Origin of the sequence: Hymenobacter koreensis, assembly GCF_039541855.1 — a bacterium.
Classification (GTDB): domain Bacteria; phylum Bacteroidota; class Bacteroidia; order Cytophagales; family Hymenobacteraceae; genus Solirubrum; species Solirubrum koreensis.
The window spans coordinates 399,178-502,863 of record NZ_BAABHA010000015.1 but is presented as its reverse complement, the minus strand read 5'-3'; the positions used below and the strand labels follow the sequence as shown (position 1 = coordinate 502,863).

The following is a 103,686-nucleotide window of genomic DNA, read 5'->3' as shown; positions in this document are numbered from 1 at the left end:
CAGCACCATGGGCATGGGCACGCCGTAGTGGCGGAACACGCCGCCCAGTTGCAGCCAGTAAGCTACTTCGGCGCCGCCGCCCACGTAGCAGAGGTTGGGCAGCGCCAGCTCCTGGTACAGCGGCCGCAGCACCACGTTCGGGCTGAAGCATTCGGGGCGGGCCTGGGCGTGGGCTACGGCTTCTGCTATGGTCCAGCGCAGGCCGGTGTTGCGCACCACCACGTGGCCGTCTTCCAGTTCCAGCCGCTCCCGGCTTCCGGCATCGGTGAGGTAAAACAGGTTTAGCGGGCGGGCGTACACTTGCGGCTTGTAGCCGGCAGCGTCCAATTGCGCGTTGGTGGCTTGCACGGCTTGGTACGCGGGCTGGCTTTGCACCTCCTGCACCAGTACCGGCGTCAGGGCTTGCTTGAGGGCAGCGTCGTCGGGCTCGATGCTCAGCAGGCCGTACTGCCCGAACAAGGTGTGCGTGAGGCGCTGCATGGCTTCGGCCAGCGTGGCGCCCTGCTCATAGGCTTCGCGGAAACCGGCTGGCAAATCGGCGGGTAGCTGGCTCAGGATCTGCTCGACAAAACCATCGAGCTTCAAGCGACCAACGGGTCCGCCTACTTGTTCGTTCTGCCACTCGTGCCGCTTGCCGAAGAGGTGAAAATGGTTGATTTCGGCGAAGTCGTGGTCTTCGGTGGCCATCCAGTACACCGGCACGAAATCGTATTGCGGATGAGCTTCCTTCAGCTGCCGACAAAGCTTAAGCACCGTTACAATCTTGTACACGAAGTACAGCGGCCCGGTAAACAGGTTCAGTTGGTGGCCGGTGGTAACGGTGAAGGTGGTGTCTTTGGCCAGCAGTTCCAGATTTGCTGCCACCGCGGGCTGCATGTCGGGCAAACTGGCGTACTGGCGGCGCAGCGCTTCCGTCAACCGTTGCCGGGCTTCAGCTGGGTAAGCTGCTTTCTTCTCCTCGATTTGGGCCGCGAATTCTTCTACGGCTGGAAAGCGGTGGTAGAACTCGGCTAGCTTGGGGCTACGGGCTACATAATCGGTCAGCAGCGAAGAAAAAGCACCGGTAGCGGCGTAGGAAAGGGTATGCTGGGGCATAGCGCAGGTCGAAGGGAGGAGCAAAGGGGAATTGCGGACGCAAGGTTCGCAAAAAAAGCCGGCCCATTGCGGAGCCGGCTTGCGGACGAATAGCCCAATGAACCCAAAACAGGCCCACAAGTTTGCCGCGTTTTCAGGCAGTGCGGGTGCGGGGCGCGCTTAAGCCGACCAGAACCGCATTTCCAACGACACGCGGGTGGCGTCGGGGTTCAGGTTTACAGCGCCGCCGTGCAGCAGGTAAGGTGAAAACAGCAGCACTTCATCGGGGCCGGGATTGGGCCGAATGATGTTCAAGGGTTCGGCCGCGCCCTTTACCGCAGGTACGGTAAAGGTTACGCCGTTGTACACGGCGCCATTTTGGGTGCGTTCGGTGCGGTTTTCAGGCCACCAATGGCTGCCGGGCACCAAGGTTAGCGACGAATCGGCAGTGCTGCCGGCTATGGGCACGTAAATGTTGACGCAGTCCCGGTAATCGGGCAGCCACACGTCGCGGTGCAGGGGGTTGTTGTCGGCGCGGTTAGGGCGCACCACACGCAGGTGAAAAAACCGTTCCCCATCCCAAGGGTTCAGCGCCTGCACCGGCCGGCCGCACAGCTCCGACACCCGCGCTTCGAGCAGTGCTGCTGGCAGCGGCAGGCGCTCCTGCCGAATCTCCTTAATCTGATTCACCACGGCCAAGTGCAGCTCTTTGTCGTCGCCGATAAGCTGGTGATATTGGCTCACGTCGAAATCCGCGGACACGGGTCGGCCAGCTACGGCTAGGAACTCGCGTAGCAAAACTTGCAGGCCTGTTTGCAACTGCTGTTGTTCGGCAGGGGGTAAAAACTCAGCAACGGTGTAGCCCTCGGCAGCCCATGGCGTACCGGCCGTTAGGTCAATGGCTTCTGCCAGCAGTACCCGGCTGTCGGCCTGGTTGGTTTCGCCCTCGATGTGATACTCTACAGTGCGTTCGTTGATTTTGGCTTTCATGCGAAATGCAGGTATGGCGCGAAATAAGGCAGGAAGCCGGGCTTCCGGTTTGCGTATCGCAAACCGATAACGTTCGAACCGCAGCAACGATACACGAATCAAAGGTTTGCGCTACGGCCCAAAACGAAAAAGGCTGCCCCGAAGAACAGCCTTTCGTCGAAAAGAGACTAGCGGTTACTGCACCACTTCGCCGTAAAGGTCGAAATCGGACACGCTGGTGATTTTCACTTGGGCAAAGTCGCCGATGCGCACGTACTGGCTGGTGGCCGGCACCAACACTTCGTTGTCTACTTCGGGTGAATCGTATTGGGTGCGGCCCACCCAGTAGCCGCTTTCCTTGCGGTCGAAGAGCACCTTGTGGGTTTGTCCCACTTTCTGCTCGTTCAGGTCCATCGAAATGCCTTGCTGCAGTTCCATGATGGCGTCGGCGCGCTCCTGCTTCACCTCGTCGGGCACGTTGTCTTCCAGGGTGTAGGCGTGGGTGCTTTCCTCGTGCGAGTAAGTGAAAATACCCAGGCGCTCGAAGCGGGCTTGCTCCACGAAATCGTATAGCTCGGCGAAATCCTGACCGGTTTCGCCGGGGTGGCCGGCAATGAGGGTGGTGCGCAGGGCAATGTCGGGCATGCGCTGCCGAATTTGGTCGACCAGCTCTAGGGTACGACGCTTGGTTATGCCGCGGCGCATCGTCTTCAGCATGTTGTCGGAAATGTGCTGCAAGGGCATGTCAAGATACTTGCACACGTTCTCGCGCTCCTGCATCACGTCCAGCACTTCCATGGGAAACTGCGAGGGGTAGGCGTACTGCAAGCGAATCCAGTCGATGCCGTTCACGTCGCTCAGGCGGCGCACCAGTTCGGCCAGTTTCCGCTCGCCGTATTTCTCCAGGCCGTAGTAAGTCAGGTCCTGGGCAATCAGAATCAGCTCCTTGGTACCCAAGCCGGCCAGCTTTTTGGCTTCGATTACGAGGTCATCCATGGACTTATCCACGTGCTTGCCGCGCATCAGCGGGATGGCGCAGAACGAGCAAGGACGGTTACAGCCCTCGGCAATCTTGAAGTAAGCGTAGTGCTTGGGCGTAGTGAGCAGCCGCTCGCCTACGAGTTCGTGCTTGTAGTCGGCGTTCAGAGTCTTAAGCAGCTGCGGCAATTCCAGGGTACCGAAATAGGCATCGACCTGCGGAATTTCTACTTCCAGCTGGTCTTTATAGCGCTGCGAAAGACAACCCGTCACGTACACCTTGTCCACCTTGCCGGCCTCTTTGGCGTCGGCGTACTGCAGGATGGTGTCGATGCTTTCCTGCTTGGCGTTGTCAATGAAGCCGCAAGTGTTGATGATAACAATACCCGACTCGTCCTTCGTCGATTCGTGGGTCACGTCGTAGCCATTGCCGCGCAGCTGGCCCATCAGCACCTCCGAGTCCACGAGGTTCTTGGAGCAGCCCAGGGTAATGACGTTGACCTTGTTGGCCCGATTGCCTTTTACTTTCATGAGAATCGTGTAAGCGAGTAGCTGCCCGAAGCACTTAATCCTGAACGGATTGCCGCCCGGGCAGGCGTCGCGGAAATTGGAGCGCAAAGGTACGCACGAGCCAACGCCTTTTCCTAGGCTGAACGTTCCGGAACCACGTAAGCGCGCCGCAGCCCCGTGCCTTACAAGCCTCTGCCGCCCGTTAGCAAGCCGTATACTCTCGGCGTCACCCGCCGCAGTATCGTTCCCACCAGTATAGCTACAGTCACCACGGCCAGCGGCACTAGCAGGTACGTGAGCAACTGTTGTTCGGGCCAAAAACAGAGCACGGCTTCGGTAGCGTAGTTTACCAACGGCACGTGCAGCACATAAATCAGGAACGAGAAACCCGTTAGCCACACAATCCACGGCTGGTGCGTGGCGGCGCGCACCACGGCATCGGCTCCAAACCACATAACCACTATGCCTAGTGCCTCGGACGCTTTATGGAACAAAAGCATGGGAATGAACGGCGGCTGCTCGAGGTAAAAAGCCAAGCCAGTTTTCAGCCCCAGTAAAGCCAGCCAAGCAGTGGCAAACACCCACAACCGAAACCAACGCGGCGGCTGCAATACGTCTATTTCTCGGTGGCGCAGCCACACGCCCAGCGCAAAGAACACCAGGCCGGTTCCTTCCAATAAGGGCGGTATACCAATATCGAGCAGCCAGACGAGGCCGGCTACGGAGAAGTACACCTTAGGCCTCCGGTCTACCGCCTTGCGCAGCCACGGATAGGCCAAGTTATATACCAGCAAGCTGCGCAGAAACCACAACTGAAATGGCACGGGAAACAGCAGCCAGCGAATTAGCAACTCGCTTGGCGAATAGCCACTCACCAATGGGTTCTGCGGGCCGAAAATGCTCAGTGCGGCGTCGAGCACCAGTTGCCGGGTAAACGGAAACTGCTCCATGGCCCAGGTACCAGCCAGCCCCATGCCGCTCCACAACAGATACGGCACCAACAGGCTGCGCACCCGCCGCCGCATCCGCTCCTTGTGGGGCCGGCCGGCATCGTGGTGAGCAAAGAGATAGCCCGAAATGGCAAACAGAATGGGAATGCGAAACCGGAACAACCCGTTGGCCACAAAATACTGCAGCACCGCTCCCACCGACAGCGGCTCGTCGACGGCTGTCCAAGGCTGCAGGTAGCGCGGGTGCAGGTTGTAACCGTGCACATATACTAGCATTAGCATAGCCACCAGCGACCAGAACCGCAGCTTCTGGCTAAGAAACGGATCGAGCCGCGCAGGCGCTTGGGTTGTAGCCGAAGGTAGGGAAGCAACTTGCATAACCAGCAGATGCACCCCGTGGTGCAAGAGTTGCTAGTTAGCCAGATAAACGAAGCTGCGCACTCGCATTTTCGGGTGATGCCGCAGCCTTAAACCCGAACGCGCCGCTGCGGTAAAGCAGCGGCGCGTTCGGAATGGTCTTATTTCGAGCTTACTTTTTAGAAAACAGCGAATCCACAAACGTACGGCGGTCAAACAGCTGCAAATCGGTCATTTTCTCGCCCACGCCGATGTAGCGCACCGGCACGTTCAGCTGATCAGAAATGCCAATAACTACGCCGCCTTTGGCTGTGCCGTCGAGCTTGGTAATGGCCAGCGCCGATACCTCGGTGGCCTTCGTGAATTCCTTCGCCTGCAGGAAAGCGTTCTGGCCTGTGCTGCCGTCAAGCACCAGCAATACTTCGTGCGGCGCATCTGGAATTACCTTTTGCATCACGCGCTTAATCTTGCTCAGCTCGTTCATCAGGTTCACCTTGTTGTGCAGGCGGCCGGCCGTGTCGATAATTACCACGTCGGCCTGCATTTCCACGCCTTTCTGCACGGCGTCATATGCTACCGATGCGGGGTCGGTATTCATGCCGTGCGAAATAACCGGCACTCCCACGCGCTGTCCCCAAATAATGAGCTGGTCCACAGCCGCGGCCCGGAAGGTATCGGCGGCGCCCAGCACCACCTTTTTACCGGCCGAATGGAAGCGGTGCGCCAGCTTGCCGATGGTAGTGGTTTTGCCCACGCCGTTCACGCCTACCACCATAATCACGAAAGGCGTACCGGTTGCGCCGCGGTCAGGGCGTTCCAATACGGCCGTCGAGCCGGAATCAGGGCGTTGCAGCAGTTCGGTTATTTCCTCGCGCAGAATACGGTCGAGTTCCGAGGTGCTCACGTACTTGTCGCGAGCCACACGCTTCTCGATGCGGTCAATCACCTTTACGGTGGTATCGATGCCCACGTCGGCGTGCACGAGCAGGGTTTCCAGCTCATCAAGCACCGACTCGTCGACGGTGCTCTTGCCTACTACGGCCTTGCTGAGCTGGTCGAAAAAGCTGGTTTTGCTTTTTTCCAAGCCTTTGTCCAGCGACTCGCGCTGTTCGGGGGCTTCCTTGTCTTTCTTGAAGAAATCAAACAGTCCCATGCAGTCGGGCTTCAACCCCGGCATGCAAGTGCGGCCGGGTTCTTAAGGGGTAACACGAGGCAGAAGCAGGCTTGCACCAGGCTCTTGGCTTGTGTGAGATAATCGAAAAGTCAGCGAAGCTAACGAAGTGCGCCGGATGTAGTTCGGCGTAGCCCGGGTAAGTTGATGGGCGAGGCGCTACAACGCAAAAAAGTCCCACGGTTTGGCGGGACTTCTTCACTAACGGAACGGGCAAGCTACAGACCAAGCTGTAAGCGAATCGAACCTCGGCAGAACCAACGTTTCGATTCGGAGCACCCGCAAAGAGCTTACTTAACGCCGGTGGCGATAAACTCTTGCACCTTGTCAACGGGTACCATTTCCTCCTTGAAGGTGTAGGAACCGGTTTTGGGCGAGCGGACGGCGCGAATCACTTTCGCCCAGTCTTTGCCACCCGGAGTTTTCAGGGTAGCTACTACTTTCTTAGCCATGGTTTAGCTTACTTGATTTCCTTGTGAACGGTCATCTTCTTCAGCACCGAGTTGAATTTCTTCAGTTCAATGCGTTCGGGCGTGTTCTTGCGGTTCTTCGTGGTGATGTAGCGCGAGGTGCCCGGCTGACCCGAGTTTTTATGCTCGGTGCATTCCAGAATCACCTGCACCCGGTTTCCTTTCTTGGCCATCGTGGTAGTGACAGGGCGTGGGTTTCGATTTCAGGACTGCAAAGGTACAGACCTTTTTGGATTTGGCAAACTCCTGAATGATAGTAATCAGAAGTTTCCGTTGCTGAAGGCCAAACGCAGCCGCTTTTTATGGCGCTACTTGATTTCGGGGAGCTTAAAATTATCTATTGCGCTGGGCTTGGCCATCATGGCTTCTACCTCTGCCACGGTGCGGGGGGCGTCTTTCGAGAGGTTTTCCCAGCCGGTTTGGGTAATGAGGAGGTCGTCTTCGATACGGACGCCAATGTTCCACCACTTTTTGTCGCAGGGGCTGCCTTCGGGAATATAGATGCCGGGCTCCACGGTAATTACGTTGCCAGCCTTGAGCGGGCCGTAAGTGCCACGGTCATGTACATCCAGGCCGAGGTAGTGGGAAGTGCCGTGGGGAAAGTAGCGGCGGGCTTCTTCGGGCGTTTTTACTAAGCCTAGCTTCAGCAGGCCGTCTTCCACCACTTTGCGGGCGGCCTTGTCGGGGGCCTGAAACTCATTGCCGGGCTTGCAGGCAGCAAAGGCAGCCTCCTGGGCGGCTAGCACCAGTTCGTAAATCTGTTTTTGCTCGGGCGAGAACTTGCCCGAAGGCGGTGCGGTGCGCGTTACGTCGGCGGAATAACCGTGGTATTCGGCGCCGCAGTCCATCAATATCAGATCGTTGCCGATGCGGGGCTTGTCGTTGGTTTCGTAGTGCAACACGCAGGCGTTGTTGCCGGCGCCCACAATGCTGGGGTAGCCCTCAAACTCGGCCCCGTAGCGGCGGTACACGTACTCGTGCAGGCCCTGCACCTCGTTTTCACTCATATCGGGCCGCAGGGCTTTCATAACTTCCTCCTGCCCTTGGGTGCTGATGCGGATAGCCTTGCGCATTAGCTTAATTTCCTCGGGCGTTTTTACTTCCCGCAACTGGTCCAACGCTTCGCCAAGCGTCCCGGCATCGTGGCGCGAAGCAGGGCGCGCCGCCATTACTTTTTTGCGGGCGTCGTCGGTATCTGCCTTCAGATAAGCTTGCACGTAGCCGTCGGAAGCTACCACAGGCTGCGTGCTGGCCATGGTGGTTAGGTAGGGCCGCAGGTTGGTGGCGCCCTCCACCCCGTAGCGCTGAATGAGCTTGTGCGCCTCTGCCACCGCCGGACTAAAGTTGGCCGGAATAGCGGTTTTTTGGCGAAACGTAGCTACCAGATCGAAGAGGTCGGCGGGGTCGCGAGGGTCGTCGCGCACGTCGGTGGGCAGCTCGGTAAACAGCACCTGCGTGAAGGTATTCCACGCAATGGGCGCAGTAGCGAATTCCTTGTTTTCGACTACGTACTGCAGCTTGAGCTGTTGTTTCGCACCGTCGGCGCCGAGGCGGCGGCCGTTCCACTGCTCGGCTTTGGGGTCGCGCGGCTGCACAAACAGGGCTTCGGTTACGCCCTTTTGCCCGCCCAGCGTTTGGGCTTCTTTGAACAACACCAAGGCAGCGTGCGGCTCCTCGTAACCGGTGAGGTAGTAGAAGTCGGGACTCTGGTGGTAGAGAAAATCTACGTCGTTGGCGCGGTTGCGCACCGGGGCTGCAAACAGCACGGCTACAGAGCCGGCCGGCATTTGCTGGCGCAGGGCTTCGCGGCGGCCGCGGTGAAAACCCGGGTCCATGAAATCGGTGGGGCGGCCCGGACCGGCCTGGCGCTGGGCCTGGCCGGGTTCAGCCGCCAGCACTCCGCAGACCAGCATTGCGGTAGTCCGCAGAAGCGCGGCACATCGACGTAGATTCATAAGTAAAACGCGAAAAGCCCGCCGCCCGGCAAGTAATTCAGGGGTGCGGAAGTACTCAAAAGATAGAGGAAGCGGCGCGAGGGTTGCGGCAAGAAAGTAAGAGTTTTGCATAAAGAGCGGCAAAACCTCAGCCAGTGAGCCGGCCCGTTGCCAGGCCACCCACGCAAAAAGGCCCGCTTCTGAAATCGAAGCGGGCCTTTTCGGATGGCACGGATGCCAAACGTACTTAGTACACGATGAAGCCTTGCTGCTTGGCTTTCTTCAACACGGACATGATGCCGTTCTTGTTGATGGTGCGGATCGTGGACGTGGCCACTTTCAGGGTTACCCAAGCATCCTCTTCGGGGATGTAGAAGCGCTTCTTCTGCAGGTTCGGGAAGAACTTGCGCTTGGTCTTGTTGTTGGCGTGCGACACGTTGTTACCAACGCGGGTGCGCTTGCCGGTCAGATCACAAACTCGGGCCATGGCTATGTATGTACTTGAAGTGACAATGCTGGAAACAGGGCCGCAAATATCGGCAAATTTTTAATACCACCAAACCACCCGCTTTAAAAACAAGCGGTTATCCAACAGGCCGTAGCTGAGACGCATAATTTAATTACAGGGCGGGTTGCTACCTTTGTTTATCCACCGCAAGTCGGGAACCGGGGCCCGCTTGTCTATTCCGCCCCTCTCTTTTTTATGCTCAAGGACGTTTACCGGTTTGTTTCGCCGCGCTTCCAGAACCTGTTTCTCGACTATAAAGTGGCGTTTCAGCCGCGTTACGGGCATGGGAAACCGCCCCACGAGGGGCTGTACCGCATCATCGATGCCAACCGGGCGACGTACCAAGAACTGCTGACGGCGTTTCTGCAGTACCAGGACGTATTTGGCAAAATTCGGGACGCGAAAAACGAAACCGACCCCAACCAGCCAGCCTGGAACAATAACTTTCTGCCGGGCCTCGACATAGTGGGCATTTACGGCATGTTGGCTCATTTCAAGCCCAAGCAGTATGTGGAAGTGGGCTCGGGCAACTCGACCAAGGTGGCCTACAAAGCCATTCAGGACCAGAAGCTGCCGACCCAGATTACGTCCATTGACCCTTACCCAAGGGCCGAAATTGATCAGCTGGCCAACCGCGTAATGCGGCAGCCGTTCGAAAACTCGGACTTCTCGTTTTTGAAGGACCTGGGCGAAAACGACATCCTGTTCATCGACAACTCGCACCGCGTGCTGCCGAACTCTGACGCCACGGTGTTTTTCCTGGAAGTGCTGCCCCTGCTGCGCAAAGGGGTGATTGTGCACATCCACGACATTTACCTGCCCTACGATTACCCGCAGTTCATGTGCGACCGGTTTTACTCCGAGCAGTATATGCTGGCCGCCTTTGTGCTGGCTAACCCCAAGAAATACGAAACGCTGCTGCCGAACTACTTCATTAGCGAAGACCCGCAGCTGCGCCAAGTACTGGCCCCGCTGTGGCAGCAGCTCCCGGGCGTGGAGCAGCACGGCGGCTCGTACTGGCTGCGCATTGCTGAGTAAGCACTTTTAAGCCAGGGAAGTAAGTTGCCGGTTATGCGTTGTCCGTTGTCAGGTCCGCTTAAGAATCGGTCTGACAACTACTAACTGACAACGAGCAACTGAAAACCCGTTTACTTTTGAACGACTACTTAACGCACCGTTGGGCCGCTGGGCGGGCTGACGGTGCGTTTTTTGTTCCAGGGGCAATGCCGGCAGCCGCTGCCGCAGCAGGTGCCGCGGCGCAGGTGGTACTGCTCGGTGAAAACCATATAGCCCTCGGGCGTAAAATAATAGTCGCCGGGCTGCAGGGGCTGGGGGGTAGCGGGCATACGCGGCTACTAACCGCGCAAGGCGGCAATGCATTCAATCTCGACCAAGGCATCGAGCGGCAGGCGCGACACTTCCACGGTGGAACGGGCCGGGCGGTGAGTGCCGAAAACCTCGGCGTACACCCCGTTCATGCGCTGGAAATCGGCGAAGTTTTTCAGGAACACGGTGGTTTTTACGATGTCGCTCAGGCCCAGGCCCGCCGATGACAGAACGGTAGCGAGATTGGCCAGCGCCTGCCGGGTTTGGTCTTCGATGGTGGTGGCTTCGATTTGCATGGAAGCCGGCACGAGTGGGGTTTGGCCCGAGCAAAATACCAAGCCACCGGCCACAATGGCCTGCGAGTAAGGCCCCACGGCCTTGGGAGCTTCGTTGTGATGAAGGAATTCCATAGGCAACAAAGGTAAGGCGGGGCCGGCAAGCACCGGCGGGAAAAAGTGCTGGTGGCAACCACCGCCCCGTGGCAGGCTAATTTGCCGGGACCCGAATGCTTTTTTGCCCGAAAAACTCGGCGTAAGCCAGGTTAGACCAGTCGTTAACGTCGGGCGTGATGTCGCCAAAAAGCAGGGTGCGCGGCGGGTCCTGCAGTGGTTCCACCACCACGTGCTCCGAAGACCAGCCTTTGGCCTTTAGCACCTGGTAGCGGGCCGTTAGCTGGGCATCGTAGCGGGCGGCGGCACCGTTCAGCCAGTCCTGGTAGGCCACGAGTACGTTGTTCAGGTTGTCGTGCGGCTCGCGTCCACGCATTTTGCGGGTATGGCCCAGGGCAAAAACCACCACAATCCAGCCTATGAGGGCGGCTTGCGCGTAGCCCGGCAGCCGCAGTGTACCGCGGGTAGAGTTGCGCCAGAAGTAACGGGCCCAGGCGTAGGCATTCAGAAACCAGCCAATCAGAAAAAACAGGTACAGCACGTTGCGCGACCGGGCCGGCATGGGTTGGTTGGTGGCCCACCATGCCAGAAACTGCACCAGAATCAACGAGACTGGAATGAGTAGGGTGATGAACAGCGGGTTTTGAGCCAACTGGTTCAGCGGCAGGTTTGGCAGGTTGCGCAGCCGAAAACCCACCGGCAGCAGCAGCACGGTTAGCGCCAGCACTACTCCGTTGCCCAGCCAGTTCACCAGGCCCCGGTACGCCGACAACGCGGCCTTGTCGGCGGCTTCCAGCACGGAGCTGGCGTGGGCCGATTGATCCAAACGCGCGAAGTTGCCGGGCGCCAGAAAAGCGGCGGCACAGGCCAGGGCTATGGCCGCACTCAGCCCCACGTACTCCCACTCAATGCGCCGCCGCTGCAGGCTGCGCAGCGCGGTAAAGCCACCCACTCCCAGGGCCAGCACCAAGGCGTTGGTTTCGTTGCCACCAATGGCCAGCACCGCCAGCACGCCCGCTGCTACCAGCCAGCGGCGCCGTGCCGCGGGTGTAGCCGCAGCGGCCCGGCGGGCCAGAGCCGCCAGCGCCAGCAAGGTCAGGAGGGCAGGCAGCAGGTAATTGTAAGTGCTGGTAATCCAGTAAAACCCCTCGGCGGGGCTGGGCATCTGCACCAGAAAAAGCGCGGTGAGTACGCCGCTGCTCACCCACAGGGTAAACCGGCGAAATTGGCCCGGCAGCAGGGCTTGCAACAGTACGTAAAGCACTACCGGCAAAGCTAAAATCAGCAGCAGGCATACCAGGCCGTAGCCTTCGGTGGTGTTGCCGTAGGAAACCGGATTCAGCAGGCCCCACAGCACCGTCGAGGTGTAGCGGCCCGTCCAGTTCAGGTACATGAACGGGATGTAGCCCCAATGACCGTATTTGCGCACTTCGTTGGCCGTCAGAAAATCGTCGGCGGAAGGGTGCGCGTACCAGCACAGGGCCACAAACGGCAGCAGGCACAAGATGCCCATCAGGCCGACTAACGCCGGAACACCACTGCGAATAAAACGCGAATGAATCAGGGCAAAACGCATGAAGCAGCAAGACAGGAACCGGAGGCAAAGCTAGTCGTTGGCCTCAGTACTGCGGGGGCTTATTTCTCCTTCTTCGCCTTGGTCCTGAGCCCCGCCATGCCGTTGGGCTCGTAAGATTCGCTGCGTAGCGCGAGGCAATCGGGTGAAACGTGCGCCACCTTGGGTGGCCGTTTGTCGGGGCAGCCCTGAGAGGAGTACACCTTCACCGTTGTTCTTTGTTATGGTTGCGGTACCGAACGGGCGCCACCCACTCAGGCCATTTCCCGTACTTTTGGCTACTTCGCGCTTGTTTTACCGCTTCTAACTTTCCCCGCCTTATGTCCGTCAGCACCCCTCCCGCCCACGAACCGGCCACCGCTACCCGCCAGCACAGCAGCCAGGAGCTCATGCAGCTCGAGGACCAGTACGGCGCCCACAACTACCACCCGCTGCCGGTGGTGCTCAGCCGCGGCGAAGGCGTGCACCTCTGGGACGTGGAGGGCAAGCATTACTACGACTTCCTCTCGGCCTACTCGGCCGTAAACCAAGGCCACTGCCACCCGCGTATTGTGGGGGCCATGGTGGAGCAGGCCCAGCGCCTCACGCTCACCTCGCGCGCCTTTTTTAACGACCAGCTCGGCCGGGCCGAAAAGTACCTCTGCGACCTGTTCAACTACGACAAAGCCCTGCTGATGAACTCGGGTGCCGAAGCCGTAGAAACCGCCCTGAAGTTGGCCCGCAAGTGGGGGTACGAGCAGAAAGGCATTGCCCCGAATCAGGCCCGCATTCTGGTAGCCGAGCACAACTTTCACGGCCGCACCACCGGCATCATTTCCTTCAGCACCGACCCCGATTCTACCAGCGGCTTCGGCCCCTACAACCCCGGCTACCAGGTGGTGCCCTACGACGATTTGGCCGCGCTGGAAGCCGCCGTGCAGGACCCGCACGTGTGCGCCTTTATGGTGGAGCCCATTCAGGGCGAAGCCGGCGTAATGGTGCCGCAGGATGGCTACCTGGCCCACGCCCACGCCATCTGCAAAAAGCACAACGTGCTGTTCATTGCCGACGAAATTCAGACCGGTCTGGGCCGCACCGGCGAGCTGCTGGCCTCTTGCTACGACGGCGTGCACGCCGATATTCTGGTGTTGGGCAAGGCCCTGAGCGGCGGCGCCATGCCGGTGTCGGCGGTGCTGGCCCGCAACGAAATCATGCTTACCATTAAGCCGGGGCAGCATGGTTCCACGTTCGGGGGCAACCCGCTGGCCTGCGCCGTAATGGTGGCGGCGCTGGATGTGCTCATCGAAGAAAAACTGACCGAAAACGCCCGCGCCCTAGGCGAGGTATTCCGCGAACGGATGCGCCGCCTGCAAGTCCGCCGCCCCGAAGTGGTGGAGCTGGTGCGCGGCAAAGGCCTGCTGAATGCGGTGGTTATTAAACCCGCCGCCGACGGCCGCACCGCTTGGGACGTGTGCGTAACGCTCATGGAGCGCGGCGTGCTGGCCAAACCCACCCACGGCGACATCATCCGTTTCGCGCCGCCGCTGGTCATTACCGAGGAGCAGCTGCACGAAGCCTGCGACGTGATTGAGCAGACGATTATGGAGTTCTAGCCGCCCTCTTACCGGGCTTTTGAGGCGGGCTTTCCTTCGCGGGGAAGCCCGCTTTTTTATGGGCGGCTTGCTACCGCCTGGCTTTTCCATGAGCACCTCTAGCTGTTGCCTGATTTACAAAAAGCTCGTCTGCAACCTATAAAGGGCTATTTCAGTATGTTTAACTGCTGGTTCAGATCAGGTAATAACGGTTCGGTGATGACACGCTCCGTCTTGCAGTTGAACCCTTGGGCGCAGGGTTTGCGCCGCGCGGCAGCCCCCAGGTCCGCCCCTTTCCTCACTTGTTGCGGGCCGCCTACGGGTATGCCGCCTACCTATCTTTTTCCCGTTTCCGGGTTTCCGGTCGAAAGCTTTCCGGTGCGCCACGCCAGAGGGCTTTGGCAGAAGGATACCCGACGGTTTTGCGCTGCTTTCTTTTTTGTTTCACTCCTTTAAACTCTTGACTGCCATGGCCATTCAGAAGTTTCAGGACTCGTTTTCCGACATGATGCCGTCGTCGAGCTTCAGCACCATGCTCGACCGGTTCTTCAACGATTCGTTGGCGTCGCGCGGGCGGGTGAACAGCTTCTCGCCGCACGTAGATGCTTACGAAACCGAGAAGAGCTACGAGATTGAAGCCGCCCTACCCGGCATCAAGCGCGACAACGTTAAGGTGGATTTCCACCAGGGCCGCCTCACCATTTCGGGGGAGCGGAAGTTTGACAACGAGCGAAACAACCGGAACTACCACGTAGTGGAAAGCTCCTACGGCTCGTTTCAGCGTTCCTTTCAACTGCCCGATACCGTGGACCCCAGCCGCATCGAAGCCTCGTTTGAGGATGGCGTGCTGCGCGTAACGGTGCCCAAAGACGAGCAGAAGACCATGCGTCACCAGATTCAAATCCGCGGCAGCCAGCAACAAGGCAGCAACAGCGGCCAGATGTCGGAGCGCGTGGGCCAGCAGGCCACCGACGTTCCGGTGCAAATGGAAGGCGACGGTAGATCGGGCGCAGGTGGCAGCAACGCTTCGAATACCTAAAAGAGGATTTTAGCAACTGGTGGAACGCTTTGGGACAGTAGCCGGGTTTGGGCACCAAGCCGCCGGTAGTTTTACTTCATTCCCGCTTGTTTTCCGATATGCTAACTCGTTTTGCTTGTGCTTTGGGCCTGCTGGCTCTGTCTTTAACCGGCTGCCAAAGCAGCAAAACCGCTTTTAAAGGTCCGCAAGCTACTGCCGAAGCGGAGACGCTGGTGGTGCTTATGCACGACTCGCAAAGCCCCGAGCCCACGGCCGTTACGGTGTCGGCCAGTGAAGCAGAAGCTACATCAGCCAAGCGGGTTTCGGGGCGTCGGCCCTAGCAACGGCTTTCCAGGATTTATTTGCTCGCCGCGTCGGCCCCTTGGGGGCGGGCGCGGCGAACTGCTTTGCGGCCCGTGCGTAGTAGCGCGAACTGCCGTCCATTCCCTCCGGCAGCTTCATATTCTGTTTTTTTGCCGATGACCGATTGTGTACGCGCGTTCCGGCTGTGCGCTGGTTTCCTGCTGCTGTTTGGGCTGCAACTCACGGGCTGCCGCAGCCAGCAAGCTGCTTTCCGCTTTCACTCCCCCTCACCCGCCGTTGCAGCGGTGGAGGCGCAGCCGGTGGCACCGGTCCCGGCTGATATTCTGCCGGAGCCGATTCCGGTTTCGGCCGCGCGTTTGGGAGCAAGACATTTCGCCGGAAGCCGTTTCCAGCCGCCCCGTTCGAGGGCCTTACCAGCCACCCGACCGCCGCAAGCTTCACACCCAAACACGGTTGTGCCCCGGCTGTTCAAACGGCACCACAATACGGCCCGCCACGTGCAAGCCGCTACCAAGCGCGACACGCTGCACCTGGTAATTGGTGCGCTGCTGATAGCGGGCGGAATAGTGGCCGGGCTGGCAGTGGGTGGCTGGCTGGGGTTGGGTTTAGGCGCAGTAGTGGTGGTTTTTGGGTACTATTTCCTGGTGCTGGGCATTGGCGGACCCGATGCCTGGACGGAAGTATTTCAGGAGTTTTTTAACATGTGAGGTTTTTACTCCTCCTCCACATGCGTAACCAAACGCACCGCTGCCTTGGGCTGCTGATACTGGTTTGCGGCCTAGCCGGGTGCCGCAGCCAACAAGCGGCTTTTGCGTTCCGGCCTATTTACCCGCCGGCTTCTTTTCCCGATTCAGCGGCTACTACGGCTTGGATGGCTTCGGCCGCGGCACCATATCCTGCTCAGATGCCGGGCAGCCCCCGACGCCCGGTGGGTTCCATGGCGGTTGCAGCTACTACTGCCCGGCCCGACACCTCGCGCACCCGACGACGCCCGGCAACGCCCCAGCGGCTGCCCGTAACGGACCCCACCTCTGCACCAGCCGTTCGTGCTGCTCCTCGCCCTTCCCAAACCACTAGCAAGCCCGTTTTTTCGGTGCGCGACGCTTACAAGCTTTTTGTGGCCCTGGCCCTGACTTTGGGGGTTGGCGGTATTCTTTTTATAACGCTACTAGGCGGCTGGCTGGGTATCAGCCTGGGCGTATTGCTGATCTTGGGGGCGCTTTTCCTTGGGTTAATTGGCGGATTCCTGGGTGAGTTCGGCAGCGACGAGCCGTTCATCTTCAGGCAGTTTTTCTTTCCCAAACGAACGCCCAGGCCCTAGCCCACCGCAGTAGCCAGCCGCCGTAACTTTATCTTTGCCCCGGCTGTTTTGCCCGGTCCACCAACGCTCCTCATGGCTATACTCCCCACCCACCGCCCCCGCCGCAACCGCAAGTCCGACGTTATTCGCCAGATGGTGCAGGAAACGCACCTCGCCGCGCACGACTTCATTTACCCGCTTTTCCTCATCGAGGGCCAGAATCAGCTGGTGCCGGTAACGTCCATGCCCGGCATTAACCGCATGTCGGCCGACCGCCTGATCGACGAAATCGGGCAATGCGTGGAGTTGGGCGTGAAGGCCTTTGCCCCTTTCCCCAGCATCAACGACAAGCTGAAGGACCGCCTCGCCACCGAAAGCACCAACCCCAAGGGGCTGTACCTGAAAACGGTGGCCGACATCAAGCGCCAGTTCCCCGACGTGGTGCTGATGACCGACGTGGCCATGGACCCCTACTCTTCCGACGGGCATGACGGTATCGTGGACCCCGAATCGGGCGAGATTTTGAACGACGCTACCCTGGAAATTCTCGGCCAAATGGCTCTGGCCCAGGCCCGCGCCGGCGCCGACATCATCGGGCCAAGTGACATGATGGACGGCCGCGTAGCCTGGATTCGCGACGTGCTCGACCGCAATGCCTTCAGCCACGTGAGCATCATGAGCTACACGGCCAAGTACGCCTCCGCCTTTTACGGCCCCTTCCGCGACGCGCTGGATTCGGCCCCGAAACGCGGCGACAAGAAAAGCTACCAGATGAACCCCGCTAACCGCCGCGAGGCCCTGCGCGAGTTGGCCCTCGACGAGCAGGAAGGCGCCGACATGGTGATGGTGAAGCCCGCCCTAAGCTACCTCGACGTGATTCACGACGTGAAAACCCACACCAACCTGCCCGTAACGGCCTACAACGTATCGGGCGAGTACGCCATGGTGAAAGCCGCCGCCCAAAACGGCTGGCTCGACGGTGAACGAACCATGCTGGAAGTGCTGCTGAGCATTAAGCGCGCCGGCGCCGACGCCATCCTGACGTACTTCGCCAAGGAAGCCGCCGCAGTGCTGCGCCGCGGGTAAGCAGAGGAAAATCATCAGCAAACAGATAGGCACGAGCTAGCCCGAAAACGGCGGTTCGTGCCTATTTTTATTGCCTGATTACAGTATCCCGTCTGGCATTAACTGTTTACCGTCCTCGTGTTAACTCGCTTACTCCTACCCAGCCTCTTTAGCCTGGTGCTGATGTCTAATCCCGCCACGGCGCAAACGGCGCCGGTTTCCTACCCAGCCCTTGACGCCCGCATGCAGTTGGCGCCCGATTCGTCGGCCCGGTCGGTGGGCGGATTGGTACGTTACATCCGCGCCTCGTTTACATCTGACGAGGAGCGGAGCGGGGCGGCCTTTGCCTGGGTGGCCCGCCACATTCGTTATGCGGTTCCCAGCGAGTTTTCGGTGGAGTTTGATGCCGACCCGGCCGAAGTGGTTCAGCGGGCCCTCAGCCAGCGCAGCGGCATGAGTCAGGAGTTTGCGGAACTGTACGCGGCGCTGGCCAATGCCCTTGGGCTGAAGACCCATGTGGTGCACGGCTTCACGCGGCTGGCCAACGGGCGACTTTCGCCCCTACACCACAGTTGGTGCGTAACCCGACTGGGCAGCCAGTGGTACCTCATGGACCCAACCCACGACGCGGCCCAGTTGGGAAAATTCGCCTCGGTACCGCCGCTGGGCACTACCCCCTTCCAGTCGCCGCCGGCCGATTTTGTGCGCACGCGCTTTCCCTTCGACCCGCTTTGGCAGCTATTGGAAGCTCCTTACTCCCTACCCGATTTTGAGAAGCAGAAAGTGCCAGTCACCCCTGCAAGGACCTTTGCCTTTGCCGATTCGTTGGCCGCTTACGAACGCCTGAGTCCGGAAGGGCAGCTGCGGGCCACACGCCGCCGGGTGCAGCAGCAGAGGATGCACCACCGCCTGCCGGAGCTTTACCTGTCGGCCACGGAGCGGCTCGAATACAACTACGTGGCCGAAAGCCACAACCGGATGTTGGATAGCTACAACCGCGCCCAGCAGCGGACCGACCGGGCCGTTACGCAGCTGAACGCTTTCTTCGACTACTATAACCACCAATTTCAGCCCCGCAAAACCGATGCGCAGCTGCAGCAACTGTTGCCACCCATTGCGGCTGACTTGCAGCAGGCCCGCGCGATACTAACCACCGTGCAGTTTACCGACGAGGCACGGCAGGCCACGGTGCGGCAGTTAGCGGAATCGGTCAGCAGTGGGGAAGCGCGCTTGCGCAAAAGCCAGGCGTTTTTGAAACGGTACCTAGCTACGCCCATGGCCCAACGGCCGGTGCTGTTTACCACCCGCAGCGGCCCAAACGAGATGACGCGTTAAGGGTACTGCAGACTACGTTCTTGCCGGGAACGACAAGCCAGTAGTTTGGTATTACCGCGTCGGCGGGCTGATTGCTTTTTCAAACGGCCAGCGCCCCCGTTGCCGGTTCCAGAGCAGAAAAACCACCACGCCCACGGCAATCATGGCCAGGCCCGAAAGCATGAAGCTGAGGCCGGTGCTCCACAAAATCCAGAGCCAAATGGCCACCGCCAGCACCACCGGCAGCGGGTAGAGCGGCATTTTGAACGGCAGGTGTGCCGTGCCGTTTCGGCGGCGTAACAGCACCAGCCCCACGGCCTGCCCCACAAACTGCACCAGAATGCGCATGGCCAGAATGGCACTGATGACCTCGCTGAGCTTAAAGAGCAAGCTAAAAACGAAGCCCGCGCCGCCCAGCACCAGCAACGACACGTAGGGAAAGTGCTTGGTGGGGTGCAGTTTGGCAAAGGCGGGCAGAAACTCGCCGTCGGCCGCAGCGGCGTACGGAATGCGCGAGTAGCCCAGCAGCACCGCAAACAGCGAAGCAAACGCCACCCACAGCACCAAACCAGTAGCTAGTTGCGCCGCCCGGGGGCCAAACAAGTGCTCCACAAAGGTGCTCACGATAAACTCCGACCGGCTGGCTACCTCCCAGGGCAACACCCGCGCCACGCCAATGTTCAGCAGCAGGTACAGCGCCGCAATGCCCAGAATGCTCAGAAAAATGGCCTGCGGAATGACCTTCTCGGGCTTCCGGATTTCGGCGCCCAGGTGGCACACGTTGTAGTAACCCAGGTAGCTGTACACGGTTTTTACCGTGGCCTGACCCAGCGCCGCCGGCAGCAGCAGGCCGGCCCAGTTGGGCGCCGCACCCGCCGCGGGCAGTAGCGGCACCGGCAGGTTGCCGAACCAGAACCCGCAGCCGATGAGCCCCAGCAGCAGCACCAGCACACCCACCCACAGCGTAACGCCCAGCCGCCCCACGCTGCCGATGCGCCGGTACAGCAACACCACCAGCAGTACCACCACCGTGCCGCTCACCAGCTTGGGCTGCCACCACGCCTCCAGCGGCACCAGGTAGCTAAAGTATTGCGCAAACCCAATGGCGCCCGAAGCCAGCACCAGCGGCGCCTGCACCAAGGTTTGCCACACGTACAGAAACGACAGCAGTCGGCCCCATTTATGCTCGCCGTAGGCCAGCCGAAGAAACCGGTACGAGCCGCCGGCTTCGGGGTGCGCGGCGCCCAGCTCGGCCCATATCAGCCCGTCGATAACCGAGAGTACCGCGCCTGCAATCCAGGCCCACAGGAAGTATGGCCCCAGGAACTGCATGACCAGCGGCAGCACCACGAAGGGACCGATACCCACCATGTCAATCATGTTGAGGGCCACCGCCGACACCGGCCCCAGGTCCCTTTTTAACCCCATTAGACCACTGTCAGAACGCGTAAGAAAAGGTTAGCGGCCTCGATTTACCCCCGAAAGGAGCGGCATCTTGTTCCATCTTGTTCCACGGCGCGGGCTGGAACATGTTTTTACCCGAAGGCTTTGGCCGCCGCCTCGTCCAGTTCGTCGTAGCCCATGCTTTGCATGTAGCGGCGCGTGACCGACTCGGCCGAGTGGTTGAGCAGCCCCGAAATTTCGCGGGTGCTGACCTTGGCCGCCACGAGCCGGTCCACGAACAAGTGCCGGGCCGCGTGGGAGGTGAACGGCGGCACGCCCGCCAGCCGGCAGAGCCACTTCAAGCCCCCGTTCAGGTACTGGATTTGCAGCCGCAGCGCGTAGGCCCGCTGTTGCTGCTGGGCCAGGGTCGGGAACTCGGCGGCGTAGGCCCGCTCGTGGTCGAGGAAGGGGAACACGAAGGCCAGCGGGTTGCCCGTCGGCGGGTAGTGGGCCAGAATGGCGTCGATGGCCGGCGTGCGCCGGGCCGACTTGATCTTGCCCGTTTTCAGCTCCCGAAACACCAGCCGGTCCGCGCGCACGTCCCGCTCGCGCAAGAGCAGCACGTCGCCGGCCCGCACGCCGCGTATGTAGTGCTGGAACAGCCACGCCCGGCGCCGGTCTTCGAGGCGCTGGCGGAAGCGCGGCAGCACGCCCGAGAGGTCGAGGTCGATGAGGCGCTGCAACTGGTCGAGCGAGGGCCGGGTGACCGGCTTTTTGTTGGCCACCTTGGGCAAGTCGAGGTCGCGGAACGGGTTTTTCGCGTAGTCGAGCAGCCCGCGCTTGACGGCCTTCGCCGCGATGGTCGAGAGCTTGGTGATTCGGTCGCGGGCCGTGCCGGGGTAGACCGGCTTGTGCAGCAGCCAGTCGTGGAACTCGAAGATGCTGTCCTCCGTGAGTTGGGCGAAGGGCCACGGCCGCCCGGCCCGCCACGCCACGAGGTCGCGCACGGCGTCGCGGTAAAACAGAACGGTGTTGGGGTTGTCGCGCAGGCTGCGCTCGGCCACGTACGCCTGGGCGTAGGCCACAAAATCGGTGTCGGGCGGGGCGGCCTCGGCCGGCGCCTGCGCGGCGGCGTGGTCCTGTTCGGCAATCCGGTCTTGCAAGCCCTCGGCCAGCAGGTGCGGGTGCTGCCGGGCCAGCTCGGCGGCGCGGCGGTACACGCCGTCGAGGAAGTCGTTCAGGGTTTCGTAGTCGCGGTTGGCCGATTTGATCCAGTCGGCCTTGTGGGGCTGGGCCTTGGCGTTCCACTCTTTCTCGCGCACGCGCACGCCCGTGTCCCAAAAGCGCACGCCCTGGCGCGTGATGCGCAGCCGCACCTGCCGGGTGCCGTCCTGCCGCTCGCGGTGGTGGAGCACGTACTTGAAGGAGGCTTTGGCCACGGCTAGTCGAAGCGGAGGGTGTAGACGGCCAGCGCCCCCGCCACGGCGCGCGACCAGCGGGCGGCGGGCACGGGCTGGGCCAGCAGGCGGGCGCCGGCCGGGTCGTCCACGGCCAGCACGTAGGAGACTTCGCGCACGGCGTTTTCGCGCAGCAGGTAGCGCACGACGTAGGCCGTGTCGGCGGGGGCGTAGCAGACCTCGATGCCGCCTGCTGGTAGGGCGTAGCGGTCGAGGCGCACCCAGCCCGGCCGGGCAAGCACGCGCTGCTGCACCTGCGGCTCCGTGCAGCCCCGGCAGTACGGGTTGGGGGCTTGGGCCGCAGCGAGGGCCAGCCACCACGCGAATAGCAACACCATATAGTATAGGAGTTAGTGCAGGTCAATCGGCGCGTCCACCACGCGGCGCACGCGCCAGAGCATCCGCAAGTCGTCGCCGAGCACGGTTTCGCTGCCGCCGTCGGGGTTGTCGGATTCGAGCAGCAGCGTTTTCGTCTCGCGCAGCGTGTTGCGGCGCACGCGCTTGATGACGAAGTGGGCGCGGTAGAGCACGGCCAAAATGCCGGGGCGGGCGTAGAGCCAGTCGGCTTGGTTGATGGGTTCGATCAGGACTTTCCAGCCCGTGCGAAGCGTCGGCTCCATCGAGTCGCCGTTGACCTCCACCACCAAGGCGTGCTCGGGGATGGTTTCGCCGTTGAATAAGACCACGGGAAATTCGGGAAGTTCTTCGTGCCGTTGGTCGTCGAAGGTTTCGGCAAAGGTGGCCCGCGCCCGCACGGGCACGAACTTGCGGTAGGCCACGTCGAAGTCGCGCACGACGAAGGCGTTGCTGTCCACGGGTACGTGGGGCGGCGGCGCGTCGATGCCGAGCAAGTAATCGGCCGTCGTGTGGAGGGCGGCGGCGATCAGGTGCAGGTTGTGGGTGGTCGTGCCGTTTTTGCCGGCTTCGAGCATGGAGAGGCCCGCCCGCTTGAGGCCGTTGGCCCCGAAGTAGGGGTGCGCCTCGGTGGCGGCCCGGCGCAGCGCCTCCATGCGGGTTACCACGTCCTCGCCCGTCAGGCCCAATTCCTTGCGTCGTTGGCGAATGCGCTGACCCATTTTCAGAAATTTTTCAGTGTTTGGTGTCACTTGGCGGGGAAAAACACGAGTTCGGTAAATTTTTCTGACATATTTCTTGTCGTTCTGAAAAGTTCTGACGTATATTTGTTCAGAAGGTCAGCACAACCCCGGCCGCGTGCTGAAAAGCTCCGACCAGCCACTGACCCACGAAATAAACCAAACCTTGCTATGACACCACAGGAAATTTTAAGAACGCTTGAGTTCGGCGACATCAAGCAAATCGCAACCCTCGCCGACGTGTCCCGGCCCACGGTTTCGCGGTTTTTCAACGGCAAAAAAATCGGCGCGTCCTACGCGGTCAAAGTCTCAATGGCCACCGCGACGTTCCTCAAGATGCGCCGCCAGTACCAAGAGCAAGCCGACAAATCCCTGCAAAGCCTGTCAGAAACACTGACCAAAGCCTAACTCGCCTACTGACTTTTTTCTGAACTTTACCGTTTACGCTGCATGGCCTCCGAACCGCAAATCCCATTCTTTCCGGCCCCCAAGCAAGAGGCCATCATCGTACGCGGCGCCCTCAAGGGCGAGCGGGTCACCATCGAAGCGCCGGAGCGCGGCTACGACGGCGAGTTTTGGTGGTGCGAGCGGCCGGTGATGCGCAAAAACACCAAGGGCGAGCTGGTCGCCACCGACAAGACCCGCCCGGTGCTGCTCGCGGCCGGCCAACTCGCGCCCGCCCCGGCCAAAGCCGAGGCCGCCTAGCATCCTCTCCCTTCACGAACAACAGTCATGAACGATAACCTGAACCTGGATACCATGCAGGCGCTGGCAGAAGCTGCTACGCCGGGGCCGTGGGCTTGTGTATCCCCTCGCTTTAGAGAAGCAATTAACACGGCTGATGACTCGCTGCATATAGCATTGGCAAACATCGGCCCCGGTATTCCACACGTTGCCAATGCCGATTTCATTGCCGCTGCTAATCCAGCTTGGGTACAGGCTGCCATTGCCCACATCAAAACCTTAGAAGCCCAAATCGGCCGGCCCGCTCCCTCTATAGGAGGGGGAGGCGCAACAGCTAGGGAGTTGTTCATTTCGATTGCAGAAGCCAATGGACTTTCTGTTTCCAGTCTGCTTAATCGCCACCCCGAAGACTGCTCTCGTTTCCTCGCTGGTCTTGAATTGCCGGCCACCCCAGTAGTAGGGGACACGCAGCCCGGCGCTCCCTCTATAGGAGGGGGAGGCGCCAAAATTGAGTTGGCAAAGGTGGTGGATGAGGTGATTATAAAGCTCAAACAAGCCAGTTGGCACTTCGATAGCGAAGATTGGGGTGATGTGTACAGCTTGGAATACGCCGCCATCACATCCGCTTACAATCTGGGTCTTCGTGCGGCCACCCCAGTAGTAGGGGACACGCAGCAGTGGGTGAAGATCGGAGAAGGTTTGCCAGACAAAGAGCAAGCCTGCCTAGTGTGCCGACGCTTTGAGGCCGGTGCGGTCATTTTCATTGCTGACTTCTCTCCCGCTGGATGGGATGATGACATAGAGCAAAACGAGTGGATTTCAGCCCGATTCATAGTGGATTCTGAGGATGGATTACCCGAAGGAATAACACACTGGATGCCGCTACCAAAAGCGCCCGCCCCGGTATCCACCCCCACCACTTCCCCCGCCTAGCCATGTACGACTTCCCTTCCCGCGAAGAACACAACGAACTCAAACAGCAGCTCGCCGAGTTCAAAACCACCATCGACGAACTGGTGGCCCTGCTGGATGAATACGTGCCGACCAAAACGGCCATGAAAATCACCGGCATCAGCCGCGACGGGCTGGAAGCCGAGCGCAAGCGCCCCAATACACTGCTTAGATTCAAGAAGGAAGGCCGCACGCCGCTCTACTCCCGCCGTTCCCTGAGCCTCTACAACCAGAGCAAACACCTGCTCCCCTACGTGACCACCCAGCGCATGAAGCTGGCCTCGTAGCCGCCGCGTACCCGCTTACCCGCTTGCCACTGTCCAACCTCTACCCTCAGCCCTGCTCCACCGCATGAGCTACCCCGAGGCGGCCACCGCCTTCTGCCGCAACGCCCACGCCCTCCGGTCTTTGTTTCCGGCCCTCGTGTTCCTCACCCTGCAACCCATCATCGAGAACGGCCTGTACTCGGTGCGCTTCCGCCTCGAAGGCCAAGCCTGCGCCCGCCAAACCGAGGCCCACGCCCACGCCCCGCAAGCCCTGCGCTTCGCCGAACTGGCCGTCTACAACGCCTGTACCGCCCTTCAACCCCAACCCACGCCATGACCGCCAACCAGCAACTCTACGACTACGACGCGGCCGGTTACCGGCTGGCCGGGGCCGAGCAAATGTTCATACACCTGTTCTGCTCGGGCGTCGCCCCGCTTTCCGACCAGCAACGCGCCAACGCCCTGGTCCTGATTAATGAGCTGCACGAAAAGCAGCGGGCCGCGTGGAAGGCGCTGGCGCCGGTTACCCGTCCTGCCCAAGCCGCCTAGCCATGTACGACGAAGAACTGTACTTCCTCGCCGCCAAGGAAGCCGCCCGCTACAAGTGGGTTCACGACCCGGTGGTAACGCTCCACCGCAGCGCGAAGGGCGCCGTCTACCTCATCACCGACAGCCACAACATCCACAGCGCCGAAGGCCACACCGCGCAAGCCGCGCTCGACGCCTGGACGGCCGTGCTGGCAAAGGACGCCGTGCGCAAACCACAGGACGAGCCTGCCTTCTGATGCGAAACCGCCACAAAGTACCGCGCATGGGATGCTGCTGCCGCCTGCGCGACTTGCTACCCTTAGTTCTCCAACAGTTGAAACGAAAAGCGCCATGAACACCACCTTTGAAGACGTTGAAGCTTTTCGCTTTCAACTAGGCGGGTCGGAGTTTATCAACCTAACACTCCAAATGGTAGGCGCTGACTTGAAAGGCTTTCAATTAGAGCCAGGCGCCGAAAGCTCCCTGTTGGCGACAGTACATGACCTATGCCAGAAGCGCGGACACGCATACCCCAACAACGGAGCGTGGGCTACCGAAAATGATTGGCTGATTGTCTATGATTTACCCAGCGCAATAAAGCCATGAAGCCCCACCCCGCCTGCGCCAAGTGCGGCCGTCGGTTCCACCGCTACGACTTTCTCCTTCTCTGTTTCTACTGCTCCTGACATGAAACGCTCCACCGTTCTTAAAGTCCTCAGCCTGCCGCTCGTCCTCGTTGCCTTTCTGATTGTCGGCGAGCGGGACGTGCAGCACCTGCTGAGCCAACTCGCCTACATCGCCCGCCGCTGGCCCCTGCTGGCCGTGCTGCTGCTCACCGCCTGCGCCAGCACCCAGCGCGCCTTCACCAACCACGAAAAGGACTCCCCACGCATCACCACTACGAAGTAACCATGCCGGATGAATTTCAATTCCGCATCGACAATACGGTGTTGTGGACCATGAAGGACGGAGGAAAGATTGCGGTGAAGGATATGGGCGACCGGCATCTGGTCAATACCATCTTAATGCTGGAACGAGCCGCCGAGGCTGAGCATAACCGCGACTTTGCCTTGAATTTCATGGGGTACTCCCCCAGCGGTGACGGTGCGTGTGATGCATTTGACGCGGCCATGAATGAATTTCTCGAAGACGGCCCGCAGTTCCCCGAAATATATTGGACCATGCGCAAGGAGTGTCACAACCGTGGCCTGCGCGACCTCTCAACCGAACAACTCAACAATCTAGCGTAACCATGCTGCAACTCCGCAAAGCCTCCCGCAAACAAGCCCGCCTCCGCATCGGCGTATCCGCCGCGTCCGGCTTCGGCAAAACCTACGGCGCCCTCCTGATTGCTTACGGCATCACGGGCGACTGGGCCAAAATTGCCGTCATCGACTCGGAAAGCGGCAGCGCCGAATTGTATTCCGACCTCGGCGAGTTCAACGCCCTGCAACTGGCCGCGCCCTTTACGCCCGAACGCTACGTCGAGGCCATCCGCGCCTGCGAGCAGGCCGGCATGGAAGTAATTGTCATCGACTCCATTTCCCACGAATGGGAAGGGTCGGGCGGCTGCTTGGAAATATCCGACGAGCTGGCCAAGCAGAAATACCGGGGCAATTCCTTCCAAGCGTGGAGCGAGGTGTCGCCCCGCCACCAAGCGTTTGTCGATGCCATCCTGCGCAGCTCGGCGCACGTTATCACCACCCAGCGCCGCAAACAAGCCTACGAACTCGGCACCAACGACCGGGGCAAAACGACGGTGACCAAAGCCGGTACGAAAGAAATTGCCCGCGACGGCTTCGAGTACGAACTGACGGTGAACCTGGAAATCACCAACGAACACCACTTGGCCAAGGCCAGCAAAGACCGCACGCGCCTGTTCATGGGCCAGCCGGAGTTTGTTATCGGCGTGGAAACGGGCCAGAAATTGAAGGCGTGGGCGGACACGGGCATCGACCCGCTGGCCGAAGCCGTGAAGGCAATGGAGGCCGCATCCGATATGGACACACTAAAATCCATCTGGAAAGCCAACCAGCAGTTTGCCACGGCCCCCTCGTTCGTGCAGGCCAAGGACAACGCCAAGGCCCGCCTCGAAGCCGTTGCCGCGTAATGATACCAGTAGTCGAAGAACCTGCGGAGGACTTTCTTGACCTTAGGGTTTATGAGCGTTGTTTCTTTTGTAAAAAGACAACAACAACATGGCACGTCCGAACCAATCAGCCGGTGTGCCGCGCTTGCGCCAAGCAGCACAAGGTATCCGAAGTACCGCCCTGTGTACCCGGTTATAAACCCAAGAAAGTAAAATGATTTACGCGCCCATCGCGTACAAGTGCCCTCGCTGCAACGGCGAGGGCTACTACGCCACCGACCTCGACACGACCAACAGTTGCCAGCCCTGCGGCAGCACCGGCCTCAAGAAGCGGCTGGCTCCCTTCCTCGACGTGCTGGCCCTGTGCAACCTCCCGGCCCACGAGCGGCCCCAACGCCTGCGGGAACTCGAAGCCGAGTGGGACGCCCGCCAGCCCGACTACGACGTGTGGCTCCACACCATGCAGGATCACTACCCGCTGCGTTCCACCACCTCCCACGACCACGTAAAACCCCAAGCCGCATAGGCGCTCCGACAATGGATAAACAATTTACCATCACAAAAAGCACTGTGGAGTGCTACAAGCTGCGCGCCGAAGGAGGCTATTGGGCAGACGTAACAATTGATGCCAATGGCAACACCGGCCGTATACAGATAGCGTCCGACTACGGCAGTTGGCAGAACTACTGGGGCGCTTGCGGTTGCGACTTCAAGACCTTCCTGGCCTCTATCAGCTACGACTACGCCGCCTCGAAATTTGGTGTAAAAGAGTGGCTTGACGTGGATTCCACCAGACGTTTCTACAAGGAATTAGTGGTGAGTTACCGCCGCGACGAAACCTTAACCGCCGACAAAGCCCGCGACATTTTCGATGAGATAGAAGAACTAGATGGGACAGGGCGAGACGAGTTTGAACGCCGGCTGGCTAGTACAGACCACTTGGAGTCGTTTCTGTACAAAGTGTGTGGAGTGCCGGAAATGTTGTACGAACCCGATCCTCGCTTTAAACGCTTTTGGAAAGAGGCTTGGCCAGCATTACTAGCCGAATTTAAACACGAGCGCCAACCTGTAGAAGCCTAACACCATGAACCACCAACCCATCCAAGACCTGCTCGACAACACCAGCGCCCGCAACAAGAGCCAGGTGCAGCAAGCCTACGAGCGCGGCTACCTGCGGGCCGTGGAAGTACTGAGCAAGCCGAGCGTGGCGGCTCCCCGCTCGCCCGCCGAGCTGCCCGCCGTGGCCAAAGCCCTGTGCTACCACGTCGTCATGCAGGGCGTGCTGCTCACCAACCTGCCCACGTTCGTCTACGACTTCAAGCAGGAAATCAAAATGCGCCTCAAGCAGATTTTGGAGCGCACCCACGCCGACCGGCAGTTCCTGCTCGACCTGCTGGTTAAGCACGCCGGCATCCAGAGCACGGACAGCCGCGACGCCAAGCAGGCGTGGGCCGACTTCTTCGACGGCATGGACACGCTCGGCTGGGAAGCCTTCGACGCGCTGCTCAGCAGCCCCGACCCCATGAAAGCCGTGCAACTGCTGCGCCTCGCCGAAGCCGAGGGCTACCGCATCGAAACCGACACCCAAGCCAACCAAGCCGCGTAACCATGAGCAACCGCATCGTTCACATCGACTGCAACGTAAAAATCAAGCTCCTGCACCCCAAGGCCGTGCTGCCGAGCAAGGCCAACCACGCCGACGCCTGCTTTGACGTGGTGGCCGTCAGCCGCGAAGTAAAAGACGGCTACATCGAATATGGCTTGGGGTTTGCCACCGAAATACCCGTGGGCTGGGAAGCCAAATTCTACCCGCGCAGTTCCATCAGCAAGTACGACCTGGCACTGGCCAACTCGGTGGCAACAATTGACGCCGACTACCGAGGCGAATGGAAGGCTCGCTACCGCCCCACCAACCGGGTGTTTATTACCCCTGGCTCCATCAACACCGACCGGCCCTTGCACGCAGCTTACGTCGGCGCCCCGGTCATTTACGAGGTAGGTGACAAGGTGGGCCAAATCAGCTTCCAGCGCGTGCCCGAGGTAACATTTGAACAGGTGGAATCACTGCCCGAAACCGCCCGTGGAGCCGGTGGGTTTGGCTCTACCGGGAAGTAATTCCACGCGTACAAAATATTTGTGCGCAGGGGTGCGATAAGTGTCAATAACTTTCGTACCTTGCTCGTAGAAAGACGGTGTAACAGCCGTCTTTCCTTTCGCCTTAACCTGTCTAAACCATGACTCAAGCCCCGCCATTGAAGATTGACCGCTTCAAGTGCTTTACGCCCCAGGCGTACGCCGAGAAGGAGAAAATGAACCTGCGCACGGTATACCGCCGCATCGAGCAAAAGCAAGTGCCGACCGTGGAAATCAGCGGCGTTGTTTTTATCTACATCGGCTAATTACACGGCTCCAAACTTGTCAAAACATCGCCATGCGCTTCCTCGAACGAAACCTCGAAGACATACTCTACAAGGAGCTTGAACACTGCCGTGACCGTGGCTTTGACATTGAGCCGATGGAGAACAAGGTGTGCCGCCAGTTAAATTTAGCGCCGTTTGGCATTGCCGACTTGGTTCATTTCGGCTACCAGCCCGATCAAGAACGCATTCATGTCCGAATCATAGAATGCAAAAAGGATGTGGTAAACACCGCTACCTATTTACAGGCTTCACGCTATCAGACGGCAATTTCTCGGGTGCTCGATTGCTGCACCTTCAACCCTATTTTTGAGAAAGTATTAGTAGGCCAGAAGGTAGACCCTAAAAACGATTTCTGGTATTTAGTAGACGCGGACATGGATGCCCGCATTTACACCTACGATTACCGCCACGACGGAATCGTCTTTAAACGCCACCGCCCCCACGACGCAATAGGCAAATCTGCTCAGCACATTCACCGCTCGACTGTCGGAGACATATTTGCTTGGGCTGCACAATACGAGGAAGAAAACGAGTAATAAGCCACCACAATGTCTGCTGCTGAAGCCATCGTACGCCCCATCACCACCGACGAACCCAGCGTTGCTTACCAGCGCAAAGGCGAGCCTATACGCAACGCTATAAATCAGTTGAAGGGCCTAGCGCCAGCGGCCAAAGCCATCCTGATCGAAGCCTGCTGGCTGTACGAAAACGGAGGCAAGCAAGAGTGCCACGCCAGCAACGAGCACTTCGCCAGCGTCGCCAACTGCCACGCTAATTCGGCCTCGCGTCACTTGGTCGCCCTGGATAAAATAGGGGTACTCAAAACAGCCTTCCCGAAGGGCGATTTTCGCTTTCGCACCCTCACGCCCAGCCCCGAATTGCGCCGGGCCTACACCACCGGCAACACCGAGGCTCTAAACACCCTGTTGAAAGGCTCTAAACACCCTGTTGAAAGCCCTCTCAACATAGTGAGTAAAGCCCTCTCAACACAGTGTTTACCTACTACAGTTATTACTACAGAACAGAAGACAGAAGAAACCCTACTACTCCCTAACAGCGAGGCGGAATTGCGCGAACAACTCAACGCTGCTACCGCAGCTCTCGCGGCGGCGAAGGCTGAGATTGAGGAATTGGTCATCAAGGCGGAAATTGAGCGCAACACGACGCGGGACGTTGCCCGCCAGCTTACCCAAGAAACCGAAGCCCGAATGAAGGCCGAGGACGAGCTGGTGGCAGCCAAGAAAAAGGCCAACGATTGGGCCGCAAAGAAAAATGAAGAAGTCCAAGCCCTAAAAGACCAACTCAAAAAGAAATCCGAGTGGGTGGCGAAAATGTGCTTGATGGCCGATTCGCCCCTGGCCGACTTTTCAGTGTTTGAGCAGCAGTTTCTGGCTCTGAAAGACACCCGATTTGCGCGGGCCGACCTCCAACACTACCACGAGGCGCTGTTGAGTTGGAGCAAATCCAAGGGCGAAAAGCGCATTGATTGGGTGGAAGCCGTGCGCGGGTCCATGCGCCGCGACTTGGACAAAGGCCAACTCGTAATCCACACCGCGAAGGGAACCGTAGTGCAGAATGCCGCCGTGGCCGCCACCGGCTCCAATTACTCGCCCGACAAAATCGCCGCCCAGCAAACCAAAGTTTACCGTTAAGCCATGAGCGCCACCGAGAACTTTCAACAGGAACTCCACCACGCGCTGCAACCGCTGCTGGAACGCGCCAAGCGCCGCCTCGCCCGCATCCGCCACTTGCAAGCCGAGCCGGCCACGGAAGAAACGGCCAAAGCCATTGCCCGTGAAGCCGAGGAAATTCAGCTTATCCGCGACGCGACCCAGCAAATCGGCACCCTGTTCGGCCAGCTCAGCGAGTTTATCGACATTCGCCAAGCGCCGACCCGCGCCCTGCTCCAAGCCCAAAGCGAAGCACACCGCAACCTCAACGCCTTCACGCCGCTTATCCAGGTGCTCGACTTCGAGCAGCCGCTGCCCGCCGCTGTTGCCCGCCGCCTGAACCGCCTTGCGCCGATCTTGGCTCGCTACCCCAACGGCTGCCAAACGCCGCCGCCCGGTTGGGACAACACCCTGCTTGCCCGACACGCCCGCACCCTCGCCTAATTCATTCCGCCAACCATGTTTGACCAAGACCTCGCCGCCCTCGATGCCGTTCTCGGCGATATCAAACCCGCCAAGTCGTCGGCCCCGCCCAACGCGCCCAAGGTGGAGCAGGCGGTGCTGACCGCTCTGTGCGAATCGCCCGACGCCCTGCGCACGGCCCTTTCGATATTCCGCACCAGCGCCGTATTCTACCAGCCGCTGCACATGGCGATGTTCGAGGCCGCGTTCGAGTTGAACCGCACAGGCCAAGCCGTCGATGTGGTTTCCATTACCGAGCAGATGCGCTCGGCTGGTTCGCTTTCCCTAGTCGGCGGCGAGGAAGCCGTGGTGAAGTCAGCTACCGCCACGGGCAAGCCTGCCAGCATCGAAACCCACTGCCGCAAGCTGCTCGAATACTACACGCTGCGCCAGGTGCAGGCCGTGGCCCAACAGATCATCCGCGACGTGATGGACCGCACGCAGTCGCCGTTGGAGCTGCTGGCCAAGGCTCAAACCACCCTCGGGGCGTGTACCGATACGCTGACCACCAAAGACGCCAAAGGCGCCGACGAACTGTTCGACCCGGCGTTTGAGCGCATCAAACTCGCAATGGAAGCCAAGGGTTTGGTCGGCGTGCCCTCGGGCATCCTTTCGCTCGACCGCCTGACGGGTGGCTGGCGCGGCGGCAACCTTATCATCATCGCGGCCCGCCCCGGCATGGGCAAAACCAGTTTGGCGCTCAATTTTGCCCGCAACGCCGCCGTGGATTTCGACGAGCCGGGCATCTTCTTCACCCTGGAAATGAGCGACGAGGAATTGGAAATCAAAATGATTGCCACCGAAACCGGCTGCACGTCTTCGCAACTCGGCAAGGGCCACCTGCCCGACGGCCGCACGCTCGACCAGCTCAGGACCGACTCCCGCAAGCTGCGCACCAGCAAACTACTGTTTGACGACACGGCTTCGCTGACCGTGGCCCAACTCCGCGCCAAGGTGGCCCGCCGCGTGGCCGAAGGCCGCTGCAAGTGGGTGATTGTCGATTACCTGCAACTGATGACCGGCACCAGCGGCAAAGGCGGCAACCGCGAGCAGGAAATCAGCGCCATTTCGCGCGGCCTCAAGCTCTGCGCCAAAGAAAACAACATTCCCGTCATTGCCCTCTCCCAGCTTTCCCGTGCCGTGGAGGCCCGCGCCGATAAGCGGCCCCAACTCTCCGACCTGCGCGAATCGGGTGCGATTGAACAGGACGCCGACGTGGTGCTTTTCCCCTTCCGCGCTGAATACTACGGCATCACCGAGGACGACATGGGCAACCCCACAGCCGGCCGCGCCGAGTTAATTGTCGCCAAACACCGCAACGGGCCGGTCGATACGGTAACGGTTAACTGCGACATTGCCACGGGTAAGTTCTTCGACGACCAGCCCGATTGGAGCCAGTTCGCCGACGTATCGGAAAAGAAAGCCACCGACCTGCCGCCCTCCACCTTTGAGGATTCGCCAGCCCCGCCCGCGCCCCAATCCTTCCGCCAGCTCAGCCTCGACGAAGCCAATTCCGAGCCGCCGTTTTAGCCGTTCAAAAATTGTGTGCGGCAGCGAAAATATTTACACACAAATATTTGGTATACCGTACATAATTATCGTACTTTGATTCATCAACAACGCCACACAACCCAACCAACACCATGAAAGGTTCTCACCTATCCGGCATGATGCGCATGGCGCTGTCAATGGCTGTTCTGGCACAAGCCGGCTCAGGCCATGTGCAAGGCTCGTCCGCCCTTGAATTGCAGCGCGGACCTCTCGATCAGATGGATTGGGAAAAGCGGCGTGTATTCGAGCGTCAACGCGTGGATGCTGCCAAAGCCAAAAGGGAAAGGAAGCAGGCAAAACGCAGCCGGTAATGGCAGTTTTAGACGCACCTTCTAGATACCCAACCACGCGGCCGCAGCGAAAAAAGCCCTTGGCTGAAAGATTTTGGGCCAAGGTTGAGAAAACGCCTACCTGTTGGAACTGGACCGCCTCAACCCGCCGTGATGGTTACGGATGGTTTAATGTAAACAACGGCGCTCAGCTTGCTCATCGCGTGTCTTACGAGTTGTGCAAAGGGCCAATAGAAGACGGATTGCACGTCTTGCACAGTTGCGACAACCCTGCCTGTGTTAACCCTAATCACTTGTCGTTAGGGACGCATCAGGATAACATGGATGAGAAGGTGGCCCGTGGTCGCTCAACCGCAGGAAGGCACATTAAACCATTCTGCAAAAGGAATCACGAGTTTACGGGCGCTAACCTGTACATGTACCGAGGAAACCGCTATTGCCGCGCGTGCCGCGCTGAAAGAAGAAACAAAACCAACAAACCACAAATACCCAACCATGAGTAACTACACCGCCACAGGTCGCCTGCATGAGATGTACGACACGCAGCAGGTATCCGAAAAATTCTCAAAACGCGAATTTGTGATTGAGATTAAAGAGGGCCAGTACCCCGAGCACATCAAGTTTCAGCTCGTTCAGGACAAAACGGCGCTAATCGATGGGTTCCGCATTGGTGACGAAATCACAGTCAATTTTAATTTAAGAGGGAGGGGTTTTGTGAAGAACAACGACACGCTCTACTTCACCAACCTCGAAGCCTGGAAGATCGAAGGCAACAAAACCGGCCAGCGTGCCGGTGGCGCCGCACCGCAGAAGGCCGCGCCCATCAAGTCAGACGACGACAACGACTTGCCGTTTTAATCCGCTGACGCACAAACGCTTACAAGGGGCTGGCTTCCGCCGGCCCCACTTTTTACCCCGCCCCATGTACCTGCGCAAGTTTTTCACGCCCAGCAAGCCCCACCTGTTTCCGTCCCACACCCTGCGCAAGCTCAACGACCGTTTGGTTGATGCCGCTGGAAAGCCCGGCGTGCCGAAGGAAAACCGCGAGGCGCACGCCGCCAGCAGCCAGTTGCTGATTACCGTTCTCGAATCCCGCACCCTCCAAAACACCCACTTCTAACCCAACCGACATGAGAACCCCTGCCGAGTACGCCGCCCATTGCATTGCCGCATTCGCCGCCCTGCCCGAGCACGGGGCCATTCTGTCCCGCGACGAAGAAGTGTACGCCCTCTCCAAGTTCGTTGCCGAAACCGTGCTCCAGGACGCCGAGAGGTACAAGACCAACCTCGCAATGGCGCTGATTCGCTCCGAACAGCAGTTGCACCCCACCCACACCACCATCACCGGAACGCCTGTTTAAGATGCTCAAGTCCGTGTGCCGTTGCCCGCATCCCTTGCCTGCCGACGCGGCCGGCCGGTGTGGCTACTGCGGCCGACCCGCCAAACCCTCACCCAAAAAGAAGTAGCCGTGAAAAAGATTCTTCTCGAACCTGTGTTGCCTGCTAACACGATTGCCTTTCCACAGGTCAATAAATTCCACGGCATTTTCGCCAAGAAAGACGGCAAGCTGATTGGCATGTTGTTGCCCCACGAAGACGGCGGCTATGTTGTACAACTGAGCCTATCGAGCCGCGTGGTGGCCCACCACAACACCATGAGTTTAAAGGACTCCATGCACTACTTCGAGGCGCGTGGCTACGAGTTCTTTCAAGAGGTGTAATGAGCGCCAAAAACGACAAAACCGAACGCTACACCGCCGAGCAAATGCGCGGCGCGGGCAAGGGCAAGCGCAACCGCTGGATCATGCCGGCCGGGCTGCCCGCACCGGAGCCGCTGGTGCCGTTGGTCGATGCGCCGCCAATTGTCGACGAGCAAATGGATAAGGCTCGGGCAATGGATAAGAAACGCAAGAACAAGGTGTCTAGCGAGGAAATCCTAAGCCTGTATCGCACTCCCATGACGCTCGATCAAGTGGCCGCTAAAACAGGGCTAAACCGCACTTCTGTCCACGAGCGGTTGCAGAAGATGGGTGCTAGTCGCAGCATGAATATCCTAACGGATATAGAAAAGGCGCTGATTGAGTCTGTTTACCGCGAAAGATTTGTTAGCGGCGACGGAAAGTTAGAGTCCTTAGCAAACGAGATTGGCCGCACGAAAGCCTTTGTTTGCCGCTACGCAGGAGAGGTCGGCCTAACAAACCTCAACCGGCCATGTAGTGACGAACTCAAAATCGGAATGAGCGCAAGAGCAAAGGCAAACATCGAAGCAAACGGCCACCCCAAAGGAATGCTTGGAAAGAAACACTCCGAGAAAACCAAGGAGCGAATAAGCGAATCGTCTTCATTCATGTGGGCTAACATGAGCGAAGATGAAAAACAGGCGTTTATCGACAAACAATATAACGCCAAGGTAGCCAACGGGTCGCTTCGCAAGGGTATCGAAACAGGTGACGGCAAGAAGACTTGGAAGGCTGGGTGGCGAGAAATAGGCAAGAACCGCAAGTACTATCGCAGCGCATGGGAGGCCAACTACGCCCGCGTGTTGCAGTGGCTACTCGAACAAGGCCAAATACTCGATTGGGACCACGAGGTTGAAACCTTCTGGTTTGAGGGAATCAAGCGTGGCGTCCGGTCCTACTTGCCCGACTTCCGCGTGAAGCTCTTGGATGGTTCCATCGAGTTCCACGAAGTAAAGGGATGGATGGATAGCCGCTCGGTAACCACCATCAAACGCATGGCCAAATACCATCCCCACATCAAACTGATAGTACGCGACTCGACTTGGTTTAAAGCCAACAAGCAGTGGCGTGGATTGCTCCCTGATTGGGAATCCAAATAATCATCATTACCCCGTAACGCTTGCCCCAAACCTCTACGCCAACGCTGTTTCAGATGCTCGCTACCGACACCCCCACCGACGCCATTCACGCCGAACGCGCCGACTTCACCACCCTCTCGATTGCCCCGCGCATCATCCACAAGTCGGGCCTCGACAAAAGCGACGAGTGGCGCATCGGCGCGGCCTACGCGCAGAACATTTACGCCATCGGCCTGCGCAAAGACGGCATCGTGCCCAACCTGTTGCTGCAAGACCGCATCGAGCGCCTGTTCCGCGCCATCGACCACAAGGACGGCGAAATCAAGGAGCTAAAGCGCCTGCTCGCCGAAAGCCAGGACGCCGAGCAGAAGGCCCGCAAGTTCGCGTTATATGGTTCCACTGAGCTAGCGGTAGCGTCATGAAGGCACTTGGATACGGGCTGCTGCGGGCCGTTGGAATCGCGCTATTCATTGTGCTTGCCTTCGTGTGGATATACTTCCTGCTGGGTGGCGCAATCCTAACGTTCGTGGCCTTTTACACGGGACACTACTGGTATGGCGCCTTGTTTACGGTGCTGACCATTTTTGCCTGGGGAATAGCCTGCATGGATTCAGACAACGATTCATACCACGACTAGCCATGAACGACCTCGCCCCCGGCTCCCAAAACCGCCGCTACAGCCCCGAAGTTGGTCCCTTGGACGTAGCCACCAACGTGGTCCGCGACTACCCCGCCCAGCAGCGCCTCATCCGCCAGGTGCGGGGCGCGTTCAACGCCCTGCCGCCCGCCGAGCTGCGCGCCCTGTTTCGCAAGAAGCCGCTGAGTAACCCGTCGCCCGACCCGCCGCGCCGCCCCAAGTACGACGAGGACATGAAAATGAGCGAGTGGCAGCGGGTGCAGGCGCAATTCGCCCGCGACGAAGCCGAGTACGCGCAGGAGTGCGTGGAAATGGTGCTGGAACTGATCGAGCTGCGCGACACCGACGGCCTCAAAACCGCCGACCGCTGGTTTCGCCACTGGCCCCTCGACGTGTTTTGCGCCCGCCTCATGGGCAAGGAGTGGCGGCCCCTGCTGCCCCCGCCCGGCACCCAAACCTCTTTAGTGTAATCCACCAACCCAAACCAACCACCACCATCATGGGCTACCTGCACATCGACAACCTGTACAAGAACCAAGTAATCCTATTGTTTAAAGAGTGCTATGCGTTGGAAAAGATTCACGGCACCTCAGCCCACATATCATGGAGGCACGCAACGCAACGGGTTGGTTTCTTTGCGGGAGGCGAGAGTCACGAACGCTTTATAGGGTTGTTTGATGCAGAGGCGCTTGCGGCTAAGTTTAACGAGGTTTTTCCGTTTGCTGATGTAATTGTCTACGGCGAAGCATTTGGCGGCAAGCAACAAGGGATGAGTCGCACTTATGGCCCTAACCTATGCTTCTCAGTGTTTGATGTGAAAGTAGGAGACGTGTGGCTGGCTGTGCCCAGCGCCGCCGATGTGGCTGAAAAGCTCGGTATCACTTTTGTTGCCTACGAAAGGGTTTCTACTGACCTAGCGGCGCTAAATGCGGAGCGCGACAGAGACTCAACCGCTGCGCAACGCAACGGAATGGGCGGCGGTCACAAACGCGAGGGCGTGGTGTTGCGGCCGCTGGTAGAAGCTACGTTAAACAATGGCTCACGCATCATCAGCAAACACAAGCGCGACGAGTTCATGGAAACAAAGACCCCGCGCGAGGTAAGCCCTGAGGCTGCGGCGATATTGGCGGGTGCCCAGGCTATTGCTGACGAGTGGGTAACGCCCATGCGCCTGCTACACGTACTTGATAAACTGCCACAGGGAATTGGTATCGAAAGCACGCCACAGGTTATTAATGCCATGCTGGAAGACGTGCTTCGTGAGGCCAAAGGCGAAATCGTAGAAAGCAAAGCTGCTGCGAAAGCCATTGGCGCGAAGGCGGCTCAGGTATTTAAGCAGTATCTGCAAGCACAGCTTGCTTAGCCCCATGCCCCGTGAAACCGCCCCTGTCCGGTTCGCTGATTATCGACGCGTGGGGCAATCTTTGCACCATGACTTCCTTTTGGGGGTTGTACATGCCGGTGCGGAGCCTGCGCCACATGAAAGGCCACCCGGCCCGCCACGACTACATCGAGTTCAACGCTAATTGATATGCCCGAACCCCTCTTTCACATCGGCCAAGAGATTGTCTGCACGAACGACAACTTCGCCATTATGCACGTCCTGAACCACCCGAGCCACCCGAGCCACCCGCAGTTTACCACGCCGCGCAAAGGGCCGGTTTACCACGTACGCGGCTTTGTTACTACGCCCGCCGCCGTGGGCGTGCTGCTGGATGAAATCGTGAACCCACCGATGGCTAAGGGTGTACCCGAAGCGAACTTCAACCAGAACAGGTTCGCCGCCGTGCCGCCCATCGAAAGCATCAGCCTGAGCGAAGTACTGGAAGAAAGCCTCGCCGAAGCGGAGTAAGCCAGCCGCCAACAGAAAGCCCCGTCACTCGTGAGAATGGCGGGGCTTTCTTCGTATAATATGGTGCCTCGTGGTTCAGAGGGCTTCCAAGGATTAGGGTGGCGCAGCCAGGGAGGGGTTGTGTTGCGTAGAAACTCCACTGCGTTGGCTCGTATCTCAGCTTCTCATCGGAAGCCTAGCACGTTGCGGGCAGGCTGCACCACCAGCGACATTTGTTGGGTGGGTCGGTCGCTTTCGCGGCGGTCCTGGTCGCCCGGCGCAGCCGGACCAGTCGGGCGACGTACCACAGGGTCGGAGCAGCATGGGGGTTTAGTGAGCATAACGCCCCGTCCGCGAGCTGCTTTATCCAAAGCACTGTACTACGCCATAGCCCATGAAGAAATAGGAGCATGGCAGTGCGCGTAAAGCGCCGTTGTTTACGACTTCAAGGTACGAATATTTTGCACAAAAAGTCTTTATTCAAAGTGTTTTTTACACAAAAAAAGCCCGACTTACTAGCCGGGCCTTTCCACACACGTAATACTTGTTGTTACAAAAATAGCAGGCTGACGAGCGCCGCAAGGCGTAGTGCCGCGCTGTACACGGATGCGTTGCCGCCGAAAGTGCGGGCCAGTCGTTGCAGGGCTTTGTCGCTCCACGCGCTCGTGCCTACCGCAAAGATGGCCACGGGCGTCACTTTGTTGCGGTGGGCGAACCACGCCCGCGAGGCGTTGTGGCACACGTCAAACAAAGCGATGCGCCACACCGTCGCGGCAATGACCATGCGCCAGTCACCCACGGCGTAGGCGACGACGGCCGCCAGCAGCCCGTAAATGAGCACGCCGCCGTAGTGCAGGGCCGCGTCTACCCATTCTTGGTACTTGGGCGGCAGGAACTCCCGAAACATGCCGGTAATCAGCCCTTGCTGCGCGCCGCTGAGCACGGTGTAGGCGGGCAGAGAGGCCGCCAGCCAGAAGCTACTCTCCACGCTGGCGCTGTTTTTCCTCGCTGAACAGCGTCACGCCGAGGTTGACCAGGAAGATGACGCCGCCGCCGATGGCGAAGCTGATGCCGACTTTATCCACGCCGTTGCCGTTCACGGCGAGGCCAATAAGCCCACCCACGAACAGGGCGAGCGAGCCGAAGAAAATGGCGGCGTTGCGGCGGGTGCCGATCAACTGGTACTTGAGGGTTTGCTTGTCGGTGTTGTTCATGGTTACTTGGCGAGGATTGTGTCGGTTTGGGTTTGCAGAAACACGCCGCTGTCGGTGGCGACCACGCGCCACGAGTGCTTGACGGTGCTGGTCGGGGTTTTCTGCGTGTAGTGGAGGCCGCCGCTGAGGAAAGCAAACACGGCGACGAAAAAGAGGACGGTAAGAATGAGGCGAATCATGCGGGGTTGGGTTGGTGGCTAGAGTTGGGAATGGGTGGCTTGGGTGGTGGCGGCGTAGGCTTCGGCGAACAGCGGTTCGTCCACCACGCGCGGGAAGCCGCCGCCGATGTTTTCGATGGTCAGAAAGCCCGCCGTCGAACTCCACCCGCCGTCGGACGAGTAGCCGTTGCCGGTGAAGAAGCTCGGCGAGTGGCACACGCGGCTGTTGTCGGTGTCCATCTTCGTGATGCGCGAGTGCAGGTGGGCGCCCAGCGTCACGCAGTAGAGGCCGGGTATGCGGTGGCGGGCGATGGTGTCGGCGAGGTTCTTGTCGCCCTTGGCCAGCCCGAGGTGCATGTGCGTGTTCAGGTAGCAGATGCCGCCCACGGCCCGCACGAGCACGTCGTTGCGGAAATGCACGGCCACGCCCGTGTGGCGGTAGCGTTCGGCCAGCAGCATGAACAAGAGCGTGGCGGCCTCGCCGTTGGTGTCCTCGTCTTTGCGGTTGCTGGTCCGGTCGTGGTTGCCGGCCACGCCCCAGACCTCGCGCACGTTGTAGACGCGCTCGACGATGTAGGAGAGAAACTCCAGGCAGGCTTTCACGCCCTTCGCCCCGGCCAGTTCCTTGTTCAACCCGAGGAAGGTGTTGGCGTGGTTGGCCCCGCCGAAGGACTCGATGCCGTCGCCGAGGAAGTTGATGTACACGTTGGCGGCCCCACGGGCGTTGACGCGCTCGATGAGCTGGTCGGCGTAGCGGTAAAGCACCGCTTGGTTGTAGCGCGGCGCGTTGAGCAGTTCCTTCACGTCAGCCCCGACGTGCGGGTCGGCGATGGTCACCACCAAGTCCTGCGGGCCGTTGACGTGGGCGGCGGCGCGGGCTACGTAGCGGTACTTGACCTCCGGCAGCAGGTCGCTGAGTTCGAGGGCGAGGCGTTGCAGGCGCTGCTCCTTTTGCTCCTGGCGGGCCAGCAGTTTGTTGAGCTGCTTGACGGCCGCGTTGCGGTGGGAGCGTTCCAAAAGCGGCCCCTGCCGCTCGTAGCGGCGGGCCATCTTCGCCTCCATCATGGCTTCCAGTTCCTCCGGCGCCGTGTTGGCGACCGTGAACGGCGAAAACACGTTCGAGAACTTTTGCAGGAACAGGCGGGCTTTGAGCGTGTTCCATTCCCACGACGAGAGGCCGAAGTCGTGCAGCATCTGCACTTGGCTCAGGTTCAGGCCGTGCGAGGAATAGGCGTAGAACATTTCGTCCACGTCCACCACGCGGCGGCGGAATACCAGCCCCTGCTTCTTGCTTTCCCAGGTGTAGTGGCCTTCCTCCACCGTCCACGGGCCTTCTTCGGTTTCCTGCCCCTGCGCAGTTGCAGCGGGCGAAGCCGCCCGGCGTTCCAGCTCGCGGCGCACCGCCCGGCCCACGGCGCGCACGCCCTCCCGGTTCTGCAACTGCGGGCAATCGGCCAGGATCAGGCCGCGTAATTCGTTGGCGTCGGTGTGGTCAGGATAGCGGGTAGCGTACAGGGCGGCGAGGTCGGCGTAGTTGGCCATGCGGGGTCGTGTGTGGTTGGTGGGACACGCTTAACTCTCAACAAGGTACGAAAATTATGCACGGTTTATCAACAAACCGCACACAATTTTCGTACGACGCGGCTTATTTCACCCGCGCCCACCACGTCCGCACGTCGAGTCTTGTTAAGCGCATGTGAACCGGGGTCGTGATTTATCCTTGCACCAGTTGGAAATAGAGGCGGGGTGTACATTGTATGCGGTAGCGCAAGCGGTTATTGAAGGATAGAGAGTATCGTCTGCTAACACAGGCTTATTAAATCTTTTATTACTGGCAAGTCCAATAGCATGTGCGTGCTGAATATTCCCCTTTGGCGTAACCCACTCAAGGTTTGATGCACAATTATTAGTTTTTACCCCATCAATATGATTGACTTGTAATCCCTTCTGCCAACCAGCAGCAAAGTATTTGGCCACCAAAGAATGAACCGTTAAGTTCTTTACAACACCTGCGGTCACCCTAAGTCGTACTTTTAAATACCCGCTTTTACCGAAAACAGGAGTCAACAGCTTGCGCCGCAGACTTTGTGGCCTTCCGTTAGAGCGGATAATGATCTCCGCTACCTTGTAAACATGACCGAGGTTTGATACCTCATATCGGCCTTGAACTTCGGCAATAGGCATGAATATTTCCATGCTGTAATTTACTATAAAACATATGATTTACAAAGACTTACTTAACTTTTGCCCACCATTCTCGGACGCTAAATCCGGGGCAGCGTTTCACCCATTCGTGGGGCTCCACCACCCCGTCGCGGTCCAAATCGGGCGACACGTCGCGGTGGCCGAGCACTTCGGCGCTCGGGTAGAGCTTGGTCCAATACCGCAGGCGCTTGATGATGGTGGCCTCCTGCGCGGCCGTCATGGCGCCGTCGCCGATGAAGCAGACGTGCAGGCTGTGCTTGTTGTGGCCGGCCACGCCGTAGGTGGGCTTGTCGTCGGGGTAGAGGCGGTGGGCCGTGCCGTCGGGTTCCACGAGGATGTGGTAGCCGGGTACACTGCCCCACATGTTGTGATTTCGCCAGTGATTCAGGATGCTCTCGACCGATTGCGCGGCCGAAGCGCCCGTAAAGTGAACAAACAGCTTGGTTATGGCGCGCATCAGGCTTCGAGTTGGTCGGGGTCGGGGTTAACGGTGGTTTTCTCGCTTTTTACCTCGGTTTTGTCCGAGTCGATAAGCAGGTCGGGGGCTTTGCGGGCCTTCCAAAAGCCGTGCTCCATGATGCTGCTCAGCAGCACGTCGCCGACGGAGGCGGCCAGCACGAGGAAGAAGTTGGCGTAGGCCAGCGTGTCGATGCGTTCGGGGTTGGGGTAGCCGCGCAGCACGATGATCCACGGCAGGCCCACCACCGTCAGGCCCGCCAGCAGGGCGATGACCGTGAAAATGTTGAACACGCCGCGCGCATCCTTGAAAAAGCCCGCGACGGTTTGGGTTACAGGAGCCATCGGCCTCGGAATGCTTTGTTGACAATCAGCAGCACGGCCACCACGGCAACGAGCCAGAGCCACCACGGGCCGAGGGAGCCGCCGCCCGACGCGGCCTTTGTTTTGCTGTTCGTTTTGGTTTTGGACTTGTCTTTCGACTGATCTTTGGTGACCGATTCGTCCCACGCGGCCGTGGCCTGCGCCTGGTCGCCCCACGCGGCGGCGTTGCCCTTGCCCGTCACCTTGATCTTGGCGGGCGCGGTGCGCGGCAGGGCTTTGGTGCGCTTGACTTCCAGCTTGGCCAGCTTCTTCTGCTGGCGAAAGGTCAGCGGCTTGGCGGGCTTGGCTTGGGCGCTGTCGCGGGCCGCCGCGTAGGGTTCGGCGTGCAGGACGGTGTGGTGGGTGCTGCCCGGTTTCGGGTCGGTCGCAACGCAGGCGCTGCACAGCAGCACTAAGGCAAGCAGGAGGTGTTTCATGCGGGGTTGTTAGAAGATTTCCTTGGCCTTGTCCACCACCCAGCCGCTGAGCGCGGCCCACAGGATGCTGCCCACGGCGGCGTAGGCCATGAATTTGTTTTTAAAGGTTTCGTGTTCGCCCACGAGCTTCTTGAGTTCGACCACCGTATGCACCAGCCCCTTCTGCTCGAACTTCTCGTTGCCGACCATCGCCACCAAAATTTCCTTCACGCCCGAGTCCACGTTTTCGATGGTGCGGGTGGCGTGTTCGTGGCGCTCGTCGAGGACTTTGTTGCGGGCGCTCTGCTCCTGCTTGTGTTCGGCCAAGTCGTCGGCCACGCGCTCCATCATCTGCATGATCTGCATGATCTGGTTGGCGGGCGTTTCGCGCGTGGCGCGGGAAGGGGTCTTGGGGGGAGGCATAGCGGGTATTACAAGCGGCGGGTGTGAATCAGATAAGCGTAGCGCGCGGCCAAGGCTACCACCGATGCCCAAAAACAAATAGCGGGCAGCATCAGGCGAACTTGCCCATAGCGTTGGCCGCCTGAATGTGGTTGGTGACCAGCAGCGCAATCTTTTGGGGTACATGGTCGCGTACGTACACGAAGAAATCGCCTTGCAGCGCCAGTGCGTCGGGGTGGGCCTTCAAAAACTCGCGCCACCCGCTCAGGCCCGCGGCCACCGCCGGGATGGGCACGGGCAAGCCGGTGCGGTAGTCGTAGGCTTCGCCGGGGCGGGCGGGGCCGTCCACCGCCGACGCACCGCTGTCGAACACCAGTTGGTAGCGCAGTTCGCCCGTTTGGGCATCGACGGCGGTGGTGTTGTCGGCAATCAGCGGAATCGGGCGCACCGCAAAGTCTTTCGGCAACTGCGCGCCCGCCTCGCCCTCGGGGGTGAGTTCGTGCTGCGTCACTTCCAGGAATAGTTTCACGGTGCATTCGCCGGACGCGCGTTGCGCAATTTCGATGCAGGTGTAGCGGGCCAATTGGCCGATGGTGATGCCGTTAAAGGTGCGGTTGCTTACCTGCAATTGAATGATGGGGGGTGAATCGAGCGCGAGCATGGTCAGATGGCGTACGTGTCGTAAAGGGACTGTTTGAGCTGCGTGCGGTCGGTGTAAGCCTGCTTGTAGACCAGGATTTCGGAAATCACGCCGCTCATCGGGGCCACGAGCCCGGCGCGGGCGCCGATAAACAAGGGCTGGTTGACGAAGGGCACGTTGGTGGCCCCGTACTCGACGGGCGGCAGCACGGAGCTCTCGTTCAGGTCGAGGCGGTACATGGGCGCGGTGGCCGTGTCAACGGTCCACACCGTCACGTGCGGCGCGCTGGCCGGGCCGGGATTGAGCACCCGGCCGTAGCCGCCAGCCAGCAGCACCGCCGCCTGCGTGGCGGGCGTGCTGCCTTCCAGGTCGCGGTAGAGCAGCCAGGCTGACTGCACCCCGTTGTAGTTGGGGCTGTGTTCGAGCAGGATATGGGTGCCGTTGTTGTCGAGGCGCAACACCAGCGCCACGGTGAGCTGCTGCGTGTCCGACAGGTTCAGGCCGTCCACCTGCAACAAGCTGCCGTTGAACAGCAGGCCTGGCTGGCCGTTCAATCCAGCCGCGTCGTAAACCGGGCGCCAGGCGGCGGTGGGCTGGTAGGCCACCAACCCGCTCACGCTGTCGGTCCAACCCGCGACCTGGTTGCCGCTCAGGGTCATGCCCTCGCCGGCTTTCCAGCGGGCGAACAACCCCGCCGTGGGCAGGGGCGTGAGAACGGGCGGTCCCACGGGGGCCGGTTGCGCGGCCAGGCCGAGGTAATACTGACGCAGGCCCATTAGTCCTCGGTGAGAATGTAGTACTCGATGCTCTGGTCGGGCCGCACCATGAAGGCGTAGGTGTGTTTTTTCCCGGCCGTGAAGGTGCCGGCCCGTTTCACGAACGCGCCGGGAATGCTGGGTTCGGTGCAGGCGGTGCCCAAGTACGCATGCACCACCACGCCGCTGGCGGCGCCGGCCGTATTCACGGCGAAGGTGCCGCTGCTCAACCAGGCGTACACGGCGTTTACTTCAAAGGTGACGAGCGTGCCGCTTTTTTGCCTTAGTTCGCCCGCGCCTGCTATTTTCAGCCAGCCCGTGCCGCCGAGCACGCCCGTCCACTGGTCGGGGCCGGTGCGCAGGTATTCCTCGCCGCCCGCGTAGTAGCTGTGGCCGCGAATAACCCGCTGCGGAATGTCGGCCGTGCCAACAAACGCGATGCGCGGGGTTTCGTCGGTGATGCTGAATATCTTTCCCATCGGTGGCGTTAAAGGGCCGTGAAGGCGGGTTCGCCGCCGTCGGTAACGGTCAGGCGGTAGCGCGTGCCACTGGGGCTGGTGAGCACCGGGCCGGTGGCGTCGGACGTGAACTCGGCGTCGTCGGCAAACACGAGGGGCTGGCCTTCGCCGCCGCGCACGTCGCGTTCGTCCACGACAATGGCGGCCAGCGCCGAGCCGGTGTAGAGCTGCTGGGTGAGGTGGCTGCCGAGTTCGGCCACGGGCCGGCCCCCGCCGGGGCGCAGGGTGGTTTTGCCTTTCAGGTAAATGCGGGTGGTGCCGTCGCAGTAGCCGCTGATGAGCGCGTTGTCGGTGGTGGTCCAGGTGCAGTCGATGACGTTCACCTGGGTAACCTGTCCCTCGCCCGTGCGCTCTTGGAAGCGCAGCAGCCCGCCGCCTTGGGCCACGCCCACGGAGGACGCGTACGCCCGCGTGGAGCGTTGCTGGCAGTTGACGAGGGCCAAGGTGGTCACGAGGCCGTTGCCGGTGCCGAGCGAAAACACCTCGGCGTGGGCGCTGCCTACGGCCACCGAATCTTCGAGGCGGTAGGTGCTTTGCGCACCCGCGCCGCCCGGCCGGATAAACACCAACCGGCCCCGCCACTCGATGCCGCGCAGGGTGATGGTTGTGCCCGCCGCCGCGTTGTTGGGGAACACGCCGCAGTCGATGTTGGCGTACACGCCGCCGATGATGGTCACGCTCTTGCTCACGGCCGCGTTGCCCTGCCAGCCGGCCACCACGATTACGTCGGTGTCCACGGTGGTGCCGGCCGCCAGCGCCAGCGCGAGCGAGGTGTAGCGGCCCCGCAGCACGTTGGTGGCGCTCAGCACGTAGGCGACGGGCAGCGCCCCGTCCAGCGCGGCTTGCAGGCCGTCCACGCTGCTGATGGGCTGGGTGCCCGTGTGGTTGGTTCGGTTGCGGTCGGCTTGGCTGTTGGCCGTCAAAGCGGTGTCCAGGGTGCCTTGGCTGATGCCGCCGCCCTGCTGGGTGGCCAGCTCGTCGAGCTTTTCTTGCAGGCCCGTGATGGTGTCGATGCCCTGCTCGCCCGTGTGGTTGAGGCGGTTGCGGCTGGCCGTGATGCTGGCCACCAACTCGTCCACCAGATCGTCAAGCTGCTCCTGGCTGACCACGGGGTTGGCGGCCGAGAGGGCTTTGAGCGAGTTGGTGATGCCCGCGACTTCCGCCACCGACAAACCCGAGTCGGAGAGCTTGGCGTAGCCCGAGCCGAACCAGAAGTACTGCGGGTTGCCCTCGGTTTCGGTGGCGATGTAAATCGTATCGGCCTGCCCCGTGGCCGGGAAGTCGTCGAGCGTGGGGAAGGGCAGCACGTCCTTGGTGCTGCCGGCGATGTAGCTGGTGGGGATGAACTTGTCGGGACCGAGCGGCACGAGGCCGTTGGGCTGGCCGATGGTTTGGCGCAGGGCCGCCGCGTTTTCGAGCACGAGCTGCCAGCCCACGCCGCCGAGGGTCGTGGCCGGGCCGGTGGCGCCCACGCGCAGGTATTCGCCCGCGCTGTTGTAGTAGTAGTAGCCCTGGGTCACGGTTTGCGGCGTGCCCGGTGTGCCGGTGAAGGCGATGCGCAGGGCGGGGTCGATGAGGCTGAATACGCGTCCCATTACTTAGGCGGGGGTAGAGGTGTGCTGAACGGTGACGGCTTCCGTGCCGAACGGGGTCACGAGGAAGGTGAAGGGCAGGCCGGCCGCTTCCAACTCGGCGTCGGTGCGGGCCGCCACTTGGGCCAGAAACGCGGACAGGGTGGTGTAGGCGCCCGACCCGAGCCGGTAGGTGACGGTGCCCGCGCCTTGGGTGAACAGGGGTTCGGAGAGCGTGAAACGGCCCGCGACGCAGTGGCTGGCGGGCGTGGGCACGCCCCCGGCCGGCACGCGGGTCACAATCGTTTCGGGCGCGGCGGCCGTGGGCGCCTCGCCGTTGTCCACCTCGAAGAAGGAGCCGGGGCTGCCGGCCACGATGTTGAGCGCGTCGAGTTCGAGGATTTCGCCGGTTTTGATGGGGCGGGCGGCCGTGCCGAGCGAGTTGACGGCGCGGCCGAACTTGTAGGACACCGGGCCGGTGCCCGCGTCGTTGATGCCGCGCAGGAAGTTGACGCGGCTCGCCCACGCGGGCGGGGTGACGCCGCTGCCGGCAATCACCAGGTTCGGCCCGTACCACGTAAAGCGGGTAAACTTTTTGCTGATCTGGATCATTTACTGCGCGCTGGGGGTGGATTTGCCGTTGGTGAAGGTGCCGAGGTACCGCTGGCCGTTGCGGTCGTAGGCGTAGGCCGTGCCCACGAGGTAGAGCGGGAAATTCACGAGCGCCACGGTGATGTCGTCGAACACGATTTCCATGTCGCCGGGCGAGGTGTCGCCGGCAGCGGGGCGGTTGAAGCGCAGCACGTCCGGCTCGGCCGGTTCCACGGTCAGCAGCACGCCGGTTTGCGCGTCGGTCTGCCCGTTGCCGAGGTTGACTTCGTAGCTGGCGGGCACGACCACGGCCGCCTGCACGGTGACGGTGACGGGTGCCGAGAGGGTCGCGCCGCCGTTGTTGTCGGTGGCGCGGGCGCGCAACGTGTGTTGGCCCGCCACGGTGCTGGCGTAGTTGAGGCTGTAGGGGCTGGTGCTGTCTTCGGCTACGACAGCGGTGCCGTCGAGCAATTCCACTTTTACCACCGTGCCGTCGGGGTCGGAGGCCGTGGCCGTGGCGGTCATGGATTCGCCGTTGGCCAGCGTGGTCTTGGGCACCGACAGGTTGGCGGCGGGCAACTGGTTGACCGGCGCGGGGTTGTTGACCGTCACCGACAGGGCCGACGACGTGCCCACGCCGCCCGCGTTGTCGTACGCCTTCGCCGTCAGGCTGAGCGTGCCCGGCGCGGTCGGGGCGTAGGTAAAGGTGTAGGGCGGTGCGGAGCCGGTTTCGCCGAGTTTGGTTTGCCCGTTGTAGTACTCTACCTTCACCACCTCGCCGTCGGCGTCGTTGGCCGTGGCCGTGAGCGTCATCGACACGCCGACCGTGGCCGGGCTGGGCGAGGCGGCCACGCTGACGGCCGGAATCTGGTTGGTGGGCGTCACGACCACGACGGAGCAGACCAGCGCGGCCGTGGCGGCTTGCGTGGCGGCGGCCAGCGCCTGCGCGTCCGCGTCGTCCTGGCTGATGGTCGAGCTGCGCGTGGCTTCGCGGGTCATGGGCGCGCCGGTTTGGCCGGCCGGGCAGTTGGCCGTGAAGCTCTTGGTGGACGTGAACACGCCGCTTTGCAGGCCGATTTCCTGCACGAGCACCCACGGGCCAATCGTTTCGGGGTTTTCGCCGTCGGCGATGGGGGCGCTGTGCTGGTAAATGCTCCACTTGCCCGCGCCTTGCAGAAACCAAAATTCCTGCCCGACCCGGCCCGCCGTGGTGGTGCGGGGCTTGCGGTTGGCGCGGATGGTGGCCGGGGCGATGGCCTCGCGCACCTTGGCCACGGAGTCGAGGCGGGTCACGCCCTCCGTGGAGGTGTTGAACATCGCCTCCGTGTCCGCGATGGCTTCGCCTGCGGGACGGACGAACGAGGCGTCGGTGTAGTTAATCGGGGTGTCGGCCATAGCTTACGAAAGGGGCGCCACGTCGGCGGCGGCGGCGTACAGGTTTGTGTTGAGCAGCACGGGCGAGCCGTTGAGGTAGAGGATGCGGTAGTCGAGCACGCCCCCGTCGGCGGGCAGGCCCGGCAGTTGGGGTTCGGCGAACGGCCACGGGCCTTGCGCGAGCAGGCCGTAGGTTTCGATCAGGTAGCCGTAGACGGCCGAGCGGGCGGCCGGGTCGGCGCAGGCCGCCGCTTCTTCGAGGCCGAAGGAGAGGTCGAGCACGGCCTGCTCGATGGCGGCCGTGGGGGCGCCGCTGGCGTCGGCGGCCAGCAACTGCTGCCCGAATTGGGCCAGCCGCTCGGAGGCGGCGCGGAACAGCACGGGCCACGAAGGGTTACGCATGGCGTAGCGGGTAGAGGGCCGTCGGGCCGGTGGGAAACAGGGGGCGGGCGCTCAGGCGCAACGTATCGGCGAGCTGGGGCTGGGCGAGGTCGGCGGCGGCCACGGCGCAGCGCAACCGGGCGAGGGCACCGCGCCACGCGGCGTCGGCCAGCCCCAGCACGCGCCGGGCCTGTGGGGCGGCCACCAAGCGGTTCAGCTCGCGGAAGGCGCGGGCGGCGGTTTGGTCCACGAGCACGACGACGGTGGCCAGCGGCAACCCGTTCACGCGCAGCCGCACGATGTAGGGGCCGTCCTGCGGGGCCGGGAAGGTCAGCGAAAAGCGGGGGTCGCCGGGCGTCACCGCCACCGGGCGGGCGGGCGACGTGGCCGGGAAGGGCTGCACGGTGGCCGTGACGGAAGCCGTGGTCGCCACGTCGAAGTAGACCGTCACGCGGCCCGTGGCGCGCTCCACGACCGGGTAGACGCCCGCCTGCGGCCACGGCAGGCCGGTGGGGGTCGCGGTGGCAGCGGGCACCACGGTCATTGCGGCCAAACCGGGCAGCGAAGTCAGGGCGTGGGCGGTGGCGCCGTTCTGCTCGGCAAAGGCGGCGCGGGCCTCGTAGCGGCGCGACCAGAGGCGGCGGTGGGCCGTGTCGGGGCCGACCAGCCGGGCGTGGCGGGCGTGGCGCACGTACTGCGCGGCTTCGGCAGCCCGCAGCGCGGCCGTGGCCAAGTAGTCGAGGACCGGGCTGGTGGCCAGCTCGGCGTCGGTTGTGGGGTTCACGCGCCGCAGGCGGTAGGCGTACGCGCCGTCCGAGGGCAGCGGCACGCGCACCACGGCCGTCAGGCTTTCGCCCACGAGGGTTTCCGGCCCCTGCTCGGGCACGCGCAGCAACTGGCGGCGCACGGCGCCCACGGGGGCGGCGCCGGTGTCGGTGGCAACGAGCTGGCCGGTGGTGAAGTCCTCGGTGAGCGTAGCGGTCATTTAGGGCTGAAAGGGGGAGTGGCGCTGGATGAGCACGTCCTGGAAGGCGGCGAGTTGCAGGCGGTAGCCGGGCTTGTTGTCCTCGCTCGTTTTGGGCGACGTAATCAAGTCCCACAGGTAGCGGCAGGCCGACAAGAGGCCGAGCGTGTCGTAGAGGTGGGGCTTGCCGACGTGCAGGCACTTGCTCCAATCGGAGGCTTCGGCGCGCAGGGTGTAGGACTCAAGCATGGCGGGGGCGGTAGCGGGCATGGCGGTTGGGGTTGTGGAAAGAGAGGCGGTATTGACTAGCAAGGTACGAAAAAAGTTTGCGATGGAAGCACCAAGTCGTACACAGGTTTCGTACCTTGCACACGTTCCTTAATCCTGTCTCATGCGGATCATCGTCGGCTGCGAAGCCAGCCAGAAAATCACCAAAGCCCTGCGGGCACGCGGGTACGAAGCTTACTCCTGTGATATTCTGCCGGCCTACGGCGGGCATCCCGAGTGGCATTTTCAGGAAGATATTTTCGCCGTGCTGGCCCGCGAGCAGTTTGATTTCGGCATTTTCCACCCGCCCTGTACCTACCTCTGCAACAGCGGCGTGCGCTGGCTCTGGAACAAGGACGGCACCCGCAACGAGCAGCGGTGGCGCGACATGGAAGACGGCGCTCGTTTTTTCAAGCGCCTGCTGGACCTGCCGATGAATAAGGCGCTTGAAAACCCGGTCATGCACAAGTACGCGGTGGAAATCATCGGGCGACGGCAGGATCAGGTCGTGCAGCCGTGGATGTTTGGGCACATGGAGCAGAAGGCTACCGGCTTCTGGCTGGATGGCCTGCCGCTGCTTCAACCCACGGACAATGTAAAGGAGGCTATGATGGCATTGCCGCGCAACGAGCGGGAGCGGATTCACTTTTTGCCTAATACCCCCGACCGCTGGAAAATCCGCAGCGAAACCTTTGCTGGTATTGCCGAGGCTATGGCCGACCAGTGGACGAACGCCGTGCCGCTGGTTCCGTACAAGAGTATTGCCATGCCGCCGGGCGCACAACTTGAATTGTTCGCGGCTTAATCCATTTGTTATGAAAACCCAAGAGCTTGTGGCAGCGATAGAAGAAATAACAGGCCGCAGCCTTCGGAAGATCAGGCCGGAGGTGTTGCCAAGGGTGTTAGGGCGTACCCTTTCAGACGAGCAAAAGAAATGGTATGTGCAGGTTCTCGGCTTAAAAACGCTAAGCCGAAGCAGGCCAACCAACGACCTTCTGCATCGCTTCGATATGCTGAATGCAACAGTAGAGCAACAGTTAGAGGCGCTGCTTGCGGCCCTGAAACTACCGAATGATGAAAGCGACTGAGGCATAAAAAAGCCCGGCTGGTATGGCCGGGCTTTTTTATGCCTGCTTCTCTCCTACTTCGGCTGCATTCCCGGCGCGAAGGTTTCGCGCTTGGCCATTTCGGTGGCCTTTTCGCTGTAGCGGTTGAGCGCCTTTTTGGCGTCCTCCGCTTTGAGTGTGCGGAGAAGCGGCATGGTGACTTGCAACGCGTTTTTCAGGATGCGGCCACGGGCGGCCATGAAGGCGTGGTATTCGTCGTCGGTCATGGGAACCTCTTTCGCCTCCCCCTTGAGCTTGGTCACCAGCATCCCGCCCGAGTTGCGGTTGGGCACGCTGATGAACAACCCGTTTTGTTGCAGCCAGTCCCACACGGCCTGCGTTTGCGCGTCGCGCACCGGGGCCGACGAGAACAGGCGGTCGGTGTCCACGGGAACCGGGTCGCCGAGCGCGTCCACCTGGTCGTTGGCGTAGTTGCGGGCCACGGGAATGTCTTGGGCCAGCATCTGCCCGAAGCTGCGGCTGTCCTTTTTGGTGTCCTGCGTGGCCTTGCTCGCTTGGGTCAGCAAGCCCGAGAACGGCACGTAGCCCTTGGCCGAGCTGGTGAGCGTGCGCTTGAGGTACTCGCCCACCTGGTTGGTGTTGCGCGAATCCACGGCCGAGAGGAAGTTGGCCGCGCCCTTGAGCGCCGTCATGTCCTTCACGTATTGCAGCGTGCGGAACATCATCGTGGCCGTGGTGGCGAGCAGCTCGTCGCTGGTTTCCAGCGTTTCGCCCCGGTACTTCTGCCCGTCCCGAACGTGGCCCACGACGGCGAGCATCATGCCCACCGGGGAGTTGGAGTAGCTCACCCACGTCCCGCTGCCCTTGGCACGGAACGAGTAGGGCTGCCAGCCGGTGAGGCGCAACTGCTGGTCTTTCTTCACGTCGCCCGTGCCCGCGCCCGTGATTTCCAGCGGGGCTTCGTCCTCGCCCTCGCCGGCCGTGAGCGCGAACAGGGCCACGGTAAAGGCGCCGCCCACCACGGACTTGGCCACGAGCTGCTGGCGCTCCTGCCGGGTAAATTCCTGCTGGGTGCCGCTGCCCGCCTCGCCGCCGAACACGTAGCCGCCTTTGCCCGCCCGCACCGCGCCCCACGGGGTGTAGTCGATGTAGGCGTTGGCCACGTTGGTGATGACGCGGGTGAACGGGACCACGAACTTCAAGGGCTTGAAATCGCGGTACTGGAACTTCTCGCTCATCTGCTGGATGCCGATGGCGACGTGGCCGAGGCCGCCCTTCACTTCGCCGTTGAACACGGCGCGGGTGCCGTACTCGCGGGCCTGCTCCGTGATGCGGGCGTCGCGGCTTTGCTCCATGAGTTCGTAGACGCGGCGCTGGCGGTCGAGGCCGGTCAGTCCTTCGCGCTGGGCCTGCTCGTCGGCCAGCTCGAAACGGTCGCGGGTGCGGTAAAGCAACTCGCTCACGCGCGCCCACACGGCCACCGAAGGGTCGGTGTCGTTTTCTTCCAGGGCTTGCTTGGTGGCCAGCTCGAAGGCCCGCATTTCTTTCAGGCCGGAGCTGAACAGCACGTCGCCCGCTTTCAGGGCGCGGGTCACGTACTTGAGGTAGTTGACGGGGTTGAGCTTGCCGCCCGCAAACACGAACTGTTCGAGCAGGCCGGGGATTTCGTATTTGTTGGCCTGCTGCGACGTTTCGTAGCCGTCGCGCAGCACGGCCGCCGCGTCGAGGCTGCCGCGCTTGAGGCCCGCCGCCAACCCTTTGGCCGAGGCCGTGGCGTAGCGGCCGTTGCCGAGGCCGGTGAGCGTGCTCACGCCGAGTTCGGCCACGGTTTGCAGCGAGTTGGCCAGCAGGTTCAGGGCGTGGGTTTTGGGACCGGAAAGCACGTTGGCGTACCACATGGCGTTGCCGATTTCCATCCACGAGACGCCCTTGATGCGGGCCTGCGCGGTGAGTAAATCCGACACCGCCCGGTCTTTCTGGAAGCCCTCGGGCGCCTGCTGCACCCGCTCGGCCAGCTCGCGCAGGGTGGCTACGTCCTGCACCGTGAGTTCGGGCAGGTCGCTGTTGTCGGCAATCAGGCCCACGATGCGGGCGTCGTCCACCGGGGAGAGGGTGAACAGCTCCTGCATCTTGTCGAGGGCCGTGCGGGCTTTCTTCGGCAGCTTGTAGCGCACCTTAGCCGCGTAGAGCTTGTCGATGATGCGCTCCTGGCGCTCGGCCAGTTGGGCGGCAAACTCCTGCTCCACGGCCTGCGCGAAGGTATCGGCCTGCGCCCCGCTCAATCCCGCCTGCTGCACGAGGTATTGCGACAGGCTCTGGCCCACGGCCTCGGCGTCGCCCACGTACTGCCGGGCGAGGGTTTGCAGTTTCGCGCCGAGGTCTTTCAGCCCGTCCTGCACGGCTTTCTGCAACTGCTGGCCCGCGTAGGGCGTGCCGATGACCTCGGTGTAGAAGTCGTCGAGGCGCTGGCGCATGGCGGCTTGTTCGGCCGGCGTCAGCTTCTTATTGGCAATGATCTTATCCGTCACCGCGTCTTTGGCCCGCTCCCACACCGCCGCGTACTCGTCTTGGTTCTGGATGGCGGCGCCGATGAGTTCGATAGCCGATTTGGGCGCGGGCTTGGCTGTGCCCGGCAGCCCCTCGGTGGCTTTGAGGGTGAGAGTTTTGAGCAAGTCCTGCACGGGGTCGAAGGCGGCGGGCGTGCTCGGCGTGGCTTTTTGCAGGATGCGGCCGGCCAGCAGGGTTGCCTGCTCTTGGCGCAGGGCCAGCTCCACGCCGTCGGCGCCGTCGAAGCCTTGGGGGTTGCCGCCAGCGGCCACGAAGTCGGCTTTGGCCGTGTCGTAGAGGTCGGGCAGCAGGGGCTTGACCTTCGCGCCCACGGCCCGCACCATGCGCTTGCTAAAGTCGGCGAAGGAGCGCACGCCGCCCTCCACGTAGTAGCCGGCCACCACCACGTAGTCGGGGTCGATGCCCGCCCGCAGGGTGTTGCTGCGCAGGCGCTTGAGCGCGTCGGCGAACTTTTGCTTGGTGAAGACCTTGTTTTGCGTGCCGAACGCCGGGCCGTCGGCGGGCGCCGGGGCCGGGGCGGTTTGCGGGTCGGTGCCGGTGGCCAGCCACTCCACCACGCGGTCGGCGGCGGCTTTCACGCGCTCGGTTTTCACGGCCGCGCCCACGGCCTGCTTTTTCACGTTGCGCACGCGTACGCCCACGGCCTTGCCGGCTTTGTCGGCGCGGGCCTGCTGCTTGGCGCGCTGCTCGCCCACTTCTTTGGTCGCCACGTACACGGCGCCCTCGGGCGTGAGCCGGGCCAGCAGCTTGTAGGCTTCGATGGCCTGCCCCTGCTCGGTGCCGCGTTCGGCCAGCAGCTTGGCCAGCGCGTACGCCTTTTCGGCCAGCGGCTTGCGGGCGGCCTCGTCGGCGCCGCGCATCTGCTCGTTGATGCGCTCCAAGGTTTTGATGCGGAACACGGTCACCATCTGCGGGGCGCCGCTACCTTCGAGCGCCTGCGCGATGCCCTCGGTCAGCCCCACCAAGTCGAGGTGGCGCACGGCCAGTTGCTCGGCTTCGGTGCGCGAGGAAGGCGTGTAGCGGTCGAGGCCGGCAGCTTTTACCCGGTCGGCAATTTCGGGGGCCGTGCCGAGGATGCCGGAGGCGGATTTGCGCTCTTTGGTTTCGGCGGCAGGCGTGGTTTCGGCGGCAGGCGTGGTTTCGGGCAGCGCAGCGGCGGTATCCAGTTTGCCGCCCGCCGCCATTGCGAGGCCGAGCAGTTCGTCGTCGGTGGCCGAGGGGTCGAGCGTGTCGCCCAAATCGGCCTTGAGCCGTGCCACGAGGTCTTTGGCCCGCACCACGCCTTCCTCCACGTAGGTGCTCAGGTATTCCACGTAGTCGGGCAGCAAGTCCACGGGCAGGCTGTTGAGCCGGGCCAGCGACTTCTGCCGGATGCGCTCGGCAATGGCGTCGCGCTTGGCGCGGATGGCCGCTACTTTTTCGGCGGCGCCTGGTTGGCTTTCACCAGCAGGTTGCGCAGGTTGCGCAGGACGTTGATTTGCTTCTGGCGCGGGTGCTGCGGGTGCGGCCCCGGCTGGTCGGTCGGCTGGTTGGGATTCTGAGGTTGCATAGTCGAGCAGGCGTTGAAAGGCGGGGGAAGATACGGTTTGTTCGCCCAACAGGTCGCGGGCGATGGGGGAAGACAATTTGGCGGCCAGCGTGGGCAGGTCGAGGTTGCCGAACTCGTCGGCGGCCAGCGAGTCCACGAAGTTGGCCAGTTCGGGTTCGTTGTCGAGCAAATCGGCAATGTCCTCGTCGGCGCGGGTGTCCTCGCCCCACGCCTGCGGGTTGCTCGGGTTGGCGGCTTCGCCCACGTACACGGGCGTCGGGCCGAGGATCGGGTCGTCCACGGTGAAGTACCCCACGCGCTCGGCTTCCTCGGCGCGGGCGATGAGCTTGTCGGCGCGAACCGTGTGCTTGCCGGCCTTGATGTCGCTCACGGCCGCCTGCACGTCGCGGGCGTTGGTGAAGCCGTCGCGGCCGAGGTTCAGGCCCGGCAGCATCTGGCCGGCGCTGCCGTCGATCATGTTCACCAGCTCCTGCGTGGCCTGCTGCACGGCGGGGCTGCGCTGGGCCAGCGGCGGCGTGGTGGCCGGGCTGCTCAGGGTTACGGGCGCGGCCGAACGGGTCACGCGCTTGCCGTCGGGGGTGGTGAGGGCAAACTTGCCGCTGTTGAGTTTGGCGTCGAGGCCGGTTTCGCCCGCGAGCCGGGCAATGGCGGCGCGGGCGGCCGAGCCTTTGGCCGAGTTGCGCTGCGTGCCGTTGAGGCGGTTGTAGTCCTGCACCATGCCCACGAGCTTGTCGCGGTTGGCCGTGGCCGTGGTTTGCTGCTGCGCGGCGGTGCGGGCGGTGTCGGCCTGCTTGACGGCGGCTTTGTACTGGCTGCTGGCGTCGGAGAGGACGGCGCCGGTTTTGTCGTTGGTCACCACCCGCCCGTTCGCCGACTCGGTAACGGAGTACGTGCTTTTGCCCACGCGGGCGGCGAAGGTCGGCTGTTCACTTTCTTCGGGCTGTCCATTATTCGTGGACGCGGGAATTTCCTGAACAGGCGCTACAACTTCGGCTGGTTGGGCTTCGGCTTCTTGCGCGGGGGCGGCTGCTTCGGGTAGTGGTTGCTCATTGGCTACAACGGGTTGTTGAATTGGCGGGGCTTCACTATTGGCAATATCCACCGCGCCGGCACCAGCTTGTAGGTCAGGCACATTTTCTGAAACAACGGCCGTCGGTAACGGTGTAGGAACGCCCACATTCGCAGCTTGTGCGTTCCCTGTGTCGTTTTGCCCCGGTATTCCTGAATCGAGCTGAGCCGCATTGGCTTCTGCGGTTGGTTGCTGAATATACTCCACCGGCACGGTCGTATCGACCGGCTGGCCTTGGTTGTCTTCGCTGACGATGCGGGCGAGTTGGCCGTCGGGCGAGAGGGCCGCCACGTAGGCGCCCTCGAACATCGCCTGCCCCGTGGGGCGCACGATCCGCACCATGTTGGGGTAGGCATCCAGCGCCGCCGTGCGCTCGGCCGGCGTTACGTCGGCGGGCACGGTATACTGCGGCGCGGCGGGTTGGGCGGCTGGGCCTTGTACCAGGGCCGGGCCACCGCCCAATACCGCGCCGGCCAATGCGCCTTCGGCCGCGCCTTTCGCCACGTCGAGTTGGGTGGTGCCGTAGCGGCCCTGTCCGGCTTCCGCCTCGGGGTTGGCGCGCACGATGTCGGCCACCACTTTGGCTTCGCCCTCGGCCAAGCCCTGCAAGCCTTCCGTCACGCCTTCGCGCACGGCACCGGCGCCCACGCGGCGGGCGACTTCGGGCACCACCTTTTTCATGGCGGCCGTCAGCGCCTCGGCCGTTACCTTGCCGCCCGAGGCCGCTAGGGCTTCGCGTACGGTGGCCCGCAGCGCGAGCTTGGCCACGCCGGGGTCTTTCACGCCCAACGCTTCCAGCGCGCCCTGAATGGGGGCCAGCAGCGTGGCGGTAATGGCGGCTTCCTGGTCGGCAATGCCGGCGTCGCGGGCCGCGTCTTTAGTGGCGCTAATGCCGAGGCCCGCGCCGACCCCTGCCCCTGCGGCCGGGCCGCCCACGATGGAGGCCGCCGCCACGGGAATAATGGAGGCCATGCCGCCGCCGAGCAAATTGCCGGCCGACGCCAGCGAGGGGTCCGAGAGAAACGATTGCTGCGCGGCTTGGCTCAGCGGCAGGTCGGTGGCTTTGGCGCGGGCCAGCAGCTCGCGGCCGATGGCGTCCGATTCCTTGTCGTCGCGCAGCGGCTTGCCGAGTTCCTTGATGGGCGTGAGCGGATTGCCGTAGTCGTCGTAGGCCGTGTTGTTGGCAATGGTTTCCGTGATGTCGCCGAAGTAATCGACGAGGTTGCCGCCGATGCGCTTCCAGTCGAGGCCGTTGTAGAGGGCTTTGCCCGCGCTGGCCCAAAAGCCGTCGTCGGCCAGATCGGGTGCTTCGGCAGCCGGGGCCGGGGCCGCTACTTCCTGCGGATCGGCGAGCACGCCCAAGCCCTCGGGGCGGCGCGTGCCCAGGAAGTCGATTTCCTCGCGGCCGGGCGTGGCTTCGCTGGCCTGCACCATGCCGGGCGTCAGTTCGCCGGGGGCGCCGGCCGGCACGCCGAGGGCCGTGGGGTTGGCGTCCGCGCTGTCCTGGGCCAGCACGTCGCGGCGCATCTGCTCGGCGTCGAGCGGCGTGTAGGCTACCTCGTCCGCCGAAACAGCCGGGCTAGGCGACGAGCCAGCGCCAGAGCCGCTTCCACCAGGCTTTTTTTTTACGCCGAGGTCACTGGCGAACTGGTCGTAGGGCACGGAGAACCCGTCTTCGGCGTACCGCTGGCTCAGGGTTTGGTGCAACTGGCGCAGGTTCGCCTCGTCGGCCATGTCCTTGGCGAACTGGTCGTAGTCGATGGTAAACTCCGGCTCCCGCTGGCGCAAGTTGGTGTAGAGGCGTTTCAGCGGCGGCTCGGGCGTGATCAGGGGCTTTTGCTCCATGAAGGCGGATTAGTAAAGGCCCGCGTTGTTGGAACGCGCGGCGGGTTGGGGTTGGTAGAACGGGTTCAGGCCCGGCAAGCCTTGGGGGCGCACGGCGGCGGGCTTTTGCGGCACCACGTCGGGGTTGACGACTTTGGAGGGGCGCAGGCCCGCGTTGCGCTTTTTGGCCAGTTCCAGTTCGCGCTGCACCTGGGCGAGCGTGCGCGTGGTTTTGGGCGAGGGCGCGATTTTGCCGTTCGAGTACTGAATGGCGCGCTGGCGCTCGGAGCCAGAAAACGGGATGCGGTAGGTGGCTTCCTGCTCGTTGGCCAAACTCTGCGCTTTAGCCCACAGTTGCGCGTCGGCGTCCCACACCTTCTGCCCACCGAACAGGCTCATCATTTCGCTGTACTTGTCGCCGTCGCCGCCCTTGGCCGCGTCGCGGGCTTCCTTGAGCTGGGCAAAGATTTCCTGCGGGTTGCCGCCGTAGTTCTCGTTTTTCTTCGACGAGCCGATGAGCACCAGCCCGGCTTGGGAGAAGCGTTGGTTTTCGGGGCGCAGTTGCAGCTTGGTCAGGGCAGCGGCGTAGTTGCCGTTGGCCCGCTGCACGTCGTCGGCCGAGGGGAACACGCTCTCGCCCGTCTTGGGGTCGAGCAGGCCCACTTCGAGCGCGTCGAAGTTGATGTTGAGCGCGAGCTTGTTGTTGGCCGAGTGCGTGGTCGTGCCGTCGGCGCCCACCGTCGTGACGCGGCTGAATTGGGCGTTGCTGTATTTCAGCGGCTCGCTTTGGCCTTTCTTCGGGTTGTAGACCGAGAAGCGTGTGGCGTCGGGCGAGTAGCCCGCGTCGTTGCCCGTGCCGGTGGTCACGAACGACGGGCCGCCGTCGCGGGCCTGCACGGTTACCGTGTTGGTGCCCGAGCGGCCGGCCGAGGGGTAGCGGTTGTAACGCTCCTGCTCGGTTTCTTTCGCGTAGCCAAAGGACGACAGAAGCGTTTTGGCCGCCGCAACCTCATCGTTTGTGCCGAGGCGCTTCATTTCGCCCTTGAGCACCACGTTGAAGCCGTAGTCGGTCTTGAGTTGTTGCAGGGTGTTGTTGTCAAGCTGCACCAAGGGCGTGCCGTCGGCGCCGCGCTCCACGTCCCACGAACCGTCGGATTTGCGCACGGGCTTGAACAGGTTGGTGGTCAGCGAGCCGGAGCGCGAAAACGAACCGGGCCGACCGCCCACGGCGTCGGCTTGGGTAGAGGCCGTGAAGATGCCCTTGATGGCCTCGCGGGTCGTGGCGATGGCGTCATACGACTCGGGATCGTCATCGACCTCGTTAAAGCGAGCCGGGTCAAATTGCGAGGGGCGCAGGTAGTTTCCTTGGTCGTCTTTTTGCAGCGCAATCAAACGCTCGACCGCGTACTTGCCGTTGCGGCGTGTATCGGCCAAATAAGCCTTGGAGCGGGCAAGTCGTTCATCCGAAATCTTTTTACCCCGGTCGCGCTCGTAGTAAAACTGCGCTTGGCGCTGACTGGCCGATAACTTGGCACGCATGGGGTCGTCCTTGTACTTGGCGTAGTCTTCAAAGGTGCCGTTGTACACCTGCGGAGCCAATTTGGTGTAGACGAGCTTCTGGTATTCCTCGCCCGTGGGCAGGTCCAGCTTGAGGTCGGTAATAAAGCGGTTGGCCTCCTCGCGGTTGGCTTTCGCACGGGCCGCTTCTTCCAACTGCCGGCGCCGCAGGCGGGCGCCCTCCGCTTGTTGAAGGGTGCGCAGCGCGGTCGGGTCGTTGCGTAAAACGTAGGCACTACCCGTCGCGGCTTGGCCTAATGGGACGAGTTCAGCGGGATTTTGTGGCTCCATATCTCCTAGCAAGGTACGAAACTTATTTGCTACATATGGCCTATGTTGCCGCCATGAAACACCTGCTCCTTTCCCTCCTGCTCAGTGGCGTAGCCGTCGCCGCCTTCGGTCAAAACACCTACTGCCTAGGGTGCAGCGCCGCGCAGGTGCGCGACATGGCCTTGGAGCAGCCCGGCCGCGTGGAACTGCGGGCCACCTCGCAAGTGCTGGTATTCGGCCGCACCGACTCTCTTTCGCGCTCCACGTACCGGCTGGCGGGCGGCAAGGTGGTCGAGGTCAACCACTCCTACCCCGCCTCGTCGTTTTTGGTGGCGGCAGCAGACAAAGACCTCGGCAAGCCCCGCCCCGACGGCAGTTGGTTGCAGGGCAAAGTGTTGGTGCGCAAGCGGTACGACGGCAACCGCGTGGTGTACGTCTATCGGCAGACGGGTCGATAAGGAAAATATTTGTACATATAATATTGTTTTATCGTACGAATTTCCTGTACCTTACCTCACCAACCAACGAACGAGGTATGAACATTGTCGAAGAAATGCTGGCGCTTACGGCGCAAGAGCCGCAGTTGTCTCCTGTTGAGACGCTGCGCAAGATTAGCGACTACGTTGCCAAGCATGTGCCACTGTTAGAGGGAGCGGCAGACGAGTTTCCTTCGGCTGCCAATACAAAGGCTGTAGCGATGCTGAACATGTTAAATGCGCAAACGCAGGCGGTACTTGCGAGTCTTCCGCGCGATATTCAGAGCACTCGCTACGAACTTACACAGTATTACGAAGACGGAACAATGGCGGGCAATGTGGTTGGGTGGTTCGAGGAAGTCGGCCACCGGCCAATTCTGGTCGGCGATGAAATTGTGGTTGGTTTAGACCACTACCTGCGCGTAGCGGAACGGGTGTGGGTCGCTGAATCCAACGATTTAATCATCAGCTTGACAAGCAAGTATCGCGGAGAGGAAGATTTAAAGGATTTACGCGGAGACTTGCTGGCCTTGGGGTGGGACATAGGCAAGGAGTAAGACTGCCTTTGCGGCATGAACGTGCCCGTAACCATTCTTCCCGACGACGTTTTTGAACACGGCCGCGAACTGGCGGAAACCATCAGCGCCTTGATGGATTGGCCGGTGGAGAAACGCGGCGACATGCTCAGGGCGATGGTTAAGCTGCGGCTAGATGATGTCTACAAGAAAACCGGCGTGCTGCTGGCCGCTGGCGACGACCTGACGTTTTATCGAATCCCGCGCCTGCGGTACAAGAAAGAACACGATATTATTTACTACCGCGTCACGGCGCGGGAAATGATTTTGACGGAAGACGGCCTTATTATTCGATACTACGGCAAGTTGATCATGGACTTGGAAATGGGTGAATAAAAAAGCCCGGTCATAACGACCGGGCTTTTTTCGTTTTGCAAACCGCAAATTATTCTTCGCGCAGGAAGCGGGCGGGGATGTCGCGCAGGATCAGCCCCTCCAAACCGCTGCCTTCTTCGTCGCCCGTCGGAACGGGGATTACGACGTCCACGCGCTTCTCACCGCCGCCGCCGTAGCTCTGGTCGATGACGCGCACGTTGGACAGGTCGAGGTCGAGGCGCAGGCGCTTCGGTTTGGGGGCTTCCACGGCTTTCGCGGCCGGGGTTTCTGCTTTCGGGGTTTTGTCTTTCTTGTCGGCCATTGTTGGTTTGTTAGTTGTCGGAGGGTTGGGGAATGTCGTCGGTTTCCAAAGTGCCGTTGTGGTAGGCTTCCAGGCGGGCCAGGACGCGCTCGAAGCGGGCGAGCACCCACAGGGTACTGCCGTCGCGCAGGTGGATTTGGGTTTTGGGCGCTTTGTTGTCAAAGCCAAGTTTCCACCCCTTCGCCGAGCGCACGAACAGCACGTCGTTGTAGAGAAACGCCACGTCGAGGACGGATTCCACGCCGAGGTCGGTGCGGATGATTTGCCGGGCTTTAAACCACTCGCTCATGTTAGCGGCCGGTGTAACGCGGCAACGTCGCCGGCAGCTTGGGCGCGGCGGGCGTGCGCAGGCGGGGCGATAACGCAGCGAGCGGATTGTCGGCGCCGACAAGCGCCGCCTCGCCAGCCAAGCCTTCGGCGCCCGTGGTGGCGTAGGCCGTGGCGGCGGCCGACGCCAGGCCGTCGATGCCGTTCATCAGGTTCTGGTTGCTCGACTGAATCAGCGCGGCCTTGGATTTGTTGAACTGGTCCAAGTCGCGCATCTGGTAGTTCGCCTGCGTGGTCAGTCCTTGGTTGAGGCGCTGGCGGGCCGTGTCCTGGTACTGCAAGCCCTGCGTGGCGAGCTGCTGCTGCCCCTGCTGGCGGTTCTGGTCGAGGGCGGCGAGCGTGCCGAGCACCTGCGACGAGGACGTGCCGGCCCGGCTGGCTTGCGCGAGGCCCGAGGCGAGGTTCTGGTTGAGACGGTTTTCGGCCGCTGCCATACCCGGCATTTGGGCGCTATTCGCTGCTTGCCGCAGGTTGCCCATCTGCTCGCGGAACGCAGCGGGTGTGCTGTCCTGTAATTGAAGCCGGTTGGCCTGCCTTTTCTGCGTGATGGCGGCGGCCACTTTGGGGATGGCTTGAACGGCGCCTATGGCAAGTGGAACGGCGAGAGCGGGTAGTGGCATGGGCGCTAATTTTCCCTCAAGGTACGAAAAAAGTTTGCCGTTTATGCCGCCGTTCTTACAAAACCTACGTACCTTGGATGCTCCAACCACAAGCCCCGTTGCCATGAGCAAACCCGCGAAACCGCAAGCATACATCACAAACTATACACCTGCCACCGGCATGAACTCCGTGCAGCAGGGCTACGGCGAGCAGGCCGTGGATGCGCTGTTCGCCTTGCAGCAGGCCGTGGACAGCGCCACCCGCCCCTTTACCGAGGGCGACAACCTCGACGTGGCCGACGAGCGCCGCTTCGTGTGGCAGTTCACCTTCAAGCGGCAGGACACGTTCGGCCTGTACTTCTTCTGCCACGGGGCCGTGCCCGCTAAAGCGGCGGCGTAAGATGAATACGGAAACAGACGACCAAATTGACGGGCGGTTCGGTAAGGGCTACCGCAAGTCCCACCTCGGCGAGCATTGGCAGTGGACGCTGCACTCTTGGGAGTATTACGGCTCCACCAATTACGTGTCGCTCTCGAAAGACGCCCGCTACGGGCCGGGCTACCGGCTGCTGATTGAAACCGAATCGGGTTACGTACCCGCTTTCGTTGCGGGAAACTACAATGACGATCAAGTATTGCGCCTAATCGAAGGCTTCTGGCCGACCAACCCCAACTTTAAAACCGACCGCAAATAGAACCATGACCACCGAAACCCTTCAAAAAGCCAAAGCGATAGAGCAGCGCATCAGCAAGCTCCACGGTGAAATAGCCGACTTTCAGACAGCCGGTATCGTCTTGCGGCTACACAACAATGACTTCGGGTTCTCGCTGATAAGCACTATCGGCACGAGCGAGAACAGCGAGCATCCCGACGCGGAGTTGGCGCGAGCCTTTGTGCAGAAGTTGATCGAGCGCCGCCAACAGGAATCTTCCAAACTACATGAACAGTTCAACAGCCTATAGCCATGAATAACGACTGTAACATCAATAACGACTCGGTGGAAGGCCCGCAACTGGATATTTACGGCCGGCCGTGGCACAAGCAACCCGCGCCGACGTTTCCCGAGGGGTTGGGTGTATTTGCCGGCGCACCGAAGCGCAAGGAATACGGCATCGAAATGGACGGCATTGCGCAGATGCTCGGGCTGGATATATTCGACTACGACCCCGGCGACATCGTAGTGGCGGTTGGCAAGCTGCAAAGCCAATTAACCGACACGCAATACCGCCTGCAATCGGCACTTGTTGCCGTTCCCAACGTCGCGTTGGCATGGGTCGCACCAAGCACTACCACGGGGCAGGATGGCTACTACACACCGATGTACACGCACGCGCTGAGTTTTAACGCGCCCAATGCGCAAGGCGGTACGACCGTGGCGTATGAAGGCATACAATTCTCTACGCCGCCCTCCTACTGGCCCGCGCCGGGCACTGTTTGCTATTGCAGCGCCCGCAGCGAAAATGACTGCTCTTGCCCACCAGTATACACAACTCAATCAAACATAAACACCCTCTAACACCCCTCCTATGAGCACCACCCGCGCCAAATTCAAAGTAGACTACGTGCAGAACTTCGGCACATCGGCCACCGTGAAGCTCTCGCCCGTGTACGGCACGAGCGGCGAAAACAAAGCCTTTTGGGACGCCACGCCCTGCGGCAGCATCGAGTTGATGCTGCAAAACCAAGCGGCTATTGCAGCCTTTGTGCCGCAAGGTGAGTTCTACATCGACTTCACGCCCGTAGCGCCGGAGCGCGAGAAAGGCCCGTTCAACCCGCCGCGCATTCCTGGCGACCACCCACGCGGCTAACCACCCCACTTGCAAAGCAAAAGCCCGGCCGAGGAATCGGCCGGGCTTTTTCGTGCGTTACAGCCCCGTGGTTACAACGCCTCGGCTTGGCCGGCGCGTGGGAGCCACGAGAGGCTGACGGCCGTCAGGCGGGCGTCTTCGGCCCCCACGGGCGGTTCCAGCAGCACGCGCAGGGTGCGGCCCACGAGCAGGCGGCCGTAGTGGCGGGCGAGCAGGCGCGAGGCGTAGCCCGGCGAGGTTTCGTCGCGCTTCCACGGCGCCTGCCACACGCCGTCGAGAAACGTCAAATCTTCCGTGGCCAGCCGGGTTTGGCGCAGCGTGTCGGCCAGGGCGTTGATGGGCGTCCACGCGGCTTCGCCCTCGACGGCGACGGTGCGCCATTCCTTCGCCAGTCGCGGCGCTTCGGCCGAGGTCAGCGTCACGCGCGGGGTGACATACGCGCCGAAGTGCGAGCCGTAGGGCGCCTGCGCGTCGTGCAGCCACGGCTGGCCGCCTTGGAAACTGAGCAGGCCGAAGCCCGGCAGGCCCACGGCCGCTTCGGCGGGGTTGCTGCGCGTGCCCGCGTAGGTTTCGCGGCGTTCCGACCAGACGAGGCAGTTGTCGCCCGTGAGCAGCCACGCTTCCTCGCGCAGCGGGTCGTAGGCGGCGCCCGTCAGCCGGCTCGGAGCCACGGCGTCGAGTGCGGTGCGGAACTTGGCGATTTGGCCCAAGGGCGTCACCCCGTTTTGGGCGTAGCGGCACCACTCGTTGCGGCGGCCGTCAAAGAAGAACACGCGGCCCTTGCCGTCCGTGCTCACCGTTTGCGGGTGCTGGCAGCCGTAGCCGCCGCTGAGCACGTTCACGTAGCCGATTACGCGGTCCACTTCCACGAGCAGATTGCCGCCGCTGGTTTGCCGCGCCTGGCTCACGCCGAGGCCGAGCGAGGCGCAGCCGTAGGACGCCAGCACCAGCATGACCGAGCCTTGGGCCTGCGTGTCGTCGGCCACGGCAAGCGCCGTGAGCGGGCCGATTTCGCGCGGGATGCGCTGGTCGTCTACGTTGAGGGGTTCCCACGCGCTTAGCCCGTTGGTTTGCGTGCCGGCCGCGCGCGGCCCCGAAAAGGCGAGGGCCGTGGGCAGGCGGCTCACCTGTTGGTCGGGCGCGAGCACGGCGGCGATGCGGCCGCGTGCGGCGTTGAGCCACACCGGGGACGGCACCGTGCCGGGCGTGGTGCTTTCCCGGCCGGGCTGGTTGCCCTCGGCGGGCACCAGGTAGGCGTCGCCGGTCAGCACGCCGCTCGCCACGCTCAGGCTGCGGCGCGGATTGCCCTGCGCGTCCGTGTCGTGTAGCACGGCGTGGACCGGGCCGGCCGTGTAAAGGTCGGGGCCGGCCGTGGCGAGGCCGGGGGTGTAGATTTCGACGGGCACCGCGTCGTTGGTCGGGAATTGGGCGAGGATGTCGAGGAAGCGCGGCGAAATGGCCACGAAGTTGCCGCGCTGGTAGAGGATGGGCACGTCCACGCCGCTGTTAAGCAGCGTCAGCCGGTCGCCCGAGTCGGGCGAAAAGGTGTAGCCCCGGTTGGTTTGGGCGAGGCCGCTCAGGTCAAACCACACGGCCTGCACAAAGGCCAGCCCGTTTTCGCGGATCGGGCGCAGGTCGGGGCCGGGCGGGGCGGCGGTGGTTTCGCCCCGGTACTGCTTGGGCGTGGCCAGCACGCGCTCGAAGGTGCGGTGGGTGAGCGAGGGCGAGAGCAGCAGGCGGTAAAAGCGTGCCCACGCGGGCACGAGCGCGGTGGCGGGGCCAGCGGGCAGCGTCCAGCGCAGGTTCTGCACGCGCGGCCCGCCCGAAGGCACGGGCACGTCGAACTCCACGCGGCTGCCGGCAGCGGCGGGGCGGCCGAAGGCGTCGTAGAATTGCAGGCCCGCCGCGTAGCGGCTGCGCTCGTGGAAGGTGGGCAGCGCGTCGGTGGCGGCGTCGCTGGCCGGGGCGCCCGCAACGGGCTGGTCGGGCAGCACGGTAATTTGCCGCTCGTTGCCCGGCGCGGCTTCCAGCAGCTCGTCGGCCGACAACTCCACAAACGCCTGGGTGTAGGTCAGGGCCGCGCCAAGCTGCGGGGTGAACAACCCGCCCGTGTTGCTGCCTTCGGCGTAGGTGCTGCCGGGGTCGGGGTACGCGCCGGCCAAGCGGCGGAACAACCGGGTGCGGTAGCGCAGCTCAAACCGTTCCTCGCCGTCGTCGGCCGTGAAGGTGAAGCGGTAGGGCGTCACCGTTTGGTAGAGCGTGTCGAGGGTGCTGGTGGCGGTTGCCGTTTCAATGGCCACGGTCAGCGGCACGTCGGGCGTGGCGTAGCCCACGCGGGGCAGGTTGCCCACCCACACGCGGTTGCGGGCCACGGTCAGCGCCTCGGCGGGCCAGAGCGCCTCGAATACCCGTGCGGCTTCGGCGTCGGGCACGGCCTCGCCCGTGGTTACGCCCGTGAAGTCGTAGGCGGCGGGCCACGCGCCCCCGGCCGGGCGGCGCAGGGTCGCGGCCACCAGCCACGTCGCTTCGGCGTCGGGGCGCACGAGCACCTGCACTTCCGTCACGAGCGCGGGCGGGTCGGGCAGGGCCACGCGCAGCGTGTTGCGGGCGTCTTCCAGGGCCGAGCGGGTGGCGGGGTTAACGGGGCCGAGGGGCGAGAAAACGGTGTGCTCGCCGTCGGCGTAGCGGTAGCGGGTGGCGAACTGCCACGAACGGCCGGCCACGCGGTTGGGTTGGCCGGGGCGGGCCACGTCAATGCGCGTGGCGACGGGCGCGGCTGTGGGCGGCACTTTGAGCAGGTACAGGCCGAAGGGTTCGGCGGTGAGCCGGGCGGGCGTGTAGAAGCCCGATAGGCAGCGGGCCACGGGCAGGTTGCGCACCTCCCCGTCGGCGTCGAGGTAGAGCAGGAAGCCGTCGGTCACGCAGGGTTGCGCCCGGCCGTTTTGCGCGGGCAGGCGCAGGCCGTCCCATTCGAGCAGGGTTTGCGCCGCTTCCGTGGCGGGCAGGTAGCGCACGGCGCGGTGGCGGCCTTCGCTGTGGTGGAGCAGGAAGTAGGCGGCTTGGGCTTCGGCGTCCCAGCAGGCGCCCACGCAGGTCGCGGTGCCGTCGGCGGGCAGGGCGTAGTCCACGGGGCGGTTGCCGGTGGCGCCCGTCAGGTAACCCGTGCGGACGAAGACGTTGAGCGCGTCCTGAAACACGCTTGGCGGCAGGGCGCTAACGTCGGTGTCGGTGTCGATTTTCAGAAAGGAGTGGCGGGTCGTGGGCATCTAGTCGAGTCCTTTAATGGCTTTATCCAGCACGCCGCGCATCGTTTGCAGCTTGTGTTTCAAGTCGCCTATCTGGATGCGCAACCGGGCGGTTTCGGCTTCCATGTCCAAGACACGCCGGGCTTGGTTGCCCTGCGACATGGCGAGGTAGTCGTTGAGGTTGTCGCGCAACGCCACCGCGTCGGCTGACGGAATCCGCACCTCGCAGTTCTCGACATACTTGGCGACGAGAATAAAATCCGTTTTGTCGGAGTGGCAGGTGTATTCCACCGAGTCCAGGCGCACCGGGCCTCGGTGCCAGTTGCAGTAACTCGGCATTAGCGGACGTTGAGGGTGTAGTTGTCGTGGCAGACGGCGGCGATTTCGGCGTACCCGAACTTGCTGCGGTGCTTCTTGCTCAGGCGCTGGGCGTTGCGAAACTGCTTCTCGTATTCGCGGCTCATGGCCAAGTCCTTCTTGCGCAAGCAGTGCTGCCAAAGGATGAAGTAGGTGAGCGGCGTCACGTCGTAGGGATGCACGACGGTGGGCTTGCCAGGGTCCACGGCCGAGCCGATGTAGGAGAGCACCAGCACCGTACCGGGTTCGATGAGGCTGCCCACGCGCAGCACGCGCTCGGCTTCGTCGATGACAAATTCCTCGCGGTATTCGCCGTAGCCGTAGCCCTGCACGGGCTTGCCGGCGCGTTCGATGCCGGGGTAGCACCACGTCGGCCACGCCTCGTTCACCTCGTCGGTGAGCACGGCCGGCGCGTCGAAGGGTTCCACGGCCACGATGCTCAGGGCGGGGTTGTAGCAGAGGTTGCGGACGGTGCCGCCCTGCTCGCGGCCCACCACGAGGTAGTCCACGTAGTCGGCGGGCAGCTCCGTCACCCGGTCCGGCCCCACGTCGAGCAGCACCGTTTTGGGGTAGCGTCCCTCGGCGTTGTGGTCGTTGTGCCACATGTGGGCGAAGCCGCGAAACTGCGCCTGCAAGCGGTTCGGGTTCGGGTCGCTGAGCGTGTCGGCCACCGTGCGAACCACGTTGGCAATGGTGGTGTAGGGTGTGGTCATTTAGTCGTTGGGTGGTGCCTGTTGCCGATCAAACGCCTCGTTAGCTTCCTCTTTGGTGAGGACAACCGCCGTTTCAGGGTCAAAGTGGAATAGCCGGTGGTCGGGGCGGCAGGTACAGACAAAGCAATACACGCCGCACGGCCGACCGCTTCCCCACGGGTCGTTTGCTTTATCTATTAGGCTCATCCTTGGTTGGCGTTGTTGTCGTTGGTTTTGTCCTCGGGCGTGCGGCGTTGCAGCAGGGCCACGGCTTTCGCCACGATGTCGGTTTGCATGAGCTTGCGCAGGCCCGGCTCGCCGAGCGTGTCGCGGGTGGCGCGGATGATGACTTTTAGCAGCACCTGCGCGTCGGGCGGCGGGGTCGTGCCCCGGCTCCACACGTAGTACACCCGGTCGCCCTCCCACGTAAAGCCGTAGTCGCCGTCGAGCGGGATGTGGCCGCCTTGGTAGGTGGCCCGCAACTGCGTGGGGATGGGGATGTAGGTGCGCTGGTAGCGGTCCACGAGCTTCATGGGTTCCACCGAGTACACGCCCTCGCCGGGCAGGTTCTGGTGGCGGGCCAGCTTGGTAAACACCTCGGGCAAGAGCGAATACTTCTCGTCCGTGTCGGGGTCGGTGAGCACCGGCCACTTGGGGAAGGGCACGAGGTATTCTTCGTTGCTGCCGCCAAACTTGTAGAGCGCGTCGAGGTCGTCGAAGTACTGCTGGCGGGCAAACGCTTCGTTTTCCACGGTCGCCTTGCGCTCGGCGTCCGCGTTGTAGCGGTCCACTTCGCTTTGCTGGTCGCGGCGGGCTTGCAGCACGGCCAGGCGCACCTCGCGGCGGTCGTAGGGCGAATCGGCCGTGGGGTTGCCGCCGCTCAGGATGCGGTGGACCTCGGCGGCGAGAATGTCGTCCTCGTCGGCCGTGGGCTTGGCCAGGAACGCGTACGGATTGGGCGCGGCGACTATCGGGTCGGTGGGCGTGGGGTCGAGCGCCGGGTTAACCGCGCCGGAACCGGCATTTGCGAGGGCCATAGGTTATTTGAAACGAGGGCGGTATTGAATCCAGAGGCCGCGCAGCAGGTCGCGGAAATGCGACTTGAGGTCTTGCTGGCACACGCTGGTGTCGAAGTGTTCCGTGCCGGGGAATTTCTTGGCGGCGTACAGCTCGGCCCGCTCCTGCACCAATTCGGCAGTCGGCGACCAGCAAATTCCATTGAGCGTCAGCACTTCGAGGGTGTTGTCGTCGCGGTACTGGCGGTGTACGACCAAGTAAGTGTAGAGGCGCATGGCGGTTGGTTAGAGGTCGGTTTGGGTGAGTTTGTCGGCTTCGGCGCTCATGCCCCGGTCGCGCAGGGTTTGGGCGAGGCGGCTCACGGCGCGGGTAATCAGGTGCTGGTCGGCCGCAGCGGTAAAGCCCGTGTCCACGCTGGCGACGTCGTGGTATTCGAGTTGGTTGCCCACCTGCCGCTCGGCGTACACGGGCGTCAGGGGCCGCACGTACGCCTGCACGGTCAGCGCCGGCAGGGTGTTGGGGTACACCTGCCGCTGGTTGTTTTCGCGCAGGGCAACAATCGGGTGCTCGGCGTCCGGCCCGGCAATGGGGTCGTTGAGGCGGTAGCTCAGGGCAAAGCCGTCCACTTCTTCCGTCACGAGAGCCGAGCCGATGAGGTAGTGGTCCACGTAGTCGAAGTCGGCGGGCAGCGTGAACAGGCCACCGGGTTTGAGCGAGCCGCCCAACGCCGTGAAGTTGGCGCGGCGCAGGAAGGGGTGCAGCAGCCGGTCGGTTTTCCGGTTGGTCGCCACGCCCATCGGACGCGGCGACCGTTTCGGGGCGATGAGTTCGTCGTAGAGGGCTTGCGCGGCGTCGCCGACGGCAGCCGCCACCTCCGGCTTGGGGAAGTAGCTGGTGTACTGGCCGAGGCGTTGCTGAACGCGCTCAACGAGGTGGCGGATGCGTTTGTCGGGCATGGGTACTAGTATTTATACTCGTAGGGCAAAGTGTCGAGCGCAGGGATTACAGCCGGATTTTTAACCTGCTGTGCGGTGTAATTCTCAAGCGTTAAGGCGTAAAGGGCAACGCCCACGCCCTTTTCACGCTCGATGGTCTTGGTTTCGCCGTTTCGTTCCAGCGTAACCGTTTCCATGCCCGTTACTGGCATTGCCACTACCACATTAACGCCATCCCCTGTTGTTGAGGTGTAGGCATTGAGAATGTGCAGGGCGGCAAGATTCAGCTTGTCGCTCATTACTTCTTCTTGTTTTTCTTGGCCAGCTTCTCGTCGTACACGCGCTGCAACTGGCGGCGGGTGGTCTGCCCTTGGTTGTCGAGCAGGTAGCTCAGCAGTTCCTCCTGGTGGTTGCCCGAGGGGATTTCCAGCACGCGCTGGCGGGTTTCGGTGTACACGTAGCGGCGCTCGGCGGCTTCCCACTCGATAACCTTCTCCTGCTCGGCGTTGGCAATCAGGGCTTCCACCTGCACGGCTTCGTCGGCTAAGGCACGGAACACGCGGTCGGAGTCCTGCTGGGCCAGCTTCACGAGCGAGGTGAACATGGAGTCGCGGTCGGTGTTGGTGGGCAGCTTGAGGCGCTTGGCCACCCCTTTCAGGGTTTCGTAGTCGTAGGTGGCGAGCGTGCTCATCACGGCAATGCTCTGCTCCACGGTTTTCGCCTCGTTTTTGGCGTCCTTGGCGGGCTGCACGCGTTCGAACTTGTAGCCCGTCAGGCTCTGGTGGCCGGGAATCACACAGGTTTTGTTGGCCGGGTGCAGCTCCAAAAACTCGTAGATGCCCACCTGCTTGTCGGTCACGGTCAGCAGGCCGTCGCGGAACTCGATTTCGGCCAGCACCGGCACGACCTCGCGGTTGCGGCCCTGCCCCACCGTCTTGGTGCCCTGCTTGGCCATGATTTCCACGTCGGCCCGCAGGTGCGGATCGAAGATGGTGGCTTCGGCCGTCAGGTTCACCGAGGGCGGAAACTTGGTGACGGGCACTTCGTTGCCGGCCGAATCAACGGCCATTTGCTTGACGCCCGCGTTGGTCAGGCGGTAGGTGGCCGATTCGCCCCGTTTCAGGGGTTCGATGAGCTTGCGCAGGTCGTCGCTAATCTGGTTGTACTCGGAAATTTCCATGTCGGAACGGTTGGTTGGGAGCTTGGATGTGACCAGCAAGGTACGAAAAATGTTGGTCGTATCGGGCCGGTGTGTACAAATCTTATGGACGCAAAAACTCCCCGGCAGCAGGGCCACCGGGGAGGAAAGCAGCGGGTGCGTTACTCCCGCTTACCAACCACGCAAAAACCTAGCTCGCGGGGGCGATGAAGAACGAGCGGCTGATGGCCACTTGCTGCAAGCCTTCCTGCGACTGGATGCCCATTTCGAGCTTGTCCTTGAAGGTGATGTCGATGTCGCGGTACACCTCCTTGAAGCGGCGGCTCTGGCCGTTCGACTGCGACTTGTAGCAGATCGTCAGCGACGGCATTGACACGGTTTTTAGGCCGTTCTCGTCGTCCACTTTGGTTACCGACATTTTGTTGCCGGGCACGATGTAGCCTTCCTTGGCGTAGCTCATGTACGACTGGCCCATCAGGATGGGGTGGATGCGGAACTCCTGCAAGTGGAAGGTAACGCCGTGGTAAGTGAACGAGCTAAAGCCCAAGTCCACCGCGCGGTTTTTGCCGTTGCCCATGCCGAACGAGTTGTACTGGATGCCGCCGTTCTCGGTGAAGGGGCGGATCAGGTCTTCGATGGCGTTGCGCAGTTCGTCGCCGATGTACCAGTGTACTTCGGTTACGCCCAACAGGCGCTTGATCTTCGTGGTCAACGTGTCGAGGTTGGCCAGCGAGAAGCCGGTGCCCGCGTTGTAGTACAACTGGTTGCCGTTGGCTTTCAGGTTCGAGCGCAGCGAGTTGGTCAGCGTCACGCCGTTCACCGAGCCGCCGGGGCCGAGCATGAGTTGCAGGTTCTGCTTGATGCGGTGGCGCTTCAAGGTTTCCATTTTCAGCTTGTTGACAACGTGGCTGGTGCCACCGACCGTTACGGCCATGTCGTGCGAAGCCAAATCGCCCGTTACGTTCGGGGCCAGCGTCTTCATGATCTGGAACTGGCCCTGGAAGCGGGTGAAGGGCGTGTCCAGGCCCACGGTCGGCATGTCGGTGCCTTCGCCGAAGGCGTTGCCCTGCGCGACGATGGGGGTGGTGGCGCCGCCCGCAACGTGCAGCGCCAGCGCGGCGCCGATGTCGCCCGTGGTGCCGATGCGGGTCAGCACGTACTGCGTGGCCGTGCCCGCGCCGGAGGCCGAGGTTACCTGGGCGTACAAATCGCCGATCAGGGGAATGATGTCGCCGACGATGAGCGGGGCGCGGTCAATCGTGCCGCCGAGTTCGGTGATGGCCGAGTACGCCGACGCGTCGAGGGTGATGGTCGAAGCCGATTGGCCGGCCGAGGCGGTGGCCACGCGCGAGTCGCGGAACAGGCTGCCCTGCTCGTAGTTGTAGAACTTGCTGGCTTTCACCAAGCGGGCGTTGGCTTCCAGGCTCGTCATGAAGTCCTGGTCGTCCCACGACTGATCGACGGCCTTGAGGATGTCGCGCTCCATCAAAATGGAGTCGGCGTCGTAAACTACGCTGTCCGATTGCGGGGTAGCGTTGGTGCGGTTGGTTACCGCGTTGGAGGGGTAGAAGCCTTCGGCTGCCATTGGGGTGAGGGGCTAGGGGTGTTTGTTAGTGGGTGCCTCGTTCTTGGAGCTGCCGAAACGCTTCGGCCACGGCAGCACTGTTGGTTGGGCCTCCGGCCGCTGAGGCGGACGCGGCGGGGGCGCTGTTGACGAGCTGGCCCATCGGAACCGAGGGGCCAACGGCGGACTTTCCGGCCGTGTAGAGGTGCTTGGCGAACCCGTCGGGGTCGGTGGCAAAGGCGGCTAAGGCGGCCACTCGGTCGAGGCTTAGCTGCTGGCCATCGGGAAACAGGAACGCTTGCAGTCCACCGACGTAATCGTCCATGAATGCTTTGGTGGCCGGGGTGTTTTCCACGCCCACCTTCACGGCGGCCCCGTCAATCGAAAACTCGATTTCGGCGGGCTGGGCGAAGTAGGCGTCCACGGCCTGCAAGTGCGCGTCGATGTTTTTCTGCTGGTCTTCCGCGCTCGGCCCCTCGGTCGGAGGCGCGGCTTGCGGCAGGGCGGCAATCTTGGCGGCTTGCTGCTGCTCTTGCATGTAAGCAGCGTCTTGCTGCGCGGCAAAGCCTAGACGGCGTTGGTCGCGCTGAAAGTCGGGGTTGTCGGCGTCCTCGAAGGAAAGGTTCGGGAACTTGCGGGCAAATTCCAACACGAACTCGTCGAGGGCGATGTCGGCGGGCATCGCGGGGTTGCGGGCCTGGAAGGCTTGCAGCATCACCTCGCGGGGGTCGTCCTCGGCCAGCTTGGCAAAGTCCTGGGCCTGCAACTGAAAGTACGCGGCGGCTTCGGCGGGCTTGTCGGCCACCCACTGCCGCAGGGCCACGTCCTGCGCGTCGCGCTGGTTGGCCTTGAAGGCTTCGGCTTCCTGGGCCAGTTGCAACTGCGACTTGAGGACCGTCACGTCCTCCACGCCCACCTGCTCTTTCAGCCACGCCGCGTAATCGACGGGCGCAACAACGGGGGCGGTTTCGGCAACGGGTTCTGCGGTTCCCGGCTCAACAGCTACCGTTTCGGAAACGGCAGGAGCGGAAACTGCCGGCGTAGGAGCCGGTTCGGCGGGTGCCTCGCCACGGGCGGCGGCAGCAAACGCCTCGGCCACCGGATTCGGTTGCGGGGTGTCGGGGGTAAAGTCGGGAGTGGTGTCCTCCATGATCGGGCGCGGGTTGGTCGTTGGCGCAAGGTCCGATAACCAATATTCTTCGTACCTTGAATCAATGAAAACACCGCCGTTTTCAGGGACATTAGTTTATGACCGACCCCACCCACCTCGCCCGCGAGAAAGCCGTGGCCGTGCAAACCGGCCTCTCCCCCTCCCTTTACGCCCGCTTCGTGCAGTACATGAAGGCCACCGGCTACACCAAGCAGTCCGACGCGCTGCGCAGCATCGTGATTGAACGATTGAAAGCCGAAGGGCTGTAACCGCCGCTCGGCCCGGCAAAGCGGCGTGAATTTTGCGGGCTGTAAATGCCGGTATGCGCCTCGCTGACCGTGTTTTACGGGAATTGCTCGGTGAAACCGCCTTTGCGCACGGCAAACCGGGAACGTTCACGGTCAAAACCGGCAGGCGGCAGCGGTAAAGCGTTGGCTGTGAGGCCAAAAATGGCGATTGGACGCCGCCTACGTGGTTGGATAAAATAAAGTTTCGATTAGATGCATAAAAATTTGCGGGGGCGCGTTCTTTCCTCGTAAACTGCGTTGTTTTTTACCTGTACCCACCGGCCTTTTCGTTCTTTTTTACCCTCGCTTACCTTCTTATTTACGCTCACCGATGAATGCCGCCGTCGCTCCCGCTGTACAAGTTTTGCAAACGTCCGAGTGTGGCGTCTGCCCCTTCTTCTTCCACCCGTCCGGTCAATTGGCCGGCGCCTGCGCCTGCGCGTGCATGACGCCCGTGCCCAACAACGGCGACCCTTACCCCGACTGGTGCCCGCTGCTGCGCGGCGACGTGTGCGTGCGCCTCGCCCCGGCTGCCGCCGCTTAGAGCAGGCTGGTTTGCCGACCCGCCGACCGGGCCGTTTCCTTCGGGGAGCGGCCCGGTTTGTTTGTGGCCGGGGCGGGCTGGGGCTTGGGCGCGTACGTGGCCGCCAATTCGCGGTCCAGGGCCGCGTAGTCGGTAACGGGCGGCGGCTCGTCCCGGAAGTACTTCACGACCACTTGCTCGCCGTAGCGGCACTCCACGGCCCGCAGCAGCCCCTCGGCCACGCAGTAGTCGAGGCACTTGGGTACGCGGGCGCGCTCAAGTCCCTGCCCGTGCAGGTAAAACCCGAGCGCCGCCGCCGTGAGCAGGCGGTCGGCGCTGAGGTGTTGAATGGCTTGGCGAAGTTCGGGGATGGTCATTACGCGGCGCTGGGCTTGGGCTTCATTGCTTCGAGTTCCAGTTTGTTTTCCAGCGTCGCGCCGGCCCGCTGGTGCTGGGCGGCCTCGCGCATGGCGGCCACGGCTTCGGTGCTCTCGGCCACGACCTGCGCGGCCTGCAACTTGGCCTGGGCGCCGAGCTGGGCGGTCTGCATGTTCACCTGCCCCTGCGCTTGGATGAGCATGAGCTGGGTTTCGCGGGCGTAGGCGTCGCGGCGCATGTCGAGTTCGGCCTGCATCTGAATGGTGCTTTGCTTGGCTTTCTCGGCTTCCTGCGCGCTCTGGATTTGCGCCTGCGTGGTGAACTCCGTGTTCTGCTGGGCCATCTGCTGCTGCTGGGCCATGTTGCGCTTGGCCCGCACGCTGAGCAGGAAGTAGGCTTGCTTGAGGTTATCGACCTGCGTGACGTAGGCGAAGTCGGCGAGCGTGATTTCCTTGGTTTCGAGGGCTTTGTCGGCGGCGGCGTAGAAACGCGCCCACTGCTCCTGCGTGGGCTTGCGCTCCACCTTTACGTCCATGTCGCGCACGGCCACGGCCTCGCTGTGGCCTTTCAGCGAGCGGGCAATGGCTTTGTAGACGCTCTCGATGCGCCACTGCTTGGCGTCAAACAGGTAGCCCATCGCGTTTTCGGCGCCGGCAATGGCCAAATCGGTCACGCCCTTGCCCTGCCGCGAGGCCGGGTTGGCGCCGCTCACGGCCCCGTTCACGCCCGTGATTTCTTCCAGCAGCAGCTTGGCCTGCTGGATGTTCGCCCAATGCATGTTGACGATGGGCGAAATGTCGTTGATGAACTGCTGGATGGGCGGGGGCAGCGGCGTACCGTCTTCGGTCAGGCCGTGGTAGACCAGCACCTTTTTCTTGAAGAACATTTCCAGAATGTCCTTCTCGGCTTTTTCCGGCGTGGTGCCTTTCTCCAACACCACCTGTTCGAGCACACCCTTGTTGATCTGGATGCCGTGGGTGACGGCCGTGGCCAGCACGTCCTGCAAGCGCATCCACTCGCGCATGGCGAAGTCCACGGGCACCATGCCCTGCTCCACCAGCGAGTTGGAGAGTCCGCCGAGCAGGTCGGGCGTGGTCACCACGTAGAAGGGATGAGCCACGAAGGGGTTCTTTTCGTCGCGCAACTGTTCGTGGGCAAGGCGGCAGCCGTAGCCGATGGCGGTGTTGTTGATGAGCGTGCCTTCGTAGACGTTGCTCACCTTCTGGCGCACGACCTTGCGGTTGGGGTTTTTCGGCTCCGTGTAGGTGGCCGGGTGGTCGCGCACCAAGCGGTTGCCGACCTTGTTCTGCCCGTCGGTTTTCACCACCTCGTCGGTGGAAATAAACGAGAAGCGAATCACTTCCAGCGTGCCGCCGAGCACCGGGTCTTCGCCGAGGGCCGGGTCGTAGTAAAACGTGCCGTTGGGCGAGGCGGGGGTGGCGAGCTGCTTGAGGTGTTCGAGTTCGTCGGCTTGCAGGGTCGTGTGCTTGTCCTGCTCGATTTCGTGGAGCACCTGCGCCAGCGGCACGCGCTCGACGTGGGCGCCCGCCTGCAAGTGTTGGTAGGTGGCCGACTGGCTGGGCAGCATCAGCGCGTCGCCGGGGTGGACGCGGCGCGGCAGGCGCTTGTTACCGGCCAGCGCCATGTAGACCACCGAGGAACCGTAGGTGGCGTCGTCGCTTTCGCAGGCCCGCTCCTGCTCGGCAAACGCGGCCTGCTCCATTGCCTTCACGATCTGCGTTTCCAAATCGGCCACGCCCGCCACCTTGTACTCGGCGAGCATGAATTTCAACTCGTCTTCGTCGAGCGGGATGTCGTTTTCGTTGGGCACGGGCATTCCGGCCTCTTGGGCCACGGCGCTCATGCCGGCCCGCTCGTTCATCCACGCCCGCAGCTTGGCTTCCTGTTGGGCCTTTTCCTCCTGCGCCACGGCGTCGAGGAAGGTGATGATCGGGTCGAAGTCGGCCTCGCGCAGCAGGGCCAAGGCCGAGCGGCGGCGCTTGGGCAGCAGTTCGAGGATGCGGCGGTCGAGCTTGCTGGTTTTGGTGGCGCCGGAGGGCACGGTGCGGAACCCGTCCTTGTCGGCGCGTTCGGGCTTGCTCTCGTCCTTGAGCACGGCGTACTGGCCCGCGTCCTGGTGGCCGGTGGCGTACAGCTCCGCTTGGCGGTAGCGGCCCGAGAGGCGGCCGTTGAGAAAGTCGCGGCTGCTGCTGTTCAGGTAGGCCGAAACGTGCGCCCGCCCGTATTGCAGGATGTAGGCTTTGTTTTTCTTGCGCGGATCACATTCCGCCAAGTTCGGATACGCGGCGGCCGAAACCAGCGGCTCGTTGATGTTGATTTTCATGGGCGCCGTTTAGCTGTTGAGGTAGGTGGAGGGGTTGTAGGCCGAGAGGTCGGTGGGCTTGCGAATGGGTTTGCGGACGTGGCGCCGGGCGTTGAGCAGCGTCCAGCCCGAGGCCACGGCGGCGTCGAACTTCTGCGTGTTCGTGGCGTCGAAAACCAGCAGGTCGTTGACTTGGTGCTCGAAGGGCAGGCGGCGCGGGTCGTCGAGAATCGGGGCGTTGGTGAACTCGGCCAGCCGGTCGCAGTACTGCGAAATCGAGGCTTCGCTGGCGGCCATGCCGGGGGTTTGGGCCGTTTTCTTGTGCTTCTTCGCTTCTTCGCTGGTGGTGGCTACGCGGCCCACGATGAAGTCCGCGTAGCCCCGGTTGTCGAAGTAGGTGATGATGCCGGGCTTGTTGTTTTCCGGCAGCAGCGGCATTCCGAGCAGGTGGCACATTTTCACCATGTCCTCGTAATAGGTGGCTGGGTCGGGCGGGCGGTTCACGTACTCGACGATAAACGAGTTGCTGGGCCAGTAGCCGGGGCGTTCCTCGCCTGTGGGCAGCAGGCGCTCGGCCTCGTGCAGCAGGTCGGGCTTCCAGAAGGCGTAAGCGGCGGCTTTCGAGGCGGCCCCGAGCTTGACCACCTTTTTGGCGTCGTAGGGGTCGGTGCCGGCCGCGTACTCCAACGCGTTGAGCGGCTTGTAGCGCACCTGCGTGCCGAACAGGGTTTCAATTTCCCCCACGGGCTGCACGTTGTTGAGCACCTCGGGCATGGCCTGGGTGATGATTTTGAAGCGGCCGTTGACCTTGTTGGGAATCCACTTCACGGTCGTGCGCGTGGCGGGGTCGGCCCACGTCAAATCGCATTGGGTCCAGTACGGACGCGGCAGCGAGGCCAGGTGCATCCGCACCGTGTTCAGGTTTTCGAGGTTGAGGATGGAGTCGCGGTCGGAGCTGGAAAAGGCGTCTTCCACCGTGCGCGGGTTGGCACGCCAGTAGCGGCGGGCCTGCACCAAGTCGTTTTGCGGGGCCGCTTCTTCGAGGTCGGCGATGGATTCTTCGACCTTGGAGCGGCCGAACTCGTCCATGATGTGCCCGAGGTAGGCGGGAATGAACTGGCGCACGAAGCCGCTTTCGGTGCGGCCGTTGGCCTTGCGCTCGGCGGGGTTGGATTTGGTCCAGAGCCGCAGCGGCATTTCCGGCTCGAAGTCCTCCTTTTCGTCGATGGTGGAGGGCATCCACATGAAGCCGATGGCGAAACCGCCGCGCCACATCATGCGCGAGAGCACGTTCGCGCGTTCCTCCGAGTCGTAGTCCTGCTTTTTGGCCCACTCGTCGTTGAGCACTTCTTCGAGCGTGTCGCCGTCAAACGCCTGCGGCTTGGAGTTGCGGCGCTCGATGGTGGTGTTCAGGGCAATGACCTTCTTGCCGGTCAGGGCCGTTTTGCCGCGCCGCGCCGGGGCTTTGAAGTTGATTTTTTTCTGCGCGTTGTCCGTCGCCAAGTCCGTCACGGGCTTGATGAGCGTGGAGAGGTTGCGCAGCGCGTGCGAAATGAACTTATTGAGTACGTCGGCGGCCGATTCGTCGTTTTTCGACTGGATGCCGAAGCGTTTGCCCACGGACGTGATGGCTTTCCAGAGCAGGCGGGCGGCGCGGCGGGCGGTTTTGCCGCGCTGACGGGCACCGAGGAAGATTTTGCCGATGCACTTGTTGTCGTTGACCGCCTGCTCGTCGTGCAGGAAGTCCATCTGGTCCACGTCGCGAAAGTCCGCGTAGCCGCCGTGCGGGAGCTGGAAGTGGGTTAGGAAGAAGTAGTGAACGCCCGTCAGGTACGTGGGTTCGCCGTCGTTGAGAAACCAGCAGCCCTCGAAGATGCGGTCGGCCTCGCGGTCTTGCAGGGCCAGCCGGTCTTTTTCGCTCAGCAGGTCAATGGCCTCGTCGGTGGGAAAGTCGCGGCGCCACTTCTGGTCTTTGCGGTTCTTGACGTGGCCGTTGAGAAACCCGTCCTTGGACTTTGGGACGCAGGGCGTGTGGCACCACATTTCGCCGATGAAGGCGCGCAGGCTGCCGTCCCGTTGCTTCTCAAATTCGAGGGCGCGTTGGCTCATCGGTTACTTGTTGCGCTTTAGCACTTTGTCCTCCCACGAATCGCGGGCGGCCTGGGGTTTGGCTTCCTCGGCGGCTTGTTGCTGCATGTCCTCGTCGTCGAAAAACAGGCGGGCCTCCATTTCCTTGAGCTTTAATTCCATGCGGTCGAGGTCGAGCCAGAGGTCGATGCGCGAGCGGTTGGCCCGCATTTCGGCGTCGGCTTTCAAGTCGCCCTTCTCGGCGTCGGCGCTGCTTTCTTCGGCAATGCGCTTCTCCACCCGCTCGCAGGTCTGGTCGTAGGCTTCGCAGCCGGCCGCGTAGGAGCGAAACTGGCGCGAAGACATGGCCCGCAGCCACGCCCAACGCAGTTCGCGCACGCCGTCGTCGGTCAGGTTCAGGGCTTTCTCGGCGCGCGGATCATTCGGCTTGATGCCCGACAACCGCAGGGCTTCCCGCTTTCGGTCGCCCCAATCGAGGCCCGCCGCGTGCAGGCCGCTGCCTTCGCCGAGGTAGATGGCGTAGCGCAGCCAGCAGTCGTTTTTGCCTTGGCCGTACGTAACCAGCTTCTCGTTTACGGCCAACTCCGGCCAGTGCTCAAGCACCGTGGAGCCAGCCGGCACGTCGGCGGGGTTGTAGCGCAGGCGGTGGGCGTAGGTGTGTTCAGCCATTGCGGGTTGCTCGTTTCCACCAATTATGTGCGTTTGGCGGGGTAGGCTGGCAGTTTATAGAACCAGCTCCTTTACAGAAAGAACAGGGTAAGAATGTGGCAGGCCGGCCAAAGTGAATCAGTTTTGAACCGCCAAATCCGCTGCATCCTGGGCATGAAATAGTCATGGTCGGCTAGTTGTAGTGGATGGAATCGAGGGGTAGCAGCGCGTAGACGGGTTTCGGGCTTAACTGCTCATCCCAAAATGGATGGTCTTTAAAGTGAATGGTGATGCCGTTCCCTGTTAAGACCTCATTCCACTCGGGATTGCGAACGGCCAAAATCTTATCCTGCTGCACGCACCAGAAGTCTTCGCCGCCGATGGTTTCGCGCAATGCAGCCCCGCCGTCGAAAATGACGCGGCGTTGCGCCTCCGCCCGTGGACAATCGCGTAGCGGCGTACCGACATAGCGGACCACGCCTTCGTTGGGTAGCGGCGGAACGTCGGCTTGCAGCACCAAACCGCCTTTCACGCGGCACTTGCGGGTTTCACCGTCGATTACCTCGTCGGTCACGTCTTTATCCCACACCGGCCGCAGAAAGGCGTAACCTCCCACGGGGATCAGGGTATCCCAGCCGTTGCGCTTGATGACCGCCAGAACGTGCGTATAGGGCACGCGGTAGACGCCGGGTTCAATCTCGGTTTCGTCGGCCAGGGAAGCCGGGTCGAGGTGAACGGTGTCACCCACTTCGATTTCGGGCGTGATATCGGCGCAGGTGCGGGGCTTGCCGGGAATGCCGGAGTCGCACACCACCATCGAGCGGTCGAGGCGCGTGGGCAGGCGCAGCACCAGCCCTTCGCGGGTGAGGTGTATGGGGTCGTCGGCTTCGAGTTCGGCCGTGATTTCCCCGCCCGAGCGCAGCGTCTGGTCGAGGCCGTCCATTGCGCGGTAGGTGTGGAACAGCGTGCCGTCGGGCGCTTTGATGCCCTGCTTGCGCTGATGCCGCTCTGGCACGGCAACCAGCAGGAAATTGGCAGTGGGTTGCAGGCTACTCATTAGCGCAGGCGAAGCAGGGCTTGAATGGCTTTCACGGCAATAACGCCGCCGTACACGTTTCGGAACGGCACGTTATAGCCCGTGGCCAGGTGCAGCGCGAGTTGCAGGGCGAATACCAGCAGAACAAAGAACACGAGTTCAACCGCCCAATTCACCCACGCCCGGCTCTTGTAGGTGTAAATATCGTTCTCAGCCAAGCCGAGGATGCGGTAGCTTTTCTGGTAGAAAAACAGGTTGATCAGGCGCTTGTGGGCGTGGTTCTCGCCTTTGACGGTCAGCGTAAAGAAGGATTTCATGGTTGGGTAGGGCGGTTGTGCGTGGCTTTGCAGAGTTTCAGAAACTGGCGGCGGCAGTGGGCGGCCTTTTGCTCGGCCCATTGGCGCCGGGTCAGCTCCCGGTGGTATTCGGTGTTGATGATGCCGCCGACGTGCCGCTCCCACGCGCCCCACAACAGGGCCAGCACGAGCAGCACGGCGAGCAGCGTTGCCATTACAGGCTCATCAACAACGCGTGGTACTTGTCGCGCAGGGCGTCAAACTGGTCGTGTTTGAACGAATTCGATGGCACGTTAACCGCCAGCGAAACCGCTGTGTGCAGCCGGTCAATGGAATCTAGCAGGTGCTTACGGTCTTGAATTGCTTGATAAGCGGCGGTCTGTTCTTCTATCGCTTCGGCTTGCCGCTTTAGGTTTTCCAGTACGTCGTTGGTTTCGTCACTCATGGTTGGTTGGTTTGGTTATTTGGAAGCTAAACGAATGGGCGGGCGCATGGGAGCAACTTCGCGCTGCTCCTGCTTGAGCACGATTTTGCGGCGTTCGGGCGCGGCCGTGGGCAGGGCAATGACGCGGGCGCGGGCTTCGCCGTTGAGCGCGTCCACGTACTGCTGCTGGGCAGCGGCCGGGTACTGGCTCTCCATCGGGTTCAAATCGGCCCGCTGCTGGCGACGGGCGACGGCCGCGTTGTAGACCTGCTGTTGCAGGGCCGCCACGTCGGGCTGCACGCCGTAGGTGCTGTTGCCGTCGCGCAAATCGCCGCGCCGCAGGGCGGTGAGCTGCTTGAACTGGCCCCAATCGACTTTCTTGCCGGGCACGAACGGGTCGTCGATGTCGGTGAGCGACTGGTTTTCCAACTGGATTTCGGCCGGCACCACGTTCACGTTCTTCGGCTGCACGCGCTCTTGGGCGGGGCGCAGCACGTTCTGCTGAAACTCCACGGTGCGGTTCACGGGAGCCGGAGCGGCGGGGGCAATGACGATGCGGCGCTTGGGGGCGGGAGTTTCGGGCATAACTGGCTACTTGAGTAGCACAAGGTACGAAAATTGTTGGTCAACCACCGCGTTGCCGTACAGGGATTTCGTACAGCTAGCGGCCGTGGACACCCGAAGGGGTGCCGATATCAAACAAGACCCGCTTGTTTCTGCTCAGCCGCTCGTTGATGGCGGCGAGTGATTTCTGCACCAGTTCGGTTAACTCGGCCTTGTCGCCTGTGTTGTACAGTACCACGTTAAAACCGGGGTAATCATCCAGCGCCGTTTCGCTGGGGTGGGTGTCGTCGCGGGTGCCGTCGCCGCGCTGGTTCATCGGGTCGCCGACCACGCGAATCAGGATGCCGCCAGCGGCCTTGATGGCGTCGGCCTCGTTCGGGTAACGAATATCCGCCACAACGACAAGCTGTTGGTCGTCGATGCCAGAAAGCAGAGCGCGGGCGGCTTTCATAGTCACGTCCACCCAGATGGTCGGGTGTTTATCGCGTAGCGCCTGGCCGACGCTTTGAAGCAGTTCGCCCCGCGTTAGGCCCAGCAAGCCCGAAGGCTTGGCTTTTCCCTCCTGTTCGTAGTAACTCAACAACGGCTCGTAGGGCGCTTCGGGGTCTTCCAGTGTGGCGCAGACGGCTTTTAGCGGGTCGGCGAAGTTGAGGATGTGTACGTCGGGGTGGTGGTAACCGCACTTGTATTGCAGGATGTCGGCCACCGCCGATTTGCCCGCACCGCGCTTGCCGCTGATTCCAATGAGTTGCAGGGGTTTATTCATTTTTGGCTACAGCTTTTCGATTTGTTCGCGTGTGAACTTCACCTGGCCAGCGAGGTCTTCTTGAATCAGGTGGTAAATGGCGGCCACCGTGCGGGTTTTCAGGTTGCCTTCCGAGAGTAGCAGCCATTCGCCGCGTACACCGAAGTGCAGGCCGATATCCGTGATGTTGTCGGGGCGTTGGCTATTAATGATGTTGAGCTGGCCTTTCTGCTTGTCGAGCTGGTGGCAGAGGTCGGTGGCGGTTTTGAGGTTGTCGGGGTTCATGGTTGGTCGTTAGAGTTTGCCCACGGGGCCGAGGTTGTCGGAGTAGTTGTACTCAATCGCTTGTTTCTGCACCGCTTCTTTGAGCAGGTCTTCTAGGCTTTCGCCCTTGCACGAGAAATACAGGAAGCCCGTGGACAGCAAGCCCACGAAGCTCTCGCGGGACAGGTACATAACCTGCTTGGGGTTACGGCCAGACGATTCTGGATTTTCTACGCTGGCCACGATGGACTCGCCGTTGATGCCCATAACCGATATAACCCGGTTGTTTACGTAGTTGGCTTGTACGAAATCCGTGATGGGTAATTCGCGCTGTTGCGCCGTGCCAAAGCCGGTTGTGACCGTGCCGTAATTACTGGCGGCCGGAGTGGTTTTTTCTGTCATGGTTGGTATTTAGGAGTGGTTATTTCTTGAGTTTGGCGTCGCGGCCGTCGGTCGTGCCTTTCCAGAGGCTGCGGGCATCGAGTTCAAGGTCGCCGCCCGTGCCGGTTACGAGGCCGAGACTGCGTAGGCGGGTGATGCTGTTGGAGAAGTGCTGCGACTTCATGCCGAGCTTTTGCAGCACCTGCTGGCGGCGGTCGGCAGGCAGAAACACCTTGCCCGTGTTGTATTCGCAGAGTTCGGCCAGCACGAGCAGCACATGAAAGTCGCGGCCACGGGTGATGCGGTAGAGCGCGTCGGTGTGCTGGGTCAGAATCATGCAGAACGGCTCGTTGCGGGCCTTGATGCGGAAGGTGTTCTTGACCTTCGTGACCTCGCCGGTGTCCCGGTCGATGGTTTCGACCACGTTGGAGTAGCGCGTCATCGAGAAAGAGGTAGCGCGGTACGGTCTTGGGTGTCTCTGGGCATGGGGAGGGCGGCGCAGGGTCCTTCGTGGCCGGGTTTGCGGGTGCAGTACCAGCCAACGGGCGGAATTGGGCAGTGGCTCATAGGTCTCCGGCGAAGGTGAGTTGCTTAAATTCCTTCACGCTCATTTCATCGTCCCAAGCAGCAATCAGCGGGCCGTGGTTGCGAAAGTCATCTGCCAGTTCTTCATCGGTGCGGCCATTGATTTTGGCCGCGTCGAAGTGAACGACGCAGTACTTGAGTTGCAGGGTTCGGATTTTAAGAGTCTGGCTCATGGTCTGGGCTCTGGTGCGCGGGGCGCAGTGTAGGGGTGGTTACAGCTGGGCGCCGCTAATGGCTTCGGCAAGGGCTTGCTGCATGGTATCGGCATCGAAATAGCCGTCGTAGAGGTAGCCGCCGTCTTTGCCCCGCACGTCGATGGACCAACTGTCCCGACGCTTGCGGCGGCTGATATCAATCTGGCAGCCCTTGTAGAAGCCGAAGAATTCATCGGTGCCGTAGGTGACCACTTTCGAGAAGCGGCGGCCGTCAAGGGTGAAGGGAGGAAGGAACGTGTACATGGTTTGGGCGCGGTGTAGGGGGAAGGGGTGGGGGCTGGATTAGGCGGCTTTTCGGAAGGATGCGGGCATGAGTCCCATTTGCTGAATCCGACGCAGGGCCGAATACATCATGGCGCGTTCGGCGTTCTTGTTGCAGGGTTGGGCGTGGTAGTCGTTGATGAAAGCCACCGAAGGCCGGGCCGGGCACGGGCGGAAGTGCAGCGTGGCTTTCCCGTTGGGGGCTACGCTCAGCAACGCCCACTTGTCGGGCAACTCTTCGAGCTTCAGCAGCCCTTCGGGGGCGCAGTAAATGCGGTGGGTGCCCATCCCGCATTCGGGATAGAGGCGGACGAACTTCTTGCGGTCGGCTAAGAAGTCGGAGCGCGAGGCTTTGCATTCAATGACAATACTGCCCACCCGGCCGCCGATAGCCAGCACGTCGGGTATCTCGCCGCCATTGGAGGCACACACCATTTCCTTGAAGGCAACCCCGGCATGGCCTTGGCGCAGCACCCAGCGGTAGGCAATCTCAACTAGTTCATCGTGGCTCATCTCGTTCAGGCGGCTTGGTTTCGTATGGCGCGGATCAGGCGGGTGTGGCTGATATGCAAGCAAGGTACGAGGATTATGTATTAAATACCAGTATTTCTTACATTATTGTGTTACTCTTTTCACCACCTGTGTATACACCACATACCTATACGGGTACACACCATCTTCATAACGTATTGTCATACACGGTGTTGCAGTAGTTGGTATATCTAGTATTATCTGCTATTAGGGGTGTACGTGTATGTCAGAAAAAAGTCAGTAGCGCGTCGTATCTTGTGGCAATGGCAAGCAGCAGGTTCGATTGGCAAGTGATTCGTGTAGGTGTGATGAAAGACCAAGCGTACTGTTTCCCCACACTGCGCCCCGATGGGAAACGCAAAGCTGAACACCTGGTACCCCTCAGCCCGACCCCACCCCCGATTCTGCCCAGCCCAACGACACCCGATGCGCTACCCTACACCGTAGTACATAATGGTATTATCGGACGTAGAAATATGATTATGTTAACCAGTGTTTGGTATATGGGCAAACGCCTATCCGCTTGCGTGTACGCTGGCGGGGCAACGGCCAGCGTTGCCGGCCTCCCCTCCCCTAGTGGGTTGACCGTGTGGTACATGGGCATGGGTGTAACGCGCTGATTGTGTGGGCGTGACAGACTACTAGAACATTCCCCTCTTTTCTCCCTTCTCCCCTACTCCACCGATGCCCCCAAAGGCCAGCGACCAGACAGCCCTGATAGCCCTGTGTGTAGCAGACCTTGCACTCACCAAGGTAGCCCACGCTAACCAGTTGGCGCCGGGTGACTTGCGGATGCTCTGCCGCCTGTCCGTACTGGCCGCAACGGGCTTACGCGTGACCTCTCGCAGCCTCGCCGACATACAAGGCTGCGCGATCAGCTACACGAGCAAGGTTTGCCAAGTATTGATAGCTGCCGGACTCGTGGAACGGTTCAGCCGCAAGGACCGCACCCGACCCACGCCAGCACTACTCTTAACGCCAGCCGGCAGCCTATTGGTTAGCCAGGTGCAGCGCGAATTACGGGCCGCAACCCGCCGATTACAGGCCGTGGAAATGCGTCCTTTCGCACGCGTGATAAAAAAAGTTCAGAAATAAAACCGCCTATACAGGCTGGAAAGGCACATTTATGTATTTTTCTGAAATATTTTTCAGTAATTACTAACACTATGTCAGAAACGTACGTATATTTGTTCAGAAAGTAAGACGAACCACTCCCCCACCCTACCGCCCGCCAGCGTCACGGCACCCGACCCCATGTTAGTAGCCACCATCACCTACAGCAATGCTCCCGAGTTTGGCGCACAGTTCGCCACCATCGAACTGCGTGAAACCGGCTATGCCGTTGTGCTGCATTTCCGCGAAAAACGCTACAACTGCACCACCCAACAGGACGAGCCCAGCCTACACACGTTTGACTATGCCGGGCACCTTCGCGGGGCACATTATTCAATGGAAGAGCTGGTAAAGCTGGCCCAAGCCGGCCTAGATAAATACGCATACCGCGCCGGCTACCGCGGCAAGATGGAGTACACGGTAACGGAGCCCCAGCAATACACCGTAGTACGCCGCGACCTTGTAACCGACGAGGAGCAGGTGCTAGCCACCGCCACCGAGCAGGACGCCCGCACACGCTACGCCCAGGAAGTACAGGCCTACAAAGCCTCCGACGTGCGCAGCAACGAATGTGCCGCAATGCTAGTCGATGGCTCCATTATGCTGGCCCTAAAGGACGCAAACGGCAATATTGTTGCAGCCCTTTACAGCGACGAAAGCAGCGAACCAGTAGACCGCTATGCCGCCAAATACGGCCAGCCAGCACCGGAGCAACTAACCCCGGAAGCCCAGCAGGCAGTCAACGAAATGAGCGCCGTACTCGCCGCCATCAGCACGCCCAACTTTTTCGGCAAGGCAATCAAGGCAGTAGCATTTGCCTGCCTGACCGTTGCTTCCCTCGCATCCTGCACCGTTGATCGAATGACTACCTACGGATACGGGCTGGAGCTGACCGAGGAGCAGGCCGCCCGATTCGACAACGGCGAGACGATAACGGTACACCATTTCGGAATGTGTGGCGGTTTCGGCATCTGCGAGAACGACCGCGAGACGTGCAGCACCGAGCACTACACGGTAAGCCAAACTACGGCCCCCACTAAAGCCCGCTAACGCCATGAAATACGGCAAAACAAAGGAGCAACTAGCGGAGATGCTAGAGCAACTATTAGGCAACGACGCGCGAGTTTATCCGGACGAACTACAGGTAAACCGCGGCAGCAACAAATACAACGACCGTTGCAGCTGGACCGGAACAGCCTACCAAAACGGCCTAAGAATAGACCTTGCCAGCTGGGACACAATGACCGAATGTGTAAAGCATGGAGTAGCAATAGTGGGCGACATGGGGTGCGTAAACTCCTTAGAAATCAGCACCAATGCAGGGGCTACTAGGTAAGAAGGTACGAGTCTACCGCAACCTGCACACCGGCAATTTCAGCATCCAACACAAAGGCAGAGTCATTGCCCACCTGCCCAGCATCACCCTCACGGCCGTCACCTTCACCGTTCAGCCCGCAGGACGCGCCAAAGTACTGGCCACAAAGCAAAAACAAGTACATGCGTACGTGAACGGCACCGTAGCACCGGACGCACCAGCACCCACCGCCCGAGCCAGCTACAACCCCTACAAAGCCGGAACCTTTACGACGACAGACGGACAACCCGTAACCGCCGCGCATACCGCAGTACTGACCCAAGGAGCCGTTTTTTTCAACTAACCCCGCCGCGCAGCGTCACGGCCACCACCACATGAGCCAAGTACTAACCATTCGCAAAGGACATAAAGTGTTTATTTCTACACCTACCAACTTCTACGGTGCCAAGGTTTTAGGCGTAGCAAAAAACCATATCCGGGTAGTGTGCTACTACGATAGCCAAGGCCCGCACAATGTCAGCAAGGACTCTGTAAGCCTCCAAGACGGACAGTATTAACACGACAGCCGGAGCAATCCGGCACCGTCCGGCAGTAGTGCTGCCGCTGATGAGGACAAAGCAGTCCGAAACGGAAACCCAACCAACCCCAACAACCGCCGCCAGCGTCACAGGCCAATACCACTATGGCAAACACCACCGCCACCACCGCCAACATGTTTACAGTAAACGCCGGAAGCGTAATCTTAACCGCAACAGCCAAGCACAAAGGCAGTGTTTTCGGCTTCCCTAACGAGCCAAAACAGCGTGGCAAAGGCTACCACAACTATTTCGTTTTAACCGTTAAGAGCAACAACGGCAGCCGCGCAACATTCAATTACTACGGCAGCATCAACGACCACAGCAAAGGCATAACCGAACTAGGCGAAACCGGCATTAAAGAGGCCCTAGGTTGCGTATTGTCCGACGCTAACAGCGCCGCCAATTGGACTAGCACCGATGATGTAATGGATGAATTTGGTTACGACACAGACAGCCGCAGCCAATACAAACAAGCCAAGCAGGTATTTAAAGGCTGTCAAGCCGCTGCCGAAAAAATGGCGAAGCTAGGTCTAAGCCAACACGATATCGAGGAGTTGTGCGACCAACTGAACAACTAACACCCACAGCCGGAACGCTCACCCCGTTCCGGTCCTGTCCGGTAGTATGCTGCCGCTGACGAGCTGAACACACAGCGAAACAGGAACCCACACACAAAGCCCGCCAGCGTTACGGCACCCAATCCCATGAGATACGCAGTCATTGAGTTTCTAAAAAGCCGATTCGGTTTTGAAACCGGAGCCATGTACGGCCACGGGCATTTTGCCACCCTCGAAGAAGCCGAGGCAGCAGCCGCTAAGGCCCGCGCCATTATGGGCTACCGTGTGGCCGTTGTACCGCTGGATAACGCCAGCGCATACCTCGACTAATACCACAACCAACCCCGCACCCACCATAAAAGCCGCTCAGCGTTACCGAGCAATACGACATGATAGAGTGCATTCACCCGAAAACAGAGTTTAAGTCCTTTGCCATTACGCAAGAGCACAGAATAATAAAAGCCCCTAGCGGCTACGCCCACATGGAAGAGGCGACGTCCGTTTTCCGTCTGATGCTTCATTGGGGGTTTAAATGGGCCGGAAAGGTTGAGAGCATAACCGGAACTAACCTAAATAATCGGCTTTTTTTCGTGGATACATCCGGCCATATGTGGACACCAACCGACTATAAAGCCGACGAGGTAAATCTTTTTGGCCTGATTAAACCAGGCTCCGAAGTAGTGATTTACCGGATAAACTAACCCCGCGCCCGCCATGCCCCACGCTACCGCCTCCCTGCTGGCCCTGATTCTGGCCACTGCCTTACTGCTCCTTGCTGGACTGCTCACCATGCACCCGGTATTGCTGACCCTCGGCACCTTCTTAGCCCTCGGCCTAATCGTTCACCTGTTCGAGTTCGACCCCAAAACGCCCGCCAACTAACCCCGTTTTCACCCCACACGCCGCGCACGTTACGCGCCATCTTGCCATGCACGAGTTCACCGAACCCGGCCAAGTATTAGCAAACGGAGCCATTAAAATGCCCGCAGAGTATCACGCGCATTTTTACGAAACGGGCCATTATTGTCCGTGGCCCGCCACTTGGATAACACCGCGCTATGCCTCGCTACACCGTGGCGTTCAGATAACCGAGCCAGGGTATTACATCAAGCGCGGAGACTGTGTTAAAACAGCCAGTGAAGTAGCCGAACGGCTTGCTAGTTCCGCCCTTGAAAACGACGAATATGCGTTTTCGCTCAAGTGGGCGGAAATACTCGGCATTGCCGACCTCTTTCAACAAAAGTATAACGATTCAAAAATCAGCGAGAAGTAGATGTATCTCCTAATTCCTTTTTCGGACCAATCCCCCACATTCGTGCATGGGGTGGAGTTTGGGCGGCTTTTGACCCAGATGGAGAATGGGCAAATGGTAGTCGAAAACCAAGGGTTTCCGGTTCATGCCGCAAATGCTAAGGTATTGAAAGCTGCCGCCAAGCAATACGGCTATACCCCAGTGTTTGGCCCATGCACGGACCAGACCGGGAAGCTATACCCCGATTGGCTGGCATTCCGGGCAGTTAAATTACCGGCTTCAAACTAAACGCTTGGTCTAAAAACCAAAATAAAGAGAATGAGCAGCGAGGACAAACTACGGCGGCACATTCGCTTCCTGCACACCTACCACAAGCGCGACAAGCATTTGATTAAATGCCTGTTTAAGCTGCTCGACAAGGAGCGGCAAAAAAACAATCTGACCGGGCAGACCCCAAGCCATTAGGCCCGTGTGCGGCAGTCCCTCGGGGCTGCGTTGGACAACTAAACCAACAGAAACATGAAACCACCATAACCGACCGCCGCCCCCGCATTGTATTCATTTTCAACTTCGCTGCCGAGTGTGATACGGCCCCCTATTATGAAAACCCTGAGAAAGAACCCACATGCAGTTCCCCGAAGAACTTTGGAAGGATATACCCGGCTACGACGGCGTATATCAGGTCAGCACGTTTGGCCGCATACGTAGCTTTTCTAAAGTAAATGCCCGTGACGGAAGGTTGCACATTCGCCGGCCAGGTCTTACCAATGGCTATTACAAGGTTTGTTTGTATGATAAACACTCCAAGGTTAAAGCGATTTCCGTTCACAAGCTGGTTGCTACTGCGTTTATCCCAAATCCCAACGATTATCCCGTGATAAACCATATTGATTGCAACAAGCTAAACAACAACATCAATAACTTGGAGTGGTGTACGCGCAAGCACAACACCCAGCACGCTGTCAGGATGGGACTGTTTGCCCCGAAGTACTTCAAGCACAAATCCAAGAAAAGGCCCAAGAAATGAAGTCTAACCCGTTTCGGCGCTACCAGCTCCTAGGGTACAGAGTAACAATACTGCACCGGATTGGCCGGTGCAGTATTGGCCTCTTACACATCCCGCGACTAGCCGACACCTACGTAGCAAGGTTTGCCAGTTTTCACGGCACCGGCAATTCCCATACAAAAGCATTGGCCGAATGCCGCCGCCAGCACACAGAGCAGCGCCAGCAGGAACGGGAAATACTAACACCGCAACGCATCTTAGCCGCTGGCTTTCCCTCGGCCATTTTCAGGGAGTTGCTTGCCTACAACGAGCTACCAGAGGTCTTTGAGCTGTCACGGGCTGAACTACGGCGGCAACTAACCACGCCAGCCAGGGCCGAGCACAATTTCAGTCGCTTCGGGAAACACCTGCACAAAATCAGCATCTACTTAGGGCCACGCAAGCGAAACTAAGCGCGGACCACCATCACGGCTGATTACACACCGCCCGAAACTTCAAGCCCATGCATTCCATGCTTACCAGACAGAGATACACAGGCTCGTGTTCGATCAAGTCCGCGCACGAAACCGCTGCGGCGCAAATACTCGGTTCGGTTTTATCTATCCGAGCGATTCGCTCCCGCATCAGCCCCAACACTAACACCCGCCCATGTCCCGCTACCTGAACCTGAACCGCTACGCCAAAGCCTGCGGCCTCACCCGCTCGGGCGTGCTGCACCGCGTCAACACCGGCCACCTGCTCGCCGTGACGCGCACCACCGAGTACGGCCCGCGCTTGTTCATCGACGCCGAAGCCTACCCGCCCACGGAACAACCGCGCCGGCTCCGCACCGGCCCCCGACGACCTAAATCCAGCCAGTCACAATCTTCCCACGCGCTCAACCAACCTCAAGCGACCATGCCCGGCAAACTCTTTACCCTGCGCGTTTACGGCAAGGCGCCGGGCGCTTTAACCACAGTGGCACGAAGAGGCTACATAGTGCTATGCAAGGCCAAAAGCCAAGCGCGGGCCGTGGAGCTTATTTCCACTCATGTCCAACGCACCACATTAGGCACATTGCGCACCTACGGCAGCGTATCAGCTAATGCACTTCACCACAAGTTATCAGACATCCACGAGGAAGGGGTATGGGCCATTGAAGCCGACAACCCCACAGACCCATCTGTTGAAGTGGTTTACACCGGCCCCCAGCGACCCAAACCGCAACCCAACTAAGCGCGAACCATGAAATTCTCCGAAATACCGCAGCTTATTCGCCACGGAAGCTGGGAGTGCAACTATTCCCTTGGCAGCCTTGAGTCCACTATTCAGGATTTTGTAACCAATGAAGGTTTGCAGCTCTTGCCTGACTTTCAGCGGGCCACGTTTGGACTGAGGCCCAGCAAACAGCTTACGTCGAATACTTCCTCAAAGGTGGGCGCACGGGCATGGTTATCTACTTTAATAAACCATCTTGGCGAAGCCAGGCAACGACCGATTACGACGACTTTGTGTGCGTAGACGGACTGCAACGCCTTACTGCCCTGCTTCGCTTTCTACGGGGCGAAACACAGGCATTTGGACAGTACTATCACGAGTTCGAGCAGGATATACAACGAGCACGCAACTCAGATTCGCTACGCTTCAATATCAACAACCTGCAAACCAAAGCACAGGTACTTGAGTGGTACTTGCAGATGAATGCAGGCGGCACCCCGCACACCGCCGAGGAAATCGAGCGTGTCCGGCTGCTGCTGGCCCGCGAGGTTCAACCCTTGAATACATAGAATAACCAACCCCGCCCTCTCTCTCCACAACCACACACGTCATGCATCACCCGTCCCACATCCTCGTGCCGCGACTGTTCATCGTCACCCTGCCCAAAACCGAGCAGCGCCGCCTGCTCCGCTTGGTCAAGGCGCAGAAAGGCCGCTAACCACTTTTGCATAATGTTCGTACACAATGCAAATTTATTTCGTACCTTGCGCCTATAACACGGGTGGAAGCGTGTCGAGAAACTAACATTTGGAGTCGCCCTCTACCAGACCCAAATGCAAGCCCCGGCTACTGTCTTCCACCAGTAGACCGGGGCTTTTTCTTACCCGTGCCTTCCGCGCCTTTAAGCAGAGTCGGATGGGATGAAGAAGCTGACGCAATCCCTCTTGTAATCGGGCAATCCGAGATGGGCTTATAGGGACCGTCCAGTACACCGACCATGCCGCTGGCTCCATCCAGTCATGCTTGTGCTGTCCACTTAACTCTCCTTACTCCTAGCATTCAGCTATGGGGGTAAGGGGGCTTAAGTGGACAGTTCCCAACAACCACCGCTTCACCATCAGTCATACTACCATGCTTACGTTAGCAGAGTTGACAGCCAAAGCAGATGCCATGCGGCAGTGCCCTACCTTCTCGGAGGGGCGGGCCTATGACTCCCTGCTCGGCGGGCCAGCGTTTGAGAACCAAGTGGTATTCGGTTTCTACATCCTGGACTTTGTAATCCCGAGCAAGCTCCTGATTATCGAAATTGACGGGGAAAGCCACTTGGCTCAACGAGAGCACGACCAGAAGCGCGACGCGTTTTGCGTGGCCCTGGGGCTTAAGGTGCTTCGCATTCCCAATCGACTTGCAAACACGGCCGCGTATGAAGCTAGCTTGTACCCCGACGTAGAAGGTTATGCCCGCAAGTGGGAGAAGGCACAGCGCACCGCAGCACGCAAGCAGGCGCGTATCGAAACCAAGCACGCCACACCCACCCGCGTACGCAAACAGCGTCTAGCGGCAGACAAAGCCGCAACGGAAGCCAAACGCGTCCAGCGCATTCAGGCTGTGCAGGCTTTACCTGCTGACGCCTCCTTTAAGGAAGTTCGGGCGGCCCTGGACTTTGCCGCCCCAAGCAGAGGCTGTAAAAAGAAGAAGACGCCGGAAAACCGAGAGGCGCGGATTGCAGCAGGTATAGCACGGCAGGCAGAGAAAAAAGCTAAAAGAGCGGCCAAGCTAAAGGCCAACCCCAAGCCGCGGTTCGTGAAACCATATGGTACCCTGACCACGCTTACAAAGACGCAGGTAGAAGCCGGCCGAACAGAAAACGGCGGATTCACCCGCGAGCAACTCGCGTCGTGGGGCGTGCCGTGGCCGCCACCGAAAGGCTGGAAGAAACGCTTGACGGAGCAACCATGACCACCGAGCAGTTTGAGCACCTCGTTTTCCGCCTCTCCAATACCTGCTTCGTGCGGCACTGGATGAACTGGAAACAACGGGAGGAACCGCCCTACTACATGGCGTTTGTGTTGGTGGATTGGCAGAGCCAGCCCTTGCTGCCCTACGCCGGCGACTTAGAACGCTACGGCCCGCACACCACCGAGCCGCTAGGCAACCACACTGTATTCATCTTTGAAAGAACCCAGCCATGAACGAGCACCTAAAAAAATACCTAGACGAGTTTGTAAACGGAAACCCCCACCAAGTTTTTGACCAATCACTCATTGATGAAACACTTGGCTTTTTGAACAAACACCCCGAATACGAGACAGGCGCCAAAGCCTACCGTGTTTACGTCCGGTGTTTGGCGCGCAAAAAGACTGAGCTGGCGCAACGCATTAAAAACAAGTACGGCCAAATTTTCCCCAAGCCCGACGACGCCAGCGTAGCAATGGGATTCGCCCTGATGGCTGTTTCTAGACATCCAAAGCCATGACCACCGACACCCCCGAATACCACGCCGTTTTCGAGCAAGTGGTGAACAACCCCTACGCCACGACCCACGAGCTGCTGAACCTACGCACCCAGCTCCGCGCCGAGCAGGAGTCCGCCGCGCAATTCCGCATGGGCGTGGAGGACGCGCTGAAAAACCTACATCACATCGCCGTGGAGCGTGACAAGCGTTTTGACGGGGTTTGCCCCGAGGAAGTACGAGAAGCCGCCCGAAACCTGAACATCAACCTCGACTAGCCATGAAGACCGTCATTGAACTCGATTACAAAGAGGTTTCCGCTGCTATTTCTGCCTACGTGCGCAACAAAGGGTATGACGTGCAAGTGGTCCGCCTGGTCTTGCCAGAAGGCGCCGAAAAAACATCCGTCGGCGCTCGGGTGGAAGCCACTCCGCGCAGCACCTACAGTTCCACTAGCAGTCTCGCTAATCAGACAGCGAGGGTGGAGTCACAAGGCAACGACCGATAGCCATGAACACGCTCTACCACTACCTCGGCCTGCTGGTATTCTGGTCAGCCGTAGCCATTGCCGCCTACGTGGTTTCGCTTGCATTGTGGGACAGGTGGAACGTCCACGCCTACCTGGTTAACTACTGGCTCTGGGTCAAGGTGTTTGTCTTTCGCCGGCCGCTGCACATGACCTACGCGAGTGCTTACCGCATGAACCGCTACGCCAAACGGCGCAAGTGGAAGATGCAAGTTCCACGCAACATCATTGCCCGCTGCATTCGCCACTCCAAGCGCATCGGCTGGAAACCCGAAACCAACTACTAGCATGAGCCTGACCAGAGAACAGAATGCGCCGTGGCCCGACGGACGGGAGTTGGATGCGCTCGTAGCTACAGCCTTGATGGACTGGACCCTTAGTGCAGAGTCTTGGTACGACAACGAAGGGCTTGAAATGACGGTGTTTCGGTCACCCGACGAATCCCTAATCGACGCGTTTAGCGGGTGGCTGAACTGGCGGGATATTGACTTTTCCAATTTGGAACACATCCCGCACTACTCCACCGACATCGCTGCCGCTTGGGAAGTGTTTGAGAAGGCAACGGCAAACATCAAAGAGAAGGGCGAAGAATTGCCTACTCTGTTTGCCTCGTACAGAGGTGGCTGGGTGTGCATGCACGGGAACTGCGCTGGCGACGGAGAAACCGCCCCGCTGGCTATATGCCATTATGCGCTTGCTATTACGCTAAAATAGCTGCTGCCACACCCAGCGCAGGGCCATGAACAGCAGCACCAGCGCCCCGATAACCAGCGGGCCAATAAATCGGTCGGAGGGGTTGTAACGCCTCATAACGGTAAAAAGGAAAGCCCCGCCAGCAAGGCCGGGGCTTTTTTTGTTGGTGGCGTATTCTATTTCTCCACTTCTTCGAGCTGGGGCGCGGCCTCGTCGTCGGTGTTGCGCGTCTTGTACGACACCTCGGGCAAGAACATATCGTCGTCGCCCTCGGGCCGCTCGCCGATTTTCCAGTTGGGGGCCGCATTGTACATATGTATATAAGGCTCGAACACGTCAACCCGCACCTTGTCGCGGCCCTTCACGATGTAGGGCAGGCTGATGTCGTTGTTGCGCACGCCGAACAGAATGAAGTTGTGGTCGGCGTTGAACTTGCGCTTGAGCCGGGCAATATGCACGGCGCCGATGCCGCGCGTGCCGCGCCGGATTTCGCTGCACGTCCCGGCCGGCAAGCCGAGCTGGCGTTCGATCCAGACCCGCGACTGGCTGCGGCCCTCGCGCTCGATCTTCTCCACCTCCTTCACGAAGCGGTAGTCGATCCAGTGCTGTTCGAGGTTGACCTGCGCCTTGTCGGCCACGCGGCGGGTGTTGGTTTTCTGGCCGGCCTGGCGGGCGCCGCCTGCGCCGCGTGCGGCGGGCCGGAGTTGGGTAGGGGTCGTCGTGTTGGACATCGTGTGTGGTTGGTGAGTGGGTAGGGCGGGGTTGGTGCCTTCTACGGGCGCCGGGTTTCAAAGTTCATAAATTTCGTACGGGCAGCCAACATTTAGTGTACGATTCACCAAACAATGCAAGCATCCGGTTCCAATCATGTTCCAAAAGGGCAATCACCCTGGTAAGTGTCTAATTATCAGGCTTGCATACACCATGTCAATCATGTTTAGCGCCGTGGCGGGCAGTAGGCCTAGTTCGCGGTGCAGGGTGGGCGGGGCAGCGGTAGGTGGCGGCGGGTTGTGGTGGGGCATGAAGCGGAGCAGCAGACGGATACCGGCAGAGCAGCCGGCCCGAGGCGTAAAAGTCGCAGAAAAGCCGAATGTTCGACCCGCCCGCTACTACTCCCTTTTTTATTGACCCAGGCACCGGCTAGGCACCGCGCCTTGGTGCCTAGCTTTGGCTGCCGGCTAAGTGAACGGCCGCGCGCATCAACCCCAATCCCTCGGCCTGCGTAGCTGAGTACTTGCGCTGAAAAACACCCCGATGGGCAACGATATGGAATCGAAAACTGCCATTTACGGAGCCAAGAGTCTACCCGCTAAATCAAGCAGGCTATCGACCAGTTGCAGTGAAGCATGTAAATTCTTAAAACCCGATTCCAAGCGTATTTTCACTGAGGCTCGCTCCAGTACCACCCACGCCGGCCGGGCGGTGGCGAAGTAGACGATAGGGCCGCAGCTACTTGCCGAAGCATTTTTAACGCACCAGAGCAGCGCATTGCCGGGCATGTTCACGTTTTTCTTGTTCCAGTTTATCTACCCGTACCCCGCGTCGGGCCTTTTGTCCGCGTTTTTAACTTATGCCCCAGCAACTCCTCCATTCGCCGCAGAACCCTTTTCACTCGTTCTGGATGGCCGGTTACGAGTGCACCGACCAGCTTAACTGCTTCGGGCACCGCGTTGATTTCCTGCACCTCACCGGCCACTACCAACTGCTCGACGACGACTACCGCGGCCTAGCCGATTTTCACATTCGCACCGTGCGCGAAGGCATTCGGTGGAGCCAGGTGGAGCGCACACCCTACCACTACGACTGGAGCGTGGTGCACGACCTGCTGGCCGCCGGCCAGCGCCACGGCGTGCAGCAGCTCTGGGACCTGTGCCATTTCGGCTACCCCGACGACCTCACGCCGCTGCACCCGCAGTTTGCGCGCCGCTTTGCCTCGCTCTGCCGCGCCTTTGTGGATTTTTACCGCTCCGTACGCCCCGAGGGCGAGCTGATTGTAACGCCCATCAACGAAGTCAGTTTTATGAGCTGGCTGGGCGGCGACGTGCGCGGCACTTCGCCCTACTGCGTGGGCCAGGGCTGGGAAGTGAAATACGGCCTCATGCGCGCCTACATCGAAGGCGTGGCCGCCCTGCGCGAGGCCGACCCCACCGTGCGCATTCTCACCACCGAGCCGCTGGTAAACATTGTGCCGCCCCTGAATGCCACCCGCCAGCAGAAAGCCCTGGCCCGCCGCTGCCACCAGGATCAGTACCAAGCCGTGGACATGCTGGCCGGCCGCATGTGCCCCGAGTTGGGCGGCTCGCCCGCTTACCTCGATTTGCTCGGCTTTAATTACTACTACGACAACCAGTGGGACATCGTATCCGGGCAGCGCCTAGGCTGGGCCAACGAAACCAACGACCCGCGCTGGCGCCCTTTGAGTGCTCTGCTACAAGAGGCCTACCGCCGTTACCGGCGCCCCGTGGTAATTACCGAAACCAGCCACCCGCAGGAACATCGGCCCAACTGGATGGAGTCCATTGCCCGCGAGTGCGCCAAAGCCCTGCGCGGCGGCGTGCCCCTGTGGGGCGTGTGCCTGTACCCCATTATCGACCGACCCGACTGGGATTTTCCCGAAAAGCCCTGGCACCGCGCCGGCCTCTGGGATGTGGAACTGCCCGCCGCCGGCGCCCCCAAACGGGTGCTGCACCAGCCCTACGCCCAAGCCCTGCTGGCCGCGCAGCCCGTGGTGGCCAAAGCCGCCGAACGGCAAGCACTAGCGGCGACTAAGCTCGTCAGCGCTTCGGCCGCTACCTTGCCGGCATGAACCCACACCCCGCCGACCTCGACCTGCTATTAGCTCAGTTTCAGCAAGCTCTTTCCGATGTTACCCTGTCGGCAGCCGAAGCCCGGCAGCTCCGCACGCAGGCGGCGGCCTTCGGGCAGCAGGGCGGCGACTTGGTGGCGCTGCGCCGGCAGGTGTTTCAGCTGGCGAAAAACCAAACCCAAACCCCGCTCGACAAAGCCATTATTAATTGGCTGAACGCGGCCACGGCGCTGCTGCCGGCCGAGGCTGCTCCTGCTTCCCGCACCGAGGTACACTTCAGCCCCGGCGAAACCTGCCTGAACGCCATTCGCCGCTTTATTGCCGAAGCCCAGCGCCGCCTCGACGTGTGCGTGTTTACCGTGGCCGATGACCGCCTGACCGAGGCGCTGCTGGCTGCCCACCGCCGCGGCGTGCGCGTGCGGCTGCTCACCGACAACGACAAGCTTTACGACGGCGGCTCCGATGTGCGCCAACTGCACCAGGCCGGCGTGCCCGTACGCATCGACCGCACCGAAAACCACATGCACCATAAGTTTGCCGTGGCCGATAACGAGGTCGTGCTTACCGGCAGCTACAACTGGACGCGCTCGGCTGCGCTCTACAACCTCGAAAACGTGCTCGTAACCGACGACCCCGCCGCCGTGCAACCCTACGACCAAGAGTTTGAGCGCCTGTGGGCCGCCATGCCTGGGTTCAGCAGTCGGTAATCGGGCACTAAACGTAAAGGCCCGTTTTAGTTGCAACAGAGCATTATTGTCGATTGGTGGCCTGCCCGTGCGGCGCGTTTACCAGCGTAAGCAGCTCGCGGTAAATCACGTTGTTTTTCCAGTACAGCTGCAGCACCATGGGCACATGCTTTTTGCCCGGCAGCACGGCGTACAGCGGCGGTCGGCCCAGGCTCACCAGCTTGTCGCGAAATTTCTGGCTGCTGTTGCGAATCGACGGGTAGGTTTCGCCGCCGATAAAGATGAGGAAAGGCGGGCTGGCGGCCGTTACGTGGTACAGGGCCGAAGTTTCGCGCCACACGGCGGGGTCGGTGCCGAAGGGCACGAGGTATTGGGCATCGTTGCCGTACTCCATCTTTTGGAGGTAGTCGTACATGTCGAGGCCCGCGGGGTCGTCGAGGATGGCACCGCGCACGGGGTTTTGCGCCAAGCCGCGCCGAGCAAACAAGCGGTTATCGGCCGCCAGAAGCGCGGCTAAGCCGCCACCCGCCGAGTGGCCCATGGTGAAGATGCGCTGCGGGTCGCCGCCGTATTCCCGGATGTGCTCGGTGGCCCAAATTACGGCGCGGGCGCAGTCGTCGGCCATTTGCGGCACGCGCACCTGCGGCGCCAGGCGGTAATTGATAACCACGGCCACCACGCCCTGCTTGGCCAGCCGCCGCCCGATAAAAGAGTAGAAGTTCTTTTGGCCGCTGTTCCAGCTGCCACCGTGCATAAATACCACTACGGGCCGCAACGCCGAGGCCTTTTTGCGGGGCGCGTACACGTCGAGCAGGTGCCGCTCGGCACTGAACGCGGTATCGGTAGCCGGCACGTAGGGCACATCGGCGGTGCGGCGGCTGGGCTGGGCGGTGGCGTATTCGTTGGCCACAATCAGCAGCAGAACAAGCAAAACGGGTACTATCAGCCAGGGGAAAAACCTCATGTAGGGAATGGTTGGGGAAGGATACAGGACGCGGACCAACGGGCTATATACCCCTAGGCGCACCTTATGGATTGCCGAAACCCAAACGGGCTCCTGAAACAGGCTCGGGATGAAAGCAGTTACGCCCAGCCCGGGCACTACTACGGGCCGGGACGTCGTTACGGTGTGGAGGAGCGGCCACCGTGTATTTTCGCGGTGGATTCGCTTTCAATTCGCTTCGCACACCCTTTATGAAGAAGTACCTCCTGCTGTTGTTGCTATTGCCAGCTTTGGCGGCCCCCGTAGCGGCGCAGAAAGTAAAAACTAAAACCAAAGGAGCCGGGGCCGAGCTGCCTTTGGCTGCCCGGCGCCAGTTGCCACTATTTGGTGGCCTTACGCCCGAGGCCGCCCAGCAACTCATGGGGGCTGCGTTCCTGAAGGGCATCGATCAAAATTTTGCCTCCCGTACCGAAGCCAGCCAGTTTTTTGCCCGCAAAGGCTACGAGTACATCAACGAAGGGCAGGCCGACACGGCGCGCTACCGCTTCAACCTGGCCTGGCTGCTCGACCCCAAGAACCCCGAAGCGTACCGCGGCTTAGGGCTACTGGCCAGCAGCACTGCCCTCGACGAGTCCATCGGCCTCTTCGAGCGCGCCCTGGCTATTACGCCCGCTAGCAGCGCCTACCTCGCCGATTTGGGCGCCAGCTACCTGCTGCGCTACGACCAGAGCAAGAAAAGTAAGGACCTGAAAGCAGCGTTCGAGCACTTGCAGAAGGCCACCACCACCGACCCCACCAACGCCTACGCGTTTCAGCAACTGGCCCGCGCCCACTACCTGCAAGGCAACTACGCACTGGCCTGGGAAGCTGTGCACAAAGGCCAGAACCTGAACCTGACCAGCGTCGATTTCGACTTCATTGCCGACCTGGTCAGCAAGCAGCCTGACCCCCAGGGCAAGTTTAAATAACAGCCCAACAGTAACGCCAGCCGGCGGGTAGGCGTATGCCTCGTATTTCACCTGACTTTCGACCTGTGCGCAAACTATCCTGGATGCTTGGTGCCGCAGCGTTGCTGCTAGCGCCTATGGTGGCATCAGCGCAAGCGCCGCGCCGCCATTTCGACACGCAAGGGCGTGCGTATTACCGTGGGCCCCTTCGCCTTACCGCCGGTGGCGGTGTAGCTTTTTACACCGGCGACTTAACCAGCAGCCCGGCCCAAAACCTCCCGGGCGGCAACGTGCAGGTAGGCATTATCTACCCCTTCCGGCCGCACCTATCAGTGGGCGGGGAACTGGGGTGGTTTCAGATTGGCGCGACCGATCAGTTGGCCGAGCGGAACCTCGCTTTCAGGAGCCGGAAC

Annotated in this window: 142 protein-coding genes (2 of these 142 cut by a window edge); 74 read left to right on the top strand and 68 right to left on the bottom strand. The window is 61.2% G+C overall.

Going from position 1 to position 103,686, the window contains the following annotated elements; translation table 11 throughout:
* The 9 genes from bshC to rpmB form a co-directional block, all read right to left on the bottom strand.
* Positions 1-1,095, bottom strand: partial view of a bacillithiol biosynthesis cysteine-adding enzyme BshC gene (gene bshC, locus ABD903_RS21200; RefSeq protein WP_345227550.1) — the 5' portion only. It extends 486 nt beyond the left edge of the window; the window shows 1,095 of its 1,581 coding nt (coding positions 1-1,095); it begins with the start codon at positions 1,093-1,095; its stop codon lies off the left edge, out of view.
* A 159-nt stretch (positions 1,096-1,254) separates the two neighbouring features.
* Positions 1,255-2,064 (bottom strand): phytanoyl-CoA dioxygenase family protein, encoded by an 810-nt coding sequence (locus ABD903_RS21195; RefSeq protein ID WP_345227548.1) that lies wholly within the window; start codon positions 2,062-2,064, stop codon positions 1,255-1,257.
* A gap of 174 nt (positions 2,065-2,238) precedes the next feature.
* The gene (gene rimO, locus ABD903_RS21190) at positions 2,239-3,552 is read right to left on the bottom strand and encodes a 30S ribosomal protein S12 methylthiotransferase RimO (RefSeq protein ID WP_345227546.1); all 1,314 of its coding nucleotides are present in this window, start codon (positions 3,550-3,552) and stop codon (positions 2,239-2,241) included.
* Between the two features lie 161 nt (positions 3,553-3,713).
* On the bottom strand, positions 3,714-4,859 hold the full coding sequence (locus ABD903_RS21185; RefSeq protein WP_345227544.1) for an acyltransferase family protein: 1,146 nt from the start codon (positions 4,857-4,859) through the stop codon (positions 3,714-3,716).
* A gap of 151 nt (positions 4,860-5,010) precedes the next feature.
* On the bottom strand, positions 5,011-5,991 hold the full coding sequence (gene ftsY / locus ABD903_RS21180; protein ID WP_345227542.1) for a signal recognition particle-docking protein FtsY: 981 nt from the start codon (positions 5,989-5,991) through the stop codon (positions 5,011-5,013).
* Between the two features lie 308 nt (positions 5,992-6,299).
* A complete protein-coding gene (locus tag ABD903_RS21175) occupies positions 6,300-6,461 on the bottom strand; it encodes a DUF4295 domain-containing protein (RefSeq protein WP_345227540.1) in 162 nt (53 codons plus the stop codon).
* An 8-nt stretch (positions 6,462-6,469) separates the two neighbouring features.
* Positions 6,470-6,652, bottom strand: coding sequence for a 50S ribosomal protein L33 (rpmG, locus tag ABD903_RS21170; protein ID WP_044510387.1), 183 nt, complete (start codon positions 6,650-6,652; stop codon positions 6,470-6,472).
* A 135-nt stretch (positions 6,653-6,787) separates the two neighbouring features.
* Complete coding sequence (locus ABD903_RS21165; protein WP_345227537.1) at positions 6,788-8,392, bottom strand: aminopeptidase P family protein; 1,605 nt, start codon at positions 8,390-8,392, stop codon at positions 6,788-6,790.
* Positions 8,393-8,660: 268 nt separating this feature from the next.
* Entirely contained in the window at positions 8,661-8,900 is a 240-nt protein-coding gene (rpmB, locus tag ABD903_RS21160; protein WP_345227535.1) for a 50S ribosomal protein L28, read from the bottom strand.
* A gap of 216 nt (positions 8,901-9,116) precedes the next feature.
* On the opposite strand from rpmB, the gene ABD903_RS21155 reads away from it, so the two are divergent.
* Positions 9,117-9,959: a class I SAM-dependent methyltransferase gene (locus ABD903_RS21155; protein ID WP_345227533.1), complete on the top strand. Its 843-nt coding sequence runs from the start codon at positions 9,117-9,119 to the stop codon at positions 9,957-9,959.
* Positions 9,960-10,087: 128 nt separating this feature from the next.
* Here ABD903_RS21155 and ABD903_RS21150 read toward each other — a convergent pair whose 3' ends face one another.
* The 3 genes from ABD903_RS21150 to ABD903_RS21140 form a co-directional block, all read right to left on the bottom strand.
* Positions 10,088-10,267 (bottom strand): C1orf53 family protein, encoded by a 180-nt coding sequence (locus ABD903_RS21150; RefSeq protein WP_345227531.1) that lies wholly within the window; start codon positions 10,265-10,267, stop codon positions 10,088-10,090.
* Between the two features lie 9 nt (positions 10,268-10,276).
* Positions 10,277-10,657: a RidA family protein gene (locus tag ABD903_RS21145; protein ID WP_345227529.1), complete on the bottom strand. Its 381-nt coding sequence runs from the start codon at positions 10,655-10,657 to the stop codon at positions 10,277-10,279.
* A gap of 76 nt (positions 10,658-10,733) precedes the next feature.
* On the bottom strand, positions 10,734-12,212 hold the full coding sequence (locus ABD903_RS21140; protein ID WP_345227527.1) for a DUF6056 family protein: 1,479 nt from the start codon (positions 12,210-12,212) through the stop codon (positions 10,734-10,736).
* 317 nt (positions 12,213-12,529) lie between these two features.
* On the opposite strand from ABD903_RS21140, the gene rocD reads away from it, so the two are divergent.
* The 7 genes from rocD to ABD903_RS21105 all read left to right on the top strand — a co-directional run bounded on the left by rocD (position 12,530) and on the right by ABD903_RS21105 (position 18,822).
* The gene (rocD, locus tag ABD903_RS21135) at positions 12,530-13,801 is read left to right on the top strand and encodes an ornithine--oxo-acid transaminase (RefSeq protein ID WP_345227525.1); all 1,272 of its coding nucleotides are present in this window, start codon (positions 12,530-12,532) and stop codon (positions 13,799-13,801) included.
* A 448-nt stretch (positions 13,802-14,249) separates the two neighbouring features.
* Entirely contained in the window at positions 14,250-14,819 is a 570-nt protein-coding gene (locus tag ABD903_RS21130; protein WP_345227523.1) for an Hsp20/alpha crystallin family protein, read from the top strand.
* Positions 14,820-14,917: 98 nt separating this feature from the next.
* Positions 14,918-15,139, top strand: coding sequence for a hypothetical protein (locus ABD903_RS21125; RefSeq protein WP_345227521.1), 222 nt, complete (start codon positions 14,918-14,920; stop codon positions 15,137-15,139).
* Positions 15,140-15,277: 138 nt separating this feature from the next.
* Positions 15,278-15,829 carry a hypothetical protein gene (locus ABD903_RS21120; RefSeq protein ID WP_345227519.1) on the top strand — a complete coding sequence of 184 codons (552 nt, stop codon included), beginning with the start codon at positions 15,278-15,280 and terminating at the stop codon, positions 15,827-15,829.
* A 20-nt stretch (positions 15,830-15,849) separates the two neighbouring features.
* Complete coding sequence (locus ABD903_RS21115) at positions 15,850-16,443, top strand: hypothetical protein (RefSeq protein ID WP_345227517.1); 594 nt, start codon at positions 15,850-15,852, stop codon at positions 16,441-16,443.
* Between the two features lie 72 nt (positions 16,444-16,515).
* A complete protein-coding gene (gene hemB, locus ABD903_RS21110) occupies positions 16,516-17,508 on the top strand; it encodes a porphobilinogen synthase (RefSeq protein ID WP_345227515.1) in 993 nt (330 codons plus the stop codon).
* A gap of 162 nt (positions 17,509-17,670) precedes the next feature.
* Entirely contained in the window at positions 17,671-18,822 is a 1,152-nt protein-coding gene (locus ABD903_RS21105) for a transglutaminase domain-containing protein (RefSeq protein WP_345227513.1), read from the top strand.
* 51 nt (positions 18,823-18,873) lie between these two features.
* Here the strand turns inward: ABD903_RS21105 and ABD903_RS21100 are convergent, their stop codons facing one another.
* The 4 genes from ABD903_RS21100 to ABD903_RS21085 all read right to left on the bottom strand — a co-directional run bounded on the left by ABD903_RS21100 (position 18,874) and on the right by ABD903_RS21085 (position 22,747).
* On the bottom strand, positions 18,874-20,229 hold the full coding sequence (locus ABD903_RS21100; protein ID WP_345227511.1) for an APC family permease: 1,356 nt from the start codon (positions 20,227-20,229) through the stop codon (positions 18,874-18,876).
* Positions 20,230-20,336: 107 nt separating this feature from the next.
* Positions 20,337-21,623: a tyrosine-type recombinase/integrase gene (locus ABD903_RS21095; RefSeq protein ID WP_345227510.1), complete on the bottom strand. Its 1,287-nt coding sequence runs from the start codon at positions 21,621-21,623 to the stop codon at positions 20,337-20,339.
* A gap of 2 nt (positions 21,624-21,625) precedes the next feature.
* Entirely contained in the window at positions 21,626-21,979 is a 354-nt protein-coding gene (locus tag ABD903_RS21090; protein WP_345227508.1) for a hypothetical protein, read from the bottom strand.
* Between the two features lie 12 nt (positions 21,980-21,991).
* A complete protein-coding gene (locus tag ABD903_RS21085) occupies positions 21,992-22,747 on the bottom strand; it encodes an XRE family transcriptional regulator (protein WP_345227506.1) in 756 nt (251 codons plus the stop codon).
* 159 nt (positions 22,748-22,906) lie between these two features.
* Here ABD903_RS21085 and ABD903_RS21080 point away from each other — a divergent pair, with 159 nt between their 5' ends.
* The 32 genes from ABD903_RS21080 (at position 22,907) to ABD903_RS20930 (ending at position 38,953) form a co-directional block, all read left to right on the top strand.
* A complete protein-coding gene (locus ABD903_RS21080) occupies positions 22,907-23,143 on the top strand; it encodes a hypothetical protein (RefSeq protein ID WP_345227504.1) in 237 nt (78 codons plus the stop codon).
* Between the two features lie 42 nt (positions 23,144-23,185).
* On the top strand, positions 23,186-23,440 hold the full coding sequence (locus ABD903_RS21075; RefSeq protein WP_345227502.1) for a hypothetical protein: 255 nt from the start codon (positions 23,186-23,188) through the stop codon (positions 23,438-23,440).
* Positions 23,441-23,467: 27 nt separating this feature from the next.
* The gene (locus ABD903_RS21070; RefSeq protein ID WP_345227500.1) at positions 23,468-24,352 is read left to right on the top strand and encodes a DUF551 domain-containing protein; all 885 of its coding nucleotides are present in this window, start codon (positions 23,468-23,470) and stop codon (positions 24,350-24,352) included.
* 2 nt (positions 24,353-24,354) lie between these two features.
* Entirely contained in the window at positions 24,355-24,657 is a 303-nt protein-coding gene (locus ABD903_RS21065; RefSeq protein WP_345227498.1) for a hypothetical protein, read from the top strand.
* 64 nt (positions 24,658-24,721) lie between these two features.
* Entirely contained in the window at positions 24,722-24,973 is a 252-nt protein-coding gene (locus tag ABD903_RS21060) for a hypothetical protein (RefSeq protein WP_345227497.1), read from the top strand.
* Positions 24,970-25,185 (top strand): hypothetical protein, encoded by a 216-nt coding sequence (locus ABD903_RS21055; RefSeq protein ID WP_345227496.1) that lies wholly within the window; start codon positions 24,970-24,972, stop codon positions 25,183-25,185. Before ABD903_RS21060 ends, ABD903_RS21055 begins: the two co-directional genes overlap by 4 nt.
* Before the next feature lie 2 nt (positions 25,186-25,187).
* Positions 25,188-25,421 carry a hypothetical protein gene (locus tag ABD903_RS21050; protein ID WP_345227494.1) on the top strand — a complete coding sequence of 78 codons (234 nt, stop codon included), beginning with the start codon at positions 25,188-25,190 and terminating at the stop codon, positions 25,419-25,421.
* Positions 25,422-25,851: 430 nt separating this feature from the next.
* Positions 25,852-26,073 carry a hypothetical protein gene (locus tag ABD903_RS21045; protein ID WP_345227492.1) on the top strand — a complete coding sequence of 74 codons (222 nt, stop codon included), beginning with the start codon at positions 25,852-25,854 and terminating at the stop codon, positions 26,071-26,073.
* Between the two features lie 2 nt (positions 26,074-26,075).
* Positions 26,076-26,414, top strand: coding sequence for a hypothetical protein (locus ABD903_RS21040; protein ID WP_345227490.1), 339 nt, complete (start codon positions 26,076-26,078; stop codon positions 26,412-26,414).
* Positions 26,415-26,416: 2 nt separating this feature from the next.
* Positions 26,417-27,274 carry an AAA family ATPase gene (locus ABD903_RS21035; protein ID WP_345227489.1) on the top strand — a complete coding sequence of 286 codons (858 nt, stop codon included), beginning with the start codon at positions 26,417-26,419 and terminating at the stop codon, positions 27,272-27,274.
* A gap of 193 nt (positions 27,275-27,467) precedes the next feature.
* A complete protein-coding gene (locus ABD903_RS21030) occupies positions 27,468-27,779 on the top strand; it encodes a hypothetical protein (protein ID WP_345227487.1) in 312 nt (103 codons plus the stop codon).
* Between the two features lie 11 nt (positions 27,780-27,790).
* Positions 27,791-28,333 carry a phiTE_072 family protein gene (locus ABD903_RS21025; protein ID WP_345227485.1) on the top strand — a complete coding sequence of 181 codons (543 nt, stop codon included), beginning with the start codon at positions 27,791-27,793 and terminating at the stop codon, positions 28,331-28,333.
* A 4-nt stretch (positions 28,334-28,337) separates the two neighbouring features.
* Complete coding sequence (locus ABD903_RS21020; RefSeq protein ID WP_345227484.1) at positions 28,338-28,859, top strand: hypothetical protein; 522 nt, start codon at positions 28,338-28,340, stop codon at positions 28,857-28,859.
* A 2-nt stretch (positions 28,860-28,861) separates the two neighbouring features.
* Positions 28,862-29,368 (top strand): dUTP diphosphatase, encoded by a 507-nt coding sequence (locus ABD903_RS21015; protein WP_345227482.1) that lies wholly within the window; start codon positions 28,862-28,864, stop codon positions 29,366-29,368.
* A gap of 119 nt (positions 29,369-29,487) precedes the next feature.
* Positions 29,488-29,652: a hypothetical protein gene (locus tag ABD903_RS21010; protein ID WP_345227480.1), complete on the top strand. Its 165-nt coding sequence runs from the start codon at positions 29,488-29,490 to the stop codon at positions 29,650-29,652.
* A 32-nt stretch (positions 29,653-29,684) separates the two neighbouring features.
* The gene (locus ABD903_RS21005; protein WP_345227479.1) at positions 29,685-30,209 is read left to right on the top strand and encodes a hypothetical protein; all 525 of its coding nucleotides are present in this window, start codon (positions 29,685-29,687) and stop codon (positions 30,207-30,209) included.
* Between the two features lie 12 nt (positions 30,210-30,221).
* On the top strand, positions 30,222-31,325 hold the full coding sequence (locus tag ABD903_RS21000; RefSeq protein WP_345227477.1) for a hypothetical protein: 1,104 nt from the start codon (positions 30,222-30,224) through the stop codon (positions 31,323-31,325).
* 3 nt (positions 31,326-31,328) lie between these two features.
* A complete protein-coding gene (locus ABD903_RS20995) occupies positions 31,329-31,787 on the top strand; it encodes a hypothetical protein (RefSeq protein WP_345227475.1) in 459 nt (152 codons plus the stop codon).
* Between the two features lie 15 nt (positions 31,788-31,802).
* Positions 31,803-33,335, top strand: a complete 1,533-nt coding sequence (gene dnaB, locus ABD903_RS20990) for a replicative DNA helicase (RefSeq protein ID WP_345227473.1) — start codon at positions 31,803-31,805, stop codon at positions 33,333-33,335.
* 113 nt (positions 33,336-33,448) lie between these two features.
* Positions 33,449-33,667: a hypothetical protein gene (locus ABD903_RS20985; protein ID WP_345227471.1), complete on the top strand. Its 219-nt coding sequence runs from the start codon at positions 33,449-33,451 to the stop codon at positions 33,665-33,667.
* Positions 33,667-34,149 (top strand): HNH endonuclease signature motif containing protein, encoded by a 483-nt coding sequence (locus ABD903_RS23295; protein WP_425555541.1) that lies wholly within the window; start codon positions 33,667-33,669, stop codon positions 34,147-34,149. Before ABD903_RS20985 ends, ABD903_RS23295 begins: the two co-directional genes overlap by 1 nt.
* Entirely contained in the window at positions 34,142-34,504 is a 363-nt protein-coding gene (locus ABD903_RS20980; RefSeq protein ID WP_345227470.1) for a DUF3127 domain-containing protein, read from the top strand. Before ABD903_RS23295 ends, ABD903_RS20980 begins: the two co-directional genes overlap by 8 nt.
* A gap of 64 nt (positions 34,505-34,568) precedes the next feature.
* Entirely contained in the window at positions 34,569-34,766 is a 198-nt protein-coding gene (locus tag ABD903_RS20975; RefSeq protein ID WP_345227468.1) for a hypothetical protein, read from the top strand.
* 10 nt (positions 34,767-34,776) lie between these two features.
* The gene (locus tag ABD903_RS20970; protein WP_345227466.1) at positions 34,777-35,007 is read left to right on the top strand and encodes a hypothetical protein; all 231 of its coding nucleotides are present in this window, start codon (positions 34,777-34,779) and stop codon (positions 35,005-35,007) included.
* Between the two features lie 108 nt (positions 35,008-35,115).
* Positions 35,116-35,367, top strand: coding sequence for a hypothetical protein (locus ABD903_RS20965; RefSeq protein WP_345227464.1), 252 nt, complete (start codon positions 35,116-35,118; stop codon positions 35,365-35,367).
* Positions 35,367-36,485, top strand: a complete 1,119-nt coding sequence (locus tag ABD903_RS20960) for a PDDEXK family nuclease (RefSeq protein ID WP_345227462.1) — start codon at positions 35,367-35,369, stop codon at positions 36,483-36,485. Before ABD903_RS20965 ends, ABD903_RS20960 begins: the two co-directional genes overlap by 1 nt.
* A gap of 20 nt (positions 36,486-36,505) precedes the next feature.
* Positions 36,506-36,886, top strand: coding sequence for a hypothetical protein (locus ABD903_RS20955; protein ID WP_345227460.1), 381 nt, complete (start codon positions 36,506-36,508; stop codon positions 36,884-36,886).
* Positions 36,883-37,101, top strand: coding sequence for a hypothetical protein (locus ABD903_RS20950; RefSeq protein ID WP_345227458.1), 219 nt, complete (start codon positions 36,883-36,885; stop codon positions 37,099-37,101). Before ABD903_RS20955 ends, ABD903_RS20950 begins: the two co-directional genes overlap by 4 nt.
* Positions 37,102-37,103: 2 nt before the next feature.
* Positions 37,104-37,571 (top strand): hypothetical protein, encoded by a 468-nt coding sequence (locus ABD903_RS20945; protein ID WP_345227456.1) that lies wholly within the window; start codon positions 37,104-37,106, stop codon positions 37,569-37,571.
* A gap of 29 nt (positions 37,572-37,600) precedes the next feature.
* Positions 37,601-38,464: an RNA ligase family protein gene (locus tag ABD903_RS20940; RefSeq protein ID WP_345227455.1), complete on the top strand. Its 864-nt coding sequence runs from the start codon at positions 37,601-37,603 to the stop codon at positions 38,462-38,464.
* Between the two features lie 11 nt (positions 38,465-38,475).
* Positions 38,476-38,631: a hypothetical protein gene (locus tag ABD903_RS20935; RefSeq protein ID WP_345227454.1), complete on the top strand. Its 156-nt coding sequence runs from the start codon at positions 38,476-38,478 to the stop codon at positions 38,629-38,631.
* 1 nt (position 38,632) lies between these two features.
* On the top strand, positions 38,633-38,953 hold the full coding sequence (locus ABD903_RS20930; RefSeq protein WP_345227452.1) for a hypothetical protein: 321 nt from the start codon (positions 38,633-38,635) through the stop codon (positions 38,951-38,953).
* Positions 38,954-39,117: 164 nt separating this feature from the next.
* Here the strand turns inward: ABD903_RS20930 and ABD903_RS20925 are convergent, their stop codons facing one another.
* From ABD903_RS20925 to ABD903_RS20835, 19 genes are all read right to left on the bottom strand, one after another.
* Positions 39,118-39,273 carry a hypothetical protein gene (locus tag ABD903_RS20925; protein ID WP_345227450.1) on the bottom strand — a complete coding sequence of 52 codons (156 nt, stop codon included), beginning with the start codon at positions 39,271-39,273 and terminating at the stop codon, positions 39,118-39,120.
* Between the two features lie 209 nt (positions 39,274-39,482).
* Positions 39,483-39,920, bottom strand: coding sequence for a hypothetical protein (locus tag ABD903_RS20920; RefSeq protein ID WP_345227449.1), 438 nt, complete (start codon positions 39,918-39,920; stop codon positions 39,483-39,485).
* Complete coding sequence (locus ABD903_RS20915) at positions 39,910-40,146, bottom strand: hypothetical protein (protein WP_345227447.1); 237 nt, start codon at positions 40,144-40,146, stop codon at positions 39,910-39,912. The genes ABD903_RS20920 and ABD903_RS20915 overlap by 11 nt, the downstream gene beginning before the upstream one ends.
* A 2-nt stretch (positions 40,147-40,148) precedes the next feature.
* A complete protein-coding gene (locus ABD903_RS20910; RefSeq protein ID WP_345227445.1) occupies positions 40,149-40,325 on the bottom strand; it encodes a hypothetical protein in 177 nt (58 codons plus the stop codon).
* Between the two features lie 18 nt (positions 40,326-40,343).
* Positions 40,344-41,846 (bottom strand): hypothetical protein, encoded by a 1,503-nt coding sequence (locus ABD903_RS20905; protein WP_345227444.1) that lies wholly within the window; start codon positions 41,844-41,846, stop codon positions 40,344-40,346.
* Positions 41,847-41,990: 144 nt separating this feature from the next.
* Positions 41,991-42,500 (bottom strand): NUMOD4 domain-containing protein, encoded by a 510-nt coding sequence (locus tag ABD903_RS20900; protein WP_345227443.1) that lies wholly within the window; start codon positions 42,498-42,500, stop codon positions 41,991-41,993.
* A gap of 37 nt (positions 42,501-42,537) precedes the next feature.
* Entirely contained in the window at positions 42,538-42,966 is a 429-nt protein-coding gene (locus ABD903_RS20895) for an N-acetylmuramoyl-L-alanine amidase (protein WP_345227442.1), read from the bottom strand.
* Positions 42,966-43,310: a hypothetical protein gene (locus ABD903_RS20890; RefSeq protein ID WP_345227440.1), complete on the bottom strand. Its 345-nt coding sequence runs from the start codon at positions 43,308-43,310 to the stop codon at positions 42,966-42,968. The genes ABD903_RS20895 and ABD903_RS20890 overlap by 1 nt, the downstream gene beginning before the upstream one ends.
* Positions 43,298-43,765, bottom strand: coding sequence for a hypothetical protein (locus tag ABD903_RS20885; RefSeq protein WP_345227438.1), 468 nt, complete (start codon positions 43,763-43,765; stop codon positions 43,298-43,300). Before ABD903_RS20885 ends, ABD903_RS20890 begins: the two co-directional genes overlap by 13 nt.
* Before the next feature lie 9 nt (positions 43,766-43,774).
* A complete protein-coding gene (locus ABD903_RS20880) occupies positions 43,775-44,167 on the bottom strand; it encodes a hypothetical protein (RefSeq protein WP_345227436.1) in 393 nt (130 codons plus the stop codon).
* A 91-nt stretch (positions 44,168-44,258) separates the two neighbouring features.
* Positions 44,259-44,807, bottom strand: a complete 549-nt coding sequence (locus ABD903_RS20875; protein WP_345227434.1) for a hypothetical protein — start codon at positions 44,805-44,807, stop codon at positions 44,259-44,261.
* 2 nt (positions 44,808-44,809) lie between these two features.
* Complete coding sequence (locus ABD903_RS20870; RefSeq protein WP_345227432.1) at positions 44,810-45,562, bottom strand: hypothetical protein; 753 nt, start codon at positions 45,560-45,562, stop codon at positions 44,810-44,812.
* Positions 45,562-46,020 (bottom strand): hypothetical protein, encoded by a 459-nt coding sequence (locus ABD903_RS20865; protein WP_345227430.1) that lies wholly within the window; start codon positions 46,018-46,020, stop codon positions 45,562-45,564. Before ABD903_RS20865 ends, ABD903_RS20870 begins: the two co-directional genes overlap by 1 nt.
* Positions 46,021-46,028: 8 nt before the next feature.
* On the bottom strand, positions 46,029-47,654 hold the full coding sequence (locus ABD903_RS20860) for a hypothetical protein (RefSeq protein ID WP_345227428.1): 1,626 nt from the start codon (positions 47,652-47,654) through the stop codon (positions 46,029-46,031).
* Positions 47,655-47,657: 3 nt separating this feature from the next.
* Positions 47,658-48,242 carry a hypothetical protein gene (locus tag ABD903_RS20855; RefSeq protein WP_345227426.1) on the bottom strand — a complete coding sequence of 195 codons (585 nt, stop codon included), beginning with the start codon at positions 48,240-48,242 and terminating at the stop codon, positions 47,658-47,660.
* Positions 48,243-49,616, bottom strand: a complete 1,374-nt coding sequence (locus ABD903_RS20850) for an Ig-like domain-containing protein (protein WP_345227424.1) — start codon at positions 49,614-49,616, stop codon at positions 48,243-48,245.
* A gap of 3 nt (positions 49,617-49,619) precedes the next feature.
* A complete protein-coding gene (locus ABD903_RS20845) occupies positions 49,620-49,997 on the bottom strand; it encodes a hypothetical protein (RefSeq protein WP_345227423.1) in 378 nt (125 codons plus the stop codon).
* Positions 49,990-50,961 carry a hypothetical protein gene (locus ABD903_RS20840; protein ID WP_345227421.1) on the bottom strand — a complete coding sequence of 324 codons (972 nt, stop codon included), beginning with the start codon at positions 50,959-50,961 and terminating at the stop codon, positions 49,990-49,992. The genes ABD903_RS20845 and ABD903_RS20840 overlap by 8 nt, the downstream gene beginning before the upstream one ends.
* The gene (locus tag ABD903_RS20835; protein WP_345227419.1) at positions 50,962-51,210 is read right to left on the bottom strand and encodes a hypothetical protein; all 249 of its coding nucleotides are present in this window, start codon (positions 51,208-51,210) and stop codon (positions 50,962-50,964) included. It lies immediately after the preceding gene.
* Positions 51,211-51,331: 121 nt separating this feature from the next.
* Here ABD903_RS20835 and ABD903_RS20830 point away from each other — a divergent pair, with 121 nt between their 5' ends.
* Positions 51,332-52,012 (top strand): hypothetical protein, encoded by a 681-nt coding sequence (locus ABD903_RS20830; RefSeq protein WP_345227417.1) that lies wholly within the window; start codon positions 51,332-51,334, stop codon positions 52,010-52,012.
* A 10-nt stretch (positions 52,013-52,022) separates the two neighbouring features.
* On the top strand, positions 52,023-52,295 hold the full coding sequence (locus ABD903_RS20825) for a hypothetical protein (protein ID WP_345227415.1): 273 nt from the start codon (positions 52,023-52,025) through the stop codon (positions 52,293-52,295).
* 53 nt (positions 52,296-52,348) lie between these two features.
* Here the strand turns inward: ABD903_RS20825 and ABD903_RS20820 are convergent, their stop codons facing one another.
* Both ABD903_RS20820 and ABD903_RS20815 read right to left on the bottom strand, forming a co-directional pair.
* Entirely contained in the window at positions 52,349-59,305 is a 6,957-nt protein-coding gene (locus tag ABD903_RS20820) for a hypothetical protein (protein WP_345227413.1), read from the bottom strand.
* Between the two features lie 9 nt (positions 59,306-59,314).
* The gene (locus ABD903_RS20815) at positions 59,315-61,132 is read right to left on the bottom strand and encodes a hypothetical protein (RefSeq protein ID WP_345227411.1); all 1,818 of its coding nucleotides are present in this window, start codon (positions 61,130-61,132) and stop codon (positions 59,315-59,317) included.
* Positions 61,133-61,185: 53 nt separating this feature from the next.
* Here ABD903_RS20815 and ABD903_RS20810 point away from each other — a divergent pair, with 53 nt between their 5' ends.
* The 3 genes from ABD903_RS20810 to ABD903_RS20800 all read left to right on the top strand — a co-directional run bounded on the left by ABD903_RS20810 (position 61,186) and on the right by ABD903_RS20800 (position 62,498).
* Positions 61,186-61,569 carry a hypothetical protein gene (locus ABD903_RS20810; protein ID WP_345227409.1) on the top strand — a complete coding sequence of 128 codons (384 nt, stop codon included), beginning with the start codon at positions 61,186-61,188 and terminating at the stop codon, positions 61,567-61,569.
* Between the two features lie 77 nt (positions 61,570-61,646).
* Positions 61,647-62,144 (top strand): hypothetical protein, encoded by a 498-nt coding sequence (locus ABD903_RS20805; protein ID WP_345227407.1) that lies wholly within the window; start codon positions 61,647-61,649, stop codon positions 62,142-62,144.
* Between the two features lie 15 nt (positions 62,145-62,159).
* A complete protein-coding gene (locus tag ABD903_RS20800) occupies positions 62,160-62,498 on the top strand; it encodes a hypothetical protein (protein ID WP_345227406.1) in 339 nt (112 codons plus the stop codon).
* A gap of 49 nt (positions 62,499-62,547) precedes the next feature.
* On the opposite strand, the gene ABD903_RS20795 is transcribed toward ABD903_RS20800, so the two are convergent.
* From ABD903_RS20795 to ABD903_RS20785, 3 genes are read right to left on the bottom strand one after another with little or no spacing between them, the layout of a single operon-like run.
* Positions 62,548-62,799: a hypothetical protein gene (locus ABD903_RS20795; protein ID WP_345227404.1), complete on the bottom strand. Its 252-nt coding sequence runs from the start codon at positions 62,797-62,799 to the stop codon at positions 62,548-62,550.
* Positions 62,800-62,809: 10 nt separating this feature from the next.
* Positions 62,810-63,088, bottom strand: coding sequence for a hypothetical protein (locus tag ABD903_RS20790; protein WP_345227403.1), 279 nt, complete (start codon positions 63,086-63,088; stop codon positions 62,810-62,812).
* Position 63,089: 1 nt separating this feature from the next.
* Positions 63,090-63,746 carry a hypothetical protein gene (locus tag ABD903_RS20785; RefSeq protein ID WP_345227401.1) on the bottom strand — a complete coding sequence of 219 codons (657 nt, stop codon included), beginning with the start codon at positions 63,744-63,746 and terminating at the stop codon, positions 63,090-63,092.
* A gap of 103 nt (positions 63,747-63,849) precedes the next feature.
* Between ABD903_RS20785 and ABD903_RS20780 the strand changes: the two genes are divergently transcribed.
* From ABD903_RS20780 to ABD903_RS20760, 5 genes are read left to right on the top strand one after another with little or no spacing between them, the layout of a single operon-like run.
* Complete coding sequence (locus tag ABD903_RS20780) at positions 63,850-64,125, top strand: hypothetical protein (protein ID WP_345227399.1); 276 nt, start codon at positions 63,850-63,852, stop codon at positions 64,123-64,125.
* A gap of 1 nt (position 64,126) precedes the next feature.
* A complete protein-coding gene (locus ABD903_RS20775; RefSeq protein ID WP_345227397.1) occupies positions 64,127-64,420 on the top strand; it encodes a hypothetical protein in 294 nt (97 codons plus the stop codon).
* 4 nt (positions 64,421-64,424) lie between these two features.
* Entirely contained in the window at positions 64,425-64,688 is a 264-nt protein-coding gene (locus ABD903_RS20770; RefSeq protein WP_345227395.1) for a hypothetical protein, read from the top strand.
* A gap of 2 nt (positions 64,689-64,690) precedes the next feature.
* Complete coding sequence (locus tag ABD903_RS20765) at positions 64,691-65,242, top strand: hypothetical protein (RefSeq protein WP_345227393.1); 552 nt, start codon at positions 64,691-64,693, stop codon at positions 65,240-65,242.
* A gap of 10 nt (positions 65,243-65,252) precedes the next feature.
* Complete coding sequence (locus ABD903_RS20760) at positions 65,253-65,534, top strand: hypothetical protein (protein ID WP_345227391.1); 282 nt, start codon at positions 65,253-65,255, stop codon at positions 65,532-65,534.
* 71 nt (positions 65,535-65,605) lie between these two features.
* Here the strand turns inward: ABD903_RS20760 and ABD903_RS20755 are convergent, their stop codons facing one another.
* The 10 genes from ABD903_RS20755 to ABD903_RS20710 form a co-directional block, all read right to left on the bottom strand.
* Entirely contained in the window at positions 65,606-68,800 is a 3,195-nt protein-coding gene (locus ABD903_RS20755) for a hypothetical protein (protein ID WP_345227389.1), read from the bottom strand.
* Entirely contained in the window at positions 68,801-69,118 is a 318-nt protein-coding gene (locus tag ABD903_RS20750; RefSeq protein WP_345227387.1) for a hypothetical protein, read from the bottom strand.
* The gene (locus tag ABD903_RS20745) at positions 69,118-69,849 is read right to left on the bottom strand and encodes a hypothetical protein (protein WP_345227384.1); all 732 of its coding nucleotides are present in this window, start codon (positions 69,847-69,849) and stop codon (positions 69,118-69,120) included. The genes ABD903_RS20750 and ABD903_RS20745 overlap by 1 nt, the downstream gene beginning before the upstream one ends.
* A gap of 182 nt (positions 69,850-70,031) precedes the next feature.
* A complete protein-coding gene (locus ABD903_RS20740) occupies positions 70,032-70,865 on the bottom strand; it encodes a hypothetical protein (RefSeq protein ID WP_345227382.1) in 834 nt (277 codons plus the stop codon).
* Between the two features lie 3 nt (positions 70,866-70,868).
* Positions 70,869-71,120 (bottom strand): hypothetical protein, encoded by a 252-nt coding sequence (locus ABD903_RS20735; RefSeq protein ID WP_345227380.1) that lies wholly within the window; start codon positions 71,118-71,120, stop codon positions 70,869-70,871.
* Positions 71,121-71,129: 9 nt separating this feature from the next.
* Positions 71,130-71,801, bottom strand: coding sequence for a hypothetical protein (locus ABD903_RS20730; protein ID WP_345227378.1), 672 nt, complete (start codon positions 71,799-71,801; stop codon positions 71,130-71,132).
* 5 nt (positions 71,802-71,806) lie between these two features.
* Entirely contained in the window at positions 71,807-72,079 is a 273-nt protein-coding gene (locus ABD903_RS20725) for a hypothetical protein (protein ID WP_345227376.1), read from the bottom strand.
* Positions 72,079-72,960 carry a hypothetical protein gene (locus tag ABD903_RS20720; RefSeq protein WP_345227374.1) on the bottom strand — a complete coding sequence of 294 codons (882 nt, stop codon included), beginning with the start codon at positions 72,958-72,960 and terminating at the stop codon, positions 72,079-72,081. The genes ABD903_RS20725 and ABD903_RS20720 overlap by 1 nt, the downstream gene beginning before the upstream one ends.
* A 169-nt stretch (positions 72,961-73,129) precedes the next feature.
* The gene (locus ABD903_RS20715; protein WP_345227372.1) at positions 73,130-74,524 is read right to left on the bottom strand and encodes a hypothetical protein; all 1,395 of its coding nucleotides are present in this window, start codon (positions 74,522-74,524) and stop codon (positions 73,130-73,132) included.
* A gap of 25 nt (positions 74,525-74,549) precedes the next feature.
* Positions 74,550-75,653 (bottom strand): hypothetical protein, encoded by a 1,104-nt coding sequence (locus tag ABD903_RS20710; protein WP_345227370.1) that lies wholly within the window; start codon positions 75,651-75,653, stop codon positions 74,550-74,552.
* 98 nt (positions 75,654-75,751) lie between these two features.
* Here ABD903_RS20710 and ABD903_RS20705 point away from each other — a divergent pair, with 98 nt between their 5' ends.
* The gene (locus ABD903_RS20705; RefSeq protein ID WP_345227369.1) at positions 75,752-75,922 is read left to right on the top strand and encodes a hypothetical protein; all 171 of its coding nucleotides are present in this window, start codon (positions 75,752-75,754) and stop codon (positions 75,920-75,922) included.
* Positions 75,923-76,271: 349 nt separating this feature from the next.
* Positions 76,272-76,484: a hypothetical protein gene (locus ABD903_RS20700; protein WP_345227367.1), complete on the top strand. Its 213-nt coding sequence runs from the start codon at positions 76,272-76,274 to the stop codon at positions 76,482-76,484.
* Here the strand turns inward: ABD903_RS20700 and ABD903_RS20695 are convergent.
* The 16 genes from ABD903_RS20695 to ABD903_RS20620 all read right to left on the bottom strand — a co-directional run bounded on the left by ABD903_RS20695 (position 76,481) and on the right by ABD903_RS20620 (position 87,184).
* Complete coding sequence (locus ABD903_RS20695) at positions 76,481-76,840, bottom strand: hypothetical protein (protein WP_345227366.1); 360 nt, start codon at positions 76,838-76,840, stop codon at positions 76,481-76,483. The genes ABD903_RS20700 and ABD903_RS20695 overlap by 4 nt on opposite strands.
* Positions 76,840-79,185 (bottom strand): hypothetical protein, encoded by a 2,346-nt coding sequence (locus ABD903_RS20690; RefSeq protein WP_345227364.1) that lies wholly within the window; start codon positions 79,183-79,185, stop codon positions 76,840-76,842. Before ABD903_RS20690 ends, ABD903_RS20695 begins: the two co-directional genes overlap by 1 nt.
* Positions 79,186-79,194: 9 nt before the next feature.
* A complete protein-coding gene (locus ABD903_RS20685) occupies positions 79,195-81,273 on the bottom strand; it encodes a hypothetical protein (protein WP_345227362.1) in 2,079 nt (692 codons plus the stop codon).
* Positions 81,274-81,276: 3 nt separating this feature from the next.
* On the bottom strand, positions 81,277-81,921 hold the full coding sequence (locus tag ABD903_RS20680; protein ID WP_345227360.1) for a hypothetical protein: 645 nt from the start codon (positions 81,919-81,921) through the stop codon (positions 81,277-81,279).
* 172 nt (positions 81,922-82,093) lie between these two features.
* Positions 82,094-82,957 (bottom strand): hypothetical protein, encoded by an 864-nt coding sequence (locus tag ABD903_RS20675; RefSeq protein ID WP_345227358.1) that lies wholly within the window; start codon positions 82,955-82,957, stop codon positions 82,094-82,096.
* Positions 82,957-83,253: a hypothetical protein gene (locus ABD903_RS20670; protein WP_345227356.1), complete on the bottom strand. Its 297-nt coding sequence runs from the start codon at positions 83,251-83,253 to the stop codon at positions 82,957-82,959. Before ABD903_RS20670 ends, ABD903_RS20675 begins: the two co-directional genes overlap by 1 nt.
* Positions 83,250-83,447 carry a hypothetical protein gene (locus tag ABD903_RS20665; RefSeq protein WP_345227354.1) on the bottom strand — a complete coding sequence of 66 codons (198 nt, stop codon included), beginning with the start codon at positions 83,445-83,447 and terminating at the stop codon, positions 83,250-83,252. The genes ABD903_RS20670 and ABD903_RS20665 overlap by 4 nt, the downstream gene beginning before the upstream one ends.
* Positions 83,447-83,677, bottom strand: coding sequence for a hypothetical protein (locus tag ABD903_RS20660; protein WP_345227352.1), 231 nt, complete (start codon positions 83,675-83,677; stop codon positions 83,447-83,449). The genes ABD903_RS20665 and ABD903_RS20660 overlap by 1 nt, the downstream gene beginning before the upstream one ends.
* Before the next feature lie 15 nt (positions 83,678-83,692).
* Complete coding sequence (locus ABD903_RS20655) at positions 83,693-84,241, bottom strand: hypothetical protein (RefSeq protein ID WP_345227350.1); 549 nt, start codon at positions 84,239-84,241, stop codon at positions 83,693-83,695.
* 76 nt (positions 84,242-84,317) lie between these two features.
* Positions 84,318-84,986 carry a nucleoside/nucleotide kinase family protein gene (locus ABD903_RS20650; RefSeq protein ID WP_345227348.1) on the bottom strand — a complete coding sequence of 223 codons (669 nt, stop codon included), beginning with the start codon at positions 84,984-84,986 and terminating at the stop codon, positions 84,318-84,320.
* Between the two features lie 6 nt (positions 84,987-84,992).
* On the bottom strand, positions 84,993-85,250 hold the full coding sequence (locus ABD903_RS20645; protein WP_345227346.1) for a hypothetical protein: 258 nt from the start codon (positions 85,248-85,250) through the stop codon (positions 84,993-84,995).
* A gap of 9 nt (positions 85,251-85,259) precedes the next feature.
* On the bottom strand, positions 85,260-85,631 hold the full coding sequence (locus tag ABD903_RS20640) for a hypothetical protein (RefSeq protein WP_345227344.1): 372 nt from the start codon (positions 85,629-85,631) through the stop codon (positions 85,260-85,262).
* 19 nt (positions 85,632-85,650) lie between these two features.
* Positions 85,651-86,052 carry a hypothetical protein gene (locus tag ABD903_RS20635; RefSeq protein WP_345227343.1) on the bottom strand — a complete coding sequence of 134 codons (402 nt, stop codon included), beginning with the start codon at positions 86,050-86,052 and terminating at the stop codon, positions 85,651-85,653.
* Positions 86,053-86,173: 121 nt separating this feature from the next.
* Positions 86,174-86,368: a hypothetical protein gene (locus ABD903_RS20630; protein WP_345227341.1), complete on the bottom strand. Its 195-nt coding sequence runs from the start codon at positions 86,366-86,368 to the stop codon at positions 86,174-86,176.
* 39 nt (positions 86,369-86,407) lie between these two features.
* Positions 86,408-86,653, bottom strand: a complete 246-nt coding sequence (locus ABD903_RS20625) for a hypothetical protein (protein ID WP_345227339.1) — start codon at positions 86,651-86,653, stop codon at positions 86,408-86,410.
* Between the two features lie 39 nt (positions 86,654-86,692).
* Entirely contained in the window at positions 86,693-87,184 is a 492-nt protein-coding gene (locus tag ABD903_RS20620; protein ID WP_345227337.1) for a hypothetical protein, read from the bottom strand.
* A 1,272-nt stretch (positions 87,185-88,456) separates the two neighbouring features.
* Here ABD903_RS20620 and ABD903_RS20615 point away from each other — a divergent pair.
* The 18 genes from ABD903_RS20615 (at position 88,457) to ABD903_RS20530 (ending at position 97,912) form a co-directional block, all read left to right on the top strand.
* The gene (locus ABD903_RS20615) at positions 88,457-89,365 is read left to right on the top strand and encodes a hypothetical protein (protein WP_345227335.1); all 909 of its coding nucleotides are present in this window, start codon (positions 88,457-88,459) and stop codon (positions 89,363-89,365) included.
* A 4-nt stretch (positions 89,366-89,369) separates the two neighbouring features.
* Positions 89,370-89,651 (top strand): hypothetical protein, encoded by a 282-nt coding sequence (locus ABD903_RS20610; protein ID WP_345227333.1) that lies wholly within the window; start codon positions 89,370-89,372, stop codon positions 89,649-89,651.
* Positions 89,632-89,973, top strand: coding sequence for a hypothetical protein (locus tag ABD903_RS20605; RefSeq protein ID WP_345227331.1), 342 nt, complete (start codon positions 89,632-89,634; stop codon positions 89,971-89,973). Before ABD903_RS20610 ends, ABD903_RS20605 begins: the two co-directional genes overlap by 20 nt.
* A 339-nt stretch (positions 89,974-90,312) precedes the next feature.
* Complete coding sequence (locus tag ABD903_RS20600) at positions 90,313-90,786, top strand: hypothetical protein (protein ID WP_345227330.1); 474 nt, start codon at positions 90,313-90,315, stop codon at positions 90,784-90,786.
* A gap of 126 nt (positions 90,787-90,912) precedes the next feature.
* Positions 90,913-91,095, top strand: a complete 183-nt coding sequence (locus ABD903_RS20595) for a hypothetical protein (RefSeq protein ID WP_345227328.1) — start codon at positions 90,913-90,915, stop codon at positions 91,093-91,095.
* Between the two features lie 384 nt (positions 91,096-91,479).
* A complete protein-coding gene (locus ABD903_RS20590; protein WP_345227326.1) occupies positions 91,480-91,647 on the top strand; it encodes a hypothetical protein in 168 nt (55 codons plus the stop codon).
* A gap of 46 nt (positions 91,648-91,693) precedes the next feature.
* Positions 91,694-92,038 carry a hypothetical protein gene (locus tag ABD903_RS20585; protein WP_345227324.1) on the top strand — a complete coding sequence of 115 codons (345 nt, stop codon included), beginning with the start codon at positions 91,694-91,696 and terminating at the stop codon, positions 92,036-92,038.
* Positions 92,039-92,335: 297 nt separating this feature from the next.
* The gene (locus ABD903_RS20580) at positions 92,336-92,482 is read left to right on the top strand and encodes a hypothetical protein (RefSeq protein WP_345227323.1); all 147 of its coding nucleotides are present in this window, start codon (positions 92,336-92,338) and stop codon (positions 92,480-92,482) included.
* 160 nt (positions 92,483-92,642) lie between these two features.
* The gene (locus ABD903_RS20575; protein ID WP_345227321.1) at positions 92,643-93,044 is read left to right on the top strand and encodes an NUMOD4 domain-containing protein; all 402 of its coding nucleotides are present in this window, start codon (positions 92,643-92,645) and stop codon (positions 93,042-93,044) included.
* A 627-nt stretch (positions 93,045-93,671) separates the two neighbouring features.
* Positions 93,672-94,238 carry a hypothetical protein gene (locus ABD903_RS20570; protein WP_345227319.1) on the top strand — a complete coding sequence of 189 codons (567 nt, stop codon included), beginning with the start codon at positions 93,672-93,674 and terminating at the stop codon, positions 94,236-94,238.
* Positions 94,239-94,450: 212 nt separating this feature from the next.
* Complete coding sequence (locus ABD903_RS20565) at positions 94,451-94,789, top strand: hypothetical protein (protein ID WP_345227317.1); 339 nt, start codon at positions 94,451-94,453, stop codon at positions 94,787-94,789.
* Positions 94,790-95,351: 562 nt separating this feature from the next.
* Positions 95,352-96,179, top strand: coding sequence for an endonuclease domain-containing protein (locus tag ABD903_RS20560; RefSeq protein WP_345227316.1), 828 nt, complete (start codon positions 95,352-95,354; stop codon positions 96,177-96,179).
* Complete coding sequence (locus ABD903_RS20555; protein WP_345227314.1) at positions 96,176-96,412, top strand: hypothetical protein; 237 nt, start codon at positions 96,176-96,178, stop codon at positions 96,410-96,412. The genes ABD903_RS20560 and ABD903_RS20555 overlap by 4 nt, the downstream gene beginning before the upstream one ends.
* A complete protein-coding gene (locus ABD903_RS20550) occupies positions 96,409-96,696 on the top strand; it encodes a hypothetical protein (protein WP_345227312.1) in 288 nt (95 codons plus the stop codon). Before ABD903_RS20555 ends, ABD903_RS20550 begins: the two co-directional genes overlap by 4 nt.
* Positions 96,693-96,950: a hypothetical protein gene (locus tag ABD903_RS20545; RefSeq protein WP_345227310.1), complete on the top strand. Its 258-nt coding sequence runs from the start codon at positions 96,693-96,695 to the stop codon at positions 96,948-96,950. The genes ABD903_RS20550 and ABD903_RS20545 overlap by 4 nt, the downstream gene beginning before the upstream one ends.
* Positions 96,951-96,952: 2 nt before the next feature.
* Positions 96,953-97,180: a hypothetical protein gene (locus tag ABD903_RS20540; protein ID WP_345227308.1), complete on the top strand. Its 228-nt coding sequence runs from the start codon at positions 96,953-96,955 to the stop codon at positions 97,178-97,180.
* 2 nt (positions 97,181-97,182) lie between these two features.
* Positions 97,183-97,485, top strand: a complete 303-nt coding sequence (locus ABD903_RS20535; protein WP_345227306.1) for a hypothetical protein — start codon at positions 97,183-97,185, stop codon at positions 97,483-97,485.
* Position 97,486: 1 nt separating this feature from the next.
* Positions 97,487-97,912 (top strand): BC1872 family protein, encoded by a 426-nt coding sequence (locus tag ABD903_RS20530; RefSeq protein ID WP_345227304.1) that lies wholly within the window; start codon positions 97,487-97,489, stop codon positions 97,910-97,912.
* A 155-nt stretch (positions 97,913-98,067) separates the two neighbouring features.
* On the opposite strand, the gene ABD903_RS20525 is transcribed toward ABD903_RS20530, so the two are convergent.
* Entirely contained in the window at positions 98,068-98,622 is a 555-nt protein-coding gene (locus ABD903_RS20525; protein ID WP_345227302.1) for a hypothetical protein, read from the bottom strand.
* Between the two features lie 839 nt (positions 98,623-99,461).
* Between ABD903_RS20525 and ABD903_RS20520 the strand changes: the two genes are divergently transcribed.
* Both ABD903_RS20520 and ABD903_RS20515 read left to right on the top strand, forming a co-directional pair.
* A complete protein-coding gene (locus ABD903_RS20520) occupies positions 99,462-100,697 on the top strand; it encodes an amine oxidase (protein ID WP_345227300.1) in 1,236 nt (411 codons plus the stop codon).
* A complete protein-coding gene (locus tag ABD903_RS20515; RefSeq protein WP_345227298.1) occupies positions 100,694-101,404 on the top strand; it encodes a phospholipase D-like domain-containing protein in 711 nt (236 codons plus the stop codon). Before ABD903_RS20520 ends, ABD903_RS20515 begins: the two co-directional genes overlap by 4 nt.
* A gap of 43 nt (positions 101,405-101,447) precedes the next feature.
* Here ABD903_RS20515 and ABD903_RS20510 read toward each other — a convergent pair whose 3' ends face one another.
* Positions 101,448-102,347: an alpha/beta hydrolase gene (locus ABD903_RS20510; RefSeq protein WP_345227296.1), complete on the bottom strand. Its 900-nt coding sequence runs from the start codon at positions 102,345-102,347 to the stop codon at positions 101,448-101,450.
* A gap of 230 nt (positions 102,348-102,577) precedes the next feature.
* Between ABD903_RS20510 and ABD903_RS20505 the strand changes: the two genes are divergently transcribed.
* Positions 102,578-103,294, top strand: a complete 717-nt coding sequence (locus ABD903_RS20505; protein WP_345227294.1) for a tetratricopeptide repeat protein — start codon at positions 102,578-102,580, stop codon at positions 103,292-103,294.
* Positions 103,295-103,359: 65 nt separating this feature from the next.
* A protein-coding gene (locus ABD903_RS20500; RefSeq protein ID WP_345227292.1) for a hypothetical protein crosses the window boundary here: on the top strand, positions 103,360-103,686 show its beginning. 393 nt of this gene lie beyond the right edge of the window; 327 of the gene's 720 nt are visible here — the first part of the coding sequence; it begins with the start codon at positions 103,360-103,362; its stop codon lies beyond the right edge, outside the window.

What these genes read in the sequence shown, in the direction of transcription:
- ABD903_RS21195 (WP_345227548.1), bottom strand. Translation starts at nt 2,064, where the DNA reads ATGAAAGCCAAAATCAACGAACGCACTGTAGAGTATCACATCGAGGGC.
- rimO (WP_345227546.1), bottom strand. Translation starts at nt 3,552, where the DNA reads ATGAAAGTAAAAGGCAATCGGGCCAACAAGGTCAACGTCATTACCCTG.
- ABD903_RS21185 (WP_345227544.1), bottom strand. Translation starts at nt 4,859, where the DNA reads ATGCAAGTTGCTTCCCTACCTTCGGCTACAACCCAAGCGCCTGCGCGG.
- ftsY (WP_345227542.1), bottom strand. Translation starts at nt 5,991, where the DNA reads ATGGGACTGTTTGATTTCTTCAAGAAAGACAAGGAAGCCCCCGAACAG.
- ABD903_RS21175 (WP_345227540.1), bottom strand. Translation starts at nt 6,461, where the DNA reads ATGGCTAAGAAAGTAGTAGCTACCCTGAAAACTCCGGGTGGCAAAGAC.
- rpmG (WP_044510387.1), bottom strand. Translation starts at nt 6,652, where the DNA reads ATGGCCAAGAAAGGAAACCGGGTGCAGGTGATTCTGGAATGCACCGAG.
- ABD903_RS21165 (WP_345227537.1), bottom strand. Translation starts at nt 8,392, where the DNA reads ATGCTGGTCTGCGGAGTGCTGGCGGCTGAACCCGGCCAGGCCCAGCGC.
- rpmB (WP_345227535.1), bottom strand. Translation starts at nt 8,900, where the DNA reads ATGGCCCGAGTTTGTGATCTGACCGGCAAGCGCACCCGCGTTGGTAAC.
- ABD903_RS21155 (WP_345227533.1), top strand. Translation starts at nt 9,117, where the DNA reads ATGCTCAAGGACGTTTACCGGTTTGTTTCGCCGCGCTTCCAGAACCTG.
- ABD903_RS21150 (WP_345227531.1), bottom strand. Translation starts at nt 10,267, where the DNA reads ATGCCCGCTACCCCCCAGCCCCTGCAGCCCGGCGACTATTATTTTACG.
- ABD903_RS21145 (WP_345227529.1), bottom strand. Translation starts at nt 10,657, where the DNA reads ATGGAATTCCTTCATCACAACGAAGCTCCCAAGGCCGTGGGGCCTTAC.
- ABD903_RS21140 (WP_345227527.1), bottom strand. Translation starts at nt 12,212, where the DNA reads ATGCGTTTTGCCCTGATTCATTCGCGTTTTATTCGCAGTGGTGTTCCG.
- rocD (WP_345227525.1), top strand. Translation starts at nt 12,530, where the DNA reads ATGTCCGTCAGCACCCCTCCCGCCCACGAACCGGCCACCGCTACCCGC.
- ABD903_RS21130 (WP_345227523.1), top strand. Translation starts at nt 14,250, where the DNA reads ATGGCCATTCAGAAGTTTCAGGACTCGTTTTCCGACATGATGCCGTCG.
- ABD903_RS21125 (WP_345227521.1), top strand. Translation starts at nt 14,918, where the DNA reads ATGCTAACTCGTTTTGCTTGTGCTTTGGGCCTGCTGGCTCTGTCTTTA.
- ABD903_RS21120 (WP_345227519.1), top strand. Translation starts at nt 15,278, where the DNA reads ATGACCGATTGTGTACGCGCGTTCCGGCTGTGCGCTGGTTTCCTGCTG.
- ABD903_RS21115 (WP_345227517.1), top strand. Translation starts at nt 15,850, where the DNA reads ATGCGTAACCAAACGCACCGCTGCCTTGGGCTGCTGATACTGGTTTGC.
- hemB (WP_345227515.1), top strand. Translation starts at nt 16,516, where the DNA reads ATGGCTATACTCCCCACCCACCGCCCCCGCCGCAACCGCAAGTCCGAC.
- ABD903_RS21105 (WP_345227513.1), top strand. Translation starts at nt 17,671, where the DNA reads ATGTCTAATCCCGCCACGGCGCAAACGGCGCCGGTTTCCTACCCAGCC.
- ABD903_RS21100 (WP_345227511.1), bottom strand. Translation starts at nt 20,229, where the DNA reads ATGGGGTTAAAAAGGGACCTGGGGCCGGTGTCGGCGGTGGCCCTCAAC.
- ABD903_RS21090 (WP_345227508.1), bottom strand. Translation starts at nt 21,979, where the DNA reads ATGGTGTTGCTATTCGCGTGGTGGCTGGCCCTCGCTGCGGCCCAAGCC.
- ABD903_RS21080 (WP_345227504.1), top strand. Translation starts at nt 22,907, where the DNA reads ATGACACCACAGGAAATTTTAAGAACGCTTGAGTTCGGCGACATCAAG.
- ABD903_RS21075 (WP_345227502.1), top strand. Translation starts at nt 23,186, where the DNA reads ATGGCCTCCGAACCGCAAATCCCATTCTTTCCGGCCCCCAAGCAAGAG.
- ABD903_RS21070 (WP_345227500.1), top strand. Translation starts at nt 23,468, where the DNA reads ATGAACGATAACCTGAACCTGGATACCATGCAGGCGCTGGCAGAAGCT.
- ABD903_RS21065 (WP_345227498.1), top strand. Translation starts at nt 24,355, where the DNA reads ATGTACGACTTCCCTTCCCGCGAAGAACACAACGAACTCAAACAGCAG.
- ABD903_RS21060 (WP_345227497.1), top strand. Translation starts at nt 24,722, where the DNA reads ATGAGCTACCCCGAGGCGGCCACCGCCTTCTGCCGCAACGCCCACGCC.
- ABD903_RS21055 (WP_345227496.1), top strand. Translation starts at nt 24,970, where the DNA reads ATGACCGCCAACCAGCAACTCTACGACTACGACGCGGCCGGTTACCGG.
- ABD903_RS21050 (WP_345227494.1), top strand. Translation starts at nt 25,188, where the DNA reads ATGTACGACGAAGAACTGTACTTCCTCGCCGCCAAGGAAGCCGCCCGC.
- ABD903_RS21045 (WP_345227492.1), top strand. Translation starts at nt 25,852, where the DNA reads ATGAAACGCTCCACCGTTCTTAAAGTCCTCAGCCTGCCGCTCGTCCTC.
- ABD903_RS21040 (WP_345227490.1), top strand. Translation starts at nt 26,076, where the DNA reads ATGCCGGATGAATTTCAATTCCGCATCGACAATACGGTGTTGTGGACC.
- ABD903_RS21035 (WP_345227489.1), top strand. Translation starts at nt 26,417, where the DNA reads ATGCTGCAACTCCGCAAAGCCTCCCGCAAACAAGCCCGCCTCCGCATC.
- ABD903_RS21030 (WP_345227487.1), top strand. Translation starts at nt 27,468, where the DNA reads ATGATTTACGCGCCCATCGCGTACAAGTGCCCTCGCTGCAACGGCGAG.
- ABD903_RS21025 (WP_345227485.1), top strand. Translation starts at nt 27,791, where the DNA reads ATGGATAAACAATTTACCATCACAAAAAGCACTGTGGAGTGCTACAAG.
- ABD903_RS21020 (WP_345227484.1), top strand. Translation starts at nt 28,338, where the DNA reads ATGAACCACCAACCCATCCAAGACCTGCTCGACAACACCAGCGCCCGC.
- ABD903_RS21015 (WP_345227482.1), top strand. Translation starts at nt 28,862, where the DNA reads ATGAGCAACCGCATCGTTCACATCGACTGCAACGTAAAAATCAAGCTC.
- ABD903_RS21010 (WP_345227480.1), top strand. Translation starts at nt 29,488, where the DNA reads ATGACTCAAGCCCCGCCATTGAAGATTGACCGCTTCAAGTGCTTTACG.
- ABD903_RS21005 (WP_345227479.1), top strand. Translation starts at nt 29,685, where the DNA reads ATGCGCTTCCTCGAACGAAACCTCGAAGACATACTCTACAAGGAGCTT.
- ABD903_RS21000 (WP_345227477.1), top strand. Translation starts at nt 30,222, where the DNA reads ATGTCTGCTGCTGAAGCCATCGTACGCCCCATCACCACCGACGAACCC.
- ABD903_RS20995 (WP_345227475.1), top strand. Translation starts at nt 31,329, where the DNA reads ATGAGCGCCACCGAGAACTTTCAACAGGAACTCCACCACGCGCTGCAA.
- dnaB (WP_345227473.1), top strand. Translation starts at nt 31,803, where the DNA reads ATGTTTGACCAAGACCTCGCCGCCCTCGATGCCGTTCTCGGCGATATC.
- ABD903_RS20985 (WP_345227471.1), top strand. Translation starts at nt 33,449, where the DNA reads ATGAAAGGTTCTCACCTATCCGGCATGATGCGCATGGCGCTGTCAATG.
- ABD903_RS23295 (WP_425555541.1), top strand. Translation starts at nt 33,667, where the DNA reads ATGGCAGTTTTAGACGCACCTTCTAGATACCCAACCACGCGGCCGCAG.
- ABD903_RS20980 (WP_345227470.1), top strand. Translation starts at nt 34,142, where the DNA reads ATGAGTAACTACACCGCCACAGGTCGCCTGCATGAGATGTACGACACG.
- ABD903_RS20975 (WP_345227468.1), top strand. Translation starts at nt 34,569, where the DNA reads ATGTACCTGCGCAAGTTTTTCACGCCCAGCAAGCCCCACCTGTTTCCG.
- ABD903_RS20970 (WP_345227466.1), top strand. Translation starts at nt 34,777, where the DNA reads ATGAGAACCCCTGCCGAGTACGCCGCCCATTGCATTGCCGCATTCGCC.
- ABD903_RS20960 (WP_345227462.1), top strand. Translation starts at nt 35,367, where the DNA reads ATGAGCGCCAAAAACGACAAAACCGAACGCTACACCGCCGAGCAAATG.
- ABD903_RS20950 (WP_345227458.1), top strand. Translation starts at nt 36,883, where the DNA reads ATGAAGGCACTTGGATACGGGCTGCTGCGGGCCGTTGGAATCGCGCTA.
- ABD903_RS20945 (WP_345227456.1), top strand. Translation starts at nt 37,104, where the DNA reads ATGAACGACCTCGCCCCCGGCTCCCAAAACCGCCGCTACAGCCCCGAA.
- ABD903_RS20940 (WP_345227455.1), top strand. Translation starts at nt 37,601, where the DNA reads ATGGGCTACCTGCACATCGACAACCTGTACAAGAACCAAGTAATCCTA.
- ABD903_RS20930 (WP_345227452.1), top strand. Translation starts at nt 38,633, where the DNA reads ATGCCCGAACCCCTCTTTCACATCGGCCAAGAGATTGTCTGCACGAAC.
- ABD903_RS20925 (WP_345227450.1), bottom strand. Translation starts at nt 39,273, where the DNA reads ATGCTCACTAAACCCCCATGCTGCTCCGACCCTGTGGTACGTCGCCCG.
- ABD903_RS20915 (WP_345227447.1), bottom strand. Translation starts at nt 40,146, where the DNA reads ATGAACAACACCGACAAGCAAACCCTCAAGTACCAGTTGATCGGCACC.
- ABD903_RS20910 (WP_345227445.1), bottom strand. Translation starts at nt 40,325, where the DNA reads ATGATTCGCCTCATTCTTACCGTCCTCTTTTTCGTCGCCGTGTTTGCT.
- ABD903_RS20905 (WP_345227444.1), bottom strand. Translation starts at nt 41,846, where the DNA reads ATGGCCAACTACGCCGACCTCGCCGCCCTGTACGCTACCCGCTATCCT.
- ABD903_RS20900 (WP_345227443.1), bottom strand. Translation starts at nt 42,500, where the DNA reads ATGGAAATATTCATGCCTATTGCCGAAGTTCAAGGCCGATATGAGGTA.
- ABD903_RS20895 (WP_345227442.1), bottom strand. Translation starts at nt 42,966, where the DNA reads ATGCGCGCCATAACCAAGCTGTTTGTTCACTTTACGGGCGCTTCGGCC.
- ABD903_RS20890 (WP_345227440.1), bottom strand. Translation starts at nt 43,310, where the DNA reads ATGGCTCCTGTAACCCAAACCGTCGCGGGCTTTTTCAAGGATGCGCGC.
- ABD903_RS20885 (WP_345227438.1), bottom strand. Translation starts at nt 43,765, where the DNA reads ATGAAACACCTCCTGCTTGCCTTAGTGCTGCTGTGCAGCGCCTGCGTT.
- ABD903_RS20880 (WP_345227436.1), bottom strand. Translation starts at nt 44,167, where the DNA reads ATGCCTCCCCCCAAGACCCCTTCCCGCGCCACGCGCGAAACGCCCGCC.
- ABD903_RS20875 (WP_345227434.1), bottom strand. Translation starts at nt 44,807, where the DNA reads ATGCTCGCGCTCGATTCACCCCCCATCATTCAATTGCAGGTAAGCAAC.
- ABD903_RS20870 (WP_345227432.1), bottom strand. Translation starts at nt 45,562, where the DNA reads ATGGGCCTGCGTCAGTATTACCTCGGCCTGGCCGCGCAACCGGCCCCC.
- ABD903_RS20865 (WP_345227430.1), bottom strand. Translation starts at nt 46,020, where the DNA reads ATGGGAAAGATATTCAGCATCACCGACGAAACCCCGCGCATCGCGTTT.
- ABD903_RS20860 (WP_345227428.1), bottom strand. Translation starts at nt 47,654, where the DNA reads ATGGGACGCGTATTCAGCCTCATCGACCCCGCCCTGCGCATCGCCTTC.
- ABD903_RS20855 (WP_345227426.1), bottom strand. Translation starts at nt 48,242, where the DNA reads ATGATCCAGATCAGCAAAAAGTTTACCCGCTTTACGTGGTACGGGCCG.
- ABD903_RS20850 (WP_345227424.1), bottom strand. Translation starts at nt 49,616, where the DNA reads ATGGCCGACACCCCGATTAACTACACCGACGCCTCGTTCGTCCGTCCC.
- ABD903_RS20845 (WP_345227423.1), bottom strand. Translation starts at nt 49,997, where the DNA reads ATGCGTAACCCTTCGTGGCCCGTGCTGTTCCGCGCCGCCTCCGAGCGG.
- ABD903_RS20840 (WP_345227421.1), bottom strand. Translation starts at nt 50,961, where the DNA reads ATGACCGCTACGCTCACCGAGGACTTCACCACCGGCCAGCTCGTTGCC.
- ABD903_RS20835 (WP_345227419.1), bottom strand. Translation starts at nt 51,210, where the DNA reads ATGCCCGCTACCGCCCCCGCCATGCTTGAGTCCTACACCCTGCGCGCC.
- ABD903_RS20830 (WP_345227417.1), top strand. Translation starts at nt 51,332, where the DNA reads ATGCGGATCATCGTCGGCTGCGAAGCCAGCCAGAAAATCACCAAAGCC.
- ABD903_RS20825 (WP_345227415.1), top strand. Translation starts at nt 52,023, where the DNA reads ATGAAAACCCAAGAGCTTGTGGCAGCGATAGAAGAAATAACAGGCCGC.
- ABD903_RS20820 (WP_345227413.1), bottom strand. Translation starts at nt 59,305, where the DNA reads ATGGAGCAAAAGCCCCTGATCACGCCCGAGCCGCCGCTGAAACGCCTC.
- ABD903_RS20815 (WP_345227411.1), bottom strand. Translation starts at nt 61,132, where the DNA reads ATGGAGCCACAAAATCCCGCTGAACTCGTCCCATTAGGCCAAGCCGCG.
- ABD903_RS20810 (WP_345227409.1), top strand. Translation starts at nt 61,186, where the DNA reads ATGAAACACCTGCTCCTTTCCCTCCTGCTCAGTGGCGTAGCCGTCGCC.
- ABD903_RS20805 (WP_345227407.1), top strand. Translation starts at nt 61,647, where the DNA reads ATGAACATTGTCGAAGAAATGCTGGCGCTTACGGCGCAAGAGCCGCAG.
- ABD903_RS20800 (WP_345227406.1), top strand. Translation starts at nt 62,160, where the DNA reads ATGAACGTGCCCGTAACCATTCTTCCCGACGACGTTTTTGAACACGGC.
- ABD903_RS20795 (WP_345227404.1), bottom strand. Translation starts at nt 62,799, where the DNA reads ATGGCCGACAAGAAAGACAAAACCCCGAAAGCAGAAACCCCGGCCGCG.
- ABD903_RS20790 (WP_345227403.1), bottom strand. Translation starts at nt 63,088, where the DNA reads ATGAGCGAGTGGTTTAAAGCCCGGCAAATCATCCGCACCGACCTCGGC.
- ABD903_RS20785 (WP_345227401.1), bottom strand. Translation starts at nt 63,746, where the DNA reads ATGCCACTACCCGCTCTCGCCGTTCCACTTGCCATAGGCGCCGTTCAA.
- ABD903_RS20780 (WP_345227399.1), top strand. Translation starts at nt 63,850, where the DNA reads ATGAGCAAACCCGCGAAACCGCAAGCATACATCACAAACTATACACCT.
- ABD903_RS20775 (WP_345227397.1), top strand. Translation starts at nt 64,127, where the DNA reads ATGAATACGGAAACAGACGACCAAATTGACGGGCGGTTCGGTAAGGGC.
- ABD903_RS20770 (WP_345227395.1), top strand. Translation starts at nt 64,425, where the DNA reads ATGACCACCGAAACCCTTCAAAAAGCCAAAGCGATAGAGCAGCGCATC.
- ABD903_RS20765 (WP_345227393.1), top strand. Translation starts at nt 64,691, where the DNA reads ATGAATAACGACTGTAACATCAATAACGACTCGGTGGAAGGCCCGCAA.
- ABD903_RS20760 (WP_345227391.1), top strand. Translation starts at nt 65,253, where the DNA reads ATGAGCACCACCCGCGCCAAATTCAAAGTAGACTACGTGCAGAACTTC.
- ABD903_RS20755 (WP_345227389.1), bottom strand. Translation starts at nt 68,800, where the DNA reads ATGCCCACGACCCGCCACTCCTTTCTGAAAATCGACACCGACACCGAC.
- ABD903_RS20750 (WP_345227387.1), bottom strand. Translation starts at nt 69,118, where the DNA reads ATGCCGAGTTACTGCAACTGGCACCGAGGCCCGGTGCGCCTGGACTCG.
- ABD903_RS20745 (WP_345227384.1), bottom strand. Translation starts at nt 69,849, where the DNA reads ATGACCACACCCTACACCACCATTGCCAACGTGGTTCGCACGGTGGCC.
- ABD903_RS20740 (WP_345227382.1), bottom strand. Translation starts at nt 70,865, where the DNA reads ATGGCCCTCGCAAATGCCGGTTCCGGCGCGGTTAACCCGGCGCTCGAC.
- ABD903_RS20735 (WP_345227380.1), bottom strand. Translation starts at nt 71,120, where the DNA reads ATGCGCCTCTACACTTACTTGGTCGTACACCGCCAGTACCGCGACGAC.
- ABD903_RS20730 (WP_345227378.1), bottom strand. Translation starts at nt 71,801, where the DNA reads ATGCCCGACAAACGCATCCGCCACCTCGTTGAGCGCGTTCAGCAACGC.
- ABD903_RS20725 (WP_345227376.1), bottom strand. Translation starts at nt 72,079, where the DNA reads ATGAGCGACAAGCTGAATCTTGCCGCCCTGCACATTCTCAATGCCTAC.
- ABD903_RS20720 (WP_345227374.1), bottom strand. Translation starts at nt 72,960, where the DNA reads ATGGAAATTTCCGAGTACAACCAGATTAGCGACGACCTGCGCAAGCTC.
- ABD903_RS20715 (WP_345227372.1), bottom strand. Translation starts at nt 74,524, where the DNA reads ATGGCAGCCGAAGGCTTCTACCCCTCCAACGCGGTAACCAACCGCACC.
- ABD903_RS20710 (WP_345227370.1), bottom strand. Translation starts at nt 75,653, where the DNA reads ATGGAGGACACCACTCCCGACTTTACCCCCGACACCCCGCAACCGAAT.
- ABD903_RS20705 (WP_345227369.1), top strand. Translation starts at nt 75,752, where the DNA reads ATGACCGACCCCACCCACCTCGCCCGCGAGAAAGCCGTGGCCGTGCAA.
- ABD903_RS20700 (WP_345227367.1), top strand. Translation starts at nt 76,272, where the DNA reads ATGAATGCCGCCGTCGCTCCCGCTGTACAAGTTTTGCAAACGTCCGAG.
- ABD903_RS20695 (WP_345227366.1), bottom strand. Translation starts at nt 76,840, where the DNA reads ATGACCATCCCCGAACTTCGCCAAGCCATTCAACACCTCAGCGCCGAC.
- ABD903_RS20690 (WP_345227364.1), bottom strand. Translation starts at nt 79,185, where the DNA reads ATGAAAATCAACATCAACGAGCCGCTGGTTTCGGCCGCCGCGTATCCG.
- ABD903_RS20685 (WP_345227362.1), bottom strand. Translation starts at nt 81,273, where the DNA reads ATGAGCCAACGCGCCCTCGAATTTGAGAAGCAACGGGACGGCAGCCTG.
- ABD903_RS20680 (WP_345227360.1), bottom strand. Translation starts at nt 81,921, where the DNA reads ATGGCTGAACACACCTACGCCCACCGCCTGCGCTACAACCCCGCCGAC.
- ABD903_RS20675 (WP_345227358.1), bottom strand. Translation starts at nt 82,957, where the DNA reads ATGAGTAGCCTGCAACCCACTGCCAATTTCCTGCTGGTTGCCGTGCCA.
- ABD903_RS20670 (WP_345227356.1), bottom strand. Translation starts at nt 83,253, where the DNA reads ATGAAATCCTTCTTTACGCTGACCGTCAAAGGCGAGAACCACGCCCAC.
- ABD903_RS20665 (WP_345227354.1), bottom strand. Translation starts at nt 83,447, where the DNA reads ATGGCAACGCTGCTCGCCGTGCTGCTCGTGCTGGCCCTGTTGTGGGGC.
- ABD903_RS20660 (WP_345227352.1), bottom strand. Translation starts at nt 83,677, where the DNA reads ATGAGTGACGAAACCAACGACGTACTGGAAAACCTAAAGCGGCAAGCC.
- ABD903_RS20655 (WP_345227350.1), bottom strand. Translation starts at nt 84,241, where the DNA reads ATGCCCGAAACTCCCGCCCCCAAGCGCCGCATCGTCATTGCCCCCGCC.
- ABD903_RS20650 (WP_345227348.1), bottom strand. Translation starts at nt 84,986, where the DNA reads ATGAATAAACCCCTGCAACTCATTGGAATCAGCGGCAAGCGCGGTGCG.
- ABD903_RS20645 (WP_345227346.1), bottom strand. Translation starts at nt 85,250, where the DNA reads ATGAACCCCGACAACCTCAAAACCGCCACCGACCTCTGCCACCAGCTC.
- ABD903_RS20640 (WP_345227344.1), bottom strand. Translation starts at nt 85,631, where the DNA reads ATGACAGAAAAAACCACTCCGGCCGCCAGTAATTACGGCACGGTCACA.
- ABD903_RS20635 (WP_345227343.1), bottom strand. Translation starts at nt 86,052, where the DNA reads ATGACGCGCTACTCCAACGTGGTCGAAACCATCGACCGGGACACCGGC.
- ABD903_RS20630 (WP_345227341.1), bottom strand. Translation starts at nt 86,368, where the DNA reads ATGAGCCAGACTCTTAAAATCCGAACCCTGCAACTCAAGTACTGCGTC.
- ABD903_RS20625 (WP_345227339.1), bottom strand. Translation starts at nt 86,653, where the DNA reads ATGTACACGTTCCTTCCTCCCTTCACCCTTGACGGCCGCCGCTTCTCG.
- ABD903_RS20620 (WP_345227337.1), bottom strand. Translation starts at nt 87,184, where the DNA reads ATGAGCCACGATGAACTAGTTGAGATTGCCTACCGCTGGGTGCTGCGC.
- ABD903_RS20615 (WP_345227335.1), top strand. Translation starts at nt 88,457, where the DNA reads ATGTTAGTAGCCACCATCACCTACAGCAATGCTCCCGAGTTTGGCGCA.
- ABD903_RS20610 (WP_345227333.1), top strand. Translation starts at nt 89,370, where the DNA reads ATGAAATACGGCAAAACAAAGGAGCAACTAGCGGAGATGCTAGAGCAA.
- ABD903_RS20605 (WP_345227331.1), top strand. Translation starts at nt 89,632, where the DNA reads ATGCAGGGGCTACTAGGTAAGAAGGTACGAGTCTACCGCAACCTGCAC.
- ABD903_RS20600 (WP_345227330.1), top strand. Translation starts at nt 90,313, where the DNA reads ATGGCAAACACCACCGCCACCACCGCCAACATGTTTACAGTAAACGCC.
- ABD903_RS20595 (WP_345227328.1), top strand. Translation starts at nt 90,913, where the DNA reads ATGAGATACGCAGTCATTGAGTTTCTAAAAAGCCGATTCGGTTTTGAA.
- ABD903_RS20590 (WP_345227326.1), top strand. Translation starts at nt 91,480, where the DNA reads ATGCCCCACGCTACCGCCTCCCTGCTGGCCCTGATTCTGGCCACTGCC.
- ABD903_RS20585 (WP_345227324.1), top strand. Translation starts at nt 91,694, where the DNA reads ATGCACGAGTTCACCGAACCCGGCCAAGTATTAGCAAACGGAGCCATT.
- ABD903_RS20580 (WP_345227323.1), top strand. Translation starts at nt 92,336, where the DNA reads ATGAGCAGCGAGGACAAACTACGGCGGCACATTCGCTTCCTGCACACC.
- ABD903_RS20575 (WP_345227321.1), top strand. Translation starts at nt 92,643, where the DNA reads ATGCAGTTCCCCGAAGAACTTTGGAAGGATATACCCGGCTACGACGGC.
- ABD903_RS20570 (WP_345227319.1), top strand. Translation starts at nt 93,672, where the DNA reads ATGTCCCGCTACCTGAACCTGAACCGCTACGCCAAAGCCTGCGGCCTC.
- ABD903_RS20565 (WP_345227317.1), top strand. Translation starts at nt 94,451, where the DNA reads ATGGTTATCTACTTTAATAAACCATCTTGGCGAAGCCAGGCAACGACC.
- ABD903_RS20560 (WP_345227316.1), top strand. Translation starts at nt 95,352, where the DNA reads ATGCTTACGTTAGCAGAGTTGACAGCCAAAGCAGATGCCATGCGGCAG.
- ABD903_RS20555 (WP_345227314.1), top strand. Translation starts at nt 96,176, where the DNA reads ATGACCACCGAGCAGTTTGAGCACCTCGTTTTCCGCCTCTCCAATACC.
- ABD903_RS20550 (WP_345227312.1), top strand. Translation starts at nt 96,409, where the DNA reads ATGAACGAGCACCTAAAAAAATACCTAGACGAGTTTGTAAACGGAAAC.
- ABD903_RS20545 (WP_345227310.1), top strand. Translation starts at nt 96,693, where the DNA reads ATGACCACCGACACCCCCGAATACCACGCCGTTTTCGAGCAAGTGGTG.
- ABD903_RS20540 (WP_345227308.1), top strand. Translation starts at nt 96,953, where the DNA reads ATGAAGACCGTCATTGAACTCGATTACAAAGAGGTTTCCGCTGCTATT.
- ABD903_RS20535 (WP_345227306.1), top strand. Translation starts at nt 97,183, where the DNA reads ATGAACACGCTCTACCACTACCTCGGCCTGCTGGTATTCTGGTCAGCC.
- ABD903_RS20530 (WP_345227304.1), top strand. Translation starts at nt 97,487, where the DNA reads ATGAGCCTGACCAGAGAACAGAATGCGCCGTGGCCCGACGGACGGGAG.
- ABD903_RS20525 (WP_345227302.1), bottom strand. Translation starts at nt 98,622, where the DNA reads ATGTCCAACACGACGACCCCTACCCAACTCCGGCCCGCCGCACGCGGC.
- ABD903_RS20520 (WP_345227300.1), top strand. Translation starts at nt 99,462, where the DNA reads ATGCCCCAGCAACTCCTCCATTCGCCGCAGAACCCTTTTCACTCGTTC.
- ABD903_RS20515 (WP_345227298.1), top strand. Translation starts at nt 100,694, where the DNA reads ATGAACCCACACCCCGCCGACCTCGACCTGCTATTAGCTCAGTTTCAG.
- ABD903_RS20510 (WP_345227296.1), bottom strand. Translation starts at nt 102,347, where the DNA reads ATGAGGTTTTTCCCCTGGCTGATAGTACCCGTTTTGCTTGTTCTGCTG.
- ABD903_RS20505 (WP_345227294.1), top strand. Translation starts at nt 102,578, where the DNA reads ATGAAGAAGTACCTCCTGCTGTTGTTGCTATTGCCAGCTTTGGCGGCC.